Raw genomic sequence first — 106,465 nt, forward strand, 5'->3', positions numbered from 1 at the left:
ATCGATTAATCCAATGCGTTTCATGAGAACCCCCTCTGATTGCTTAGAAGCAGTCAGCAGACGATTAATCAATTTCTGTCCTGGTAAAATCATATGACTAACTCCTTCTTTTAGAAAAAATGAGAACGCTTAATGCCTGATATGACAACAAGAGTCACATTCTTTACTCACTTTAATTTTATCACAAAACATTACATTCTACATTAACTGTATAGACTAAAATGATAGTAATATTCATTATTTTGAACAAGCAATCGCGTACACTTTAAATTTTCAAATAGGACATAAAAAATAGATAATAGAGATACGTGGAAATGAAAAAAGGTGGTATAATAATTTTATTAAATGGATAAGAAAAGAGGGAACGATATGAAACGCAGCCTTCTCTTTATGGGGATAATTATGTTGAGTCTTTTCGTCTTAGCAGCTTGTGAAAAAGAACAATCCAAAACATATCAAGGCGAATTAGCGGGGGCAGATGTCATTGATACTTTAACTTATAAAGGCGATAAAATGGTTAAACAATCAATGATTATGACAATTAAGTACGACGAAAATGGACTTTCGAAAAGTGATGCTGAAAATATTTTAGCTAAACAAGAAAAAGTGTTCGAAGGTTTAAAAGGTGTTAAATACAAAAAAGATATCAAAGAAGACAAAGCAGTTCAAAAAGTAGACATTGATTATAAAGAAGCAGATTTAAAACAGTTATCACATAGAGTCGGTGTGACAGGGCCAAAAGAAGGCAATGACTACGTCGATGTTAAATCTGTAGAACGATCATTGAAAAAATCTGGTTTAACTGTTAAAAAACCACTCAGCGAAGAATAATCTCATCATAAAAACAGCAAGTCACTTCAGTGTGATTTGTTGTTTTTTGTTGCTTTTAATCAGATACTAAACATTAAATATAATACTAAATATAGATTTTAACGTGATTAAATAAGAATAATTGTTATAATCAAATTGGTAATGATGGAGAGCTTTCGATTCTTCCTAAAGTAATCAATTAATTTGATAATTTAAAAAGAGAGGCTAACTATGTTAAATATCCAAGATTCAAATTATTTTAAGAGAATTATTAAAATTTTCGTCGTAGCAATGACTCTTATTTTAATTGCTTTTGTGTTATCGCTTATCTTTAGCCCATCAATTGAAACTTTTAAAAGTATATCAAGTGGTTTACCTTCTAACCTTGAGGATGCACAAGGATTAAATAAAGTATGGGAATATATATTAAATAATGGTGGCCGCGTTCCGCTTCAAATGTTTATATTTTCCTTAATTCCAATACCATTTTTGTACTGTTTAAATATAATTTCTACAAGCATAGTTACAGGTATCATGTTTGGATTTGCAATTCATTTTGATTTTAATAAAGGGATTATTATGGTCGGATCCGCAATTCCCCATGCAATTATAGAGATATTTGCCATGTGCATCGTTATTAGTGGTTTATATAAATTAAATCAAGCAATCGTCAGAAAGATAAGCAATTTATTTAGAAGTAATAAAAAGCAAAATTTTTCATTTAAACTAGCTTTAAGTAATTTGCTAAAAGTATATCTTCTAGTTGCTTTACCTTTATACATACTCGCAGCGTTTTTAGAAACATACTTCACAGATTTCATATATAATCTTTTCACTTAAAGACAATGTTGCTATATTTTAATAGTCGGCATTAGGATGATATTTTTGTCTGATTTTTGTTGAACATTAAGAATGAATTTTTGAAAATATACACAAAAATCACATTAAATAAACGAGTGATATGTTATAATCTTGTTTTGAAACGAAAGCAAGCAGTTAACGTATAAGTAGCTGCTTAGAAAAGGTGATATCGTGAATGAAAACGAACAACGTCCATTAGCTCAAACACAAGATAATCCTTATCAGTCAAATCGTGTAATGAAACGAGATTTTTGGTTGATTCCGCTGTTCTTCCTTGTGATTCCATTAATTACTGCACTAGTGATGTTTCCATTACGTTTAATATATGAAAGCCAATTTGGTGATTTAACAAGGCATACATTTATATTGTTGAATGTGATCGGCAGTTTAGTAGGTCAAATAGTGGTAGTACTGATTTATTACTTGATGCATCGAAAATATATCATACCAATTGCGAAAGCACGTTTTGCGAAAGTAAAACGCTATGCTTGGGTGTTACTCCTTACATACTTAGCGATGTCTGTCGCACAAGCAATCTATGGTGGATTGATGTTATTACTGCCAAAGCATCTGCAATTTGATAACACACAAAACCAAATGATTCTTCTTCAACTCTTTGATAATCCTTGGGCATGGCCAGTTTTATTTATTGATATTGTGATTTTGACACCGATTATAGAAGAATTGATATTCCGTCATTTAATTATCCATGAACTTGGTAAGAAAATCGGATATACAGCTGGTGCTATTTTATCCATTATTATATTTGCGGGTATTCATGTAACAGGGGCTGTCTCGCCATTTGAATTCGGTGTATATGCGATCATGGCAGGTGCATTAGTCTTTGTTTATATGTATTCACGTCGTAATTTAGCGGTATCTATTACTTTTCATATGATTATTAATGGTATTGGCTTTATCGGCATTGTCGGTCAGTTCATTATGGATAAATTTTCATAATATAAAAGCATAATCAAACACTCTAAAGGCTGCATATGCAGTCTTTTTCATTTCCTAGGAAATAATTAAATTAAATCGCGCATTATATAGACTTTGATGGTTAAGATAAGTTTTTAACGTTTTATGATTTATTTATGCAAATCTGGTTCAGTTTTGTACAATAAAGAAAACAACAAGAGGTGACAACATGACACAAACAACAAAGACACTAGAAAATCCTTTTGACTCAACTAAAGTTATGAAACGTGATTTCTTCCTATTTCCGTTATCTTTCTTCTTATTATTTGGTACGGCAGTACTACTGCAACTTGTGCTTGGTCTTTATTATGGTGCCACTAATAGAGAAGTTCCAATGATAAAGTATGAAGAGTTTGGCGGTATCGCACAAGATGTATCAAGTTTAGGTTTGTTATTCATTTTCTACTTAATGCATAGACGTTATCTGATACCTATCGCGAAAGAGAGGATCAGGCGTGCATTTAAACTATGGTATCTAATTATTGGCGGAGGTATTGTGGTTTTCACTTTAAATGCCGGTATAGGATACCTTATGGAACATGTGTTACACCTTGATAATACGCAAAACCAAGCTATGATTGAAGCTATGTTTGAACATCAATGGTTATGGCCATTCTTATTTATCAGCATTGTTGTCCTCGCGCCAATTGTAGAGGAGCTTTTATACAGACATGTGATTATTCATGAGCTCGGTAAGAAAATCGGCAATGTTCTAGCAACACTATTATCCATTATTTTGTTCGCGGGTATACATATGATGTATGCGACTTCTATATATGAAGCTTTACCTTATGTGATGATGGGTACGGTCTTTTCTATTGTTTATTTGATGAGTCGAAAAAACTTAGCGGTTGCGATTTTGCTTCATGCCTTCAACAACGCAATCGGCTTTATTTTGATGTTATTTTCTTAAGTCATAGATATGCATGAACACTGGCTAAGTATAAAGTCAGTGTTTTTATTCTATACTTAGATAATTGTCATATTTTTCAAAATTGAAATATGTTAAATTGTATAAGAAAGGGAATAGTAAGGTGATGGATAATGTCATCTCTCTAGATTGAAGAAAAGGAGCAGTAGTATGGCGATTTTAGAATTAAAAGATGTGTGCTACAAAGCGGATAAACGTCTGATTATTGACCATTTAGACTTAACGGTTAAAAAAGGCGAAAAAATCGCAGTTGTAGGACCGTCCGGCAGCGGGAAAAGTACGCTGTTTCATTTGTTGTGTGATTTAATCAGTCCGACGAGCGGTCATATGTATTATAACGGCAAGGAATACGATGCGTATGAGCCGGAAACATTACGTCAACGTATCAGTTATATGCCGCAAGAAACAGATTTATTTGATCGTACAATCGGAGAAAATTTAGCGTTTCCTTCTATTGCGCGAAATGACAAATTCGATAAAGACAGAGCGTTAAAACTATTATCGGAATTTGGTTTAGGTCATTATGATTTAGACACTAACGTTGAATTTTTATCTGGAGGAGAACGTCAGCGTATCTGTTTAGCACGTCAGTTGATGTACATACCAGATGTTTTATTATTAGATGAGGCCACAAGTGCTTTAGATGCGGATAATACCGAGAAAGCAGAAGATGTTATTTTTGGCTTAGCGAAAGATGAAGGGGTATCAATTATGTGGATTACCCATAGCTATGACCAAAGTATGTCACACTTTGACCGTCGTGTGGATATTGTCGATGGTAAAGTCAATAAGGATAAGAAAGGGGTAATTGATGTATGAGTACAACAGCCTTAGCTCTGACGGCACTGTTATTAATTATCCCGATTGCAGTCTCTATTAAAGAGAAATTAAACATAGCAAAAGATTTAATCATCGCATCGATTCGTGCAGTGATTCAGTTAGTCATCTTAGGTTACATTCTGCATTTCATATTTGATTTGGATGAACCGTGGATTTTAATTTTATTCGTCTTAATCATTATTATTAACGCGTCATGGAATACAATCAGTCGTGCATCTAAAGTGATGCACCATGTCTTTTGGATTTCATTTGTATCTATCTTTATCGGTACCGCAATTCCATTAGCCGTGATTGTCTTTGTGGGCGCTATTAAATTTACCGGTAATGAATTGATCCCCATCGCAGGGATGCTTGCGAATAATGGATTAATTGCGATTAACCTTGCGTATCAAAACTTAGATCGTGCTTTTGTAAAAGAATACGGTACAATCGAATGTAAACTTGCATTAGCCGCAACACCGAAGTTAGCGTCTAAATCAGCAGTAAGAGAAAGTATTAAACTTGCGATTGTCCCAACGATTGATTCAGTGAAAACATATGGTTTAGTTTCTATTCCAGGGATGATGACAGGTATGATTATTAGTGGCGTGGATCCGCTTCAAGCCATCAAATTCCAACTCTTAGTTGTCTTTATCCATACCACTGCGACAATCACAACAGCACTCATCGCAACATATCTAAGTTATAAACAATTCTTTAACCATCGTCATCAACTCATCGGCAGTATGATGGAAGATGAAGACGATGATAACTAAATCTACAATAAACAGAGCTGTAAAGCTGGGAAACTATTTCTGCTTTACAGCTCTGTTTTTTTAGCGAATATTGAAAAATAAATTCATCCACTTACATTTTGATTTCAATTCAACTATAATGGAAAGGTTGAAAATATTAATTTTACATACAAAAGAGAGGAGGCAAAGAGAATGTCAGTTATGAGAATAGTGACGTTTATTATCAGTGTGTTTATTGTCGGCATGGTCGAAATGATGGTTGCTGGGATAATGAATTTAATGAGCGCGGATTTACATGTTTCAGAAGCGTGGATTGGCCAATTAGTGACGTTATACGCAGTTACTTTCGCCGTTTGCGGCCCGATTCTAGTCAAAGTTACTAATCGTTTCAGTGCGAAAACAGTATTACTTTGGACCATTGCAGTCTTTGTCTTCGGTAATGCGTTAATTGCGGTATCACCGAATTTCACATTACTGATTATCGGACGTATTATTTCTTCAGCTGCCGCAGCTTTGATTATTGTTAAAATTTTAGCGCTGACAGCTATGCTGACGGCACCACAGAACCGCGGTAAAATGATTGGTATTGTGTATTCAGGATTCAGTGGTGCGAATGTCTTCGGCGTACCGATCGGAACGATGCTTGGAGGATGGCTCGGTTGGCGCGCGACGTTCGTTTTTATTATCGTGGTTAGTGTTGTAGCTGCTTTCTTAATGATGCGTTACTTACCGACACCTGCTGAACTGTCAGCTGTGTCAGGTGATACATCTGATACGTCGTCACAATACAAAATTTTAAACCGTGCAGAAATCATTAAATATTTAGCAGTGACCTTTATGTTGCTGACTGCGAATTCAATTACGTTTGTCTACATTAATCCGTTGATGCTGACAAATGGTTATGACATTCAATTTGTCTCTATTATATTATTAGTAAATGGAATTGCCGGAACATTAGGGACATCCATGGGTGGTTTCCTTGCAGATAAATTAACTAGTAAGACTTGGTTATTAATTGCCGCAATTGCGTTTACGTTATCTTTAGCCGCAGTTAACTGGTTTATTACGAATTCTATCATCATTGTATTAATCATCTTTATTTGGAATATCATGGAATGGAGTACTAACCCAGCCGTACAAAGTGGTTTGATCGACCACGTGAAAGGCGATGCGAGCCAAGTGCTCAGCTGGAATATGTCTAGTTTAAACGCAGGTATTGCAGCGGGCGGTATGATTGGTGGCTTAATCGTCTCAAATATCGGTGTACATGCGGTTGCTTATAGTTCAAGTATCTTAGGCATTGTGATTGTATTAATTGTCTTAAGTATTAAACAAACACAAAAGCCACAAATATAAACAAAACGCTTAATCCAATTTTGGGTTAAGCGTTTTTCTTATTCGAAAATATAAGCATCTTCAATTGTTGTATAAACAGACCAATCCACATGACCCTCTGTCACAAATTTGCCTAGTGTGTCCATCATCTGTTGCATCAAAGTATGTGTATGAGGCGTTATAGGAAGATGATGAGCATGTAAAATATCTGTATGACCAAACCAAAAAATGACATCTAAAATATGATAAGGTGTTTTAAAATTTTGAGATGCTGGTGCACTCCAATTAAAACAGTAGAGCCATTTCTTCTTATATTGATAATGATCTAACCAACGTAAGGATGGTTGTTTAAATTCATAATAGGTGATTGCTTCTGATTGGCCTTTGCCCGTTGTGATATCAAAGGCAGCTGTATTTACGGTTACATCATTATTTTTCATGATTTCTAAAAAGCGCTCAGGTGCTAACTTGCGTGATTCATTACGGATATAACAATCACCTTCTTGTTCAGTGAAACCCACTAACACAGGCCACTTGTCAGGGGTTGTATCTACCATAGTGGATTCATCAAAGATAGGACTGTAAATTAATTCTAAACCTTTAGAAGGTCTGTACTGCGCTAAATCTTCTTCTAGCGCATGCATCATTTGATGTGTTGAGAGTGCTGCTAAGTTGGTAGTGTCATAAAGTTTTGTGACTGTGTTCAGAAAATGTTGCGCAGTGTTTTGACTGTGTTGTACCTCATCAAAACGTAATGGGCCACTCATTAAGACCGCTTTATGAAAAAGAAGTTGTGCTGCTTTTAGATGCATTAATGCTTGAATACTCATGGCACCTGCAGACTGTCCACACAAAGTGATGTTGTTAGAATCTCCACCGAAGTCTTCGATGAATTGGTTGACCCACAATAATGCGGTGAATTGATCGGATAAGCCGCAGTTCATATCGTAATCTTCATGAATCGCATTAAAATTCAAATAGCCGAGTGCACCTAAACGATAGTTGAACGTAATGACAATGACTTGCGCATGTTCAGCGAAGGCTTGTGGGTTATAAAGTTCAGCTGAACCGTGACCATTGAGATAACCGCCGCCATAAAACCAAATCATAACTGGTAATTTTTGATTGAAAGAAGCGGCGATGGGTTTCCAAATATTTAAATATAAGCAATCTTCGCTTTGGTGTTTAATCTTAGGCACTTGTGTGTCTTCAGGATGTGTAGAGAAAAACGCTTCAAGTTTATTAAAGGGTTGGGGCGGAATGGCTTTAAATTGATCAGCATGTAAAGGCTCTGACCATGTTGTTTTAAGTTCAGCATGTTTAAAGCGTCTTTCGTTAATGGGCGGATAAGCGTAAGGAATACCAAAATACGTTTCACAGTGTTGTTTAATTTGTCCGATAATCGTGCCTGCTTTTGTGTGTCTTGTAATAGATGTCATCATACTCGCTCCTTTCCTCTAACATAGCATAAAAAAAGAAACAGCTGAGAGACATAACATCTGTTCAGCTGTTTCATATCATTTATTGTGATGAAGTTTTAGCTTCTGCTTGGCTAGAAATATCTTTTTCTAAAGTTTGGTTGATTTCTACTGCGTTCTTATAGTACTTACTTTCAAAGTAACTGCCGATACCGATTTTATAGAAGACTAAAGCGACGATAATAATGACTATAAAGTCATATGGATAATGAATCCAGTTAATACCGTTAAAGTCTTTACTGCCGATAAAGGATAGTCCAGAAAGTACAAGTAAATAGATAATCAACCATAGACTGCCACGCAATTGATTGCGAGTGTTTTCCCAGTTTAATTTGTATTCATAGAAGAAGTACATCGGTAAACCTAGAATAATGATAAAGATAACTTTCGCAGTCGTCGGCCACATTGCCCAATAAATCGCAAGTGACGTTAAGGCGAACGATAAAGGTGCTGCTATTTTCAAGAAGCGTGCTTTAAATGGACGATGAAGTTTTGGACCCATCTTTCTTAAAGCCATCGCTGTTGTCGGTCCTGTTAAATACGCAACTAATGTTGAGGTTGCAATCACGGTTGCGAGTGTACCCCAAGATCTGAATAACGTCACCATAACCATTGCTAGAATGGCATTGACAATAATTGCGACTCTTGGAATATTATATTGTTTGTTGATACGGCCTAAAATTTTAGGAATATGTCCATTTTTCTCCATAGCGTTTAATACACGACCTGTTGAAGCAACGAATGAGACCCCAGTTCCAAATGGTGAAACGAATGCTTCAATGTATAGTAAAATCGCTAGCCAATTCAAGTTTAATAAGATAGCTAAGTCAGCGAAAGGTGAATTGAATTGAATACCTTTCCAACCTTTATCAGCGACCATATTTTCAGGCATAGATGTAATAAACACACTTTGTAGAACGACATATAATAACGCAGTTAATGATAAACAAATCACGATACCGCGTAAAATGTTTTTCTCTGGTTTTTCAATTTCAGCACCCATGTTAATTATGGTTTGGAACGCGTTGAATGAAAAGATAATTCCTGATACTGTAACTGCCGCAAATATCGGTGCAGTACCATAAGGAATGAAACTGCTTAATGAATGACCATAGTTTCCTGGATGGAAACCTGATAGTAATAATAAGATGACTGTTAACGTCGGTACACCTAATTTAAAGAATGAGATTAAACTTGTAAAAGATGTAAGAACTTTCACTGACCAATAGTTCAACAGTGAAAAGATAATAATAATGACATATACAGCGAATAAACCAATATTACTGATTGTACCGTCTTTCATCAGAACACTTGTGAACTTTGCCCACTCCCAAGGCCAAGAACTCATGTATTGTACAGCAGATACGGCTTCAATCGGGATAATCGTAACTAAAGCAACCCAGTTCGCCCAAGAGGCGATAAAGCCGAGTAATGAACCGTGTGTATATTGTGCATAGTTGCTCATCCCGCCAGATTGCGGCAGCATTGTCGCGACTTCTATATAGTTATATGCGACTAAACTGATGATGATGAAACCAATCACCCATGAAAAGATTGCTGCAGGACCTGCAACAGATGAAGCTTCCCATGCCCCGAACAGCCAACCTGAACCGATTAATGAACCAAGTCCAAGTAACACAAGCTGTGACAGGCTGATTTTACCACTATTAGTTTGTTTCATAGTAAAACTCCTAAGTTTCAGAGAACATGCTCTCTTTATTTGTAAAGCAAAATAAGCTTGCTTCATTTTTATATCAGGCAAACCTAACTCATGATAGAACATTATACGGAAAATTCAGATGACGTCAACAGGAAAAGGACAGGTTTATATTTTATGAATGAAAACGCATGAAAATACGATATAACGGTGGTTTTTGTATATTCATTAATGGTGATAATACGTAAAAAAACTGTCGTGGCGCATTTTCTTGTTTTAATATATTTAATGATTATGCATAGAGAAAAAGTAGAAAACAAATTAAAATGCAAGAAAATCATCGCTTATAATCAAGACAATCAATGACAACTCTGGAATGAGAAAGAAAAAGAGAAAAATAAGTGAATGAGTGTTTTAGAATACAAAAAGTGTAAAATTGAGGATTAGAAAAATAGATAAATGGCTATGGTATATTAAGCCTGTAAAAAAAGGAGCACAACAATGACAAAGAACAGATTAAATGATAAAGCAGAAGCATATTTCACACGTGCGCAGGAGTGGCATGATGAATATAAAGCACTACGTGCTATTATCTTGAAAAATGAAGACTTAACAGAGGATTACAAATGGATGCACCCATGTTATATCTTGAATGATAAAAATGTGGTGTTGATTCATGGTTTCAAAGATTATTGTGCATTATTGTTTCATAAGGGTGCTTTAATGAAGGATCCAGAACATAAGTTGATTCAACAAACTAAAAATGTACAAGCAGCAAGACAATTACGTTTTACATCACTTGCTCAAATCGAAGCAGAATCAGAAATGATTGCAGCTTATGTGGATGAAGCAGTGGAAATTGAGCATTCTGGTAAAAAGGTCGAAATGAAAAAGACTGAGGAGTATGACATGCCGCAAGAATTACAAGCAGCGTTGGAAGCGGATGAACAGTTAAATGAAGCATTTAACAATCTTACTCCTGGGCGTCAGCGTCAGTATATGTATTTTATCGGCCAAGCCAAACGGGAAGCTACAAGAAAAGCGCGTGTTGAAAAATACAAAGCTCAAATTTTAGCAGGTAAAGGTATGAATGATTAGTCGTTTTAAGTAATTTAGTTACGCGGTAGGGATTAAATATTGATTTAATCCACTCTAAATTATGAAATTTTGAAAATATGTCAATTTTTTTCAAAAAAATTCGCGATTAATCCGACCAAATGGTTTAGTTTGTGTTATAGTTATAAAGTACACTATTAATCAAGTAAGTCGAAGATACAATTTTTAATTTATTGTATTGAACAAAAGAACAGACACTGTTGAACAGCGCTGTATTATAACGTAGTTGAGGTGAAGGTTGCAGCGCAACCGAATCTAAAGCAATTAACAAGTCATTTGCGACTTTGTTTAGGAACTTATCCGTTAAGTTATTGAAACATTGGGCAAGTGATTTTTTTATTGACTGCTTTTAGGGTGTGTACAGAGAACAATAGACAGACTGTTCTTTACTCACAACTTAGAACTTACTTTAGGCTTAAACAAATTCGATAAAGAAAGGAATTACTTTAATGCTTAGTATTAAGAACTTATCTAAGGTTTACCCTGGAGGTAAAAAAGCGGTAGATGATATCTCGCTTGATATTCAATCAGGGGAATTTGTTGCATTTATTGGTACAAGTGGTAGTGGTAAAACAACTGCTTTACGTATGATCAATCGTATGATTGAAGCAACGAAAGGACAAATTACGATTGATGGCAAAGATGTCAGAAAGATGAATGCGGTAGAATTACGCCGCAGTATTGGTTATGTGATTCAACAAATCGGTTTAATGCCGCACATGACAATCAAAGAAAACATTGTACTGGTTCCAAAATTATTAAAATGGCCAGAAGAAAAGAAAGATAAAAAAGCACGTGAGTTAATTAAATTAGTTGACTTACCAGAAGAATACTTAGATCGTTATCCATCTGAATTATCAGGCGGACAACAACAACGTATCGGGGTTGTACGTGCTTTAGCAGCTGAACAAGACATTATCTTAATGGATGAACCGTTCGGTGCTTTAGACCCGATTACACGTGATACATTACAAGACTTAGTTAAAGAGTTACAACAAAAACTAGGTAAAACATTTGTTTTCGTTACACATGATATGGATGAAGCAATCAAACTTGCAGATAAGATTTGTATTATGTCTGAAGGTAAAGTCGTTCAATTCGACACACCAGATAATATTTTACGTCATCCAGCGAATGACTTCGTACGTGATTTCATCGGTCAAAACCGCTTGATTCAAGACCGTCCGAATATGCGTACAGTAGAAGATGCGATGATTAAACCAATTACAGTTCGTGCAGACGATTCATTAAACCATGCGGTTGATGTGATGCGTCGTCATCGTATCGATACAATCTTTGTAGTAACTAACCAAGACAGATTCTTAGGTTACATGGATATTGAAGATATCAACCAAGGATTACGTGCAGGTAAAGAACTGATTGATACAATGCAACGTGATATTTATCGCGTAAACGTGAATAGTAAATTACAAGACACAGTACGTACTATTTTAAAACGTAACGTACGTAACGTGCCGGTGGTTGATGATCACGACACATTAGTCGGTTTAATCACACGTGCCAACTTAGTAGATATTGTTTATGACAGCATTTGGGGTGAAGGTGCTGAAGAAGCGCTACAAGAATCTGAAGCATCAGGTATTAAAGAAGCACCGGTAGAAATGGATCACGAAAAAACGTCGGATGCAGGAGTTGAGCGATAATGAAAGAATTCCTTCAAGAATATGGCGGCGAACTGATTCAAAAGACGGGCGAACATTTCTTTATTTCTATTGTTGCGCTTCTCATCGCTATCGTCGTAGCAGTGCCGATCGGTATTTTGTTAGCTAAAACTAAAAAAGCAGCAAGTATTGTATTAACAACAGCAGGTGTGCTGCAAACGATTCCGACACTTGCAGTATTAGCCATTATGATTCCAATTTTCGGTGTAGGTAAAACACCAGCAATTATCGCATTGTTTGTGTATATCTTATTACCGATTTTAAATAACACTGTATTAGGTGTTCAAAATATCAACCCAGATGTTCGCCAAGCAGCGATCAGTATGGGAATGACAAAATTCCAACTGATGAAAGATGTTGAGATGCCTTTAGCATTACCGTTAATTCTAAGTGGTATCCGCTTATCAAGTGTGTATGTTATCAGTTGGGCAACACTTGCAAGTTATGTAGGTGCAGGCGGTTTAGGAGACTTCGTCTTCAACGGATTGAACTTATATAACCCAATCATGATTGTGAGTGCTGCAGTACTTGTTACAGCATTAGCATTAATTGTCGATTACGTACTACGCGCAGTAGAAAAATGGGCAGTACCAAAAGGCTTAAAAGCATAAAATATCCAGATAGGGAGGACATTGGAACTTTATGAAACAGATAAAAAAATACTTGATTCTGATGGTGACTTGTCTTGTTGTATTATCTGGATGCAGTCTGCCTGGTTTAGGCGGTGGTCGTGCAGATGATGATTCAGTAGAAATTACATCACTTGCAACAAGTGAGTCTCAAATCATGTCACATATGGTGCGCTTAATGATTGAGCACGAAACAAAAGATAAAATCAAACCGACATTAATTAATAATATGGGTTCAAGTACCATCCAACATAACGCGTTGATGAACGGTGACGCGAATGTTTCAGGTACACGTTATACAGGTACGGACTTGGTCGGTGCTTTAGGTGAAGATCCAATTAAGGATCCTAAAAAAGCAATGAAAGTGACACAAGAAGGATTCGATAAAAAATTCAATCAAAAATTCTTTGATTCTTACGGTTTTGATAACACGTACGCTTTCATGGTGACAAAAGAAACAGCAGAAAAATATGACTTAGAAACAGTTTCTGACTTAAAGAAACATGAAAAAGAGTTACGCTTAGGTGTAGATAGTTCTTGGTTGAACCGTAAAGGTGACGGTTATCCAGGATTCAAAAAAGAGTACGGCATTAGTTTTAATACTGTACGTCCAATGCAAATCGGTTTAGTTTATGATGCATTGAAAAGTAAAAAACTAGATGTTGCATTAGGTTATTCAACTGATGGACGTATCGCGGCATATGACTTGAAAGTATTAAAAGACGATAGAAAATTCTTCCCGCCATATGATGCGAGTCCAGTTGCTAAAAAAGATTTATTAAAGAAACATCCTGAAATTAATACAGCATTGAAAAAATTAGAAGGCAAAATTTCAACAGAAGAAATGCAGCATTTGAACTATGAAGCAGACGGACAAGGTAAAGAACCTGCAGTCGTAGCCGAAGAGTTCTTACAAAAACATAATTATTTCGAAGATAAGAAAGGCGGGCAAAAATAATGAAAGGTAATTTATTCCAACAGCTGATTGAATACTATTCATTGAACGCCGGTTATCTGTGGGGACTTTTCTTCCAACACTTACTCATGTCAGTTTATGGCGTCATCTTTGCTGCGATTGTCGGAATTCCAATTGGTATTCTGATTTCAAGATTCGGCAAATTATCTAAGACTGTCATTACTATTGCGAACATCATTCAAACAGTTCCTGTTATCGCAATGTTAGCCATTCTGATGTTAGTCATGGGATTAGGTCCAACAACAGTTGTAGTCACTGTATTCTTATATGCCTTATTACCGATTATTCAGAACACATACTCAGGTATTATCGGTGTCGATGCCAATATCAAAGATGCTGGTAAAGGTATGGGTATGACAGGTAATCAAGTATTGCGTATGATTGAATTACCACTAGCTTTATCAGTGATTATCGGTGGCTTACGTATCGCATTAGTTGTCGCAATTGGTGTTGTAGCGGTTGGTTCATTCATCGGTGCACCGACACTGGGTGATATTATCATCCGTGGTACAAACGCGACAGACGGCACAACATTCATTCTTGCAGGTGCGATTCCAATTGCTTTAATCGCAGTCATCATCGATATTGTTTTAAGATTCTTAGAAAAACGTCTCGATCCTGTGAAGAAAAGAAAACCGAAAGGTCCACTACCTCAAGGTGTAGATGGGTAATTAAATTAGAAGGTATCGCATGCAAGATGATTTCATCTGATATGCGATACCTTTATCATTGGTATTGAAACTAATCATAAGGAGGAACTTATTATGGCATGGTTACAAGTTAATTATGATTCAATCACATTAGGTAAAGAACAACGCTTTAATGCATTTTTACCAGAAGAACCTTCACAATTTGAAACAGGTAAACTCGCAAAAGAATTACCTGTGCTTTTATTACTACATGGTTTATCAAGCGATGAAACATCTTATTTAAGATTTACAAGTTTAGAACGTTATGCGAAAGAACGTCAAATCGCAGTGATTATGCCAGCAGGCGATCACAGTGGTTATGCGAATATGGGTTATGGTCATAATTATTATGATTATGTATTAGAAGTATTTGATTATGCACTTCAAATCTTACCGTTATCTAAACGTCGTGAAGACCACTTTATCGCAGGTCATTCTATGGGTGGTTATGGCACAATCAAATATGCATTAACACAAACAGAGCGCTTTTCTAAAGCAGCACCGTTATCTGCAGTCTTTACACCTGACTGGTTGATGAATATAGATTGGCATGACTTCTCTAAACATGCGATATTAGGAGAGAAAACAGCGGCTAGAGGAACAGAACTTGACCCTTATTACTTGGTAGATCAAGCAATAGAAAAAGGATTAGATATTCCTGAATTATTGATTATGTGCGGTACAGAAGATGATTTATACCAAGACAACCGTGATTTCATCAGCTATTTAGATGACAAAAAAATCGCATATCAATTCGAAGATGGCCCAGGTAAACATGATTATGCTTACTGGGATAAAGCAATTGAATATGCATTAGATTGGTTCTTAAAAGATAGAAAATAATATAGAAATCAGCGAAATAGAAACACAGTGATAAAAAAATTCCCCTCAAACTCAAAAATAGGTTTGAGGGGATTTTTTATATCATTTTCTATTCTTGTTAAACAGCTGAAAGGTTAAGAAGGACGATAGGCATCAATCACAGTATTTAACATGTTATAGATATATTCATCTGTAAGCACTTCAGGTTTAATTAAGATATTAAAATAAATCGGTGAGAAGATTAAATCAATAAACATATCTTGATGTTCCTCTGGTATATAAGGTGCGCTGACTTGTTTTAACATCTGACGATATTGGTTGAAATAATCTTCCATAAAGTGATTGCGCAAGTCATTCTCTTCATTGGTTAATAAGATTTGAATGACTGCTTTACCTAATGGTGTTTTATAAAGACGTGTGATTTTAATCAAAGTGGCATATAAATCTTCAAAGAAGTCACCTTGAATTGTGACATCAGAATGTGCCTTGTTTAAAAACATATCAATAATCATACTGTCTTTATCTTTCCAACGACGATAAATAGTCGCCTTTGAAATCTGTGTATTTTCAGCTAATTCATCTATAGTAATAGAATTATAGGATTCACGTTCTAACATTTTGCCTAACTCATCAAAAATCCTTATATTTATCTTCGGATCTTTTGGTCTGCCTGCCATATTAATGACCTCGTTTCAAATGTGCTAATTTCTCTACTATCTCAAAAATGATGATTGCGCTCAAGAACCATGCAATTAAACCAACGAAAATACTGAGAATCCAGTTGTTTGTCCAAACTAACATCAACCAAGTAGCTAAGATGTTGAATAAAACACCTGTCATACCGAATACTGCACCATTACTGACATGAGCTGCAACTTTGTCACCATATTGGATACCAGAAGCAATTAAAGCGATTAAGAATACAGCTGGAAATACTGCGAAGATGCCGCCGAATTCTTTCCATGGAATAATAACAGATACTATATAACTCAAGCAGACGGACATGCCGCCGGCTAAAAATTTAACCAATAGCATTTTCATTTTTTATTCAAACCTCCGATTAAATATGTTTCAGTGCTAGGATGATACAAGATAAAACAAACCAGCAGGCGATAGAGAATACTGCGCCTTTTCTATATCCGATATGTTTTACCGCGATTGCTGTTAAAGCGACACTGATAATACAGCCGATAATACCGATAACAGCACCAGCACTTAAGTGGATAGATTCATAAACTAATTTATTGCCGGAAAAGTCAACAGATAATGTGACTAAGGCAGCTAAATAAACAGCTGGGAAAGTAGAAAAGATACCACCCAATTTGCCGCCGAGTTTTGACGCGATAACAGTCGCCAAAGTAACAGCCAATCCACCGAATATAAAGCGGATGATCAAGCTTATTAATGAAATGCCGAACATAATGAAAATTCATCCCAATCTATATAGTTTTAAAACGAAACGTATCGTTTACTAATAGTGTAATACGCACATATTTTCTTGTAAACAGGATACAACTCTTCATAATTGAACATTTAATGAAAACTTTAAATTAAAACGCTTACATTTAATTCATGTTAATAAATCAAAAAAATAGAGACAGGTCATCCTGTCTCTAAACGAATGGAAAATTAAAGCTGTGGTAGGTAAGAGGTCTTACAATAAAATTGTTGCTAAGAAAGGAACGATTGCGACAACGATGACACCCACTAATACAACCGCGATGCTCGCCATTGAAGTTTCTGTTTCACCAAGTTCTTGTGCTGCAGAAACACCGAGTGTATGGCCACTTGTTCCTAACGCTAGTCCACGTGCAATCGGATTATCAATGTGGAAGAAGCGTAATAGTTTATTACCTAATGCATAAATAATGACTGCGTTTAAAATCACTGCTAAAGATGTTAATTCTTTTACGCCGCCGATACCATCTGATACAGGTAATGCGATGGCAGTTGTCGCAGCTTGCGGAATCATTGATGCCACAATACCGCTTCCGAATTGGAATAATTTAGCGAATGCATAGATACCGAAGATTGCGATGACTGTACCTAATGCAATACCGCTGAAAATTTTAACCCAATATTTTTTAAGTACGTCACGTTTTTTATACAACGGAATCGCAAAACAGATAGTTGCAGGTTCTAAGAAGAAGTTGATAATGTCTCCGCCGATTTTATAGTTTTCATAACTGATCCCAGTTACCTTTAAAAACGCAATCCCAAAGACCATACTGACAAATAATGGTGCTAATAAGAAGAAACCATTGGTCTTTTTAAAGAAGTATGTGGCAACTAAGAAAGGAATCACAGATAACAAGATACCAAAATACGGTGTGTTAATGCCTAAATGTTCAATCATACATGATCCTCCGCAACTCTATTGTGATGTTTGACTGAATGTTGTTCAGATTTACGTTTAATAGGTGAACCCTTTACTAATATTTGAGAAACAAATCCAGTACAAAGTAGTAATAAAACAGTTGAAATAATAATCAACAAGATAATTAATATCGGACTCTTGCTTAAAATACCAAGTGAGTTGATGACTGAAATACCAGCCGGTACGAATAGGAAACCGATATTGTTTGTCAGCGCAGTTCCCACGCCTTCAACTTCACCGAGTTTAATGATGCCTGTTGAAAGTGCGATGAACATCAATACTAAACCAATCACTGATGCCGGCATTGGAATAGGGATGAAACTTTCGATAATTTTTGAAATTAATAAAATGATACTGATGACAAGGACTTGATGTAAGAATGAATACGCTTTTGCTGTTTTGCTTGTTTTTTTAACGTTTGCTTGTGCTTTTTCCATCGTGGATTGCCTCCGTTCGTTTCTTTATCTTGTCTCTAGTTTAAGACGAAAAAACGAGATTGTGTGCGTTTTCACGATGAGATGCGAGTATTCGTATGCGAGTTGCACTAATCAGAAGTTGAAATTCAGAGTAATATTTCTAGAATGTAAGCGAAGCAATCTGAGTTGCTGAAAAGTAGAATTGAAATACAAAAAAGCCTAGTTTCTTGTAAAGTGGAAACTAGGCTTTTGTCGTTTGATTGATTAGAGTTACTCTAACCCAATAGTTTGTTTAAATGCTTTCATATAAGAACGACTGACTTGTACTTTGAGATCATTGGTCATAGTAACTTGATACGTATAATTGAACCAAGGTTCTACAGTTTGAATATGTGCTTTGTTGATAATGGTCGCACGGTGAATACGAATAAATTGTTTCTCATCTAAGCGCTTTGCGTAATTATTCATAGGTTCTGATGTTTCATAATCATGGGTTAATGTGTGCAGCGTTGTTTTTTTATTATTTACTGTTAGGGCGATAATATCTTTTTGATTCAACACATAGATACGTTCATCTACTTCAATCGGTAAGACTTCAGGTGCCTTGTCTGTGGATTTTTGTTTCTGCTGTTGATGGTTCGTCACTTCTGATTTAACTTCAGTTTCTGTTTTTGTATGAGTTTGCAGTTGAGCAGCCACACGGGCAACTGCCGCGTCGATACGCGCTTGTTCAAACGGCTTCAGTATATAATCTGTCGCATTCAGTTCAAAGGCTTTTACCGCAAAGTTGTCATGTGCTGTCGCAAAAATAATATAAGGAGGCTGACGCATTTTCTTAATTTTTTCAGCTAAATCCAATCCACTTTCATCCATCAGATGAATGTCTAAAAAGATGACATCATACGTATCGTATAATAATTTTTCTAAGGTTTCTGAGATTGTTTCAGCTTCTTCTATTTTGTCGAATTGACCATTTTGTGTCAGTAAGTAATTTAATTCATTACGTGCTAATGGCTCATCATCTACGATTAAAGTTTTCAAATCAATTGACCTCCTTCGTCACTTTGTGTGCGATATGGAATGGCACAACGGACTGTTGTTCCATCTTCATTAGAATTAATTTTCAACATAGACATTGGTCCATATAGACCCGATAATCTCAAATTCAAGTTTTCTAACGCACTGCCTGTACCGCCAGATTCAGAATGTACAATGGCTTTGCCGATATAAGGCATTTTGTTTTTAGGAATGCCCATACCATTATCTTTAACAGTGAGATATAAGTAATGTGCTTCGAGTTTTACTGTAACTTTGACATTGTTGTTAGAACGACGATTTCTAAACGCATGACGAATAGCGTTTTCGACCAAGACTTGAATGATAAACGGTGGTAAGAGTGCATGTTGTGCTGCTGGATCAATGTCAAAGTCGATGTTGAAGCGATTAGGGAAGCGTGCTTGTTCTAATGAAAGATAAGCTTCAACTTGTTGTAATTCTTTATCAAGCGTAATGGTGTTATTGCGCGCACCTTGTAAGTTAGAACGGAAGAATTGGCTCAGTTGCAGTAATAAATTACGCGCTTTTTCACTATCAATTCTGACTAAAGCAGAAATTGTATTAATCGCATTAAAGAAGAAATGAGGATTAACTTGCGCTTGTAATGACTTGATTTCAGCGTCTTTTAATAACTTGCTTTGTGTTTCTGCTTGGCCAAGTTCCAGCTGACTTGAGAAAATATTGGCTAGACCTGTGGCTAATTGTTTTTCCACAAAGGTTAATCGATGTGCATCTGTAAAATACAGTTTTAACGTACCGACCACTTTGTCTTTAATATGAAGCGGAATCACAATGGCGGCTTCTAATGGACAATTCGGATGGTGACATCCGATTTCTTCACGTGAATGTGCCTCTTTGATTTTTCCGCTTTGAATCACCGTTTTAGATAAATCTGTAATAATCGCTTTTTGCGGTACATGATGATCACTGCCTGCACCGACATGGGCTAAAATATCATGACGATTGGTAATCGCAACCGCTTGGACTTGCATTAAATCCTTAATGATTTGTGCGGCTTTAAAAGCAGATGCTTCAGTCAAACCTTCTCTGAAGTAAGGCAAAGTTTCATTAGCTAGTTGTAAGACATCATGAGTTTGAACTCCACGCATTTGTTCTTCTTGTTTAATTGTTGAAATAATAATAGATAAGAAAATTGCGGTACCGATACTGTTCATTAAGGTCATTGGAATCGCAATGAAACTCACAAGCGACCAAGCATGACCAGAATGTTCAGCAAACAACAGAATACATGTCATTTGAATGACTTCTAATAACGCACCGACAATGACACCTAAGAAAATAGGAGGGTAGCGTCGTGCTTTTAAATAGTAACGGCCGACATAGCCTGATACAAGCGCAATTAAGATAGAAGATACGAAATATGTAAAAGCATTCGCACCACCGATATAAAATCGATAGATACCTGAGATAATCCCTACAACTAAAGCGACACCAGGCCCGCCGACGAGACCTGAAACACCGATAGTCAACACACGTGTATTTGCGAGTGAAGTATCAGGAGCTAAATGAGTATAGAGTTGACCTGATAAAATTTGCGAATCTCTAATCACGACACCCGTTACGTTAGAGAGCAAAGCAAAGATGACAAACATAATCGCAAGCTGCCATTTCGCACGCCAAGTTTCTCGATGATGCATCAAATTCTTGAAATAATTGAAGTTCATCAAGAGGTAAGCGAGCAAAATAATCAAGCCGACACGTTCGAGTAAAAGCATAAATAAGTTGAGCATTGAAATCACCTGTAATGTTCGAATTTTGTGACAACATAATCATAATTAATTATATTCTATACTATTGATGTAAAGTAACACTTATATTTAAGCGGAATAGCATGTATTTATAGAATTTAAGTTGAAATTGTTGTAAGATATTTCATATATTGAAAATGATAGGTTTAGTTTATATTGCTATTGTAGCATAAGCTAAATCGCTATTTTTTTCGATTTTTTTGCAGGGGTATAGGAGGAATTAAATATGACAGCAACAAGACCGTTCAAAGGTGACAACAGATTGTTGTTAGGTATCATTCTTGGGGTCATCACATTCTGGCTGTTCGCACAGTCTGTATTGAATGTGGTACCGACACTTCAAGAATCCTTTAGTTCAAATGCAGGAACGATCAATATTGCGGTCAGCTTGACAGCGTTATTCTCTGGTTTGTTCGTTGTGGGGGCCGGAAGTATCGCAGATAAAATCGGGCGTGTCAAGATGACGTATATTGGATTAATCCTCAGTGTCGTGGGCTCACTGTTGATTATTGTTTCCAATTTATCAGCATTATTGATTATCGGTCGAATCATTCAAGGTTTTTCTGCAGCTTGTATTATGCCTGCTACTTTAGCCATTGTTAATGAATATTACCAAGGCAAAGATAGACAAAGAGCATTAAGTTATTGGTCAATCGGTTCATGGGGTGGTTCAGGTATTACGTCATACTTTGGCGGATTAATGGCCACATTCGTAGGTTGGCGTTGGATTTTTATCGTATCTATTATTGTCGCTATTTTAGCGATGATTCTAATACGTCATACACCTGAAACAAAAGCTTCAAGAGATAGTGATGTGCGTAGTCACAAATTTGACGTTGTAGGTTTAGTAGTTTTAGCGATTATGATGTTAAGTTTAAACGTGATTATTACACAAACATCTCACTTCGGATTCTTATCACCATTGATTTTAAGCTTAACTGTTGTGTTTATTGTTTCAGTTATTTTCTTCTTAATTTACGAGAAGAAATTACAGAACCCATTAATTGACTTTGGCTTATTTAAACACAAAGGTTACTCTGGGGCAGTGATTTCAAACTTCGCGTTGAACGCTGTAGCCGGAACTTTAATTGTCGCAAATACGTATTTCCAACAAGGACTCGGATTTACATCTAACCAATCAGGTATGATGAGTATCACATATCTTATCACAGTACTTGTGATGATTCGTGTCGGAGAAAAAATCATGCAGAAACTTGGGGCCAAACGTCCGATGTTATACGGATCGTTATTGAACGCAGCAGGGATGTTACTGATTGCTTTAACATTCTTGCCGACAGGTATTTATGTCGTATCTAGTGTCATCGGCTATCTGCTATTCGGTTTAGGGCTAGGTATGTATGCGACACCATCAACAGACACAGCTGTAACAAGTGCACCAGACAATAAAGTCGGCACTGCATCAGGTATTTATAAAATGGCATCATCATTGGGTAACGCATTTGGTATTGCGATTTCAGGTACGATTTATGCCGTTGTATCTGAGAGTGTCAACTTGCAAGTAGGCGCAATGGCAGGTATCGGTTTTAATATCTTATTAGGCCTTATTGCGTTTGTTACAGTATTGTTCTTAGTTCCAAAATCACAAGGCGAAACTTATTAATAAAAAATGTTCCACGCAAAAAAATAATAATGAGAAACGTATGACAGCAGAATAGAAATGAAAAGAAGGAGCAGTACTTGTTGTTTAGTTTATGAGGGAAACTAAACAATGAGAACTGCTCTTTTTTATGTTCAAGAGTATTGAATTTTATAATTTAGGTCGATTTGATTTAAGTAAGATACAACTGTTGAAATAAAGCACACTGAGTATCAATGTGAGTAGACTACTGATACCTATTAGTAATACAACAGGTGGGAAGACACTAAAGGCAATAGACCAGCTGGCATCTTTTAATAACCATGAAGGCATGACCCAAGCACTATAAAGCAAGCCGATGATGATAAGTACGGTTAGACTTGTTGATAATTTATTTAGCCAACTTGATTTGTTTAAGTGTCTATGTTGTTTAAGAAGATAGCTGTTTCTTATGCAAGCTGCACATAACACAGTGAACATTAAAATAACCCACCATAAAGTAATAGTTAATAACACAAGATTATCCGCTGCTGTTTGATGCAGTGCTGTGAAGTTTTGATAATGTTCAATTTGGTAGAGTAATGTTTGTGCTAAATCAGGTAAACCAGGCGCGTTCAAATTTGCTAAAAGGATGACCGCATTTTGATACTTGGTATCTAAAATAATCATTGATGAATAATTAGGTAATGTACCAGGATGTAAGACTTGATTTGAGTACTGATCAATAAACCAGCCAGCGCCATAGCCATTCATATGTGATTTGTCAGGCACATCTGTCAACAGTGTGTGTGATTGTTTAATGAGTGCTTGATTTGAAGCGGATGGTTGTAAGTTCATTTTCACAAAAGGAATCAAATCAGTTGTACTGCTGATTAAGTAAGCGGCAGGTGTATCACCACGGAAATAATCAGGGTCATTTGCTTTAACATCTCTTCCTTCTAATACATAACCTTGTGCTTTTTCGGCTTGCTGCTTATCTGTTTTAAAGAAAGCATGATCCATGTGAAGCGGTTTAAGAAAATGCTTATGCATATAATCTTCATATGAAGTGTCTGTCACTTCTTGTATAACTAAGCCTAAGATATTGTAATTCATATTAGCATAGTTAAAAACATCGCCAGGTTTACTTCTTAAAACCTCATGATTCAGACTTTCTACACGTCCCTTTAAGTTATCTTTCTTTGTTGGCACTTCACCTTCTTGATCTGGTGACATTTGATCATCAATACCGCTGGTTTGAGCGAGTAACATCTTTAAAGTGATATCTTGTTCATGTCCTTGATAGGTTAAATGAAGCCAAGGTAAATAATTTGAGACAGGTGCCTCTAATTTAACTTTGCCTTGCTTAGCAAGTTCTAAAATAGCTAAGCCTGTGAAAGCTTTTGTATTAGATGCGATTTCATAACGTGTCTGCGCATCAGCTAACGTATGTTGTTTGAGATCGGCATACCCATAGCCTTTATTTAAAGCGACTTCGTTACGTTTAATGAGCGCAACACTTAATCCAGGTATGTGATCTTCCTTCATGGTTTTTTCAATACGATGATCGACCAATTGATTTAATGTCTGGTGTTTAAAATGATTTACTGAATACTTTGTATAAGAAAATACCAAGCTATAACTTATACTTAAAAATAAAACAGAGGTAATAACTAAAATTAATATGTAAGAGTAAATGGATTTTGTTTTCACAATACGTGTGCTCCTGTAAGTTTAGTTTTTATTATTATAGCACGGGGGTTGATTCATGTGAGAGATGAGAAATATTTGTGAACAGTTTATAAAAATGTAGGTAAAATGTGAAAGTTCTATGTAATTTAAATAAATTGACTGTACTTTTCTAAAGAATAGGAGTATGTTTTTGCCATTCAAAACATGAAGAGTCTAGAGGTCCTTAGATATGAATATAAAACAAATAAAACACATATTGATCGGAACACCTAAACGTAACAGGGAGTTATCGAGTGAAAAAATAAGTAAAGTCAAAGCTTTAGCTATCTTATCTTCAGATGCGTTATCATCTGTTGCCTATGGTCCAGAACAGATTTTATTAACATTGACTGCACTTAGTGTTTTGGCGACATGGTATACCTTACCGATAACCGCAGGTATTTTAGTCTTATTAGTTGCTTTAGTTTTGTCTTATAGACAAGTGATATATGCATACCCTCATGGGAGGCGGCGCATATACTGTCACGAAATATAATTTAGGAGAAAAGTTATCATTGTTGGCTGGCGGTGCACTGTTAGTAGATTATACATTAACGGTCGCAGTTAGTATTTCTTCAGGAGCAGATGCTTTTATCGCTGCGTTTCCTGCTTTATATCATCATAAAGTATTGATAGCTTGTCTGCTTGTCATCATTATTTTGATTTTGAATTTAAGAGGGGTGACAGACTCTGCGACAGTATTGTCATTTCCAGTTTACTTATTCATTTTCGGAATGTTGATATTGATTGGGTATGGTGCATTTAAAGTAGTGACCGGTCAAACGACACCAGAAGTTCACGCGTCTATTGGTACAGCAGTACCTGGAGTAACGTTATTTTTATTACTACGTGCTTTTTCTTCAGGGGCATCGTCATTAACTGGTATTGAAGCAATATCGAATGCGGTGATGGATTTTAAAGATCCGGCACCTAAAAACGCCGTCAAAACGTTGATTGCGATGGGAACTATCCTCGCGTTGATGTTAGTAGGTATTGTTGGTTTATCGTATTGGTATGGCATTGTACCGAAACTTCAAACTACAGTACTTTCACAACTTGCGGCACATGTATTCGGACAAAATGTTGCCTTTTACTTTATTCAAGCATCAACAGTATGTATTTTGATTTTAGCTGCGAATACAGGGTTCACCGCATTTCCATTGCTTGCGGCGAATATGGCACAAGATAAATACATGCCACATATGTTTACAGTCAGAGGTGATCGTTTAGGTTACTCAAACTCTATGATTATCTTAGGCGGTGTTGCGATTGTATTGATTATGTTATTTAAAGGACGTACCGACAGTTTAATTCCTTTATATGCGACAGGTGTCTTCATTCCATTTACACTTGCGCAATACGGTATGGTCGTAAAGTGGGTTAAAGAACGTCCGAAAGGTTGGTTCTTTAAATTAATCGCTAATGCAATCGGCGGTACTATCACACTCGTAGTCTTTATGATTTTTCTGATTACAAAGTTCTCACAAGTATGGCCGATATTAATTTTCTTGCCTTTAGTTGTAATGGGATTATTACGTATTCGTACGCATTATCACAATATTGCTGAAGAGTTGCGAACAGACAATTTCTTTAAAGCGATGCGTCATGTTGATAAAAATTTAGCCTTGATACCAGTCAGTTCGGTATCTTCTATCGTAGATAAATCTATTGCCTACGCCAAAATGACATCTGATCACATTATTGCGGTTCATGTATCGTTTGATGAACATCAAGATCAAAAGATGCTAGAGAAATGGCAAGCACGTTATCCTAATATTCGCTTAGTCATGTTACATTCGCAATATCGCAGTGTAGTTAAACCCTTAGCACGCTTTATTGATAAAATTCGAAGCAAAGCTGAAAATGATCGCTTTGTGATTACCGTTATTGTCCCTCAGTTTATTACGAATAAAACATGGCAGAACTTACTGCATAACCAAACAGGTATTTTATTAAGATGGACATTGTTTTATCAAAAAAATTGTATCTTAGCCATGATTCCTTTGAAATTGAAAAAATAATTTATCAAGCGCATGGTATATAAAGAGGGAAGCGACTATAAAACGAAAGCCAAGAACACTGACGTTCTTGGCTTTTTGAGCTTTATTCTTTTGTTTCACGCATTTTTGCGACATTCGCATGTGCGTTGTGTTTATATTTCTGATAGAAAATAATGACGATAATAAACCAAATCGGTGATACAAATAGTGCATTTCTTGTTTCTTCTGTAAAGAATAATAGTGCATAGGCAAACAAGAAGAAGAGTAACACAACGATACCGGCATATGGACCACCTGGTAATTTAAAGTCATTCGTTTTATGTTCCTGCTTGTTTTTAAAGGCATAAATAATGTATGAAATGATGATCAATGTCCAAACAAATAAGTAAAGTACGGTTGATAGTGTTGTGACATAGATAAATAATTGTACTGCATTAGGGAAGACATAGTTCAATAATGCTGCGAACAGTAATAAAATTGATGAAATCAACATTGAAATATGCGGTACGCCACGGTGATTGACTTTACCTAATGCTTTAGGACCTAAGCCTTGTTCAGCTAAACCGAATAAGATACGGCTGTTTGAATAAATACCACTGTTAGTAGCTGACGCTGCAGCTGTAATAACTACAAAGTTCACAAGACTTGCGGCGAATGGAATACCAATCAAGCCGAATACTTTAACAAATGGACTTGAGTTTTCACTTAAAGTATTCCAAGGAACTACAGATGTGATAATGATTAATGAACCGACATAGAATAATAAGATACGAATCGGTACATTATTAATGGCTTTCGGAATTGTATTAGCACGATCTTTCGTTTCACCGGCAGTTACACCGATCAATTCTATACCAATAAATGAATAGATTGCCATTTGGAAAGCCATTAAGAAGCCGAAAGCACCATTAGGGAATAATCCGCCATGACTGACTAAGTTTGAAAAGCTTGCTGTACCATGTTCAGTTTTTACTGACATGAAAATTAATACTAGTCCTACTACAATCAATGCGATGATAGTTATAATCTTAATTAAAGCAAACCAGAATTCTAGTTCACCAAACAACTTTGCGCCTAACAAGTTGAATGAAATTAAGATTAATACCACGAACAGCACTGAAATCCAGTTAGGAACATCAGGCAGCCAATATGAAATATATTGACCGATAGCTGTTAAGTCAGACATGCTTGATGCAATCCAACAAAACCAGTAGGTCCATCCAATCACAAAACCACCGAATGGTCCTAGATATTCATTAGCAATATCTACAAATGAATTAAAACGTGTGTTGCTTAAAAGTAACTCGCCCAGTCCGCGCATAAACGCAAATAAAAACATCCCAATGATGATATAAGCGATGAAAATACTCGGACCTGTTAATTTAATCGTTTGGCCAGATCCTAAAAAGAGACCTGTACCAATTGCCCCACCAATCGCGATTAACTGTATATGCCTATTGCTGAGGTCTTTTTGTAATTTCTGTCCCAAAATTTTTGCACCCTTTCGGATTTGTATATGACAAAGGGGTTGACGTTAAATGATGTTAATAATGATATAAAAAATTTCAGGACATTGCAATTGTTAATGTATAAATATAAAAAACTTTTATGAAGTACATAATTTAAAACTATCAAAAATTTTGTTATTTTTTAGCTGGTTTGGGTAAGCATTTTCTATAAATTTTCTGTGGCTTCTGTCGCATGATACAAACATAAACGACCGGCTGAGTCATAGCTTTGACGCATTTTATCTTTCGGGATTTGAATCACTTGATAACGTGAAGGGATCAAAGCCGGAACATAGAGTTTACGACCAAATTGTGCCCATAATGGATCAATATAAAAATAGTTGTTTTGGTCATATCCGATTAATAAGGTGATATGAATGTTTGAGACCCATTCTTTACGTGTGTCATCGACTCTGAACGTTCTACGCTGCGGTTTTTGGCCCAGTACTGTGTGATAAATCAACACAGGTTGACCTGCATCGATAATACGTTCAAGTTCAGCTAATGATTTACCAGTACCATCTTTAATACGTGTGTCGTATTGTTTCAAGTAGGGAACAAATGCATTTGGGAAAATCGTTTGATGTGCACCCGGTTTAATCATTAAGAAATGACCGACGTAGCCTTTATTCGGATTGCTTGGATGTGTCGGCCAACGCTTCATTAAAGAAATAGGGTGGACAAATATATGATTATAATCCAGCAGCATAGATGCGGCAGTGCCTTCACAGCCCATGACCATAGGAATTGGAGAGAGCTGACTTTTTGGTTTAACATTTAGTATTTTCTTCATTTTTGATAACTCCCCATCGTTCATCATTACTCTTATTATAAAAGTTGTACATGACTGAGTATATTACTTTGTCTCAGAAAATATAAAAAAGAGCGAGACTGTGTCTCACTCTCATTCATGTTATTTAACTTGAATTAATTTGTGTAACCAAACGTTTAAGACGATGACTAACACACTAGTGATTAAGATAATCACAATAAATGGACCGACGCTTGTACCACCTTGAATACCAACTAATGGTGCGATAATACCGCCGATGATAAATTGGAATAAACCAAGTAAACTTGAAGCATTACCGCTTCCCCCAGAACGTTCTTCAATCGCTAAAGAGAAACCAAGCGGTCCAATACCTGTTACCGGCCATACCATAATAAAGAAAGAAGCTAATAATAACGGTAATGGTAAATGGAAACCAGTTGTGATGACCACAAGGATCACACCAAATACTTGAATACCTGTTAAGATATGAAGCAATTTCTCTCTTTCAATATACTTCACCGCAAATGCGGTAATTTGACTCATCGCAATTAATCCAATACCAATTACCGCATACATCCAACCGAATGCTTGAGGTGACATATGGTAAATTTTTTGTGTGATGAAAGGTGAAGCGGCTGCGAAACTGAAAAGCATCACGTAAGTAAAGCCTTGCATCAACATTGGAATGACGAAACGTGCTTTGCTTAATAAGTGACCGAAGTCTTTAAAAATTGCGCCGAAATTTAAGCGTACATTTGCCGTATCACGTGTTTCTTCCATCTTAATAAATGCGATTGAGAAAATCACTAATGAAATCAGTGTTAATGCCGCAAAAATCATTTTCCATGATGTAAATGCTAAGGTATAACCGCCGATTAATGGTGCAATAATCGTAATAATACCATTAACCACAAGCAAAGTTGCGATCATTTGCGTTAAGCTTGCACCTTCATATTGGTCACTGACAGTTGCTCTTGCGATTACAATTGCGCCGCCTCCAAGTAACCCTTGAATAAAACGTAAGACTAAGAAGACATTAATAGATGACACAAAGACACAAGCTAAAGAGACAACCGCAATACCGATTAAAATCGATAACACTGTTTTCTTACGTCCATAAACATCAGAGAGTGGACCGAAAACAAATTGTCCTAGTGCCATACCGATCATGACAAAGGATAAAGTAAGTTGTGATGTTGAAGTAGAAACACCGAAATCATCCCGCACTTGAGGAAGGGCAGGGTTATACATGTCTACCAACATCGGACCGAAAGCGGTCATAGCTCCTAAAACTATAATCATAATAATAGGGAGCCGTGATTGTTCAGTTTTGACCATTTGAGATAACTCCTATTCTGTTAATCAATTATTATGGTTAATTGTAACGTAAATCAGCGGCTTGTGTGTATATTTTTTTCAGTGCGACAGAAAATAAGTGAAATTCAGAATTTAGAAGTGCTATAATAACGTTGAATTATCGATTTTTAGAAGAAAAGTGATGGTGCACGATAGATGAAGTTAACACAAACACATTTTGAAATTATCAAATTTATTATAGTAGGCGGTATTAATACCTTCAATTATTACATTGTATATTTATTATTGTTGAAAGTGATAGGTATCAATTATCTTGTCAGCCATATTACAGGTTTTGTAGTCAGTTTCATTATTTCGTACTATTTGAATTGTTATTTTGTATATAAAGTCAAACCGACATGGCGCAAATTTATTCAATTCCCTTTAACGCAAGTTGTAAATATGGGCATGCAGACGGTGTTGCTCTATGTCTTTGTACAATGGTTTCACATTTCATCAGTGATTGCACCTTTTGCAGGATTAATCATTACCATTCCTGTAACATTTGTATTATCTAAATACATATTAAGAGACTAATACGAAGCAAGATAAGATTCATTTTAATAAAGGGCTTATCTTGTTTTTTTAGTCTCAACTCAAGGTTTCGTTTTAATTAATATTTAGGTTAGGCTAACTAAAAAATTAGCACAAGAAATTAAAAAATAATTAAAAATAAAAAAATTGAAAGTGGTTATGAAATACCGCATACTAAACATGAATTAAAGAAAAGGTGGGACATTCCATGTCGCAAACACTTAATTTACAACGCGCACAAAAAGGTGCGTATTTAAGTTTAGTAACCTATATTGTACTATCTATTGTTAAATATGTTGTAGGTACGTTGTATCATTCTGCGGCAGTCAGAGCCGATGCATTAAACAATATGACTGATATTTTAGTTTCAATTGCGGTTATTGTCGGTTTGAAAATTTCAATCAAACCTGCTGATCGTAATCATCCTTATGGTCATTTAAAATCAGAAAACATTGCTTCATTACTTGTTTCGTTCATTATTATGTTCGTCGGGGTTCAAGTTATGATGCAAAACTTCCCGCGTTTGTTTTTAAATGATTATCATACACCGACACCGATTACGATTATTGTCAGTATTGTCAGTGGGTTTGTCATGCTTGGTGTGTCTTACTATAATTTCCGTTTAGCAAAACAAACCAAAAGCCGTTCACTCCATTCTTCGGCAGTAGACAACATGTCTGACAGTATTGTCAGTTTAGGAACTGGTATCGGCTTGATATTTACACAATTCGGTTTACCGATTGTCGATATTATTCTCGCAACGATTTTAGGTGCGTTAATCGTTTATACAGGCTTTTCTATTTTCAGAGAAGCAATCTTCACATTAAGTGATGGATTTAATGAACGTGACTTAGAAAATTATCTTCAAGATGTGTTAGAAGTGTCAGATGTCATTGCGGTCAACAGTATTAAAGGACGTTATCACGGCAGCAGTGTATTCGTGGATGTGACCATTGCGGTAGAACCAGACTTAACATTACAAGAAGCGCATGCTATTTGTGACCGAGTTGAAACACATATGCATAGTAAAGGTGTATCTTCGGTTTACGTACATCCAGAACCATATCATCCTGAAGAAGAATCTCATGAAGTGCATCATTCATAAATAGGGTAAACAGTACTTAAGCCATTGCTTAGGTGCTGTTTTTATTTGAAGAGATTTAACATCAAGCGACATATGTTCATCATTTTGTTTTTATAGAGTAAAAATGTGACAAATTTTCTATCTTTTCATTTTAAGCTAAAAATTATGAGATGTTGTATAAAAAAGTGGTAAAATATGAGATGAAAAGTGATGTATATCAAATTGAGCGCTTTTCTTAGAAGAAAGGAAGGGTATATATGCCTCAATTAATATTATGCCGACATGGTCAAAGTATTTGGAACGCAGAAAATTTATTTACTGGATGGACAGATGTTGATTTATCTGACCAAGGTAAAGAAGAAGCAACGACTTCAGGTGATCGCTTAAAAGCAGAAGGAATCAAAATTGATGTTGCCTTCACATCCGTATTAAAAAGAGCTATCAAAACAACTTACTATTTACTTGAACGCTCTGATCAATTATTTATTCCAGTTCATAAAACTTGGAGATTAAATGAAAGACACTACGGTGGATTACAAGGTTTAAACAAAGATGCTGCACGTCAAGAATTCGGTGAAGAACAAGTGCATATTTGGCGTCGTTCTTATGACATCGCACCTCCAGAAGCTACAGCAGAACAACGTGAAGCAGATTTAGCTGATCGTAAATACAGTGATTTAGATGCACGTGTTGTACCGACTTCAGAAAGTTTAAAAGATACATTAACACGCGTTATTCCTTATTGGGATGATCAAATTGCACCTGAACTTTTAACTGGTAAAACAGTATTAGTTTCAGCACACGGTAACTCATTACGTGCGTTAATCAAACATATTGAAGGGGTATCTGATGAAGATATCGTAGGTTATGAAATTAAAACAGGTTCACCTTTAATCTATGAATTAGATGACAACTTGAACTTTGTTTCTAAAAGATATTTATAAAGCAATAGATGAATCATGAAAGAGCAGCGGTTATTTTACCGCTGTTTTTTTCATATATGTAAAAAAGCCTGAGCAACCTTGGAAGTAGGGTGCTCAGGCTATAATTTTGCAAATGACCAATCGCGTTTAATAGACTACAACTATTAATTGTCTAGGAATAAAAAGTTAAGGGAATGTTTTTTGAAATACTGTTTATATCCAGCTGCAGAGGTGTGCTTAATGGGTAGAGCACAAATAAGTGTTTGTGAAAAACGTCTTGGACATAAAATCTGTGAAAATTAATGTTAAAGGATCATTTGCAAAGTATATGGAAAACGTTATTTATTATTACGTTTATGTGCCTTGATAATCTTTAACGCACGTTTACGCGTTTTGATATTCGGGCTACTTAAATTACGTCTTGCTGTTGCTAAATCTTGTTTCATTTTCTTTCGCCTCCTAATCGTATTTCCTATTATGCATGAAAAATACATGTTTGTAAATAGGAATGATTACGATTTATAAAATTAATTGAGAAACGTTCTCAATATCGTCACATTTTAAATCGGTTAAGTCTGAGTAATTTGTATTGACGGAAGTTATGACTTGACTTAAAATATTAAGTATTCCGATTAGATTGATAAGGATAAAAGGAGAAATGTTATGAAGAAAATTTTGTTAGCAGTATTCACACTAGTTATTGCGGTGGCACTTGCAGCATGCGGCAATGGTTCAAATGATAAAAAGTCATCAGATAAAGATGATAAAACATTTGTAGTTGGGACAGAAGGTACATATGCACCTTTTACTTTCCATGATAAAGAAGGTAAGCTGACTGGCTATGATATTGATGTTACAAAAGCAGTAGCGAAAGAAATGGGTTATAAAGTTAAATTTAAAGAAACACAATGGGACTCAATGTTTGCTGGACTAGATTCAGGTCGTTTTGATGTGATCGCAAACCAAGTCGGTATTAATAAAGAAAGAGAACAAAAATATAAATTCTCGAAACCATACACATTCTCTAAAGGTGTTTTGGTTGTGAACAAAGATAATACAGACATCAAAAGTTTTGATGATGTCAAAGGTAAGAAAATGGCACAAACATTCACATCTAACTTCGGTGAGTTAGCGAAGAAAAAAGGTGCTGAATTAGTAAAAGTAGATGGTTTTAACCAATCTGTAGATTTGATTCAGTCTCATCGTGCAGACGGTACATTTAACGATAATTTATCTTACTTAGACTATATTAAGCAAAAACCTAATGCGAAAATTAAAGTGATTGAAGGCAATGCAGAAAAAAGTAAAACAGCATTCACGTTCTCTAAGAAAACAGATGACAAAACAATTAAAGAAGTTAACAAAGCTTTAGATAAATTAGAGAAAAATGGTGAGTTAGCTAAAATAGGTAAGAAATGGTTTGGTCAAGATGTTTCTAAACCTTAATGCGATTGTGCTAAATGACCAGCAGCAACACGCATGGGACGCAGCACAACAAGCATTCTTGCCGATGCTTGGCGGTTTATTAAAATATTCTATTCCCATTACGCTGGTAACGTTTGTATTAGGTTTACTTATCGCATTATTTACAGCTTTAATGCGTATTTCTACAAGTAAGATATTGCGTAGTATTGCACGTGTTTATGTTTCAATTATTCGAGGCACACCGATGATTGTACAACTCTTTATCATATTCTATGGTTTGCCGGAACTTGGCAGATTGATTACGAATAATCCAGATACCCAGTGGACACTGCCTTCAGTTGTGGCTGCGATTATAGGATTATCTTTAAACGTAGGTGCTTATGCATCTGAGATAATTCGTGGTGGTATTATGTCTATTCCGAAAGGTCAGACAGAAGCGGCATATTCAATTGGTATGAATTACAGTCAAACAATCAGACGTATTATTTTGCCTCAAGCAATCAGAGTGTCGGTACCGTCATTAGGTAATACTTTCTTAAATTTATTGAAAGATACATCATTAGTTGGGTTTATCTTAGTAGCTGAAATGTTCAGAAAAGCACAAGAAGTTGCATCAACAACTTATGAATATTTAACAATTTATATTCTGGTTGCTTTAATGTACTGGGTAGTATGTTTTATTATCTCAGTGATTCAGTCATACTATGAAGCTTACTTAGAAAGAGGGTATCGCGCATGATTGAATTAAAAGGAATCAAAAAGGCATTTGGAGATAAAACAGTGATTAAAGGTGTCGACTTAGAAGTCGCTGAAGGTGAAGTTGTAACATTAATCGGACGTTCTGGTTCAGGAAAGACAACTTTATTACGTATGATGAATGCGCTCGAATTACCGACAGAAGGTCAAGTCTTTGTAAATGGTGAAACTTATACGAATGAGGATAAGAAATCACAAATTCGTGTACGTAAACAATCTGGCATGGTATTCCAAAACTATAATTTATTCCCCCATAAAACAGCAGTTGAAAATGTCATGGAAGGCTTGATTGTCGTAAAGAAAATGGCTAAAAGTGAAGCGAAAGCCCGTGCTGAACACTTACTAGAAAAAGTGGGTTTGACGCATGTGAAAGATCAGTATCCTATTGCTTTATCTGGTGGTCAACAACAACGTGTGGCGATTGCGAGAGCATTAGCGATGAACCCTAAAGTGATGTTGTTTGATGAACCGACTTCAGCACTGGATCCAGAGTTAGTGGTTGAAGTCTTACGTGTTATCAAAGAACTTGCTCAAGAAGGTATGACGATGGTTATCGTCACGCATGAAATGAGATTTGCGAAGGAAGTCTCAGATAAAACTGTCTTTATCAATGAAGGTCAGATTGGTGAACAAGGTCCTCCATCTGAGTTGTTTGAACATCCTAAAACAGAAGCATTACAACGCTTCTTAAATGTAATTCAAGAACAATAATAATAGGAAGTCTTCGGTTAATTCATAATCGAAGGCTTTTTATTTTTATTTAAGTCGTTTCAAACTAGAAAGGTGATGCTTTCAGGTGTATGATGAGGTTTGTGAGTATAAAAATAGAGTGAGTAGAAAAAATATAAGACAAGAAGTCGATTCGCATCAAAGAAGTAAAACTCATGAATCGAGGCGTAAATGAAATGAAAAAATGGTTATTATTTATTAGTACTGTTATTTTGGCAGTCATTGTTCAAGGCTGTTCTCAAAAAGATCCTGATTTAGCAGGTAAAGGCAATAAAATTAAAATTGTAGAATTCGCGGACTATAAATGTCCTTACTGCAAGAAAGTAGAAGACCATATCATGCCGACACTGAAGAAAGATTATATCGATAAAGGTAAAGCTGATTATCAAATGGTTAATGTGGCTTTCTTAGGTAAGGATTCAATTATCGGTTCACGTGCCGGACATGCGGTTAAAATTTATGCGCCGAAACAATATTTAAATTTCCAACAAAAAATCTATACAGAACAACCTGAAACAAAAGATCATAAAAAACCATGGATTAATGAAAAATTACTAGATGGTCTGATTGATGAACTCAATATCTCAAAACAAACAAAAGCAGAGATTAAAAAAGATTATAAAACCAAAGACAGCAAGTCATATAAAGCAGCTGAAAAAGATAAAGCTTTAGCGAAAGAGAAAAAGATAGACACAGTACCAGTAGTTTATATTGATGGACAGATTGTAAAAGACCCGTATCAATTTAAAGACTATAAAAAATTACTAGAAGAATAAGTTCAAAAGACAGTTTGTGTGGTGAGGCGTCACGATGCAAACTGTCTTTTTATATTTAATCTGATTTCCTATTCTTGTCTTTAGTATGTGTAAGTGATAAAATACTTTGATATAAAACGTAACGATTACGATTTAAGTTTATATAGAGATTGATAGAGAGATAAGGAAAGGAAGTAATAAATAATGCAACATTACCGTGTAGCAATTATAGGTGCAGGTGCAGCAGGTGTCGGCATGGCAATTGCGTTCCAACAAATAGGTTTAGATGATAATGATATGATTGTGATTGATAAAGGTAAGGTCGGACAATCTTTCTTAAATTGGCCGAAGTCTACAAGAACAATTACCCCTTCATTCACAACAAATGGTTTTGGTATGCCGGACATTAATGCCGTGTCTACTGAAACTTCTCCAGCTTATACATTTAATGAAGAACACGTTTCAGGTGAAACGTACGCAGATTACTTACAAACAGTAGCCCAACACTATGAACTTCCGATACAAGAAGATACTGCCGTTGAAAAAGTTGAGTTTGTCGACGGACATTATGAAATTGAAACAAATCAAGGTTTAATTACAAGTGAATATATCTTTGTAGCGACAGGAGATTTCTCATTTGCGCGTAAACCATTTAAGTATGGTCAGCATTATAGTGAAGTAGAAGACTTTACGAAAATGCCGGGTGATGAATATATCATTATCGGCGGTAATGAAAGTGCCTTTGATGCGGCGATTTGTATGGCTGAACAAGGAAAGCAAGTTTCTATCTATACGAATTCAACAGGTTTAGAAGATGAACATGCTGATCCAAGTATTCGTTTATCACCATATACGCATCAACGCTTACGTAAAGCAGTCCAACAAGGCGCTATGATTGAATTGAATGTGGGTTACACTGCATCTAAAATTTCATTTTCTGATGTAGACCGTAAATATGTGATCCAGTTTAATAATGGTAAGCAAGCAACATCAAAAAATGAACCGATTTTAGCAACTGGTTTTGATGCGACAACGAATCCATTAGTCCAACAACTATTCAGTACACAAGATGGTGACATTGAGTTAACAGATAATGATGAATCAACACGCTATCCAAATGTCTTCTTAATCGGCCCAACTGTACGTCATGCGGATGCGATTTTATGTTATATCTATAAATTCCGTGCACGTTTTGCGGTACTTGCGACAACAGTGTTAGAAAGAGAAGCATTAGAAATTAATGAGGAAGCGGTTGAAGTTTATAAAAACAATAATATGTATTTAGATGACTACAGCTGCTGTGAAGTGGACTGCTCATGCTAGAAGTTAAATTCAACTTAGCAAACGGGCAAACCACTGATATACCAGATGGCACACATCAGTTGAAGTTGATCGGCTTCAAACATTTAACAACTGCGCAGCAATTTTTGCTGCGCCAGTTTATTACGAAGGAACATATTCACGCTTCACCATATCAAGCGGTCGTTTCAGACAATACACAAACACAATACGATATACAGAAATTAAAAGCGTATGTAGAAGCTAGTCGTCAACATCATCCAAAGTTCTATGATACTTTACTAGGTTGGTTAATTATCTTCCTTATGTTTGCTTTACCGATTTATTTGGCGTATCACTTTTCGGATTGGCTTCAAAATCAATATGTTTCCCATTGGATAGAAATGATGACCACGCATGCGCACACATCATTTCAATGGTTGAACCAAGTATTGTACGGTGATTACGGTGTATTGTCATTAGGTATTTATTCCTTAGTATGGGCATTGCCTGTGGTCGTAATGATTGGAATTTCCACTGCGGTGATTGATCAAACACAATTAAAACAGTTTGTGGTGTGGTCGATTGAACCCACGATGCGTAAAGTAGGGTTGGATGGTCAAGATATAATTCCGGTTTTAGAAGGTTTTGGTTGTAATGCGGCAGCTATTACACAAGCAAATAGTCAATGTAGCGCTTGTACTAAAACAAGCTGTATGAGTATTATCAGTTTTGGTTCATCGTGCAGTTATCAAATTGGTGCGACACTATCTATCTTCAGCGCTGCCCAACATTCATGGTTGTTTGCACCTTATTTATTGCTCGTTTTTGCAGGGGGTATTCTGCATAATAAATTATGGTATCGTAAACAAAATAGTTTTCATGTAACACCACCGGTGTATCGCAATCAATTGAAGTGGCCGAGTCTAAAACCCTTGCTGAAACAAATTTGGGGTACGATTGAGATGTTCCTGATGCAGGCATTACCGATCTTTATTGGTATCTGTATTGTTGTGAGCTTATTAGCTTTGACACCAATTTTAACGGTGATTTCTACAATCTTCACGCCATTACTTTACTTACTTCATATTCCAGATAGTATGGCACCAGGGATCTTATTCTCAATGATACGAAAAGACGGTATGTTGTTATTTAATTTCGGTAATGGTGCAGTTTTACAATCATTATCACCAGCCAGTTTATTGGTTTTAGTTTTCTTCAGTTCTACATTTTCATCATGTATGGTGACTGTTTCAATGATGGCGAAACATTTAGGTTTAAAACAAGGCGGAGCGATTATTGGTAAACAAATGATCACATCAATCGTTTTAACATTAGCCATTGCTTTATTAGCAGGTGTTTTAATTTAATTTCTATCTTTAAATGGAAAGAGGCAATTACATGGATATTATTATTATTGGCGGATTTCTAGGCGGCGGTAAGACAACCACTTTAAATCATTTAATTAAAGCTGCACTTCAACAAGAGTTGCAACCTGCTGTGATTATGAATGATTTCGGTCAAGCCAGTGTCGACAGTCAACTGGTTGAAGGTTCAGTACCGATGGACGAAATTATTGAAGGTTGTATCTGTTGTGCGATGAAAGCAGATGTATCAAAACAATTACATCAGATTTATTTAGATTATCAGCCAGATGTAGTTTTTGTGGAATGTAGCGGTATTGCGCATACACAGTCAGTGATAGATGCCTGTTTGACGCCTGTGCTTGCACCTATTTCTACTATCCGCAGTGTGATCGGTGTAGTAGATGCGACATTATATCAACGTGTTGAAAGTTATCCAGGCGATATGCATAAGCTGTATTATGATCAATTGTCGTATTGCTCACATCTCTTTATCAACAAAATCGATCGATGTGAGCCTGAAGATATTGCCCCTATCCTTTCTGATTTAACGATTCTTAATCAAGATGCAGAAATATCTGTCGGCAGTTTTGGTCAATTTGAAACGAGCACAGTCTTTTCTAATGAAGTACAAGTTAAAGCAGAAACTATACCTCAAGCTTGTGACTTAGGTCATGCACATTCTGGTATCGGTCATCGTTATTTTGCGTTTAAACATTCGGTTAAACTTGAAGATTTAGTTAAATGGTTTGAAACTTTACCTCAATCGACGTATCGCGCAAAAGGCTTTATACAACTTGCAGAACATCCTCAATTACAATTAGTACAATATGCCGAAGGTCAATTGGAAATAGAACCGATAGATTTACAAAATCAGACAGAACAATATCTTGTAGTTATCGGCAATCAATTAGATAAAATCAAAGTGCCACAGTTTTAAAACGTCACGCTATTCACAGCGAATAGCGTGTTTTTTTATTTTAAAGTTAAGGATATCTTAATAGAAATCGGGTAGGCGAAAAATAGAACGAAAATATTTAGACAAAACCGTTGATATATTAAATATATGTGGTATACTAAGTATACAAATAAAAATTGGAGGTTTGTTTTATGACTAAATTTACTTTTGACGCAGCACATTCATCTGTAGCTTTCCAAGTGAAACACTTAATGGTTTCTAAAGTGAAAGGTGCCTTCGATCAATTTAACGTAGAACTATCAGGTGATTTAAACGATTTCAGCACACTTAAAGGTGAAGCAACAATCGATGTAAAATCAATCAACACTAACCAAGAAGACAGAGACAACCACTTACGCACAAATGATTTCTTCGCAGCGGATGAGCACCCAGAAATCAAATTCGTAATCAAAGAAGCTTCTGAAGACAAAGTAACAGGAGACTTAACAATCAAAGGCGAAACACATGAAGAAACTTTCGATGTTGACTTTGAAGGCGTAAGTAAAAACCCATTAAACGATACTAACGTAGCTGGATTCACAGTTTCAGGTAAAGTTGACCGTGAAAAATACGGTATGACATTCAACCAAACATTAGAAACTGGCGGCGTATTAATCGGTAAAGACGTTAAATTCGAAGCTGACGTAGAATTTATCGTAGAAGACTAATCTTTTCCTACTCACTGGAATATGGCGGAATGCTGTATTCCAGTTTTTTTATGCGCATTTTTTGCTTTTGAAATGGTATGATATGCCTGTTATTTGGGAAAAGATTATCAAGACATTCAAATCAACGTTAAAGGAAGTGTAAATGTGACAGTCACAAGAGAAGGTAATGAAATTATCGGCAAGCGTACATTTGATGCGCCGATACAACAGGTATTCAATGCTTATACTACAAAAGAAAAATTTGAACAATGGTTCTTTCCTAAAGGCGGAGAGATACAAGTCTTTGAATTTAATCCAAAAGCAGGTGGAAAGAATTTCTTTAAAATAACGATGCCAGACGCTCAAAGTTATACTGTACAACACTATGAAATGATAGAAGCTCCACGCAAAATTATTTATCGTGATTATTTCGCAGATGAAAAAGGTCATGTGGATACAAAGATGCATGGTATGCGTGTGGAAATCTATTTAACATCACAAGGAACTCATCAGACAGAAGTACGTTCTGTGTCAGTGATGCCTTCAGAAGAAGCAGCGAAACAACTGATGGAAATGGGTGTCGAACAAGGTATGGAGAGTACATTGGATCAGTTAGAAGAACTCCTGAAACAGTGATAGGGGATTCCCCGATTTCTGCGCTAAGCGATATTCAATCTCATTTGAAAGTGCTAAACTATAATTGTTAACACAAAAGAGGTGAGATGAATGAACGAGCGTTACGTAAAAGTTGTGATTCTTTACGTTATCAGTACATTACTTCCATCCTTAATTTTCCCATCAAAATGCGTTTCAAATAGCGGATTGAAATGGACATTAAGAACAATCGCAGGCTGTGGTATCTTCTCAGCTGGCTTAAAATGGATGGTTAAACGTAAAACACAAAAACAAGCTAAATAATTGATATGGAAATACTGGAGCGTTTTTGTTCCAGTATTTTTTCTTTTCTAATTTCCCATAATTTCAAAGAAGCATTTACATAATTTTAAAATTGATTGGTCTGAACAGATTATTTAAATATTAGATATAGGAAAATTTAAATAAAGGGTAGGCATCGGCTTAAATTAATAATATACTAGATACATCTTGATTAGATTATGGGAGGGAAAGTTTTTTATGGTTATGCAAAATCATAAAACGGTTGAAGATACATATACTTCACGCGAAACGATGGATAGCGTAGTCAGTTCATCACAAATGAAATCAGTAATGTTAAGCAAAACCCCTGCACGTTACTTTTTAAAATCTATGATGTCAGGTTTCTTATTATCAATTGTGGCAGTATTTATGCTTGCGATGAAAACACAACACACTGGTTTAAATGAAGGAACAATCAACTTTATCGGAGCTGTTTCATTCAGTTTAGCCTTAGTATTAATTGTATTAACGAATTCAGAACTTTTGACGAGTAACTTTATGTATATGACTGCCGGTGCGTATTATAAATCAGTACCAATCGGTAAAATCTTATGGCTGTTTTTTGTATGTTTCTTAGGAAACATTGTCGGAGGCTTTGTGTTATTCGGTTTAATGAAATTCACAAGCGTTATGACTCCAGAAATGGTTAAAGCGTTGACAGGTATTGTCGATAAGAAAACAATCCTTGGCACTTGGGATGGCATTTTAGTGAAAGCCATCTTCGCAAACTTCTTTATCAATATTGGTATTTACGTATCTATGCAGTTTAAAGACGGCTTATCAAAAGGCTTCTTTATCGCATGTGGTGTTGTAGTCTTCGTATTCATGGGTTATGAACACGTTGTTTACAACGCTAACTTATTCTCAGGTATGATGTTCTACAATATCGGCGCATTAGCTTGGTTAGATGTCTTAAAAAATATTGTTTTCGCATTTATCGGAAACTATATCGGCGGCGGTATTTTCGTAGGTCTGCTTTATGCATTCTTTAACGGAAAACGTAATCACTACTTAGATCAACAAAAATAATAAAAGAATATGCAGCAGATGATGTAATGTTTTTTAATTTTTTATGTTTTCACATATAAATAGTTGAATACGTCAGGGAATCCCCTCAAGATAGAGCTAAGGGGATTCCCTATTTTTATATTAATTATGTGAATGCATTCACATTAATTCAAAATTTAAGGTACAATGCAATTAAAGGGGGGAAATGCATATGACACAAACCATTGTCGTTATGCATGGAATGAGACGTGGCAAACAAAATCAATTATTGATGGAGGAGCTTGACAGTGTTGCACAACAAATAGAAGGCACATTTGATGTTGCGTTTATCGAGAGTGATGAACTTTCATTACCTCAGGTAATACGTAAACATTTATGGGAGGGTGAAACTTCCTTTGTGATTGTGCCGCTTTTATTATTTTCTGGCAGACATTACTTACAAGATTTGCCTGAAGTGATGCGTCAGATGCAACTGATGTTTCCAAGTATTACGTATGAAATACGTCAGCCCCTTTGCGACCATCCAAGTTTAACTAAATGGATCAATCAACGTATCGAAGCATGGCCAGATGCACATACACCTGGTTCCGCAATTGTTTTGATTGGGCACGGCAGTCCGATTGTGACAGAGCCTGATGCCGAAATCGATGATATTGCGACACGAATCACTACAGATTTACCGGTCTACACCATGATGTTTTATGGGGATAAACAATTTGAGGGGTTACTCCCTGAAATGAAAGAGGATTATGACCAAATCTATGTGATTCCAATTTTCTTTTACGATGGTTTCTTGGTCAATAAGATTAAGAAAAAAATCGAGAAAATAAAAGGAGATTCCAATATTACAATCGCTTCAGCGTTGAATTTTGAACCGGAGTTAGATGAGATGTTAATTGATAGATTGAATCAGAAAGAGGCGGTTTGATATGTATCCTATACAACTGGATTTGTCAAAGAAACATGCAGTATTAGTCGGCGGAGGCAGAATCGGATACCGTAAGTTTAAACAACTGGCAAAAGCCAATTGCGGAGATGTTACAGTTATTTCCAAATCTTTTTTGCCAGAATTTTTTGAAGAGTCTTACCCCAATATGAAATTAATCACAAAGGACTATGCGAAGGAAGATATTGAAAACGCAGATGTCGTGATTATCGCAACAGACTCACCAGAAATCAATGATCAGATCAAGAAAGATACTAAACCGACACAGTTGGTTAACCATACAGGGGATAAAGAACGATCTGACTTTTTTAATATGAAGGAATTTGAGTTTGAAGATTTATCCATCAGTGTCCGTTCAAATGGCGGAGATTATAAAAAAGCGAAACATGTGGCACAAGCGATTCAACAATTTTTAGCTAAAGAATACGGGAGGGAATAAGGATGCCAAAAACTAAGTTAGTCATGATCGGTAACGGTATGGCCGGCGTCAGAACAATTGAAGAGATTTTAGAGAGAGACAAAGATAAATATGAAATCACAATTATAGGGAAAGAACCTTATCCAAACTATAACCGCATTATGTTATCAAACATTTTGCAAAAGAAAATGTCGGTTGATGAAACAATCATGAATCCTTACTCATGGTATGAGGAAAATAACATTTCACTTATTACAGGAGAACGTGCGACACGCGTTAATCGTGAACAAAAATTAGTGGAAACTGAATCAGGACAAGAGATTCCATATGATATTTGTATCTTTGCGACAGGTTCAAATGCGTTTGTCTTACCGATTCCAGGTCATGAATTGCCAAGTGTAATCGGATGGCGTACGATTGAAGACACAGAACGTATGATTGAAATTGCGCAAACGAAAAAAGAAGCAATCGTTATCGGTGGCGGCTTGCTTGGTTTGGAATGTGCAAGAGGTTTACTTGACCAAGGTATGAACGTTACTGTTGTTCACTTAGCTGAATGGTTAATGGAAATGCAGTTAGACCGTCAAGCAGGTGAAATGTTACGTGAAGACTTAGAAAAACAAGGCATGCGCTTTGAATTAGGTGCGAATACAAAAGAAATTCTAGGTGAAAACGACGTTGAAGGTATCCGTTTAGCAGACGGCAGAGAATTACCAGCTGACTTAGTTGTTATGGCTGTTGGTATTCGTCCATTCGTTCAAGAAGCGAAAGACTCTGGTTTAGATGTAGAACGCGGTATTGTTGTGGATGACTTCATGCGTACAAGTGATGAAAACATTTACGCAGTAGGTGAATGTGCGCAACATAACGGCAAAGTTTATGGTTTAGTCGCTCCTTTATATGAACAAGGTAAAGTATTAGCTGACTACTTAACTGACCGTGATACAGACGGCTATAAAGGTTCAACAACATTCACATCATTGAAAGTATCAGGCTGTGACTTATACAGTGCGGGTCAAATTCAAGAAGATGAAGAAGTAGAAGGTGTTGAAATCTACAACAGTCAAGATCATATCTACAAAAAAATCTTCTTAAAAGGTGAACGTGTTGTAGGTGCAGTATTATACGGTGATACAGATGATGGTACGCGTTTCTTCAATATGATGAAAAAACGTGAATCTATTGAAGACTACACATTAGTTTCATTATTAAGCAAAGCTGGCGAAGAAGAAGGTTTATCTGTTGCGGACATGGATAATGAAGAAACAATCTGTGGCTGTAATGGTGTAACTAAAGGTACAATCGTCAATGCGATTGTAGAAGATGGTTTAACATCTGTTGCGGAAGTGACTAAAGCTACAAAAGCAGGTAACTCTTGTGGTAAATGTAAACCGCAAATCGGTGAATTATTAGAACATACATTAGGCGGCGCGTTTGTCGCATCAAGACCTGCTGGTATTTGTGAGTGTACAGATTTAACACGTGATCAAATCGTGACACAAATCCGTGCTAAAGGCCTGAAAACATCTAAAGAAGTACGTAATGTGCTTGGATGGAAAACTGAAGGCGGTTGTCCTAAGTGTCGTCCAGCAGTCAACTACTACTTAAATATGATTTATCCAAATGAACACGAAGATGAAAAAGCATCTCGTTTCGCAAACGAACGTTACCACGCAAACATCCAAAATGACGGTACATTCTCAGTTATCCCACAAATGCGTGGTGGTGTGACGAACCCTGATCAATTAATCCGTTTAGGTGAAGTTGCGAAGAAATATGATGTACCTCTAGTTAAAGTAACAGGTTCACAACGTATTGGGTTATATGGTATTAAGAAAGAAGACTTACCGAAAGTATGGAAAGATTTAGGCATGCGTTCAGCATCTGCTTACGCGAAGAAAACACGTTCTGTTAAGAGCTGTGTCGGTAAAGAATTCTGTCGTTTCGGTACACAATATACAACACGTCTTGGTATCCGCTTAGAGAAAACATTCGAATATATCGATACACCGCACAAATTCAAAATGGGTGTATCTGGTTGTCCAAGAAGCTGTGTAGAATCAGGCGTAAAAGACTTCGGTGTTATCGGTGTAGAAAATGGATTCCAAATCTATGTCGGCGGTAACGGCGGTACTGAAGTTGTGAAAGGTCAATTCTTAACTACAGTAGAAACTGAAGATGATGTAATCAAACTATGCGGCGCGTACATGCAGTATTACCGTGAAACAGGTATTTATACTGAACGTACAGCACCTTGGTTAGAAAGAATGGGCTTCGATGTGGTTAAAGAATATGTCTTAAACCCTGAAAACCAAGATGCATTATATGAGCGTATCATGGAAGCAAAACGTGCAGTTGAACAAGAGCCATGGTCTGAAATTGTAAATGATCGCGAAGATCAAAAAATCTTTGAAGTAGAGAAGGTGTAAGTATGCATACGTTAGAAAAAATTAAAGTAGCGGCGTTAGATGACTTAACACCCTTAATCGGTAAAAAAGTCATTGTGAAAGATAAACAAATTGGATTGTTCTTAACAGAAGACGGTACAATTCATGCGATTAATAATGTGTGTCCGCATAAACAAGGACCATTATCTGAAGGGACAGTAGCAGGTCATACTGTATTCTGTCCGCTTCACGACTCTCAAATCGACCTAAAAACGGGTCTTGTCCAAGACCCTGATGAAGGTTGCGTTGAGGTCTATACAGTAGAAGTTGAAGATGGAGATGTGTATTTATGGCTGTAAGCACGACCGGGCATGTGTACTTGGTCGGTGCTGGGCCAGGGAATCCTAATTTATTGACACGTAAAGCAGAACATTTAATCCGTACTGCGGATATTGTCCTTTACGATCGATTAGTTAATCCCTTTATCTTGCAACTCGCACCTCCTGGTATTGAAATTGTCGATGTAGGTAAAAAGCCGTACAGCCGACATATTCAACAAGGTGAAATCAATGACATCATTGTAGATTCAGCATACAAACATCAAAGGGTCGTTCGTCTAAAGGGAGGCGACCCTGCGATTTTTGGGCGTGTACAAGAAGAAGTGGAAACTTTAAAAGCACATGATATTCCTTGTGAAATTGTTCCGGGGATTACGACAGCCAGTGCAGCATCAGCTGTTTTAGGTATTGGTTTAACAAGTCGTAACGTCTCTAAGAGTGTGACATTCACAACTGGAAGCTTTAAAGATTCAAAAGAAGAAGATATTGATATTGCTTCATTGATTGATGGCGGAACTTTAGCTATTTACATGGGTATTAAGCGTCTTCATAAGATTATTGAACAAATTTATCGACAAGTCGGCAAAGATTATCCGATTTGTGCCATTTTCAACGTTTCTTACGCGAATCAAGTGATTATTCGCGGACATCTGTCTACGATTGAAGAAGATGTACGAGATGCTGCACCTGAAGATGCACCAGGTATTTTACTAGTCGGAGATGCGATGGGCTTAACAGAAGGTGCCACATATATTGAGTCTGATCACTTGCCTGAGTATTTCGGTAAACAATGTATCGTTACAGGTGAGAGAGAAGCGGCTATTGAAAAAGCATTTGAAATTTATGATGCTGGCGGTTGGGCCATGATTGATCCGAATAGCGGAGACACTTATCATCAAAGTCAATTAGATTTAATCTATCGCTTTATGCAGATGGATGACATTACAGAAATTGTGAAAGCATAGAAAAAATATCTTAAGTATAAGCAGTGCCACTTACTAAGAGGGTGCTGCTTTTTTGTGTTGTTCAAAAAACATAGGGAATCCCCTCTAGGTTATAGGTGAATCCCTAATACATCTTACATAATAGAAATCGTACAATAAGAGTAAGTTGAAAAAATAGTAAACAGTATTTACGAAGTTAACAGCCTAGTGAGCAAAGTAATTGAGATGAGAGGATGTTAGAGATGGCAAAATTTGGATTAAACTTCTTTAAGCCGACTGAAAGATTTAATGGTAATTGGTCTGTTTTACAAGATAAAAGTAGAGAATGGGAAAAAATGTATCGTGAACGTTGGAGTCACGATAAAGTAGTCAGAACAACTCATGGGGTGAACTGTACAGGTTCATGTTCTTGGAAAGTATTCGTTAAAAACGGTGTCATTACTTGGGAGAACCAACAAATCGACTACCCAAGCTGCGGTCCAGACATGCCGGAATTCGAACCGCGTGGATGTCCTCGTGGTGCTTCATTCTCTTGGTATGAATACAGCCCGCTTCGCGTACGCTACCCATACATCAGAGGGAAATTATGGGAACTTTGGACAACAGCATTAGAAGAAAATGAAGGTAATATGATTAAAGCTTGGGCTTCTATCGTTGAAGACAAAGAAAAAGCAGAAATTTATAAAAGTGCACGTGGTAAAGGTGGACACATCCGTGTCGCATGGAAAGATGTTTTACAACTGATTGCAGCACAACTTCTATACACAATCAAAAAAGACGGTCCTGACCGTATCGCAGGCTTCACACCGATTCCAGCGATGTCAATGATCAGTTATGCATCAGGTGCACGTTTCATCAATCTATTAGGTGGAGAAATGTTAAGTTTCTATGATTGGTATGCCGATTTACCACCAGCGTCACCGCAAATCTGGGGTGAACAAACAGACGTACCTGAATCAAGTGACTGGTACAACTCAAGCTACATCATTATGTGGGGTTCAAACGTACCGTTAACACGTACACCAGATGCTCACTTTATGACAGAAGTTCGTTATAAAGGAACAAAAGTGGTTTCAGTTGCACCTGACTATGCTGAAAACGTGAAATTCGCTGACAACTGGTTAGCACCAAACCCTGGTTCAGACGCAGCGATTGCACAAGGTATGACACACGTTATCTTGCAAAAATATTACGTAGATGAACCTTCTGAAATGTTCGTTAACTACGCTAAACAATATACAGATATGCCATTCTTAATCATGTTCGATAAACATGAAGATGGCTTCAAAGCAGGTCGTTTCTTACGTGCAAGCGACTTAGGTATGGAATCTGAAAACAACGAATGGAAACCTGTTGTATTTGATAAAGAATCAAGTCAAATTATCGTACCTAACGGCACAATGGGTCAACGTTGGGAAGAAGGCAAGCAATGGAACTTGAAGCTTGAAAATGAAGACGGTTCTAAAATCGATCCAGCGTTAACAGTAGCTGACGATGAACATGAAATTAAAATTATGAAATTCCCTTACTTCGATAACGCTGGCAACAGCATTTTCGAACGTCCGATTGCAGCACGTAAAGTAACATTAGCAAACGGCGAAACAACATATGTGGCGACTGTTTTCGACTTAATGACAAGTCAATACGGTGTACGTCGTTTCGGACATGAATTAGAAGCAAAAGGTTATAACGATGCGGATACAGAATACACACCAGCATGGCAAGAAAAAGTAACAGGTGTGAAACAAAAAGTAGTCACTCAAGTTGCTGAAGAGTTTGCCCAAAACGCAATTGATACAGGTGGCCGCTCAATGATTATCATGGGTGCAGGTATCAACCACTGGTTCAACTCAGACACAATTTATCGTGCAGTCTTAAACTTAGTTATGCTGTGCGGTTGTCAAGGTGTAAACGGCGGCGGCTGGGCACACTATGTAGGACAAGAAAAATGTCGTCCGATTGAAGGCTGGAGCACAATTGCCTTCGCGAAAGACTGGCAAGGCCCGCCACGTTTACAAAATGGTACAAGCTGGTTTTACTTCACAACAGACCAATGGAAATATGAAGAGTCTGGTGTCGATAAATTAGCATCACCATTAGCAGAAAATATTAAACACCAACATCCAGCTGACTATAACGTAACAGCTGCACGTTTAGGATGGCTACCGTCTTATCCGCAGTTCGATACAAACAGCTTGAAGTTCGGTGAAGAAGCAAGAGATGCTGGAGAATTCAACAACGAAGCAATTTTAAAACGTGCTGTTGACTCTGTAAAAAATCGCGAAACGAAATTTGCGATTGAAGATCCGGATTTACGTAAGAACCATCCGAAATCATTATTTATCTGGCGTTCAAACTTATTATCAAGTTCAGCAAAAGGACAAGAGTACTTCATGAAACATATGTTAGGAACAAGTTCTGGATTACTTGCTGAAGCGAACGAAACAGATAAACCTGAAGAAATGATCTGGCGTGATGAAGTACAAGGTAAATTAGACTTGATTGTCGCATTAGATTTCCGTATGACTTCAACACCATTAAAAGCAGATATCGTCTTACCAGCTGCAACTTGGTATGAAAAACACGACTTATCATCAACAGATATGCACCCATTCGTTCACCCATTCAATCCAGCGATTGACCCATTATGGGAATCACGTTCAGACTGGGATATCTTCAAATCATTAAGTAAGACATTCTCTGATTTAGCGAAAGTGCATATGCCAGGTACATTCAAAGATGTGGTGACTTCACCATTAGCGCATGACTCTAAACAAGAGATTGCGACACCTTACGGTAAAGTTAAAGACTGGACAAAAGGCGAAGTTGAAGCGATTCCTGGTAAAACAATGCCTGGCTTCTCAGTTGTAGACCGTAACTATACAGAAATCTATGACAAATTCATTTCTGTCGGACCTTTACTAGAAAATGCGAAGATAGGTGCGCACGGTGTCAGCTTCCCAGTTAAAAAACAATACGAAGAAGCTAAAGATATCGTTGGTACATGGAATGACGATACAGTGAAAAACGGCTTGCCACGTATTGATACAGCAAGACGTGCAGCAGATGTCATCTTAAATATTTCATCAGCAACAAACGGTGAATTATCTCAAGCGTCATATAAAGACTTAGAAGATAAAACAGGTATGCCTTTAACAGATATTTCCAGTGACCGCAGTGCTGAAAAGATTACATTCTTAAACATTACATCACAACCACGTGAAGTGATTCCGACTGCAGTATTCTCTGGTTCAAATAAAGGTAAGAAACGTTATTCACCATTCACAACAAATATTGAACGTTTAGTACCGTTCAGAACATTGACTGGACGTCAAAGTTACTATTTAGATCATGAAATCTTCCAGCAATTCGGTGAAAGCTTACCGGTTTATAAACCGACATTACCACCGATGGTCTTCGGTACAAAAGATAAGAAAGTCATCGGCGGTCAAGATAACTTAGTCTTAAGATATTTAACACCGCATGGTAAATGGAATATTCACTCAACATATCAAGATAACCAACACATGTTGACGTTATTCCGTGGTGGTCCGGTTGTTTGGATTTCTAAAGAAGATGCAGAAGCACACGATATTAACGATAACGATTGGTTAGAAGTATATAACCGTAACGGTGTTGTTACAGCAAGAGCCGTTACATCACACAGAATGCCGAAAGGAACAATGTTTATGTACCACGCACAAGATAAACATATCCAAACACCGGGTTCTGAAATTACAGGAATGCGCGGCGGTTCACATAACGCACCGACTCGTATTCACTTGAAACCTACGCAAGTAGTTGGGGGCTATGCCCAAATCAGCTATAGCTTTAACTATTATGGTCCAATTGGTAACCAAAGAGATGTTTATGTAGCAGTGAGAAAGATGAAGGAGGTAGATTGGCTTGAAGATTAAAGCACAAGTAGCCATGGTATTGAACTTAGACAAATGTATCGGGTGTCACACATGTAGTGTCACTTGTAAGAACACTTGGACAAACCGTCCGGGTGCAGAATATATTTGGTTTAATAACGTAGAAACAAAACCAGGTGTCGGTTATCCGAAACGCTGGGAAGACCAAGAGAAATATAAAGGTGGATGGACACTGAACAAGAAAGGCAAATTAGACCTTAAAGCGGGCAGCCGCTGGTCTAAGATTGCTTTCGGTAAAATCTTCTACAACCCAGATATGCCAGTCATTAAAGATTACTACGAGCCTTGGACTTACAACTACGAACATCTGACAACTGCAAAAGCAGGCAAACATTCTCCAGTTGCGACTGCACACTCAGTCATTTCTGGTGACAAAATGGATTTACATTGGGGTCCTAACTGGGAAGATGACTTAGCAGGCGGACACGTAACTGGGCCAGAAGATCCGAACATCCAACGTATTGAAGAAAAAATCCAATTCGACTTTGACCAAACATTCATGATGTATTTACCACGTTTATGTGAACACTGCTTAAACCCAAGCTGTGTAGCATCATGTCCATCAGGTGCAATGTACAAACGTGACGAAGATGGTATCGTGCTTGTTGACCAAGAAGCTTGTCGTGGATGGCGTTACTGTATGACAGGATGCCCATACAAAAAAGTTTACTTCAACTGGAAAACTAACAAAGCTGAAAAATGTACTTTCTGTTTCCCACGTGTTGAAGCTGGTTTACCAACAGTATGTTCAGAAACTTGTACTGGCCGTATGCGTTATTTAGGTGTATTACTGTATGACGCTGACCGTGTACATGAAGTTGCATCAACTGAAAATGAACAAGATTTATACGAAAAACAATGTGATTTATTCTTAAATCCATATGATGAAGAAGTTATTGAACAAGCATTAAAAGACGGCGTATCAATGGAATGGATCGAAGCTGCACAAAACTCACCAGTTTATAAATTGGCAATCGAGTACAAATTAGCTTTCCCATTACACCCTGAATACCGTACATTACCAATGGTTTGGTATTGCCCACCATTAAGCCCAATCATGAACTACTTCGAAGGTAAAGATTCAATCAAGAACCCAGATGCAATCTTCCCTGCAATTGAAGAAATGCGTTTACCGATTGAATACCTTGCAAGCTTATTGACTGCTGGTGATACAAAAGCAGTTAAAGAAGCATTACAACGTATGGCAATGATGAGAAGTTACATGCGTGCACAAGTGACAGGTAAAGACTTCGATTTAGATCGTTTAGACCGTCTTGGTTTAACAGAACGTCAAACTAAAGATATGTATCGTCTATTAGCGATTGCGAAATATGAAGATCGTTTCGTAATCCCAACATCTCACAAAGAACAATATATGGACACTTACGCTGCACAAGGCAGTCAAGGTTATGAATTCAGCGATAACACAATCGGCGGAAGCGGTTGTGACGGCTGTGGCGCACCAGTAGCAATGAAACCGGGACAAACTGGACAAGAAGCTTATAACGAAAGCTTCTATGGAGGGATTTTCCGTGATTAACCTGAATAACTTTTATAAATATCAAGAGTCAATCGGTTATTTTGCGCAACAATTGAACTTTCCAGAAAAGTTAACTTTCCATCCTAAGACGTTTGAAGATGTTTTCGATAGTCACCATCCAGCATATGCTGAGATGGTGGAATATCGTGAACGTATTCTAAGTTATCCGTTGACTGAAATTAAACAACTGTATACAGATACATTTGATTTTAATAAAGAAGCACCGCTGTATATGACTTACAATAAATTTGATACGCAGAAAGAACGCGGACAAATGTTAGCGAAACTCAAAGTACTCTATGAAATGTTCGGACTCGATATGGTCGATAATGAACTTTCAGACTTCTTACCGTTAATGCTTGAATTCTTATACGCTGCACAATGGCAAAACGATGATCGTGCAGAAGGCAATATCGAATTCATTATTATGGTGATTGAAGATGGAACATTTGCGATGCTGAATCAATTAAGAGAAATGGATAGTCCGTATGCACCTTTAATTAAAGGCTTAAGAGAAACACTCAAATTATGTTTACAACCAAGTGAAGAGGTGACACCGCATGCTTAATCAATTTTTGTGGGTCATATACCCATATTTATGTATCGCCATTTTTATTCTCGGTCATATTGCTCGCTTTAGATATGACCAATTCTCTTGGACAGCAAAGTCCAGTGAATTTATTGAAAAGAAACGTTTGAAATGGGGCAGTTTATTATTCCACTTAGGGATTATCCCGGTAGCAATCGGACACTTTGTGGGTTTAGTAATCCCGCCATCATGGATCAGCGCAATGGGAGTCAGCCATGAGATGTACCATTTCGGGGCTGTATATATCGGTAGTATTTTTGGTATAATAACATTAATTGGAATGTTTTTATTAACGTCACGCCGTGTATCAGTTAAGAATATCAGACATCTTAGTTCTGCATCAGATATGGTTGTAAACTTTTTCTTGTTGATTCTTGTATTTATGGGGTGCTATGCAACGTTAGTAACAAATGCGGTTATGCCAGATTTTGATTATAGATCATCAATTTCTGTATGGTTCAGACAATTATTCACATTTGGACCAGATGCAAATTTAATGACAGATGTGCCATGGTCATTTAAACTTCATGTATTACTTGGTTTTGGTATCTTTGCGTTATGGCCATTCACAAGATTGGTTCATGTGTGGAGTGTACCATTGACTTATGCGAGCAGAAGTTACATTATTTACCGCAGAAACAAAGTCAAACATAGATAGGAGGAGACAATTTGAATAGTGTAGTTGCGACGGGTTACTTTAACTATCAAGTTGCTTTGGAAGAAATCAGAGAAGAAGAACAGTTTGATTTTGCGGCGATTGCTTTGCCTGAAGATGACTCACATAGTGCAGTCATCAAATGGAGACATGCGTCAGGCAATCTCAATAACCGCTATCAGCTGATTGTCTTGCGCCCTGGCAAGGGGTTGGCTGGTCTTGTTATCCGAACTGGCTCTAGAATGATTATCGATGATGTCAATACTGTGCTGAGTCCAAACGACAAGCTCAGTTATCCGATTGTTTTAAGTGAATCACTGACAGCAATGGTTGCCATTCCTTTATGGCATGATAATCGTGTGTATGGCGCATTGTTGCTAGGTCAACGTAATGGGCGTCCATTGCCTGAAGGCAGTGAAGAGATTCGCATTAATCACAGGTTAGGGAGTTTTAGAGATGAAATCAATTGATAACCGTGAAAAAATACAAGAATTATTGACCAAGTATTATTTAAATACCAATGAAAAAATGGTGTTTTTAAATAAGGAAGGTCAAGTGATCGCGTTGAATGAAGCGGCGGAAGAGGTCTTTTCTGAAGAAAATGACTATAGTCAAATGACGAATGCGATTTGCAGAAGATGCGAAGGTTATTCAAATGAGTTTGATATTATGTCATGTGAAAACTGTTTCTTAGAAGCGTTAGAAATCGGCAAAGGCAGCTTCCAAGTCTTTATGCGCACACGAGACAATAAAATTGAACCATACACTGCTTCATACGAAATCATCGATACAGCCAATGAAATCTATGCATTTACACTACACAATGTTTCTCCTCAGATTGAACGACAAGATAAACGTTATCAGCGTTTGATGATGCAAAAAACAATTTCAGCACAAGAAAATGAACGTAAGCGGATTTCCAGAGAATTACATGATGGTATTGTCCAAGAATTGATTAATGTAGACGTTGAATTACGTTTATTGAAGTATCAACAAGATAAAGATGAAATGGTTGATAATTCTAAGCGTATTGAAGGCATTATGTCACGTTTAATCGATGATGTCCGTAATTTATCTGTAGAGTTGCGCCCATCTTCATTAGATGACTTAGGACTAGACGCTGCTTTCCGCTCTTACTTTAAACAGTTCGAAAAGAACTATGGTGTGCATATTGCGTATCATACTGATTTTTCGGCACAACGTTTTGACAGCGAAATCGAAACGGTAGTTTATCGTGTGGTACAAGAAGCATTATTCAATGCGCTGAAATATGCACAAGTAGACACAGTTTACGTTTCCTTACACTTAGGAGAAGCGTCCATTATCGCTGAAGTGAGCGATCACGGTACAGGATTCAATATAGGTGATAAAGCCAAAGGAACCGGCCTAGGATTATTCGGCATGAATGAACGTGCTGAATTAGTCAATGGTTCGGTTAATATTGATTCACAAGTGGGACGTGGTACAATAGTGACGTTAGAAGTTCCAATAACTGATAAACGATAGGAGACTTGATGTTGAGAATTGTTATTGCAGATGATCACGCAGTGGTGAGAACGGGCTTCTCTATGATCTTGAATTTTCAAGAGGATATGGAAGTCGTAGATACTGCTGCTGAGGGTGTTGAAGCATACCAAAAAGTGATGCAGCATCGCCCTGACGTGTTAATTATGGATTTAAGCATGCCGCCAGGGGAGTCAGGTTTGATTGCGACAAGTAAAATTATGGAAAGTTTTCCTGAAACAAAAATACTTATTTTAACGATGTATGATGATGATGAATATCTGTTCCATGTCTTAAGAAATGGCGCGAAAGGCTATATTCTAAAGAACGCACCAGATGAACAATTAATTTCAGCTGTGCGTACGGTTTATCGCGGCGACACTTATATTGACCCTAAAATGACGACATCATTGGTCAATGAATTTGTGAATAATTCTGACCAAGATGGCAAAAATACGAATGATCCGTTTCGGATTTTATCTAAACGCGAGTTAGAAGTATTGCCTTTAATTGCCAAAGGTTATGGAAATAAAGACATCGCAGAAAAATTATTTATTTCAGTGAAAACTGTAGAAGCACATAAAACACATATTATGCAGAAGTTAGAATTAAAATCTAAACCAGAATTAGTGGAGTATGCCTTAAAGAAAAAATTGCTTGATTTTTAAATAGGAATGACATTGAACTCATCAAAATAGATGAGTTCTTTTTTTAATTTAAAGTCGAACAATTTGAATAGTATGTGACTAATATGTGAAAAAATTGTGATGAAAAAAGCCTTTAACATGCTGATTTCAACTAAAATAGAGGGATTAGGGAAAAGCCGAATGTTTTAAGGGAATGCCCTTATGTTCAATAATTCACCTAAATAATACACTATTAAGTGTAAGCAGTATCTTTAACTGATGAATAAAATAACTTCGACTCAAAAAACACATCAGGGGGATACTGCTGCTCTTATTAAATATGATATGAAAATGTAATGTTAGGGTGAAAAAAATGAACAAATCTAGAGGCGGTTTACAGTTAACCATCCAAACGTTGAGTTTGGTTGCCGGCTTCATGGTATGGAGTATCATTGCACCATTGATGCCGCTGATTTCAGAAGACATTAAAATTACGAGCGGACAAGTTTCAATTGTACTCGCAATACCAGTTATTTTAGGATCTATTCTTCGTATCCCATTCGGTTATTTAACAAACGTTATTGGCGCAAAATGGGTCTTCTTCGCAAGTTTTATTATTCTATTAGTACCTATCTTTTTATTAAGTTCAGCAACATCAGTTAACATGTTAATGATTGCAGGCTTCTTCTTAGGGGTAGCAGGTGCGACTTTCTCAGTTGGGGTAACGTCATTACCTAAATATTTTCCTAAAGAAAAAGTTGGTTTAGCGAATGGTATTTACGGTATGGGTAACTTAGGGACAGCCGTATCTTCATTCTTAGCACCACCATTAGCAGGTGTTATCGGTTGGCAATCAACAGTGAGATTATACTTAATCTTAATGGCAGTATTCGCAATCATAATGTTCTTCTTAGGAGATGCTAAAGAACCTAAAGTTAAGGTTCCATTTGTAGCACAAGCGAAAGATTTATTAAAAGACTTACGTTTATATTACTTAAGCTTATGGTATTTCATTACGTTCGGTTCTTTCGTAGCATTTGGTATCTTCTTACCTAAATACTTAGTTGATCATTTCAATTTGACTTCAGTAGACGCAGGAATCAGAGCAGGGGTCTTCATCGCGATTGCGACATTACTTAGACCGCTTGGTGGTATCATCGGGGACAAAATTGATGCGGTGATGGCATTAAAAGTCGACTTTATTATTATGATTATCGGTGCTGTCTTATTAGGTATTTCTGATGGTATCTTATTATTTACAATCGGATGCTTAACAATCAGTGCATGTGCAGGTATCGGTAACGGTTTAGTATTCAAATTAGTACCGCATTACTTCCACAAAGAAGCAGGTGTCGCAAACGGTATCGTATCAATGATGGGTGGTCTTGGAGGATTCTTCCCACCATTAGTGATTACGTATGTGACAAGCTTAACAGGAACAAGCCACTTAGCTTTCATCTTCTTAGCATTATTCGGAGTGATTGCGTTTATCACAATGTGGCATTTAGGCAAGAGAAACCGTTCGCTTGCAGCTAAATAAGAACGGTATGGATGAATGAACATGTAAATATTGAAGACGTAAGGACCACTAATAGATGAATGTTAGTGGTCCTTAGTCATATTAAAAAGCAGGACAAGAGAAAGGTGATAGACTTACATTTGTCCTGCTTTGAATGTTATTTAATTGCTTGAAGTTTAGTGTGCGCGGTACGTTCACGATTAATTTTACGTGTCGTCATAATCAATGCCGCAAATGCAATACTGACACTTAACATCGATGAACCGCCATAGCTGAGCAACGGTAAGGTTACACCTGTTAAAGGAATGGTACCTGAAACACCGCCGATATTAACGAAGGCTTGGATAAAGATGTAACTGCCGATACCGATACATATCAGCTTGTAGAAGTGATTTGAAGTACGGTTAGCATAGATTAAACTTTTCACCACAATGAGTCCATAGAGTCCTAAGACAATCAGTACCCCGATTAAGCCTAACTCTTCAGACAAGACAGTGAAAATAAAGTCTGTATGCGGCTCTGGCAGGTACCCAAGTTTTGAAACTCCATTGCCGAGTCCTTTACCGAATAAACCGCCATTACCGATTGAAATTAAAGCACTTGTCAGCTGATACCCTTCATTATTTTCATATTTGAAAGGATTTAAGAAAACAGCAATACGTTTGATTCTGTAAATGTTCTTCGTATCAAAGAGTAATGTATAAATCAGATACATTGCTACAGGCAAGAGTGCGATACCAAAGATTTGTACTTTAATTTTATTCTTAATATCAGAATAAAGTAAAATGCATCCTATAATGACGACGGTTAACATGGTTCCTCCTAAGTCACCTTGTAAGAGTACAAGGACCAGACCAAAGCCTAATAAGAGTAACGGTGGAATTAAATGATTAATTTGATAGTCACGCTGTCTGCTTAATCGTCGATCAATGATGTATGAGAAATAAAATATAGAAGCGAGTTTTAAAAACTCGGAAGATTGGAGACTGAAAAATCCTAAGTTCAGCCAGTTTTTGGAACCGTTGATTTCTTTACCTATTAATAAGGTTAAAGCTAAAAGTCCAAAGGTAACTAACAGCATGATCAATTGAACATTTGGAGATTTAAAGAAATCGATTCTGACAAAAAGAGAGAAAAAGATTATGATAAGTCCAATCACGAAATAAATAGCTTGGCGTTTCATGAAATGGTTGCTTGCGACAGGGTAGCCGCCTGTTAAAGAACCTTTTGAAGCGGGTACCATACTAGCACTATAAACCATGACAATCCCAATAAAACCAAGCAGGATAAAGGTTATGATCAAACTCAGATCCACACCTTTAGTTGCGTTACGCAACGTTCTGAGAAATTTCTTCAATTTTAGTCACCTCTACGATTGTCTGTTTTTCCTTAAACGCGATGTGAAATATAATGCATTAAATATCTATTATATAGATTTTGTTTACAACTATCCACCTTTTATAGGTAAAAGAAAATTGAATGAAACACAAATAAAAAAATAGAGTATGTACAAATAAAAAAGAAGCCTTGAAATGACTTCAAGACTTCCAGAACAAGCATTGCTTCACACAAGCTTTATCTATTATTTTACGGTATCATAGTAACGAATGTTGTCTGAGATTTCTTTAAGGTAGAAGTTGCCTTTTGGTTCAACTGCTAACTCAGTTTCAGCATCAAATTCAAGGTTGTCGAAGCGTTTGAAGAATGATTCGTACTCTTCAACAGATAATGCTTTTCGGTTTTTCAACATTGCTTGGTGAGCTTCAACATCAAGTGCATCTTTGAAGCCGTCTGCAAGTGTAGCTGTGAAGAATTCACCTACTGAACCAGAACCATAGCTGAATAGACCGATACGGTCTCCGCTATTTAAATCATGGTTTTCAAGTAAAGAAATCAAGCTTAAATAAAGTGAACCTGTATAGATATTTCCGACATAGCGGTTATAATCCGTAGCAGATTTGTAACTGTCATTTAATCTTGCTTGTGTATCTTCTGAGGCTGTATCTGTTAAAATAGAATCAAGTGCTTTTTGACCCATCTTTGTGAATGGTACATGGAAGCATAACGCAGCAAAGTCAGACAATGATTTATGATAACGTTTCGCGTACTCGTTCCAACTTTCTTGGAAAGAATGGATATAAGCATCTTTAGATAATTTACCGTCAACAAGCGGATAAATTTCACCAGATGGTCTCCAGAAATCGTAAACGTCTTCTGTAAATGCAACTGAATCATCATGCAACTCAGCAATACGCGGGTTATGACTGATTACCATAGCGACTGCACCAGCACCTTGTGTCGGTTCACCGCCACTGTTAAGTCCGTAACGCGCAGTATCACTTGCGATAACTAATACTTTTTCATTAGGACGTGGTACTAAATAATCTTTTGCCATTTGAATCGCAGGAGTCGCTGCATAGCATGCTTCTTTCATTTCGAAACAGCGTGCAAAAGGTTGAATTCCTAGTAGATGATGAATCTGTACAGCAGACGCTTTCGCTGAATCAATTGCTGATTCAGTTGCGACAATAACCATCGTAATATCTTTCTTGTCTTGTTCTGTCAAGATAGGTTGAGCAGCGTTCGCACCCATTGTTACAATGTCTTGACTGACTGGGCTTACAGCCATTTCAGTCTGACCGATACCAATCAGAAACTTGTTTGGATCTACATTGCGTGCTTCGGCTAAATCAGCCATATCTACGTAAAAGTTCGGAATATAAAAATTAAGTTGGTCGATACCAATTGTCATAAATAACCAACATCCTTTCTTGATATGTTAAATCACTTTAAATCATATCAAAAGAGGGTACAAAAATACAATTTTAAATTAGTAGCTAGTGATAAAAAAGGAGACTAAATTATGAGCAAAATCGCAATTGTTAGTGCAAAACGTACACCAGTAGGAAAATTCAGAGGGAAATTAAGAGATTATTCTGCAGTACAACTTGGCACCATCGCTTTAGAAGCAGCAATTGATGCTATCAATCTGCCGAAAGATAAAATCGAGAATGTAATTTTTGGTAACGTATTGCAAGCAGGCAACGGTCAGAATCCAGCACGCCAAATCTTGGTGAATGCCGGATTGCCGACATCAACTCCTGGAATGACTATCAACGAAGTATGCGGATCTGGTTTAAAAGCTGTAATCTTAGGTAAACAACTGATTCAATTAGGGGAAGCAAAAGTTGTCGCAGTTGGCGGTGTTGAAAGTATGACAAATGCACCGAAACTGGTATTACCTGGACAAGAAAAACCTGTACCAAGCTTTATGCATGACGGTTTGACAGATGCGTTTGAAAATGTACCGATGGGGATTACGGCTGAACGTATTGCGGATAAATATGAAGTGACACGTGAACAACAAGATGCGTTTGCGGTCAATTCACATCAAAAAGCGTACGAAGCATCTCAAGCTGGTAAATACCAAGCAGAAATGATTCCATTAACAGATGCAGATGGCGAAGAAATGACAATGGACGAAGGAATCCGCGGTAACAGTAATGTAGAGAAACTTGCGACTTTAGATACTATCTTCAAAGAAGACGGTACAGTAACAGCAGGAAATGCTTCAAGTATCAATGACGGTGCATCAGCCTTAATCTTAATGGATGCAGACTATGCACGTGAAAACGGCTATGAAATTATGGGGATTTTAGGTGATTACGCAGAAGTCGGTTGTGATCCTGAAATTATGGGTATCGCACCTTACTATGCTGTATCTAAATTATTAGAGAAAACAAATCAAACAATTGATGATATTGATTTAGTAGAAATGACAGAAGCATTTTCAGTTCAAAGTATTGCGGTTAAAGAGAATTTGAACATTCCAGATGAGAAATTGAACATCTACGGCGGCGCAGTCGCAATCGGTCATCCAATCGGTGCTTCAGGGGCACGTTTAGTGACATCATTAGTTCATGAACTGCATCAAGAAAATAAACACAACGGTATTGCAACAGCATGTATCGGTGGCGGTTTAGGTATCGCATTAGAAGTTGAAAAAGGAGAGTAAGCAACATGAAAGCATTGGGGAAAGATTTCAGACACTTATCACGTCAAGATAAATTACAGCGTTTAGAAGACAATGGTTGGATTTCACAAGAAAGTCATCAAGAATTGTTAGATATACCGCTGCTTTCTGAAGAAGTGGCTGATAGTCTGATTGAAAATGTGATTACACAAGGTGCATTGCCTGTCGGATTATTACCAGACATTATTGTAGACGGTAAACATTATGCGGTGCCGATGATGGTAGAAGAACCATCAGTCGTAGCTGCCGCAAGTTATGGTTCGAAGTTAGTCAATCAAACTGGCGGATTCAAAGTTGAATCGAGTGAACGTTTGATGATTGGACAAATTGTCTTTATGGAAGTAGAAGATCCAGCACAATTAGCTGAACAATTAATTGAGAAAGAATCACAAATTCATCAAGTCGCAGATGCAAGTTATCCATCGATTTTAAAACGTGGCGGCGGTTATCGTAAAATTGATGTCGATACGTTTGAAAAAGAAAAACTGGTTTCTTTAAAAGTTTATGTTGATACAAAAGATGCGATGGGCGCTAATATGATGAATACCATCTTAGAAGGCATTTCTGGCTTCCTGAAAGGCGAATGGCCAGAAATCAATGTCCTAATGAGTATTTTGTCTAATCACGCTACAGCGTCACTTGTGTGCGTCTCAGGAGAAATTGATGTTTCAGCTTTAGCATGTGGTGAGATGAGCGGTGAAACAGTTGCGAAACGTTTGGAAGCTGCTTCAGTTTTAGCTTATGTCGATCCATACCGTGCAGTGACACATAATAAAGGTGTTATGAATGGTATTCATGCAGTAGTATTAGCAACAGGCAATGACACACGCAGTGCTGAAGCCAGTGCACACGCATATGCATGTAAAGAAGGACAATATCGCAGTATGACAAAATGGGAGTACTTAGAAGATAAAGGTCGTTTAAGAGGAACGATTGAAATTCCGATGACACTCGCAACTGTCGGTGGCGGTACAAAAGTGGTTCCGATTGCACGTTTAGCACAAGAAATCTTGCATGTGGATTCTGCACAAGAATTAGGTGAAGTTGTGGCAGCAGTCGGCTTGGCTCAAAACTTCTCAGCGTGTCGTGCTTTAGTATCTGAAGGTATTCAAGAAGGTCATATGAGTCTGCAGTATAAATCATTGGCGATTGTCGCAGGTGCGAAAGGTGCAGAAATTGAACAGGTAGCCGATGCTTTAAAACAAGCAGACACTGCGAATATGGCTGAAGCGGAAAAAGTGTTAGCTGAATTACGTAGTAACTAAAAATAAATGTTATAAATCAATATGAGATGTCATTTTGATGAGAGAAGCGGGTTCTTAAAGAGGACTCGCTTTTTTGACGTAAAAAAACAGCATCCCTTAAAGGAATGCTGCGAAAAATAATTATTAGTCGATTGTGATATTAGAACCTGCTAAGTCTTGTTCATCTTTCTTAGGCAATACAACAGTTAAGACACCATCTTTGTAAGATGCTGAAATCTTGTCGCTGTCGATATTACTGAAAGAGAATTCACGGCTGACACTGTCAGTGCTACGTTCTCTTTGGATTACGCGACCTTCTTCATTTTCAGTACGACTTTCAATTGAGCGTTTTGCGCTGATTTTCAGTGTACCTTCATTATAAGAAAGGTTGATATTCTTTTTATCAAATCCTGGTAAATCTGCTTCAACAATATATTGGTTATCTTTTTCTTTAATATCTGTTTTTACAGCATTTACTGTTGGGATTTGATCTATAAATTGGCGTCCGAATTCTTTGAAAATGTCAGTGGGTTTACTTTCGAAAGGCATATAAAATCGCTCCTTTTCATTGTTTAATTAAAGCTCGCTTTAGTCATTCATACCCGAATTCTTGTAAGGCAATCTTACTGAGTATTCAGCGAGTTCTGACTTTAATTATATCACGTCCAGGAGCTGATAGATAATCAGAGGATTGTAGTGTTAGGCTTCAGAAAAGTTATTAACGATAAATTTCGATAGGATAGATTTAATTGTTTTCGCATCTTCCATTGAAATGTCTAAATCATTGAAAACTTCTATCGCAATATGTGAGATTTCGTGGCGAGTGTTAACACCTTCTTCAGTTAAAGAGACAAGGAGATTTCTTTCGTCTGATGGCTGTCTAAGGCGTTTGACAAGTCCTTGTTTTTCTAACTTTTTAATCATAGGTGTTAATGTTCCGGAATCTAAATATAATCTTTCCCCTAAAGATTTGATGTTGATAGATTCATCGTCTTCTATAGCGAGTAGAACAATATAGCCAGTATATGTCAGCCCATATTTCTTAAGATGCGGGGTGTAACGCTTAATTATCTCTTTAGACGACACATAGAATAAAAAACATAATTGTTTATCTAAAAAGTTGTTAGGTTCATGCAATTAAATCACTCCTTATTTAAAATAACGATATTATGAACGCAATCACTTGTCAAGAATAAATTTCGTGCCTATAATTTACTATGTTTAAACTTTGTAGTATGAAAATATTCAAATAGATTCCGTTTTGTTCGAAAAATAAACATAATAGATAAAGGAGCAAAAAATATAATGGAAAAACAATGGTTTGATGATGTGCTGAGAGCACGTAAATCAGTAAAGGTTTATGACCCGAATGTGAAGATTTCACATGAAGAAATGGATGAAATGTTAGGGAAAGCAGCACTAGCACCTTCTTCAATTAATATGCAGCCATGGAGAGTTGTTGTAGTAGATAGTGAAGAAGGAAAAGAAAAAGTCCGTCCTGCTATGCAATTCAATACAAGACAAAACGATACATCTGCAGCGATGGTTGTTATTTTCGGTGATTTACGCAACTACGAGTATGGTGAACAAATCTATCAAGGTAACGTTGATAAAGGCTATATGCCTCAAGAAACTAAAGATGACTTATTATCTAAGTTTCTACCATTTTATAAAGGGTTAAGCTTGCCGCAAATGACATCTATCGTAAATATCGACTGCAGCTTGTTTGCGATGCAGTTCATGCTTGTCGCAAAAGCGCATGGCTATGATACTAATCCAATCGGCGGTTTCGATAGAGAAAATATTGCTTCTATTTTAGGTTTAGATCCTGAACGCTATGTTCCAGTAATGGTGGTTGCTGTAGGTAAGGCAGATCAAGCAGCACATCATACGTATCGTTTAGATGTAGATGCTTTCAGACGTTATTTCTAATGTAATCATCGACAAATTTGTTACAATATAATTAAACGTGTGACAAGTAAGGGAAACTTCATTCATAATTATATAGATAATATATTTTTATATGGATGAAGTTTAAAGGCTAAAGGAGTCTGGCTATGAGTAAAAAAGTTTTTCATTTGATTTTAATTATTATCGGTTCCTTAATTATCGCAACAGTATTCTTCTTTGGTTTGAAAACCTATCAAGGTAAGCAAAATTTAAAATTGGTGGATCAGTATATTGCTGAACATCAATTACAAGATGATATCAAATCAGAAAAGAAAAAATTCAATGCGAAAGACGGCGTTTATTATAAAGAGGTTGTCTTTAAAGATGAACCGCAATTAACGTATGTGATTCAACCGATGGGGACTTCAAAGGGATTATTTGCACAAGCATTTGATACGCAAACAAGAAAGCATATCAAAAAAGCTAAACATAATTTCTTTGATGACAATTATAAGCTTAAATAACCGATTAAGTATGTTAGAATAAATGTGATTAAGACATTAAACACGATGAATAGTGTTTAGTGTCTTATTTGCGTTACAAGGATAGTTGTGTGAGTATGAAAACTCTATCACAACTTATCAAAAATTGATTATTATCATCAAAAATGGATATAACACCTTTAGTATCAGCATAGAGAAAAAACATGATAGGAGGGACGGCATGACACACAGAAATCAAAAACGTTGGCCGGGCTTTGTACTCGTGATTATTGGCTCTATCTTCTGGGGCGTCGGCGGTACAGTATCACAATGGTTGTTTGAAAATAAACAATTACCGGTCACGTGGTTCGTGGGTGTTCGTTTATTAGTATCTGGATTACTTTTAGTTATAATGTCATTCTTTTTAGAAGGTAAGAAGACAATCACCATTTGGGCAGATAAAAAAGATACGCTCAAATTATTTATTTACTCACTCATTGGTATGTTAGGTGTGCAATACTGCTTTATGGCGACCATTCATTATGGTAACGCAGCAGTAGCGACGTTGCTCCAATATTTAGGTCCTGTCATTATTATCTTGTATTTAGTTGCAGCTAAAGTCATCCGTTTCAGATGGAAAGAAGGTATCGCAGTCACATTGGCACTGAGTGGTACATTCTTCCTATTAACGAATGGTTCGCTTGCGACATTATCTGTTCCGATGCCAGCAATTATTTGGGGTGTAATGTCAGCTTTTGCGATGGCATTCTATACCATCTTCCCCGTACAATTGCTTGCTAAGTGGGGAACGGTCAATGTTGTAGGTTGGGCGATGTTAATCGCAGGTATATTCTTAAACTTCTTACATCCGATTTGGAAAGTTGATACATCAAATTGGGATGTAAAAGTCATTGTGTATTTATTCATTTCAGTGATTATTGGTACGATGTTTGCATTCTGGCTATTTATTTCCAGTTTGAAATTCTTATTCCCGCAAGAAGCCAGTGTACTTGGTACGATCGAACCGTTAACAGCGATTTTATTATCGGTTGTATGGCTAGGCGTATCATTCGGTGCTTGGCAAGTTATGGGTGTCGCATTAATCGTATTAATGGTAATCTTCTTAGCAGTCGTCAAAGACTAGCGGTATAATTAGGATAGAAAGATAATTGCTTCAAAATATGTTATTTTACACTGTTATTTAATATAATTTTGAACATTTAGTGTAAAATCATCTTGAAGTTTTAAATTTTTCTATCCTAATTATTTATTTTCTGATATAATTAAACAATGTCAGAAAAAGGGGAGATGCATCAATGGCTATATTTAAGAGAAAAATAAGTTTACCAGTGCAGGTTATGATCGCGCTTGTTCTTGGTGTTGTTGTAGGACTATTGCTTTATGGACAAAAAGACATCGCGAATTATATACAACCGCTTGGTGATATATTTTTAAACTTAATTAAAATGATTGTTATTCCAGTCGTTTTCTGTTCGCTTGCCTTATCTATTTCAGGTGTAGGTGAATCTAAAACAGTTGGACGTTATGGACTTAAAACAATTATTTACTTTGAAGTGATTACAACTATCGCAATTGCATTAGGTGTTTTGTTCGCGAATATCTTTAAACCGGGGACGGGACTAGATCCGAACAAATTACCAAAAGGTGATATTACTAAATATGAATCATCAGCACATGCAGCTGAACATTCTACATATGGCAATCATTTTATTGATACCATTGTTAATATCATTCCGACGAACTTTTTCGAAGCATTAGCTAAAGGCGAATTGCTTCCGATTATCTTCTTCGCTGTATTCTTTGGATTAGGAATTGCAGCTATCGGAGAAAAAGGAGAGCCTGTTAAAGCTTTCTTAAGCGGAGTGTTAGAAGCGACATTCTGGATGATCAATAAAATCTTGAAACTCGCGCCTCTAGGCGTATTTGCATTTATTTGTGTAACAATTATGACATTTGGTGCTTCAGCATTGGTTCCACTATTGAAATTAGTGGCTGTTGTTATCGGCGCAATGGTCTTCTTTGTAGTAGTAGTATTGGGCATTGTAGCTAAATTATGCGGCATCAGTGTATTTGATATTATAAAAGTATTGAAAAGTGAAATTTTATTGGCATTCTCAACTTCGAGTTCAGAAGCAGTATTGCCAGTTATGATGAAAAAAATGGAAAACTTCGGTTCTCCGAGAGACGTGACATCATTTGTAATTCCAATCGGCTACACATTCAACTTAGATGGTTCAGCACTGTATCAATCAATCGCCGCATTGTTCGTTGCACAAATGTATGGTATTCACTTAAGTTTAGGTGAACAACTTGTATTAATCTTTACATTGATGATTACATCAAAAGGTATGGCAGCGGTGCCGGGAACTTCAATCGTTGTACTTTTAACAACATTAGGTTCTATGGGCTTACCAGCAGCCGGTCTTGCATTAATCATCGGTGTGGACCGTATTCTAGATATGGTTCGTACATGCGTTAACGTAGTCGGTAACGCATTATCAACAGTCGTTATTGCGAAATGGGAAAATGTCTTCGATAAACAAAAATCTGAAGACTACTTAAAATCTATTTAAGCAATACACACGTATAGAGAGGTTGTTAAAACCTGACTCTAAATTTAAATTTTCTGACATAATATTTGTAAAACTATTAAAAAAAACACCGGCGTAAAAACGTCGGTGTTTTCGTATGCTTAATGATGCATATCATGAATCTTCATCATTAAACCATGTGGAATATCATCATGTTCTACTACTTTTTTCTTACTGAACTCATCAGTACCTACTTTTTTAACAAGTACCACAAAGTCGCCTTTTTTAGGCTTGAATTGATCGTCAGAATCAACTTTAACATTCTTCTCAATGTGATTATCTTTTTCACTGATCATTTTTTCAACCGTTTGATTATCTTTCATAATCCCGTAATATGTTTCTTTTTCGCCAGAAGCAAAGATCATAATAACTAATACGATACATGCGATTGTTAAAAGCGCAATCAGTGATATACCTAATGTTTTGCCATTCTTTTTCATATGTGTGAAACTCCTTTCTTTATCTGTTAATAGATATACCGAAAAATGATAAAAAAAGCAATGAATAACAACATGGTTATATTTGTTATAATGAAATGTAACTTAGTCAAAAGGAGAGAGTACGATGCATATAATTGTTTATTGCGGTGCAAGCACAGGACAAAATCCAGTGTATTTAAAGGCAGCAGAAGCGTTAGGTACATGGATGGCACAACACAATTATGGCTTAGTCTATGGCGGCGGCAATGTCGGTTTGATGGGACATCTCGCAGATACGGTTAAACAACATCAAGGCCATGTGGTAGGTGTCATGCCGAAATTCTTAGAAGAAAAAGAAATTGCGCATCAAGGTTTAGATGAATTGATAATTGTTGATACCATGGCTGAGCGTAAAGCAGCTATGTTAGATAAAGGGGATGCTTGTTTAGCTTTACCTGGGGGACCAGGAACGTTAGAAGAAATTACGGAAATGGTTTCTTGGGCAAGAATCGGTCAAAATGCTAATCCATGTATCTTTTGGAACGTGAATGGTTATTATGACAAAATCGAAGCGTTTTATGACCAAATGGTTGAGGAAGGTTTTTTAAGTCAGGCAGACAGAGATTTGATTTTATTCACAAATGATTTTGAAACATTAGCAGCCTTTTTGAGAGACTATCAGCCACCGCATATACGTCAATATAAATAAAATAGACATCGTGTATCAAAATAATGATTACTTTGATACATGATGTCTATCTTTTAGTTTGAAACTAGGTCAGATTTTGCCTTTGCGCCATAAAAGTAAAAAGACAATCGCAACGATAATCATAGAGATACCGAGTGTCGCAATCCAAGAAGTCGGGCTATGATCGTTAAGCGGAAGCGGTACGTTCATACCGAAGAAACTGAATACTAAAGTCGGTAACGTCAAGAAGACTGTAAAGAGTGTCAAAGTCTTCATGATATTGTTCATATCATTTGAAAGCAGAGATTCATATGAAGTCGTGATACTTTCTAAGATACGTGTATGCAACTCTGTTGTTTCAATGGCTTGGTTTGTTTCGACAAATAAGTCTTCAATCAAGTCTTCATCTTCTTCGAAACGTTTAATCGGCGGCAGTTTGAAAAGTTTATTGAAGACATCTTCATTACCTTTCAATGCAGCTAAGAAATAAACCAAACTCTTTTCAACTTCCATCAAGTTATAAAGTTGTTTGTTCGTTACTTTTTTCTTCAATTCACGTTCGATGCGTAATCTTGATTTATTCAATAAACGCAAATTACGGTTGTAGTGGTTTGAAATGGTTAATAAGATATTCAACGCAAATTGACTGCGATAATGCAGATTTTGACTAGATTTCGCAAAGTGATCTAAGAAATCAACTTCATGATCGCAAATCGTCATAATGCGTCTGTGTCCAATAATAATACCCAGTGGAATTGTCATAAACGAAATAATTTTATTGTTCGTATTATTGACGATTGGAAAGTCGATGATGATTAAAGAATAACCTGTTTCGTCATCAAATTCGACACGTGCGCTTTCATCCGCATCCAAGGGGTCTTTTAAGAAGTCTTCTGGAATATTAAAGCGCTCAATCAAAGATTCTACTTCTTCTCTCGAGGGCTCGGTAATATTAATCCATAAAGCTTCCTCTAAGGAAGTGGTATGAATATCTTGATGAACATTATGTTTATAAGCTGTAATCATTCTGAAGCTTCCTTTCTGTGTGTAAATCAAACATGCAAGGTTTAACATCTATCGTTTAAGTTAAAACTATAGAGAACGCTTTGCTCGATTTATTTGATATGTGCTTAATTATAGTACCATAATTTAATGATTTGTGTAGTCTAAATAAGGAGAGATGCGACACATGGCAACGACAATCCAATACTTATTACGTATGATTACAAATGAAATGAAAGTAAAAGCTGACCAATTGTTAGGTGTATACGATATTACGTTAGAACAAGCGCAAACGTTACGTTATATTTTTGAAAGTGACACAGGCGTCATTCCGCAAAATGATTTAATTCATATTTTTAATCGTAAAGGCCCAACAGTGAGCAGCGCATTGAGAAGTTTAGAAAATAAAAACTTAATAGAACGTATCAGTGATAAAAATGATACACGTAAAAAAGATGTCGTCTTAACTGCAGTCGCAAAAAAAGATGTCAGAGAAATTATTGAAATCTTAGATGAAGTGGAATCTACTTTATTTTTAGACATTCCAAAAGCTGACCAAGCGGCATTAAAAGAGATATTATTTAAAATGAAAGATAATCTAAATACCTTAAATGAAGAAGATAAAGAATTCTAGTTGTGTATAATTCGTGAATAATAGTGCGATACTTTCTGAAAGCGTTGCTGTCAGTTATAATAATGAGTGATGCAAAAAGGAGGGTTTTTAGGTATGCGTAGAATTCTGTATACATTTTTAACTTATACAATTATAGGCTTATTATCAGGTGTTTATTATCGTGAATTGACAAAAGCCTTTGAGTTTACAGGCAAAACACAACTTGCGATTGTGCATACACACATACTAATGCTTGGTATGTTTATGTTCCTAATCTTATTAGTCTTTGAAAAACTGTTCTCAATTAGTAAATACTACTTATTTAACTGGTTCTATTATGTTTATAATATCGGCTTGATTGTGACAGTCGCACTACAAGGCATTAAAGGGACAATGCAAGTGACTGGCGCAAGTGTTTCACCAGGTATTGCTGGAATTGCAGGACTAGGTCACATGACGTTATCAGCCGGCTTTATTATCTTGTTCTTCCTATTGAAAAAAGCAATTTTAACACATCCGATTGAAGGACAAACCAACCAAAATAAAAAGCTTTAATCTTTATTTTTAAAAGAGATACGACTATTTGTGCTGTGTCTCTTTTTTTATAGCTAAAGTTTTCCTCATACAACTAAATCATGTAAAATATAAGTGAGAACAATTTTCAATTAATGATTATGCAGCACAGAGAAAAACTAGGAGGCAAGCATAACTATGAAAGATTTAACTATTATCGGCGGAGGACCTGCCGGTTTATATGCAAGCTTTTATGCAGGTATGCGCGGCATGAGTGTGCGTTTAGTAGATGTACAACAAGAGTTAGGTGGCAAGATGTGTTTATATCCTGAAAAAATCATTTGGGATATCGGTGGTGTCGCACCGAAACCTTGTTTTGAAATTACGAAAGATATTATTGATCAAGGCCTGCATTTCAATCCAGAAGTACGCTTACAAGAGCGTGTGATGGATATTCATAAAGTTGCAGAACGTCATTTTGAAGTGACAACAGATCAAGGCAATGTATATGAATCTAAAGCAGTCATTATTGCTATTGGTGGAGGAATTATCCATCCGAAACCCTTAGATATTAAAGATGCGAGTCGTTATCAAATCTCAAACTTGCATTATGTTGTACAAAAATTATCACGCTTTAGAAATAAACGTGTATTAATTTCCGGCTCTGGCAATTCTGCGATAGATTGGGCGTGTGAAATAGCGCCTTATGCAGAAAGTGTGCATTTGATATATCGTAAGGATCAGTTAAAAGGCTTTGAAGCGATGCAAGATAAGCTCGCAACATTTGGTGTGATTCAACATCCAAATAGTCAAATCACTGCGTTAATCGGGGATGAAGCACAAGAGAATATTGCATCAGTAGTCATTGAAAATAGTGCGACAGGAGAAGCGGAAACTTTAGAAGTCGATGATGTCATTATCAGTCATGGCTTTGATATTGAAAATCCATTGTTAGAAGATGCTTCAACTAAACTAGAAATGATGAATGATTATCAAATTAAAGGACAAGGTAACGCACAAACGAGTGAAGCGGGTATTTTCGCTTGTGGTGATATTATTCATCATGATGCCAAAGCACACTTGATTGCGAGTGCCTTCAGTGATGCAGGGAACGCCGCAAACCTCGCAAAACAATATATTGAACCTGAGGCAGCGAAAGAAGGCTATGTCTCAAGTCATAATGAGGCATTTAAAGAAGAAAACAAAGAAATTATTAAACAATATAATGAATCATAACAGAAGAAAAGGGATGTCTTCTCGAACGTGAGAGGACATCCCTTTAAATGTTTATATCTATTTATTTAAATCTGGTGTTGTAGCTGAAGTACGTTCACGTAATTCTGCTTCAATTTCTTCTAAGCTGCGTCCGCGAGTTTCTGGTAAGTATTTTGCTACGAAGAATAAAGCAAACACACCAATTACTGCGAAGATTAAGAAGACACCATGTGTTGGTAAGACATCAGTTAACATTGGGAAGAATTGTGCGACTGCTAAACTTCCGATTGAAAGTGTTAAAGCAGCGATCCCTGTTGCGGCACCACGTGCACGCATTGGGAATAATTCCGGCAACATGACCCAAAGTACAGGGCCCCAAGAGAAGCCGAAGAAAATAATAAAGATTGTAAGACAAACAATGCTGATCCAAGCTGCTGATTGGATACCCATCATCCAAATTAGTAACGCCATAATGACTAATGATGCGACCATACCGATATTACCGATAATTAATAATTTCTTACGGTCTACTTTATCAATAATCATAATCGCTACAATTGTCACAAGTACGTTGACTGTACCGATACCGACTGAACCTAAGATAGAAGCAGAGTCACCTAAACCGGCTTTAACAAAAATAGTCGGTGCGTAGTAAATAATTGCGTTAATACCGATGATTTGTTGGAACAATGCGAAGACACAACCGATGATAATCGTTGGACGTAACCATGGTGAGTTTAATACTTTCCATGTACTTTCTGAAATCGCATTGATTTCTTTCATTTCTGAGATTTCATGATCAATCTCATTTTTAGGGAACGTTAAAGCCATTACTTTACGTGCCGCATTTTCACCGCGATGTTCAAGCAGCCATCTTGGACTTTCCGGCATAAAGATAACACCGACTAATAAGATGACAGAAGGGACAACCGCAAGTCCTAACATCCATCTCCAGCCTTCGACACCTGCGAAAGCGTAACTTGTTAAGTATGAAGCTAAAATACCGATTGTAATCATTAATTGGTTTAATGAACTTAAAGAACCACGTGATTCTGTCGGTGCCATTTCGGATAGATAAACTGGCACAATAGCTGTTGAACCGCCGACTGCTAAACCAATTACTAAACGACCGATGACTAACATAGTTAAGTTAGGCGCAAGTGCTAGAGCTAATGCACCTACTATGTAAATAATTGCGATAATAAAGACGACGCGACGTCGACCTAATTTATCTGATGAAGGTCCACTTAAACCTGAACCGAAGATTGCGCCAATCAACATTGATGAAACGACAAGTCCTTGTGTGGTACCGTTTAGCGGGATTTCATCTGGAATATAAAGCAGGGCACCTGAAATAATACCCATATCATAGCCATATAGTAATCCGCCTAGTGCACCAATGAAAAAGATGAGGTTTTTGTTAAACGTTTTACTCATTATGAGTCCTCCTGGTTATTTTTATCGTAAATTCAGTATACGCTTTCATAAAATTAAAGTAAATATCAATATATTTCCATTAGTACAATAAAGTAAAATAGAATTAAATGTAATTACCATTTTAGTAAAAAAAGACAACTCCAAAATAAGAGTTGTCTGATTGAGTATTTAAATTATTTTTCGTTAATCTTCACGAGATAACGACCAGCACTATGATTATTTAATAAATTATCCATTGCTTCTGGCACGTCATTGAAATCAATGACTTGTTTAATAGAGTGCAGTGCTTCTGGTTTTAAGTCAGTAGCTAATCTGCGCCAAATTTGTTTGCGGACTTTCATAGGTGTTTCTGCTGAATCCACACCTAAAATACTGTTACCACGTAAAATGAATGGTAAGACTGTCGTCTCAAATGCCAGACCTGCTGTATTGCCGATTAACGCAATACTGCCTCTATTTTGCAGTCGTTTCACAATGTCACCGACATGTTTGCCGCCGACAGGATCAATCACTGCTTGCCATTCTCTTTTGTCTAATGGTTTGTCTGAGGTATCTTCGACACGTGGGACCACATCTGTTGCGCCGATAGATTTTAAGTAATCTGCATTTTGTTTATTGCCTGTGCTTGCGATGACTTTGTAACCGATATTACTTAGCATCATGACAGCTAAACTGCCGACACCGCCACTGGCGCCACGTACAAGTACAGGTGAACCTTCTACTGTTAAGCCATTGTCTTCTAATTTTTGGATGGCTAATGCTGCAGTATAGCCCGCAGTACCGTAAATCATGGCTTCTTCTAATGTTAAGTCTTTAGGAAGCGGTACAATCCATTCTTCTTTGACACGTGCGTATTCACTAAGTCCTCCATGATGAGATACACCTAGATCATAGCTTGTCACAATAACTTGATCGCCTTCTTTATAAGTAGAAGTCTCAGACTCTACAACTGTACCTGCTAAATCTATACCTGGAATAATCGGATAGTTTTTAACGACTCCCGCACCTTTTTTAGCTGCTAGCGCATCTTTATAGTTGATGCTGGAGTAAGCAACTTTGATTAATACATTTCCTTCATCTATTGTATCCATGGGTAAATCTTTAAGTTCAGTATGGATTTCTTTGCCTTCTTTTTCTGCATAATATGCTTTAAATGTCTCAGGCATCTTTATCAACCCTTTCAAATAAATAAACTAAAGCGATAGTATCACGAAGTAGCCAGAACAACAAACAGGTTGCTGTAGCTAAATGATAAATATCTGTCATAATAATATTTTCTTAAAAGAATTTTTACAATTTTGATGTTTATAGAATATAATGGAAGTGTATAAGTTAAGGGATAATACATTTAAAAGATTGAAAGCCACTCAAGGAGGAGAACAGAATGAAAAAGTTATTTGCCAGCGTTTTAACGCTATCTTTAGTGCTAGCAGCTTGTGGAAATGATGACAGCAAGAAAGAGGAAGACAACAAAGACAAAGATCAAACAACACAAGAAAGCAAATCTAATCAAGACAAAGAAAAGAACAAAGACAACGAAAGCAGCAAAGATAAAGACAGCAATAAAGAAAAAGAAAACAATGAACAAGCAAATGATGAACAAAGCAATGACAAAGCGCAACAAGACGAGTCACAATCAACAGATGCGCAAAACAATGACAGCAATCAAAATGCGACTTCTGAACAATCAAATAACAATCAACAAGCTTCTCAAACATCAGGTGCCAATGATGGTCAAAATAGCAGCAATAACCAACAAGCAACACAGCAAACATCAAATCAAACAAATGCTAACCAAGCATCAAACCAAGGTACAAATCAAACAGGTTATGTAGCACCTTATCAAGGTCAAAATACAGCACCTGCAGCACGTACAATTGGTAAAGCACCAGTAGATCAATCTACTTTAAAAGTATTGCCGAACTTCCCGCAATCACTACAAACTGCACAAAATGAAATCAACAACTTAAATGGTCAATCTAACCCTTACAATGACTTTGGCGTACAAGATAATGGTGACGGCAGCTATTCTTATGTGTTCAGTTTCGCAAATCAAGCACAACCTGGCACATATGCATTAGTTAGAGTCGACCAACAAGGTAAAGCAGCAATTTTAGATCCAGCATATCAAGCAGGTCAATAATATAGTATTTAGTTTTAAGTTCAAATAATTGGAACATAAGATAATCATGCAAAAGGCTCAGCACAAAATATGCTGAGCCTTTTTAATATTATTTTTAGTTTTTACGTCTTTTTTGACGTTTAGGTAAATGTTGCACAATCAAGCTTGCGATAGTTTCAAATGAATGATTATCTCGATTAATATATGCACTTGCAATATAAGGAATTTCTTGGTTTATGAGTGCTTTGGTTAATGATTCAGCATCTCGATACGTGACTTTATCAAAGTCTTGCCAAACTTCTAGGTATAAACCGCGTTCTGTTTGATAGTGTTCAAGGTTTGGAGTATAAAGCGCAACGGTTTTATCAATAGTTAATGCATCAAAGACAACTGACGAATAGTCACTGACTAATACATCACAAGCAAGTAATAAATCTTGTGTCTCAATTTGAGCAGCAGGTTGAATGACTGCTTGCGGTAATTGTGTTTCAGCTTCTTTACTTTCGATATGGCCACGATAAATCACATTATAATGGTCAAGCAATGACTCAGAAAGTGGTAACATATCGTTTGGTTGTGGATCTGTTTTCCATGTCGGCAAGTAAAGTAACGTCGGTTTGTTAGGGTCTAATTTAAGTTGTTGTTTCATATATTGAACATAAGTTTGTTCTTTATATTTATCTAATAAATATCTGACACGTGGGTAACCGCATGCGACAACTTCTGTATATTGCATAGGGAAGGCTGATTTAAACAAATCAGCTGCATGAGAACTATCGCATATAAAGTAATTTTGATGTAGCCACTTGTTGTATTTTCGTGCACGATAATTATAAATTTCTTTATTTTGATAAGGTTCTGAGCTGTCTAAGAATAACTGTTTTAAAGGCGTGCCATGCCACAATTGAATGATTGTACCGTTCGGTTTGATGTGATCGGGTATATAACTTTCAGCGACGACAACTTCCGCATTTTCAATTAGTTCTTGTGCTTCTTCATGTTCTGGTGATACAAAGTGCGGGCCTGTGGCATCATTTGTGATAAAGAAAGCAGGATATTTAGAGTAATGCTTAGCAAAATAATTAAATAAATAGCGAGAGTTGCCTCTAAAGCCATAATCAAATCCTAAGAAAACGACAGCACCGTTTAATTCCACTGCTTGTTTTTCATAAATATTGCTCATGCTTTGATGCTTTTCAATACTGCGACTGAGTACTGAACGTGTTATAAAGTGCGGCAACATAAAATGTGTCTTCCAAAGTAGTGAATCGACAAATCGTTCAGGCTCAGGTAAAGCTAAATTGCGGAACTTAAACGGTGGTTTTTGATGATGTAAGTAAGCTAATTTATTTAAATTAAATTGTGTAATTGCGTTATATTCATGTTGTTTAATACTTTGATAGAATGTTTGGGAAGTACGGATTGTATGTTTAAAATCAAAGATTACGTGACCATTTGTTTCTACGTTTTGATTTAATAACAGGCCAATTGCTAAATCAAAAGCCGTTTCACAGTGTACTTCATCTATAACGTCTAATACTTGCTGAATACTGAAAATAAGATTAGGAAAGTGATTAATATTATTCATCCAAGTATTAAAGTTGATTGTCTGATCTCCAAAATAGCGACAATCATTTTGATAGTACTGATCGATGGTGTAGTCAACAACGATTGAGTTTGGTGTTTCATGGTGTTTCAATGCTTCTAATTGATCAGGATAAATATCTATATTTAAATCAGAAGGAATAAAATGCGTGTAACCTTTAGCTAAAGCTTCTTGAAGGTTAATGCGCATTTTTTCATTTGATTGATATTCTGTTGTTAATATTTTCATATTATGACCTCAGTTTGATTATATTAAACTATATTTTAACATTTTGACTGCAAACTGTGAATGACAAGACGTATACGTTATTAATTAAACTGTACTATTATAATTTAAATTTTGACTAATACAGATGATTCATAACATTTTATGATGTAAGCGAATACATTGATATGTAAGGGTTTCCAAGTAGAAAACAGTTTGAAAAAATTATGAAAAACTAATTGAACAGCTCCATAAATCGTGTTATATTATATGTGAAATAAATCACAAGACTAAATTTGATTTTGCAAATAAATATAAACACAAAATAAACTACAGAAAGAAGCGACAGAAATGTTAGTATCTTCATTTGATCCATTCTACAATTTACTTATTTCAAGTCTCGTAGCAGGTGTGCCAATTATCTTATTCTTGCTATGTTTGACAATCTTCAAAATGAAAGGAATTTATGCTGCATTAACAACATTAATCATCACAATGGTTGTTGCAGTATTTATCTTTAAACTTCCTGGAGCGATGGCCACTGGGGCGGTTATCGAGGGATTCTTCCAAGGTTGGTTCCCAATTGGTTATATCGTTATTATGGCAGTTTGGCTTTATAAACTCTCAACAAAAACTGGTCAGTTCAGTATGATTCAAGATAGTATCGCTACAATCTCTCAAGACCAACGTGTGCAATTATTGTTAATCGGTTTTTGTTTTAACGCGTTCTTAGAAGGGGTTGCAGGTTTCGGTGTACCGATTGCAATATGTGCGATTTTATTAATTTATCTTGGTTTTAAACCATTACAAGCAGCGATGTTATGTTTGGTCGCTAACTCAGCAGCAGGAGCATTCGGGGCTATTGGTTTACCTGTTGCCGTTATTGATACTTTGAATTTACATGGCGGTATTACTGCACATGAAGTTTCAACTTATTCAACATTAACTTTAGTATTCATCAACTTCTTTGTTCCGTTTTTAATTGTCTTTATCATTGATGGTTTCAAAGGTATTAAAGAAACACTACCATTTATCTTAACGGTTTCAGTGGTATATGCTGGTTTCCAAGGTGTGTTAACATTCTTCCAAGGTCCAGAGTTAGCAGACGTGTTACCACCTTTAGCAGCAATGGGTGCTTTAGCTATTATGAGTCGTAAAATGCAACCGAAACATATCTTCCGTATTGATGAAAATGTGAAACCACCGGTTACACAAAAATTAAACTTTAAACAAATTATGTATGCATGGAGTCCATTCTACATTTTGACAATCTTAATTATGTTTTGGAGTATGCCATTCTTTAAAGGCTTATTCTTACCAGGCAAACCATTAAGTTTTTTAGCAGCTAATTTTACAGTGCCAGGTACTTATAGTGAAGTGACTAAAAAAGCTATTGTGCTGAACTTGAATATCTTAGGTTATACAGGTACAGCAATTTTATTAACAATTATTATTACTGTATTATTATCTAAAACAACTGGCTTTAAAGATGCATTTAGTTTATTAGGTGAAACATTTAAAGAATTATGGATTTCAGTTGTCACAATCTGTTTCATCTTAGCTGTTTCAAAATTAACAACTTATGGCGGTTTAAGTGCTGCAATGGGACAAGGTATTTCTAAAGCAGGCGGTATCTTCCCATTATTCTCACCAGTATTAGGTTGGATCGGTGTATTCATGACAGGTTCAGTAGTTAACAACAACTCATTGTTCACACCAATTCAAGCTTCAGTTGCTAGTCAAATTGGCGTTAGCGGCGGCTTATTAGTTGCAGCAAATACAGTAGGTGGGGTAGCAGCAAAAATTATTTCTCCACAATCTATTGCGATTGCGACAGCAGCCGTTAAACAAGTAGGTAAAGAGTCTGAACTCTTAAAAATGTCATTACGTTACAGTGTAGGCATGTTAATCTTCATCTGTGTCTGGACATTAATCTTATCTTTAATTTTGTAATAGGTAACAAGGAAAATAAAAGAAGCGGAGTCGAAATTATTTCGGCTCCGCTTCTATATTTATCACAATAACTAATTATTCAGATGTTTCTAATGCTTTCGCAAAATCTTGATAGACACTATCTGCTGAATAAGTTTCAACAGTCGCAAAAGCATTTTCGATAATCTTTCCTTGTTCAGAAGGTGGTGCAGACATTACATTTAAAATGTGTTCTGAAAGGGAAGATATATTTTGATACTCAGCCAGGAATCCATTTTGGTTAGATTGAATTAAAGTTTCAGGTCCTGTATTACCTTTAAAGCTGATTACGATGCTGCCTTGATTCATGGCTTCTAAAATGACTAAACCAAACCCTTCATTACGAGATGGTACTACTGTAATCATACTTTCAGCCAAACGTAATGGCAGATGCAATGTAGCAGGATGCAACTGTACAATATCTTTTAATTGATGTTGTGAAATGAATTCTTCGAGATCATGTTTTTGTTGACCATCACCGTAGATATGTACAGTGAAATTCATTTCACGTAAACTGTCTTGAATCATTTCTACACTGCGTAATAAAAGATCGAAACCTTTTTCATATTCTAATCTCCCAGCCGCAATAATTTGCGGTTTCTTTGGAATTTCAATACGAGGTTCATTCATCATATTTGGAACGACATAGACAGGGGTGTCAATGATTGATTTGAATGCTTTACGATCAGCATCCGTTAAGACTGTAATACGATTTAAGCGTTCATAAGCAGATTTAATTTCTTGTTGATAGCTCTTAGTGTAAGCTTCCCAGTTCATATGTTCCATGCCGACAGTTAGGACGTGGTCAGGTGCATAATCTGCAAGCAGCAAATTATAGCTGGCACGTGTACCGACTAACACATCTGTTTCTACATGTTGAATCGCATGAACGATTTTCTTTTCAACATGACTTGAAAATTGCGATAAGCCAGGTTCATTTTGAGTGATCAGTTGCGGCTTGAGGAATGGTGTCCATTTACGTAGACGATTCATCAAGATATCTACTAAGTTATGAGGTTTTAAATTATAATCGACCAATGCTTTGACTTCTATATCTTGATGCAGTTTGAAATAAGGTGCTTTACTTCCTTTGAAAACTGATATAATTTCCACTTTATGACCTTTCACTGCCAACACATTTGCGAGTTGTGTTACGGCCTTGACAGTACCGCCCATTGAATAAATGTTGTGCATTAAAAAAGTGATAGATTTCACGTGGTGTCACCCCTCCTGTATATTTCTGTTTAATTATAGCATAATTCAAACTATGCAATACAAAGGTACATGCTTTGCAATATATTTTTAACTTGCACTTAAAACAAAATGAATCGTATTTTCGTGTTTAAGCACCTTCCCCCTTTTGTCTTAATCTGTTTATGTATATAATATAGGAATAGAACGAAATCATTTAGCAACAATATCCAGGCATGACTTAGGTGTGTTATTTTTTTAAGTGTTTAATTAAGCGCTTTCTCAAGAGAGGGTTGAGAGAAGAGAACGACATACTTAAGAAGGTGTCATCTTCATTATGAAAAAGGGGGCTGTATTTGTTATGAGTTCACAACATAGCAAAACAGATGTCATCTTAATTGGTGGCGGAATCATGAGTGCGACATTGGGTACATTACTAAAGAAAGTTGCACCAGAAAAAGAAATTAAAGTATTTGAGAAGTTGGACGCATCTGCACAAGAAAGTTCAAATGCATGGAATAATGCGGGAACAGGGCATTCTGCACTATGCGAAATGAACTATACGAAAGAAATGCCTGACGGTTCTTTGGATATTTCTAAAGCCTTAAAAATTAATGAACAGTTCCAAGTTTCTAAAGAATTCTGGTCTTATTTAGTAAAACACGGTAATTTGACACAGCCAGAAGCATTTATTCATACGGTACCGCATATGAGTTTCTGTATCGGTGTGCGTAATGTAGATTTCTTAAGACGTCGTGTCAAAGCATTGAAAGAAAATGCATTATTTAATGAAATGACAATGACAGAAGATAAAAGCCAAATTGAAAAATGGTTGCCTTTAATGATGGAAGGCAGAAATAACAATATTCCAGTTGCAGTCAGCCGTGATGAGACAGGTACAGATGTTAACTTTGGTGCTTTAACACAAAAACTATTTGACTTCTTACAACAAAACCAAGTCGATGTAGAGTATGAGCATCAAGTTACAGACTTAAAACAACGTAAAGATGGTACTTGGAAAGTTAAAGTGAAAGACTTAAAAACAGAAGAAACAACAACTTATATTACTGACTTTGTATTTATCGGAGCTGGAGGCGCTAGCTTGCCATTGCTTCAAAAAACACATCTGCCAGAATCGAAACATATCGGTGGATTCCCAGTCAGCGGTTTATTCTTAGTCTGCCAAGATCCTGAAATTGTAAGTCAACATAATGCGAAAGTGTACGGTAAAGCTAAAGTAGGCGCACCGCCGATGTCAGTACCGCATTTAGATACACGTTATATTGACGGTAAACAATCATTATTATTCGGTCCATTTGCAGGATTCTCACCTAAGTTCTTAAAAACAGGTTCAAACATGGACTTATTCAAGTCAGTTAAACCCAACAACTTATTGACGATGTTATCTGCAGGTGCGAAAGAAATGAAATTAACACAATATCTGATTTCACAATTAATGTTGTCAGATGATGAACGTATTGAAGAGTTACGTGAATTTATCCCGAATGCGAAGAAAGAAGATTGGGATATTGTCGTAGCAGGCCAACGTGTTCAAGTCATCAAAGATACAGACAAAGGTAAAGGTACATTACAATTCGGTACAGAAGTTATTTGTTCTGAAGACGGTTCACTTGCCGCATTACTTGGCGCATCACCAGGTGCTTCTACAGCGGTGGATGTAATGTTAGATATTTTACAACGCAGCTATAAACATGAATTCCCAGAGTGGGAAACAAAAATTAAAGAAATGATTCCATCATTCGGTCAAAAACTTGCGGAAAACCCAGAGTTATATAAAGAAGTTAAAGCGGATGTTGAACATTATTTGAAATTAAATAATCAAAAATAAGCCATAAAAACAGCGCTTCAGTCAGATTTAATTCTGATACTGAAGCGCTTTTTGTTTTTTATTGATTTAATGGTTCCAAAGTAGGTGTGTTATCTGCTTGTGATAACGGCATACTTAAAATAAAGGTACTGCCTTCACCTAGAGTACTTTCCACTTTAATATCTCCACCATGCAAACGCATAATCATTTGTGCGATGGCTAGACCTAAGCCATTGCTTGTCGCAGAAGAATTTCCTTTATAGAAACGTTCGAAAAGATGAGCTTGTACATCCTCTGACATACCTGGACCATCATCAGTAATGCGACAAATCATAGATGTATTATTTTCAGAGAATACATCTATATCAATACTGCCTTCTTGTTTAGTATATTTAATTGCGTTGGTCAATATATTATGAAATGCCTGATAAAGCAGACGATAGTTACCTTTGACTGTAATTGGTTCAAGATCAGTCATAATTAATAAGTCTTTGGCGTCAATCGCATACTGTTCGTGACGCACCATTAAACGCAGCATCTGAGTAATTTCAACGTCATCGTCATAATCTAAGTGGTCGTTGTTATCTAACTCTGCAAGCAATAACAATGCTCGCGTTAAATTACTGAGACGGCTCGTTGTCGCATGGATTTCATCTATATAATACTGTCTCGTTTCGTCGTCTTTCGCTTGACTGAGACGATCTAATAGCTGATGGATATGCGTTAAAGGTGTTTTGATTTCATGCGAAACATTTTGAACAAAGTGCTGACGCATGTCATCAAGCTGTTTAAGTGACACACGCATTTGTTCGAAACGATATTGCAGTGTACCAAGTTCATCGTGACGTGTTGTTTCTATCGATGTGCTAAAGTCACCCTCCATCAAACGATTAGTTGCATTTTTAAGTTGTGTAATTGGTTTGATTAACGTGTAAGTTGAACTGATAATCAGTACCATCGCAATAATGAGTAATAACACAATTAATACTGCTAAGAACACACGGAACTCACTGAATGATTTACCGATATCAGGACGCATAAACACTGCTACATTACCTTCCGGTGTCTTAAAGCGTGTGCCGACAGTATTGTTGGTTTCATTATCAAAGAAACCTGTCACAAAGAGTTGGTAGGGATGGTTTTTAATTCCGTGATAATTATGTCCTTTCAATACACTATCAATGGTCTCTTGAGTCAGTGTATCGCGTCTGAAACTTGCGCCATAAAAAGTTTTATGACCTTTTTGATCGACAGTGACAAGCTGGAAGTTCAGTTCGCTTAAATGTTTGAAGTAGGCTTTCATATTAGTTGTATGGGATTCTTTTTGGTACTTTTTAGCTTCTTGTAAGGTGGTCATAATCTTATGGTCATTTGAGGGTTTCAAAGCAACGTGATACAAAACATTGGTCAAAATAAAACTTGCGACAGCGCTGAGTAATAAAATGACAATCGTGTAGACTGCAATCCGTGTATAAAGTGATTTAAACATGAACTTCCACCTTATAACCTAAGCCTCTGACCGTTTCAATCGTGACATTACTGCCGATTTTCTTTAAACGGTTACGTAAGCGTCTGATATGCACATCAACCGTACGGTCATCCCCTTCATAATCAAATCCCCATACACGTTCAATACATTCTTCTCGTGAAAAAACTTGTTTCTCATGACTTGCTAATAAGAAGAGTAAGTTAAATTCCTTATTCGGTAAGGTCATTGTTTTTGTATCGCAAGCAATTTCTAAATAAGATTGGTTCAGTTTTAAGTTACCAATGGTTAATTCATTTTCCGCATTAATTTGATAGCGTCTTAAAACAGCTTTGATCCGGAAGATGAGTTCTTGTACTTCAAAAGGTTTGGTTACATAGTCATCAGTACCCGTTAAATAAGCTTCTTCTTTATCACTTAAAGCATCACGTGCGGTCAACATAATGACCGGCATTTCATAAGAAGCTTTTATTTCATTACATAATTCAAAGCCATCCATGCCATCCATCATAATGTCGACAATCGCAATATCAGCTTGATGTGTTTCTAAATAGTTTAAGGCATCACGCGCATTGGAATGCGTGGATGTTTTAAAACCTTCACGTTCTAAATAGGAAGATACATAATGAAGGATTTGATAATCATCATCGACAATGAGACATGTTGTCATCCTTATCACTCCTAGTAATCATTTAGATTAATTATACCTTTCAGTAACTGAGTGACACAAATATATCAAATGAACAAAAGGTTCAGTTTGTTCATATTGAGTTCATAAAGTCTGCTTACAATATAAGTATCATAAAAGAAAAAGGAGTCAATAATATGAAGTTAGCATGGAAAGAGATCGTATTCTATAAGTTCAAATATATTTTAATAATGCTGATTATCTTGTTACTGGCTAGCATGGTATTATTCATTAGCGGACTCGCACAAGGGCTTGGACGCGAAAACATTTCTATGTTAGATAATATGAATGCTGAAAAATACGTCGTACAAGATATGAAAGAGCCGGTGATTGAAAAATCAGCGCTTAAACCAGACGAGAAAAAAGACATCGAGAATGTAGTCAACGCAGAGCCATTCCAAATCGGAATGCAATCAATGAAAAGCGAGAATTCAAATGACCTAGACATCATGTTGATTAATCCTGGTAAAGACTTCAAACCAGCTTTATCAGAAGGTCATTATCCAAAAGCTGATAATGAAGTTGTTATTAATAAAAAATTAACAGCTGATGGTGTGAAAAAAGGTGACACTGTAACATTCAAGAATGGTGACAAAGATTATAAAGTTGTAGGTCTATTAGAAGACACAATGTATTCACACACATCTGCAGTGATGACAACAGGCGATACGTTTGAAAAATTAGTGCCAAAAGCAGCAACATTTTATCCATTAAAAGATGTATCTAAAACAGATGAGAAAAAAATTAATGACATTAACGGTGCAAAAGTAGTAACTGAAAAAGACTTAACTGACAATATTCCAAGTTACAACGCAGAGCAAGCACCATTAACAATGATGATTGTCAGCTTATACGTGATTTCAGCAATTGTCTTAAGTGCATTCTTCTACGTTATGACAATTCAAAAAATCTCTGAAATCGGTATTTTAAAAGCTATCGGTATCAAAACAAGACACTTGTTATCATCATTAGTATTCCAAATCTTACTTGTTACAATGATTAGTGTGGTTGTTTCATTACTGATTATTAGTGGCTTAGGTATGATAATGCCAGTAAGTATGCCGTTCCACTTAACTGCAGGCAACATGTTACTTGTAGTAGGCGTCTTCGTAGTCGTTGCAATTATCGGTGCAGCATTATCATTCATTAAACTCGTTAAAGTAAATCCAATCGAAGCAATCGGAGGTGAAGGATAATGGGTTTAGAAGTTAAAGATATTACAAAATCATTCGGTACTGGCCAAGCTAAAACAGATGTTTTAAAAGGTGTTAACTTTGAAGTTAAAACTGGAGAATTCGTTATCTTGAGCGGTGCTTCAGGTTCAGGTAAATCAACGTTATTAACAATTTTAGGTGGTCTACAGGATCCAGATACAGGTAAAATTATCTACAATGGTGCGCCATTGTTCTCAAAAGAAAAAACAAACTCAGATATGCGTTTAACTGAAATCGGCTTTATCTTCCAAGCTTCGCATTTAGTACCTTACTTGTCAGTTAGAGACCAATTGACATTAGTAGGACAAGAAGCGGGCATGTCTAAAAAAGATGCGAAAGCACGTGCAGAGCAATTATTAGACCAAATCGGTTTGAAACATCGTTTAGATGCTTATCCGTTTATGTTATCTGGCGGTGAAAAACAACGTGTTGCGATTATGCGTGCATTCATGAATAATCCAAAAATCATCTTAGCTGACGAACCAACAGCAAGCTTAGATGCCCACCGTGCAACAGAAGTAACTGAAATGATCAGAGAACGTATCACAAATGAAGATATGGTCGGAATTCTTATCACACATGACACAAGACTCTTTGATTATGCAGACCGTGTCATTGACTTGTTCGATGGTAAAATTATTAATAAAAAAGATGACAGTGAAGAAGTATAAACACAGTCAAATATAATTAACGCTCATAATAGTAGCCAATGATTAATCGCGTTAATTGGGGAAACATGATTAAGGGAAAATAATGTAAAAAAAGTTGAGGTCAAACCTAAAATAGGTGAGACCTCAACTTTTTTATTTATATACATAGCATTATATGAGTTAGAACATAGATAAAAAGAATTCAAGTAATATAGGGTGCTTAACGAACATACTGCCAATGAACAAAGCACCAAAATAAATGGTTAATAACAGTTTATAACAATACATCAAAGCAAAAAAGTCTCTGATTAATGCTGTATCAAAAAATGGATAAGGTGTGCGACTGCCAGCACCGACTGCGTTCATTTTAAGAACTTGTGCAAAACGCAAGCCGCGTAATATGTGAAATTGACTCGTGACAATAGCGATGTGTTCAAAAGCTTGATTGCTGATAAGTGCTTTTGTATTATTCAGGTTTTCAAAAGTGCTATGTGATTGATCTTCTGAAATAATACGATCTTCTGGAATGTGTTGTTCAATTAAATACGCTTGCATGGCTTCAGCCTCTGATACTTTATCTCCTTCACCAGTCCCGCCGCTGACTACAATGTAAGGATTGCCATGATGATTTTGATATAAAGCAACTGCGCGATCTAAGCGCCAAGCCAGCATTTGTGTCACTTGATTGCGATATAAACCTGCGCCTAGTACAATGATTACATCAATCGGTTCTGGCAGTACGACCATACTAAATGCTGAAGACCAACTTAAATAGTGGACTAAGGCAAAGAGTGTACTGATAGTAATCCAACCGATCCATAAGAAAAGTGCATTCAGCACGGGTACTGGAATATGACTTAATAAATTTAAAGCCAATGCTAAGAAAGTAACAGCTAAAGTCAGACCCAAAATTCTTGTGAAGAACATACGTGCACTTTTCCAAACTAAAATAGCTCGATGCTTGAATAATAAAAGTAAGGCACCTATTATTGATACGCTGGCTAAATCATAAGGCAATGTACGCGTGATTAAATGAATAAATAATATGATGAATCCTAAGACCAGAGTAATGAAAAAGGATTGTATATTTAAAAAGCGATAGTGATTAAAGTATAAATAGATATAACTACATAAAATCAATAGGCTTAATATGAGTGAAAGTAATAGCATAATTAACCTCTATATAATAAATTTCCTTCTTCTAATCTTACCCTATTTCGCCTTATGTTACTTTAGATATGATATGATTAGATATACGGATTGTTTAATATGTAGAATAAAAAGGTTCTCATACTGAGATGCAATAAGAAATTTTTATAGTTATGAAGGAGAAAATCATGGAAAACATTGAGCAACACACGCAGTTTATGGCAATGTTTATCGAAGATATTAATACCCTCATGGCAAGTTTGCTAGAAGGTTTACGTAAGGAATATCATATTTCGATTGAACAATCTCAAGCTTTATTTTTACTAGACAATAATAAATCTTTGACACTTTCAGAAATTACTGAAAAACAAGGTGTCAATAAAGCTGCCATCAGTCGTCGAATTAAAAAGTTAATTAATCTTGAATTAGTTGAACTTGTAAAACAAAATGAAAACGTAGACCAACGTTTGAAGTATGTGATACTTACTGACAATGGTCGCGAATATATAGAACGTACTAAAGTGATTGTAAATGATGTTTCTACATACTTGCTTCAAGATATATCACAATCACAAATAGAAGAAACAGCTAAAAACTTAAGAATTATCGATCAACGTATTAAAGAATATATTTCTAAAATTCGATAAATCAAATAGCATTGATAAAAATCGGTACCTTATCAAAGTGTACCGATTTTTGTCATAATTACTGTTAAAAAAGGACATAAGGCTAAATACTGATATAATTTTATTGTGTAGTCTATTATAATAGAACTATCCAACAGTTTTACAGAAGAAATGTCGGTTTTAGTTTTACTTTTTTGTGCAATACCTGTAAAATTTGTGCGGGTTACATAAAATTTAAGAAAAACAAACATTCTTTACATAGAAAATCGAGTTAGTTTCAACATTTCCTGGGAAATGTGAATAAAATTTGAAAGTATTGAAACGAGGTGAACTGTCAATGGGGCAATCCGAAAAGCCGGATTCTAATGAAAGCCGCAAAACGCGTGAACAACGTATGCGCACAAATCAGAATCTACGTAAAATGGTGCCGTGGGGTATCGGTATTTTTATCGTTATCTTATTGATTATTCTGTTTTTCTTGTTGAGAAATTTCAATACACCAGAAGCACAAGCAAAAATCTTAGCGAATGCAGTGAAGAATAATGATACACAACGTATTGCGACGATTTTAAGTACACGTGAGAATAAAGTAAGTACGTATGAAGCGGAAACGTACATTAAATATATAAAAAGCGAAATTGGCCAGAATAAGTTTGATAAAGAACTGCAAGAGACGATACGTAACATAGACCGTAACGACAAAGATGCCAGCTTTATTAAAACACCTGATGGCAATAAAATACTGCGTATTACTAAAAATGGCCGCCGTTTTATTTTCTTTGATAACATCAGTTTCACTACGATTACTAAGAAACCGATTATTAAACCTAAAACGAAAACAACGTATATTTTCAGAGCGGATGATCGAAAACGTAAAGTTATCGCAGAAGCTAATGAAGCCACTATGTTAGGTAACTTTATTCCAGGTGATTATAAAATTCCTGCAACAAAAGAAACAGCTAATGGTAAATTCAGTGGTTATTTGACTTTCTCATTTAAAAACAGTAACAGCGAAACAGTCGATGTTCATGAAAAATTCCCTGAGGCGAATTTAAACATCAAGTTAGAAGGTGCCAATAAATTAGAAGGTAAGCATACGAAAGTGAAAATTAATGGTAAGTCTTACAATTACGATCACACACGTTTATATGGACCTTACCCTGTAACTGATGAAGTTGAAGTATCAGCAGAAGGTAAAGTCAAAGGCAGAACATTCGAATCTGACAGCATAAAAATTTATCCGAATGAATTAAAAGAGAATACCCCTGTGACGTTACACTTCGAAAAAGAAAAAATTGAGAAGTATGTTGAAGAGAAAGAAAAAGAGGAAAACAGTTTAAAAAATAAATTGTCTCGGTTCTTTGATAAATATACGTCAGCTTTAAATGAAGCGTCGACGAATAATAACTTCGCAAGTGTGTCTCCATTTTTAAAATCAGGAACAGATAATTATAAACAGACACAACATTTGATTCAAACAGGTCAAGGTGCAGCGTCTTTTTACCAATCGCCCCAAGTCGTTGATGTAACGACTGAAGGGGCGCACGTTTACGCTGAAGTCTTAACTTTAAATAACCAAGGTGTATGGGTTAAATCAACCTATAAACTTTTAGATGATAATCATAAATCGGGTCAGATACCAAGTACTGACGACTTGAAAATTATCAGCGCTCAATCATAAATAAACTCCTTTTTATCCATTGGATAGAGAGGAGTTTATTTAATATACGTCACTTGTAGTTTTGTTTATTTGAAATACGTGTTTTATTTTCATTGTATTATTTTGACTATCGGTATAACATGAGGATATTAATTGAATTGTACAGAGAGAAAGAAGGGGATTGTTTGTGAGTCAGGGACATACATATCAAAAGCGACCGCCTATATTTTTGATTATTATCTTAGGTGCGCTGACAGCCATCGGTGCGTTATCCATCGATATGTTTTTACCAGGGCTGCCGCAAATCAGATCGGATTTTAATACAACTGCATCTGCGGCACAATTAACACTGACTTTATTTATGGTTGGATTAGCGTTTGGTAATTTGATTATGGGACCTTTATCAGATGCTTATGGAAGAAAACAACCTTTAATTATAGTGATGGTCATCTATACTATCGCAAGTATAGGTATTGTTTTTTCGGTGAATATCACGATGATGATCAGTTTAAGATTGATTCAAGGTTTATGTGCAGGGGCAGCTGCGGTGATTTCACGAGCGATTGCCAGTGATATGTATCATGGAAAAGCTTTAACAAAATTCCTAGCTGTTTTAATGTTGGTGAATGGTGTCGCACCTGTGATTGCGCCAGCACTGGGCGGCATTATCCTATTATTTTCAACATGGCATATGGTCTTTATTATCTTAACGATTTTCGGGATTTTTATGGTATTCAGTACCTCTATACGTGTGCCAGAATCATTAAGTAAGCAAGCGAGAGAGCCAGCTGATATCAAATCAATTTTAATTCAATTCAAACGTTTGTTGAAGCGCCCGAGATTTGTTTTACCAATGTTGCTTCAAGGTATGACTTTTGTGATTTTATTCAGTTATATCTCAGCCTCTCCTTTTATTACACAACGTATTTATACACTTTCACCACAAGCGTTCAGTATTATGTTCGCAGTGAATGGTATCGGCTTGATTATTTCATCACAATTATCTGGTAAATTAGTTGATTACTTTTCACCCTTAGCAATAATGCGCGGTTATACTTGGGTTCAACTCGTCGGAGTTGTCTTGATTTCAATTGTGCTGATTTTCCACTTGCCCATTTTCTTTTTATTCATAGCTTTCTTTGTGTTAGTCAGCCCAGTAACAGGTATCGCAACACTTGGATTTTCAGTGGCGATGGATGAACGTACAGGAGGCGGGGGCAGTGCTTCTAGTTTACTCGGTTTAGTTCAAACATTAATCGGAGGCATCAGTACACCGTTAGTTGGTTTAATGGGTGAAAGCAGTTATATCCCTTATTTAATTATCATTTTTATCGCATCAATTGTATTAATAATACTTCATTTGATTACTGCCAGAGTCTTTGCGCAGCCTCTATCAGAGAATGAGTAGTGAAAATATATAAAGCAGTGTTTTATTTATTCATATAAAAAGAGGAAGTGTCTTCGTCAGACGCTTCCTCTTTGCTTATTATTGAGTATTTTAAGCTTGTTGCCTCATTTTAATAGTATTGACTAACATCGTTTGTGCCATTGCTTCAGGTGCTTCTGTACAATCACGTCTTAACCAAGTATGAATTACACCTAATTGGCCTCCGATTAAGTAATGTGCAAAGTAAATCTTATCTGAAATACGTGTATAATCATTCAACAATCGTTCGTAAGATTCATGTGTAAAAGTGACGAATTTAATAATCACATCTTTTTGTGGATGTGTGACAAAGATGGCACGAAAAAATCGTTGAAATCGATTAATGTATCTGAAGATAATACGGAAAAACTGAAGCAGCTTTTGATTATCCTTTTTAATGGTTTCAAAATCTTGATATACAATGTGCATTAACTTTTGATAACGCGACATGTGATAGTTTTGAATCTGTTCAAATAAATCGTATTTATCTTGGAAGTAGTCATAAAAAGTAGAACGGTTAATACCGCTATATGCGCAAATCATTTTAATTGTGATTTCTTCTGGCGCATAGTTTTCCATCAGACCAATTGTATTTATAAAAATTTTGATTCGAGCACGCTTTTTCATCCCTGCACCTCTTCGTTACACTTTAGAATCGCCCGACACATTTTTTAAAAGTGTTGGTGTTTTTTTAAGTTACATGTCTTTATACTATTAAAAGTGACTTTGAAAAGCAAATAGGAGGAAAGTGTGTATGAAGAAGTTAATCATTATTAATATTGTGACAATCGTAGTGCTTGTGTTAATCGGCATCGGCGGATTTTACTATTATAACCAAGCAACAAGTTATATAAAAACAGATAACGCGAAAGTAGATGGCCAACAAATTAAAATTGCGAGCCCTGTTTCAGGTAAAGTAGAATCATTTGATGGCAAAGAAAACAAATACTATAAAAAAGATGAACAAATCGCAGAAGTAGCAGGTAAAGGAGAAGACGGTTCTCCACAAAAAATGGATATTAAAATGCCTCAAGCCGGAACTATTGTGAAAACAGATGCGCAAGAAGGTGGCATGGTTCAAGCAGGTTCTCCAATGGCATATGCTTATAATTTAGATGAATTATATATTACCGCAAATGTAGATGAGACAGACATTGGCGATGTTGAAAAGGGTAGAAAAGTAGATGTTAAAATTGACGGTCAAGATTCTAAAATGAAAGGTAAAGTAGAACAAGTCGGTAAAGCGACAGCTTCAAGTTTCTCTTTAATGCCTTCATCTAATAGCGACGGCAACTATACTAAAGTATCACAAGTCGTACCTGTGAAGATTTCACTTGAAAATGCACCGGCAAAATCAGTGGTTCCAGGTATGAATGCTGAAGTAAGTATTCATAAGTAAGGAGGTCAATCTATGACACTTGCTTTAATTATATATATTGTCGTTGCATTACTGATTGTATTGCTGATAAATGTTTTCTTAAGAAAACGTAAAACTTCTCAATCAGTACGTCAACCTAACCCCTCTCACATCAAACAAAATACTGATCCTTCAAGATTTAAAGCGAGCGATTTAGAAACATCAGATGAATCAACAGAGGAGACAGACTTAAAACAGACTCACTCAGATGAAACAGAAACTGAGTCCACATATGAACAAGAAATAACACAAAACTCAGAAACAGAAGAGACAGAACAACCTGCACAAGGCGATTCGGTCATGTATCGTTTTGGTAAAGGTGCAACACGTAATAAAGTCCTTGCGGCGATGTTGTTTGGGATGTTTATTGCAATTTTAAACCAAACATTATTAAATGTGGCATTGCCTAAAATCAACAGTGATTTCAATATTACCGCATCAACAGGTCAATGGTTGATGACTGGTTTTATGTTGGTAAACGGTATTTTAATTCCGGTCAGTGCCTTTTTATTCGACCGTTTTTCTTACCGTAAATTATACTTGTTCTCACTCGTTATTTTCACACTCGGCTCATTAGTGTGCGGGATTGCGATGAACTTCCCGGTTATGATGACTGGCCGTGTGCTTCAAGCAGCGGGTGCAGGGATATTAATGCCGCTAGGTTCTAATGTGATTATGACGATTTTCCCACCGGCTAAACGTGGTATGGCTATGGGTGTGATGGGCGTTGCGATGATTTTAGCGCCAGCCATCGGCCCGACATTATCAGGTTATATCGTTCAAAACTATCACTGGAATCTTATGTTTTACGGTATGTTCTTTATCGGTATTGTGGCGATTGTTGTCGGTTATTTCGGTTTCAAAATTTATCAACATACGTCTCAACCTAAAGCAGATGTCCCAGGTATTATTTTCAGTACATTAGGTTTCGGCGCATTACTGTATGGCTTTAGTGAAGCAGGTAATGCAGGTTGGGGTTCAAATGAAATTATCGTTTCATTTACTATCGGAGTTATCTTTATTATCTTATTCATCTTAAGAGAGTTACGTATGAAGATGCCGATGTTGAACTTTGAAGTCTTGAAGTTTCCGACTTATGCATTAACAACACTTATTAACGTTATTGTCATGATGAGTTTATATGGCGGTATGTTATTATTACCGATTTATTTACAAGATTTACGTGGTTTTACCGCGATTGATTCAGGTTTATTACTATTACCAGGTGCTTTAGTTATGGGATTATTAGGTCCAATTGCTGGTAAATTGTATGACATGATAGGTATTAAACCACTTGCGATATTTGGTATCGCGGTTATGACATACGGAACATGGGAGTTAACGCATTTAACAATGGATACACCGTATTCGCATATTATGGGGATTTATATTTTACGTTCATTTGGTATGGCATTTATTATGATGCCGATTATGACAGCAGGTATGAATGCATTGCCAGCACGTTTAATTTCACATGGTAATGCCTTAGTGAACACATTGCGTCAATTAGCGGGTTCTATCGGTACAGCTATTCTCGTTACAGTGATGACGACACAAACAACTGAACACATGAATACGTTCGCACAAGATTTAGATAAAACGAATCCGGCGATTCAAGATCAAATGAAAGAAATGGCCATGCAATATGGCGGTCAAGAAGGCGCAATGAAAGTGATTATGACCTTCTTAAATAAACTTGCGACAGTTGAAGGTGTCAATGATGCTTTCTGGATTGCGACATTATTTAGCGCTATCGCATTATTCCTTAGTTTCTTTATTCAAAGTAAGAAAAAAGCAGATGCATTTGCGCAAGAACATGATCATTAAAAAATATTGAAGATATTAAAAAAGCGACAGGTGCTGTATCTGTCGCTTTTTCTAATAAAAACGCCTCTGCGTCCTTTACGCAGGGGCGTTTCTTCAATTATGATTCATTTTTTAATTTGTAGGGTCTGTATTTGACGTGTTAGTTTGAGAATTCTTCGTAGGTGCTTTAAATGGCCACCAGTTTCCTTGATTGAATGATTGTGCAACCGAAGGAATGAAGAGTGGTAATAAGAGTACGTTATAAATGATAAGTCCGATAATAATCACAGTCGCAATTTCCATAAGTGTTAAGGCACCAGAAGTATAAAGTGCTGCGACAGTACCGACTAAAATGACACATGCGGTCATGATAACTGTACCCATCTTACGCATTGAAGTGATGATGGCGTCAGTGACTGAATGACCTTGTTCGACTTCTTCGGTGAAGCGGTTGACTAAGAAGATTGCGTAGTCGATACCTAAAGCCATGAGTACAACAAAGCTGAAGAATGGAACAACTAATGAGAGGCCACCCATATCAAATAAGTTTGTAAAGATTAAGTTTGAAATACCGATAGATGCATAATATGTGATTAAAATAGATGCGATCATATAAATCGGCATAATAATTGAGCGTTCAAAGATTAACAGTACAATAAATAAGAATACTGTAATCAATGCGATGGCTTTACTCATATCACTATTGACTGTTTTTTCTAAGTCATTGTTTTGTGATGATGTGCCACCAAACTCAATATCACTGTTTTCGAATGATGTACCTTTGACTTGATGATCGACAGTTTCGTGTATCGTATCTACAGTCTGCATAGCTGATTTAGAGAAAGGATCTCCTTTTAATTCAACAGTCATTAAGAGTACCTTACCATTGCCTTCGCTATACTGTTTAACCGAATCTTTTAAATCTGTATTTTTCAACATATCATCTGTGATATGCATACCAGACTTGTCGATGTTTTTGTCATCGGCCATTTCTTTTAAGCGTTGTTGAATCTGAGTTTGTCCGTCTTGAACTTGTGAAATACCATTTTGTGATTGTTCTAACCCTTGTGCTAATTGACCAGACTGTCCAGTAACTTGTTGAACAGCTTGTTGTGGTGGAAGTTGAGAACTTTGTTGCAGCATTTGTTGTACACGTTGTTGTTCTGTTAGAGGTTCAACTTGTGACTGCATCTCACCTAAACCATTGTTGACTTGATCGAGTCCTTGATTCGTTTCATTTAACTTGCCTTGAATGACATCTAGTTGATGCGATGCTGAAAGAGATTTAATCGGTTCTCCGGTAGGGCGTGTAATCGTGCTGACACTATCGACACCTTTTATTTTTTCAATTGATTGTGCCAAGACTTCAGCATCATTCACACCTTTAGAAGTTGTCAGTTTATGATCATCTGCGATTGCAATATTTACTGGGAATGCTTGTCCCATAGTGAAGTCATCTTTAATGATATTGATGGCTTTGATGGAATCATATTGATCACTGATTTCATTAGTATTGTCGAATGAAATTTTATTAGGTGCGAAAATAATAATGGGTACCAAAATTACTAACACAATGACAAGGCCAAAGAAAGAACGTTTCGTTGTAAATTGACCCAACGTGCCCCATAATTTACTATCTTTGTGTGTACCAGCATTTCTGCTTGGCCAGAATATTTTTTCACCCGTTACCATTAATAGTGTAGGCAGCAAGGTGAATAAGATAATCATCAGACATAGCACACCGATTGCGATACCCATCGCTGAACGGAAGAGACTAAACTCTACAAAGAATAATGCTGCAAAGCCGACTAATACTGTAATGGCACAGATTAAAATCGTGCGTCCGCCATTTTTGAAAGTGTTAAATACAGCTTGATAATTGGATTGGTTTTTACTCAACTCTTCTTTATAGCGGTTAAGTAATAAAATACAGTAATCCGTTCCAATACCAAACAGCAACGCGATTAAGAACGGTTGAATATAGATGGAAATTGGAAAATCGATATATTTGACAAGCAGTGCCAAAATACCTTGTGAGAATAAATAAGAAATACCAACTAAAAGTAATGGTACAAAAGGTGTAATTACAGAACGGAAGACTAAGAATAAAATACCGAGAATTAAAATGACTGTAATAATTTCAGTTTTCTGCAAGCCTTCGTTCACACTCTTGTTGATATCATCATTGATGATTTCATTACCAGTTAAATAAGAAGACTTAAAGTCTTGATGAATATGATTGATATCATCCGCAGCATTTAAAGTCTTAGTTTTATCATCTGTCGTTTCTATAGGAATGAGCACAGTTTTTTTATTATCTGCCACTAATTTGTCTTCAATGTCCATACTTTCGACAGGATTAATGACATTTTCAACATGTTTCACTTTCTTGATGTCTTTAACATAGTCCTTAAGCTGTTGACGACTTGTTTTATCTAGAGGTCGATCTAACTTGACGACAGCGCTGATACTTTCGGAATCAGCACCGACTGCTTTTAATTTATTTGTATATTGTTGTGAGGTCATATTATCAGGAGGCTTTATATCACCTTTATCTTCAGCTAATTTTGTTAAATTAGGTGCGAAAATTAAAGTACAAGCCACCATTATCACAACAATAATTGAAATTAGCCATCTGAATTTCAATATTGTTTTCATTTTCTATATTGACTCCTTTTTTATAAAATTTCCTCATACTTTTTAGTTGAGAGGTGTTAACTATATCTATGATAAAGAGAATTGAGTTTATTGTAAAGTTAAATGTTTGAGAAAATTGAATATAAAAAAGCAACAACTCGGTGTGAGCTGTTGCGTAGTCATTAACTATTTAATTCGAATACGACGGTTTCTGAAGAATAAGCTGATAAAGAGTAAACCGAAACAACACGCGAGTAATACGGTCGCATTACTTATTGCTTCACCTGTGACTAAGATTTTATCAGGTGAGAGGTTAATAAAGTATTGTTGTAATGTTTCAGATACGCGTTTCGCTGTTTCTTCAACGATATAAGCCAGGCCGAAAGGAATCGCAAACATAATGGCGATTAAGACCATATTGACAATTTTTATCGCAGTACGATTAAAAATCAATGTTAAAACCGTCAAAATCAAACTGAGAATACCTGCGAAGAAAAAGGCGTAAAAGGCCAGTTTCAATTTGCTGATATTATCTTGCAGTTGGCTGATTTGTGTTAAATCAACATTTTGACTCGAGATGTTTTGCAGTGTCTCTTGGAAATTCAAGATTTGTGAAAAACGAATGGGTTCATTCACGAGTAAAATATTGAAAATAGGTTCTTTCAGCATACTGTAAATCGAGATAATTGTCAGAATCAATACGATGATTTGAATAATTAAACTGACGTAAGAACGCTTCTTTTTTGGTGCGAAATACTGGCCGCGTTGAAGCGGTACTCGATCTAAAGGAGCTTTATCAGCCCGTCGTAAATTATTTTGAGCCATAATGGACCAAATACCTCCCTTTGAAGAAAGAAGAACAGAATGATTTATATATTCTTATAACTTATCTTCTGACTGTATTGTATATATTTTATCACTGATGACTTGAATCACATAGTACTTTCCTTGTGTTTCGTAGAGTTGTGCTACAGCCAGACCTTCTTCATAATAAGTTTGGTTGGTCGTGCTGTTTGATGGGATTTCACTATGAAGTTGTGATAATTGTGTTGTTAAATCTTGTTTTGTATTTTGAATTAAAGTCGTGATGTCTTGGTTGGTTTCTGTTCTTTGTAATTGATTTTGTAGCGTATCTATCATTTGACGTTTACCTTGTATAATCGCATGCATAATACCACGTTCAAATAATTTATAGTCAGGCCCCTTAGTTACATTGTCTTTGCGTTGATTGAGCTCGCTAAGTTCGACTTTGACATCGTCCGTTAAATCCAACAAAGTTACTTGAAGTTCTTCTTGAAGGGATAAACTCATTTAGAATCTCCTTTTTGAGGTATTTCAATACGATGCCCCAGTTGTTTTGGCCAATCAACCTTAGGTTGTGTGTGGTAGTAAAGTTCAACATTGCGCATAAATGTTTCTGGGAAAGGAGCTGATTTTTCACTATCACGATCGATACCCATCATCATTTGTTCATTCGTTGCGACAATGTTGCCTTGTTCGTTGCGCATAATTAAAAAGAAATGCAGACGCTTATAGTCATAGTTATAAAGATGAATATCAATTTGATAATTATCATCCAACTTAAGCTGGGATAAGAATGTTGTGTGTTCTTCAATTGTGAAAATCGTGTAGTTTAACTGCTTACGTTCGTCTAATGAAAGACCGTTATTATAGTTGAATTCATTCGTTGCTTGGCTGAACGCTTCGTTATATTGTGAATCATGCATATGCTGATTATGATCAATCATAGATTTTTCTACTGTACCTGTTAATGTAAATAGGTTGCTCATTAAAAAACTCCTTTACCGATTATTATTTTTTTATTTATCATGTATTGTTTTATACTTTATAACCCTCCATAATATACAAATCAATAGGGATAACTTCAAACATAATTAATACTAAAAATGATAAACTAATTTTATGACATAGGGGAGGGAAACGCATGAGTATGTCCATATATTATCAAACTCATTCACATGGCTTCAAAACAGTAGAAGACAAGCGTGATATTCCGTCAGATGCGACGGTGATTTGGTTTGATTTGAATGAACCGACTGAACAAGAAAATAAATTTTTATTAGATAACTTTGATTTTAACCCATTAGAAGTTGATGATACTATACATGCTAATCCAAGGGCGAAGTATAAGAATTATGGAGATTATCAAAATATCGTGTTTCATCGACTTTCAGAACAAAATTATCAAGTTGAAGTCTTGAATATTTTCATTAAAAACAATATCTTAATCACATATCATCATCAGCCGATTGATGAAATTGAAGCAGTTCACAAGCAAGTCACTGCTCATTTCGATAAAGATTTAGATTGTGATGATATTGTTCTATATATCCTTGACCATATTGTGGATGAATATTTCAATCACGTGGAAAAGATATCAGATAAAGTGTTTATGTTTGAAGATGAACATGGAGGAGAACGTACCAACAAGTATATGATGGATGATTTGTTTGATTTACGTTCTGATATTATCAAGATGAACCGAATCATTATGCCGATGAAAGAGTTGATTGATACGTTGCAATATTCGAGTGCTTTAGTGAGAGATGAAAGGCATAGAATGTATATTCAACATATTAAAGATCATATCGTCAAAGAAGAAAATATGTTGAGAACAGCACAGGATATCACGAAAGAAATCAGAGACAATTTTGAATCATATACTACATATAGAATGAACCACGTCATGCAGATATTAACTATTGTTTCAATGATTTTCATGCCATTAACATTGCTTGCGGGGATATACGGAATGAACTTTGAATATATGCCAGAATTGAAATGGCATTATGGTTACTTTATATGCCTAGGATTGATGGTACTAATTACGTTATGGTGCCTTTGGTTCTTCAAACGTAAAAATATGCTTTAGCATGATTTGAAATGGGAGCATTAAAAACTGGAACGAATGTCAGTTGATTGATACACTATCACTAATACATGAAAGAAAAGAAAGTAGGAAAGACAATGAGCGACTCTAAAAGGGAACAACGAAAAGATGATCACGTAAAAATTGCGATGGCACAAACTGATCCGAAACTAACTGATTTTGATCGTGTCAGATTTGTTCATCATTCTATTCCAAGCGTGGATGTAGAACAAGTAGATTTATCAGTCAAATTACCAGACTTTGACTTAAGTTCACCCCTATACATTAATGCCATGACAGGCGGCAGTGAATGGACAAAACAAATCAACGAAAAGCTTGCGGTAGTTGCGAGAGAGACAGGGCTTGCAATTGCGGTAGGTTCAACACATGCTGCATTACGTAATCCAAAAACTGCAGATTCATTCAATATTGTAAGAGAAAAGAATCCAGAAGGTATTTTGTTTAGTAATGTCGGTGCAGATGTGCCTGCAGACTTAGCTAAGAAATCTGTAGAGATGTTGGATGCAAATGCACTGCAAGTACATGTCAATGCACCACAAGAACTTGTAATGCCAGAAGGTAATCGTACATTTTCAAATTGGATGGAAAACTTGAGCTTAATTGTTCAAACCGTTGATGTACCTGTGATTGTGAAAGAGGTCGGTTTCGGTATGAGCAAAGAAACGATAGAAGCTCTATATGAAATCGGTGTACGTTATGTAGATGTCAGCGGCCGCGGCGGTACGAACTTTGTTAATATCGAAAATGAACGCCGTGATTTAAAAGATATGTCTTACCTTCAAAATTGGGGACAATCAACAGTCGAATCTTTATTAGAAAGCCAATCACTACAAAATAAAATGACTGTATTTGCGAGCGGCGGTGTACGTAACCCGCTGGATGCTGTGAAATGTATTGCGCTAGGTGCGGATGCAGTAGGTATGTCTCGACCTTTCTTAGAACAAGTTGAAAATAATGGGATTACACAAACTGTAGAATATGTAGAAGCGTTTCTTGAACAAATGAAACGAATTGCGACGATGTTGGATGCATCCAATATTCAAGATTTACAACAAACGTCAGTCATTTTTGATCAATATCTAAAAAATTGGATAGAACAACGTGGATTAAATTAGAAAATAGCACAAGAATCATTGTATGAAAATATACAAAAATAAGTGGAAATATAAGGAGAGCGGTTCAACTGGTAGAGGGTTGAACCGCTTTTTTAGTAACAAATTGGTTTTGGTATAGGCAATCACGAAGAGCTGGACCTTTGAGTCCATAGGCTCTGGCAACGCTTACACTTATTATAGAACATTAATTTGCACAAAGCAATTAGATTCATAAAAAATGATGGATTGTACAAAATAAAATGATTGGTAAATAACAAAATTACAGATGAGTATTATTTAGTACCTATAAGAAACATTTTGACATAAATGTGTATTGATTTATATCTATCTTTAGAAACTGAGCTGAATTTATAATAGGAGTATATTAATTCTCTGTCGAAGGGGGTCAGGGAGTGAGACCTAGTTATTCACAATTCAAAGAAACCGTGCTGATAGAACCGACATCACCGGTTGTTGAACCATTTTTATACTATTATGATAAGAACCAACATCACATCTCAGGGCTACACATCAGTATAGAAGTTGAGTTAAATAATTGGAATGTTTCTCTCGAAAACAATATCAACACGAATATTATTACAGCCAGTCATACTTTTAAAGTTGATCGTGCTGAAAATAATGTGAAGTATCATTTGGTTGTCATAACACCCGAGACAAATACCGCTATGATAATAGACATCAATCAGGATTTGCGTATAGAGTTGAGTCGTTCATCGACAAAATATATATACGACATAACCAACTATTTGATTAGTGGCGAGAATTATATATATACTGCTTATTTAAGCTGTCAACTGACTCATCATAATTTACAAAATTTCAAAATTGAACGTATTTTTAATGAATGCTTTATCTTAAAAACTTCTACGTGATTTTGAGTGGTCGGACTGTTAAATAAACTATCATACAGTGCTTCAACTCTAAATTTTAAAATATGGACACTAACTTTTTTCAAAGAATGTTAACATATATACATGAATGATTACATCCAAAGTAATAAAGGATGAGTCTTGACAGTTGTTTGTGTGTGACTCCAACATAAACAATGTGACAGATTAAATAAGCAAAATGATTTAGAAACTTAGGGTAGACTATTTACAGATTGTAATAGTTTTTGTGAATTGATGAGATGTCCTTGTCTATGATATATAGATGAGGGCATTTTTGCGTAGTTAGAAAAAGTTGGAAATAGAGTCGTCCTAAATACTCTATTCAAAATAAAGCCACAACATTTTGACATATCTGTTAAAAGTATGGCCATCCTCTTCTAAATTCTATATATTGTGGTAATTTAGTATTTAGAACACAAGATATAGTAGAAAAGGGGAATTCTATGTTGAAACTAGAAGAGAGCTTAAGTCGCTTAATTAATAAAGATCCGACAGTAGTTAATGAAAACGCGAATAAAGACAGTGAAACATTTACGACAATGCGTGACTTAACTGCAGGTGTCGTTTCAAAATCATATGCCTTAGAACACTTATTACCAAAACATGTGGCAGCAGCACATTTAAATGGAGATATTCATTTCCATGATTTAGATTATCACCCATTCCAACCTCTAACAAACTGTTGCTTGATTGATATTAAAGGGATGTTGGAAAAAGGGTTTGAAATTGGTAATGCACAAGTAGAATCACCAAAGTCCATTCAAACTGCGACAGCTCAAATCGTTCAAATTATTGCGAACGTATCAAGCAGTCAATATGGTGGTTGTACAGTTGATCGTATTGATGAAGTATTAAGTCAATATGCAGAATGTAACGCCAGAAAACATCGCGAAATCGGAGAAAAGTTTGTATATCCTGAACAATTGGATGATTATGTCCGTACGCAAACTGAAAAAGATATTAAAGATGCGATGCAAAGTTTAGAATATGAAATTAATACACTTTATACGTCTAATGGACAAACACCTTTCGTGACACTAGGTTTCGGCTTAGGCACAGATACATACAGCCGAATGATTCAAAAGGCAATCTTGAAAACTCGTATTCAAGGTTTAGGACATCATCATGTGACTGCCATTTTCCCTAAATTGGTTTACTCCATTAAAAAAGGTGTCAATTTTGCGCCTGAAGATATCAACTATGATGTAAAACAGTTAGCTTTAGAATGTTCTACTAAACGTATGTATCCAGATATTTTGAACTATGATAAAACTGTTGAAATTTTAGGTGACTTCAAAGCGCCGATGGGTTGTCGTTCATTCTTACCAGCATGGCAAAACGAAAAAGGTGAAAATGAAAACAGCGGTCGTTGTAATTTAGGTGTTGTTACTTTGAACTTACCGCGTATTGCGATTGAAACAGAAGGCGATCCAGCTGCATTCTGGAGATTACTTGATGAACGTATGACATTGATTCATGATGCATTAGTTTATCGCATTGAACGTATTCAATCTGTGATTCCAAATAACGCACCAATCCTTTATAAAAGCGGTGCATTCCATAATCGCTTAAAAGAAGATGATAATGTGATGGAATTATTCAAACATAAACGCGCAACTATCTCAATGGGCTATATTGGTCTTTATGAAGCAGCAACTGTTTTTTATGGACCTAACTGGGAAACAAATCCAGAAGCGAAAACATTCACATTAGACATTTTAAGACGCATGAAAGATTTCCAATATCAATGGACAGATGATTACGATATTTTCTTTAGCTTATACAGTACACCAAGTGAATCATTAACAGATCGATTCTGTCGTTTGGATACAGAACGTTTTGGATTAATCCCAAATATCACAGATAAAGGCTATTACCAAAACTCTTTCCATTACGATGTACGTAAAGCAGTGTCACCGTTTGAAAAATTGGATTTTGAAAAAGATTATCCTTTCTTAGCGAGCGGCGGTTATATTCATTATTGTGAGTATCCTAAATTGACACATAATACAAAGGCGCTAGAAGCGGTATGGGACTATTCATATGATAAAGTCAGTTATTTAGGTACGAATGCGCCGATAGACAAATGCTATGAATGTGGTTTTGAAGGGGACTTTAAAACAACAGCACATGGCTATGAATGTCCACATTGCGGTAATCATGATCCTGATACAGTAGATGTGGTTAAAAGAACTTGCGGTTATCTTGGTAATCCTGTTCAAAGACCAACGATTGAAGGGCGTCATAAAGAAATTGCTGCACGTGTGAAACATATGAAAGGAAACGAATAACGATGTTATATGCACAAGTTGAAACTGGACAAGGTTATCTCGCAAAGATTGAAGAAGAATCGTTTGTGGATGGAGAAGGGGTCAGATGCAGTGTGTATGTATCAGGTTGTCCTTTTGCATGTGCCGGCTGTTATAATGTCGCAGCACAAAAATTTAAATATGGCACACCTTTTACAGATGAAACGTTGACTCAAATCCTTGATGCTTGTGCACCAGATTATATTGCTGGGTTAAGCCTGTTAGGCGGCGAACCATTTTGTAATATAGACATTATCCAACCCTTGATTGAAGCATTCAGAGCACGTTTTGGTCATACTAAAACGATTTGGGTTTGGTCTGGTTTTATGTTTGAGAATTTAAAACATAATACAAAAGCACGTAAAGAACTTTTAAAACAAATTGATGTTTTAGTAGATGGACCTTTTGTCCAACAACTTTATCAACCAGGCTTAGCATTCAAAGGTTCGCTGAATCAACGTGTCATCAATGTACCTTTATCTCTACAAACAAATACCATTATAGAAATATGAAAAAAGTGGTCTCTCCTGAACATAAGGAGGACCACTTTTTTCGTTTATCAATAACTATTAAATTTAGTATCCATTTAAGATTTCCAAGTTTCTTGTGCGGGTTTCATCTCAGATTTCCGCATACGTGAAACGTAAGGGTTACCCTCTACAGTAAAGCGTAATGGTTTATGTGTCCATTCACCTTTATTAGGAATGCCGATACGTGGACTTTCAACAATGTCAACTGGATAACGACGTTGTTTTGTATCGATTTTTAGAGGGCCTTCATTTAATTTAAAACCATCTAAGGCCATTGTCATATTAAAGGCACGTGTCCATTTACCTGGACCATTTGTTAAGTCTATACCATCTTTGCCGTTACGATTTTCTTTCATTTGTTCAGTAATCGTTTCGGGTTCTAGTGCACGGATTAGTACCCCTTGGGCAGTACCTGCTGGTTGTGTCACAAAGTTGATTAATAGATGTGTATGCATGACATGTGCATAGATTGTACCGCCATCTTTATACATGGATTGTACACGAGGTGTATTTCGTCCATTGTACGTATGAGCAGCTTGATCAACATCGCCTAAATAGGCTTCTGTTTCAACGATATAACCTGCATACGTTTGTTCACCATCGTCGAATTGGACTTTAACTCCTAATAGATCACGTGCGATTTCCTCGGTTGTGCGATGAATAAAATCCATGACTTTCCTCCTCATCTATTTAATACAGTACTTTCTATTTTACGCAAAGATGATAAGGAATAACAATATTTCGTTTGAAGAAGAAGTTTGTAGATATTGTAAAGTTCAGAAAAACTATGCTAATTTTACAATAAGTCTGTTAAAATAAAAAAGAATAGTTTTAAATAACTATTACAGACCGTAGACAAACTACCGTTATAACTTGAAAAAGTGTAACGGTAGTTTATTTTTTTATGAAATTTTCGAAAATATGTATAAAAATCTTTATAATAGAAGTCCTCACGGACTCTTATGTAAGCCACATAGATACTTTT

General features: G+C 36.2%; 100 protein-coding genes and 1 pseudogene (1 of these 101 running past the window's edge). 67 read left to right on the forward strand and 34 right to left on the reverse strand.

What is annotated here, in order from left to right; translation table 11 throughout:
- Nucleotides 1-24, reverse strand: the 5' portion of a protein-coding gene (gene ppx / locus CD112_RS03970) for an exopolyphosphatase (protein WP_031262477.1). The gene continues 1,506 nt to the left of window position 1, outside the view; only the first 24 of its 1,530 coding nucleotides appear in the window; the start codon lies at nucleotides 22-24; the stop codon falls past the left edge of the window.
- 345 nt (nucleotides 25-369) lie between these two features.
- Between ppx and CD112_RS03975 the strand changes: the two genes are divergently transcribed.
- From CD112_RS03975 to CD112_RS04005, 7 genes are all read left to right on the forward strand, one after another.
- Nucleotides 370-831 carry a DUF1307 domain-containing protein gene (locus CD112_RS03975; protein WP_002479783.1) on the forward strand — a complete coding sequence of 154 codons (462 nt, stop codon included), beginning with the start codon at nucleotides 370-372 and terminating at the stop codon, nucleotides 829-831.
- Between the two features lie 210 nt (nucleotides 832-1,041).
- Nucleotides 1,042-1,650 carry a stage II sporulation protein M gene (locus CD112_RS03980; RefSeq protein ID WP_103363901.1) on the forward strand — a complete coding sequence of 203 codons (609 nt, stop codon included), beginning with the start codon at nucleotides 1,042-1,044 and terminating at the stop codon, nucleotides 1,648-1,650.
- 192 nt (nucleotides 1,651-1,842) lie between these two features.
- Nucleotides 1,843-2,631, forward strand: coding sequence for a CPBP family intramembrane glutamic endopeptidase (locus tag CD112_RS03985; protein WP_103363902.1), 789 nt, complete (start codon nucleotides 1,843-1,845; stop codon nucleotides 2,629-2,631).
- Nucleotides 2,632-2,818: 187 nt separating this feature from the next.
- Nucleotides 2,819-3,562 carry a CPBP family intramembrane glutamic endopeptidase gene (locus CD112_RS03990; RefSeq protein WP_103363903.1) on the forward strand — a complete coding sequence of 248 codons (744 nt, stop codon included), beginning with the start codon at nucleotides 2,819-2,821 and terminating at the stop codon, nucleotides 3,560-3,562.
- Nucleotides 3,563-3,730: 168 nt separating this feature from the next.
- The gene (locus tag CD112_RS03995; protein WP_023015085.1) at nucleotides 3,731-4,399 is read left to right on the forward strand and encodes an ABC transporter ATP-binding protein; all 669 of its coding nucleotides are present in this window, start codon (nucleotides 3,731-3,733) and stop codon (nucleotides 4,397-4,399) included.
- Complete coding sequence (locus CD112_RS04000; protein ID WP_002479779.1) at nucleotides 4,396-5,175, forward strand: ABC transporter permease; 780 nt, start codon at nucleotides 4,396-4,398, stop codon at nucleotides 5,173-5,175. Before CD112_RS03995 ends, CD112_RS04000 begins: the two co-directional genes overlap by 4 nt.
- A 171-nt stretch (nucleotides 5,176-5,346) precedes the next feature.
- The gene (locus tag CD112_RS04005) at nucleotides 5,347-6,510 is read left to right on the forward strand and encodes an MFS transporter (protein WP_023015084.1); all 1,164 of its coding nucleotides are present in this window, start codon (nucleotides 5,347-5,349) and stop codon (nucleotides 6,508-6,510) included.
- A gap of 38 nt (nucleotides 6,511-6,548) precedes the next feature.
- Here the strand turns inward: CD112_RS04005 and CD112_RS04010 are convergent, their stop codons facing one another.
- Nucleotides 6,549-7,928, reverse strand: a complete 1,380-nt coding sequence (locus tag CD112_RS04010; RefSeq protein ID WP_231911529.1) for a carboxylesterase family protein — start codon at nucleotides 7,926-7,928, stop codon at nucleotides 6,549-6,551.
- Between the two features lie 82 nt (nucleotides 7,929-8,010).
- Nucleotides 8,011-9,648 (reverse strand): APC family permease, encoded by a 1,638-nt coding sequence (locus CD112_RS04015; protein WP_103363905.1) that lies wholly within the window; start codon nucleotides 9,646-9,648, stop codon nucleotides 8,011-8,013.
- Nucleotides 9,649-10,125: 477 nt separating this feature from the next.
- On the opposite strand from CD112_RS04015, the gene CD112_RS04020 reads away from it, so the two are divergent.
- The 6 genes from CD112_RS04020 (at nucleotide 10,126) to CD112_RS04045 (ending at nucleotide 15,559) form a co-directional block, all read left to right on the forward strand.
- Nucleotides 10,126-10,722, forward strand: a complete 597-nt coding sequence (locus CD112_RS04020; protein WP_070625145.1) for a YdeI/OmpD-associated family protein — start codon at nucleotides 10,126-10,128, stop codon at nucleotides 10,720-10,722.
- A gap of 467 nt (nucleotides 10,723-11,189) precedes the next feature.
- On the forward strand, nucleotides 11,190-12,404 hold the full coding sequence (locus CD112_RS04025; protein ID WP_023015081.1) for a betaine/proline/choline family ABC transporter ATP-binding protein: 1,215 nt from the start codon (nucleotides 11,190-11,192) through the stop codon (nucleotides 12,402-12,404).
- A complete protein-coding gene (locus CD112_RS04030) occupies nucleotides 12,404-13,033 on the forward strand; it encodes an ABC transporter permease (protein WP_002479772.1) in 630 nt (209 codons plus the stop codon). Before CD112_RS04025 ends, CD112_RS04030 begins: the two co-directional genes overlap by 1 nt.
- A 31-nt stretch (nucleotides 13,034-13,064) precedes the next feature.
- Nucleotides 13,065-14,009, forward strand: coding sequence for an osmoprotectant ABC transporter substrate-binding protein (locus CD112_RS04035; protein WP_002479771.1), 945 nt, complete (start codon nucleotides 13,065-13,067; stop codon nucleotides 14,007-14,009).
- Nucleotides 14,009-14,698 carry an ABC transporter permease gene (locus tag CD112_RS04040; protein ID WP_002479770.1) on the forward strand — a complete coding sequence of 230 codons (690 nt, stop codon included), beginning with the start codon at nucleotides 14,009-14,011 and terminating at the stop codon, nucleotides 14,696-14,698. The genes CD112_RS04035 and CD112_RS04040 overlap by 1 nt, the downstream gene beginning before the upstream one ends.
- 93 nt (nucleotides 14,699-14,791) lie before the next feature.
- Nucleotides 14,792-15,559 (forward strand): alpha/beta hydrolase, encoded by a 768-nt coding sequence (locus CD112_RS04045; RefSeq protein ID WP_103363906.1) that lies wholly within the window; start codon nucleotides 14,792-14,794, stop codon nucleotides 15,557-15,559.
- Nucleotides 15,560-15,672: 113 nt separating this feature from the next.
- Here CD112_RS04045 and CD112_RS04050 read toward each other — a convergent pair whose 3' ends face one another.
- The 7 genes from CD112_RS04050 to CD112_RS04080 all read right to left on the reverse strand — a co-directional run bounded on the left by CD112_RS04050 (nucleotide 15,673) and on the right by CD112_RS04080 (nucleotide 21,138).
- Entirely contained in the window at nucleotides 15,673-16,215 is a 543-nt protein-coding gene (locus CD112_RS04050) for a TetR/AcrR family transcriptional regulator (protein ID WP_103363907.1), read from the reverse strand.
- A 1-nt stretch (nucleotide 16,216) separates the two neighbouring features.
- A complete protein-coding gene (locus CD112_RS04055) occupies nucleotides 16,217-16,579 on the reverse strand; it encodes a DUF3147 family protein (protein ID WP_002479767.1) in 363 nt (120 codons plus the stop codon).
- A gap of 19 nt (nucleotides 16,580-16,598) precedes the next feature.
- The gene (locus tag CD112_RS04060) at nucleotides 16,599-16,958 is read right to left on the reverse strand and encodes a DUF3147 family protein (RefSeq protein WP_002479766.1); all 360 of its coding nucleotides are present in this window, start codon (nucleotides 16,956-16,958) and stop codon (nucleotides 16,599-16,601) included.
- A 234-nt stretch (nucleotides 16,959-17,192) separates the two neighbouring features.
- Nucleotides 17,193-17,894, reverse strand: coding sequence for an antiholin-like protein LrgB (gene lrgB, locus CD112_RS04065; protein ID WP_002479765.1), 702 nt, complete (start codon nucleotides 17,892-17,894; stop codon nucleotides 17,193-17,195).
- Nucleotides 17,891-18,352: an antiholin-like murein hydrolase modulator LrgA gene (gene lrgA, locus CD112_RS04070; RefSeq protein ID WP_002479764.1), complete on the reverse strand. Its 462-nt coding sequence runs from the start codon at nucleotides 18,350-18,352 to the stop codon at nucleotides 17,891-17,893. Before lrgA ends, lrgB begins: the two co-directional genes overlap by 4 nt.
- Before the next feature lie 249 nt (nucleotides 18,353-18,601).
- A complete protein-coding gene (locus tag CD112_RS04075) occupies nucleotides 18,602-19,372 on the reverse strand; it encodes a response regulator transcription factor LytR (protein WP_070625139.1) in 771 nt (256 codons plus the stop codon).
- A complete protein-coding gene (locus CD112_RS04080) occupies nucleotides 19,369-21,138 on the reverse strand; it encodes a sensor histidine kinase (protein ID WP_002479762.1) in 1,770 nt (589 codons plus the stop codon). The genes CD112_RS04075 and CD112_RS04080 overlap by 4 nt, the downstream gene beginning before the upstream one ends.
- A gap of 244 nt (nucleotides 21,139-21,382) precedes the next feature.
- Here CD112_RS04080 and CD112_RS04085 point away from each other — a divergent pair, with 244 nt between their 5' ends.
- Nucleotides 21,383-22,777, forward strand: a complete 1,395-nt coding sequence (locus tag CD112_RS04085; protein WP_002479761.1) for an MFS transporter — start codon at nucleotides 21,383-21,385, stop codon at nucleotides 22,775-22,777.
- 147 nt (nucleotides 22,778-22,924) lie between these two features.
- Here the strand turns inward: CD112_RS04085 and CD112_RS04090 are convergent, their stop codons facing one another.
- Nucleotides 22,925-24,445: a serine hydrolase domain-containing protein gene (locus tag CD112_RS04090; protein WP_103363908.1), complete on the reverse strand. Its 1,521-nt coding sequence runs from the start codon at nucleotides 24,443-24,445 to the stop codon at nucleotides 22,925-22,927.
- A gap of 208 nt (nucleotides 24,446-24,653) precedes the next feature.
- Between CD112_RS04090 and kimA the strand changes: the two are divergent.
- A pseudogene (kimA, locus tag CD112_RS04095) lies at nucleotides 24,654-26,484 on the forward strand (potassium transporter KimA).
- Nucleotides 26,485-26,566: 82 nt separating this feature from the next.
- On the opposite strand, the gene CD112_RS04100 reads toward kimA, so the two are convergent.
- From CD112_RS04100 to tcaB (CD112_RS04110), 3 genes are all read right to left on the reverse strand, one after another.
- A complete protein-coding gene (locus CD112_RS04100; RefSeq protein ID WP_103363909.1) occupies nucleotides 26,567-27,952 on the reverse strand; it encodes an amino acid permease in 1,386 nt (461 codons plus the stop codon).
- Nucleotides 27,953-28,137: 185 nt separating this feature from the next.
- A complete protein-coding gene (locus tag CD112_RS04105) occupies nucleotides 28,138-28,764 on the reverse strand; it encodes a C39 family peptidase (RefSeq protein ID WP_002479756.1) in 627 nt (208 codons plus the stop codon).
- A gap of 120 nt (nucleotides 28,765-28,884) precedes the next feature.
- Nucleotides 28,885-30,081, reverse strand: a complete 1,197-nt coding sequence (gene tcaB, locus CD112_RS04110; RefSeq protein WP_002479754.1) for a putative multidrug effflux MFS transporter TcaB — start codon at nucleotides 30,079-30,081, stop codon at nucleotides 28,885-28,887.
- 174 nt (nucleotides 30,082-30,255) lie between these two features.
- Here tcaB (CD112_RS04110) and CD112_RS04115 point away from each other — a divergent pair, with 174 nt between their 5' ends.
- From CD112_RS04115 to CD112_RS04125, 3 genes are all read left to right on the forward strand, one after another.
- Entirely contained in the window at nucleotides 30,256-30,636 is a 381-nt protein-coding gene (locus CD112_RS04115) for a GtrA family protein (protein WP_002479753.1), read from the forward strand.
- A 205-nt stretch (nucleotides 30,637-30,841) separates the two neighbouring features.
- The gene (locus tag CD112_RS04120; RefSeq protein ID WP_103363910.1) at nucleotides 30,842-31,738 is read left to right on the forward strand and encodes a cation diffusion facilitator family transporter; all 897 of its coding nucleotides are present in this window, start codon (nucleotides 30,842-30,844) and stop codon (nucleotides 31,736-31,738) included.
- 236 nt (nucleotides 31,739-31,974) lie between these two features.
- Complete coding sequence (locus tag CD112_RS04125) at nucleotides 31,975-32,661, forward strand: 2,3-diphosphoglycerate-dependent phosphoglycerate mutase (protein ID WP_002479750.1); 687 nt, start codon at nucleotides 31,975-31,977, stop codon at nucleotides 32,659-32,661.
- 317 nt (nucleotides 32,662-32,978) lie between these two features.
- On the opposite strand, the gene CD112_RS04130 is transcribed toward CD112_RS04125, so the two are convergent.
- A complete protein-coding gene (locus CD112_RS04130; protein ID WP_002479749.1) occupies nucleotides 32,979-33,086 on the reverse strand; it encodes a putative metal homeostasis protein in 108 nt (35 codons plus the stop codon).
- A 217-nt stretch (nucleotides 33,087-33,303) separates the two neighbouring features.
- Between CD112_RS04130 and CD112_RS04135 the strand changes: the two genes are divergently transcribed.
- The 24 genes from CD112_RS04135 to CD112_RS04250 all read left to right on the forward strand — a co-directional run bounded on the left by CD112_RS04135 (nucleotide 33,304) and on the right by CD112_RS04250 (nucleotide 57,917).
- The gene (locus tag CD112_RS04135) at nucleotides 33,304-34,086 is read left to right on the forward strand and encodes an amino acid ABC transporter substrate-binding protein (protein ID WP_002479748.1); all 783 of its coding nucleotides are present in this window, start codon (nucleotides 33,304-33,306) and stop codon (nucleotides 34,084-34,086) included.
- Complete coding sequence (locus tag CD112_RS04140; RefSeq protein WP_023015074.1) at nucleotides 34,070-34,804, forward strand: amino acid ABC transporter permease; 735 nt, start codon at nucleotides 34,070-34,072, stop codon at nucleotides 34,802-34,804. Before CD112_RS04135 ends, CD112_RS04140 begins: the two co-directional genes overlap by 17 nt.
- Nucleotides 34,801-35,532: an amino acid ABC transporter ATP-binding protein gene (locus CD112_RS04145; protein ID WP_002479746.1), complete on the forward strand. Its 732-nt coding sequence runs from the start codon at nucleotides 34,801-34,803 to the stop codon at nucleotides 35,530-35,532. Before CD112_RS04140 ends, CD112_RS04145 begins: the two co-directional genes overlap by 4 nt.
- Before the next feature lie 194 nt (nucleotides 35,533-35,726).
- Entirely contained in the window at nucleotides 35,727-36,326 is a 600-nt protein-coding gene (locus tag CD112_RS04150; protein ID WP_103363930.1) for a DsbA family protein, read from the forward strand.
- A 183-nt stretch (nucleotides 36,327-36,509) separates the two neighbouring features.
- Nucleotides 36,510-37,628, forward strand: coding sequence for an NAD(P)/FAD-dependent oxidoreductase (locus tag CD112_RS04155; RefSeq protein ID WP_103363911.1), 1,119 nt, complete (start codon nucleotides 36,510-36,512; stop codon nucleotides 37,626-37,628).
- The gene (locus CD112_RS04160) at nucleotides 37,622-38,953 is read left to right on the forward strand and encodes a nucleoside recognition domain-containing protein (RefSeq protein WP_103363912.1); all 1,332 of its coding nucleotides are present in this window, start codon (nucleotides 37,622-37,624) and stop codon (nucleotides 38,951-38,953) included. The genes CD112_RS04155 and CD112_RS04160 overlap by 7 nt, the downstream gene beginning before the upstream one ends.
- A gap of 31 nt (nucleotides 38,954-38,984) precedes the next feature.
- Nucleotides 38,985-39,887, forward strand: a complete 903-nt coding sequence (locus tag CD112_RS04165; RefSeq protein ID WP_103363913.1) for a CobW family GTP-binding protein — start codon at nucleotides 38,985-38,987, stop codon at nucleotides 39,885-39,887.
- Nucleotides 39,888-40,057: 170 nt separating this feature from the next.
- Entirely contained in the window at nucleotides 40,058-40,573 is a 516-nt protein-coding gene (locus CD112_RS04170; RefSeq protein WP_002479741.1) for a YceI family protein, read from the forward strand.
- A 144-nt stretch (nucleotides 40,574-40,717) separates the two neighbouring features.
- On the forward strand, nucleotides 40,718-41,188 hold the full coding sequence (locus CD112_RS04175) for an SRPBCC family protein (RefSeq protein ID WP_103363914.1): 471 nt from the start codon (nucleotides 40,718-40,720) through the stop codon (nucleotides 41,186-41,188).
- 90 nt (nucleotides 41,189-41,278) lie between these two features.
- On the forward strand, nucleotides 41,279-41,470 hold the full coding sequence (locus CD112_RS04180; RefSeq protein ID WP_002479739.1) for a hypothetical protein: 192 nt from the start codon (nucleotides 41,279-41,281) through the stop codon (nucleotides 41,468-41,470).
- Nucleotides 41,471-41,686: 216 nt separating this feature from the next.
- Complete coding sequence (locus CD112_RS04185) at nucleotides 41,687-42,517, forward strand: formate/nitrite transporter family protein (RefSeq protein WP_002479738.1); 831 nt, start codon at nucleotides 41,687-41,689, stop codon at nucleotides 42,515-42,517.
- A gap of 190 nt (nucleotides 42,518-42,707) precedes the next feature.
- On the forward strand, nucleotides 42,708-43,424 hold the full coding sequence (locus CD112_RS04190) for a sirohydrochlorin chelatase (protein ID WP_023015068.1): 717 nt from the start codon (nucleotides 42,708-42,710) through the stop codon (nucleotides 43,422-43,424).
- 1 nt (nucleotide 43,425) lies between these two features.
- Nucleotides 43,426-43,881, forward strand: a complete 456-nt coding sequence (locus tag CD112_RS04195; protein ID WP_070626543.1) for a precorrin-2 dehydrogenase/sirohydrochlorin ferrochelatase family protein — start codon at nucleotides 43,426-43,428, stop codon at nucleotides 43,879-43,881.
- 2 nt (nucleotides 43,882-43,883) lie between these two features.
- Nucleotides 43,884-46,289 carry a nitrite reductase large subunit NirB gene (gene nirB, locus CD112_RS04200; protein ID WP_002479735.1) on the forward strand — a complete coding sequence of 802 codons (2,406 nt, stop codon included), beginning with the start codon at nucleotides 43,884-43,886 and terminating at the stop codon, nucleotides 46,287-46,289.
- 2 nt (nucleotides 46,290-46,291) lie between these two features.
- A complete protein-coding gene (gene nirD / locus CD112_RS04205) occupies nucleotides 46,292-46,606 on the forward strand; it encodes a nitrite reductase small subunit NirD (RefSeq protein ID WP_002479734.1) in 315 nt (104 codons plus the stop codon).
- Entirely contained in the window at nucleotides 46,597-47,550 is a 954-nt protein-coding gene (gene cobA / locus CD112_RS04210; RefSeq protein WP_070626542.1) for a uroporphyrinogen-III C-methyltransferase, read from the forward strand. The genes nirD and cobA overlap by 10 nt, the downstream gene beginning before the upstream one ends.
- Before the next feature lie 221 nt (nucleotides 47,551-47,771).
- Nucleotides 47,772-51,446, forward strand: coding sequence for a nitrate reductase subunit alpha (locus tag CD112_RS04215; protein WP_103363915.1), 3,675 nt, complete (start codon nucleotides 47,772-47,774; stop codon nucleotides 51,444-51,446).
- The gene (gene narH / locus CD112_RS04220; RefSeq protein WP_002479731.1) at nucleotides 51,436-53,004 is read left to right on the forward strand and encodes a nitrate reductase subunit beta; all 1,569 of its coding nucleotides are present in this window, start codon (nucleotides 51,436-51,438) and stop codon (nucleotides 53,002-53,004) included. Before CD112_RS04215 ends, narH begins: the two co-directional genes overlap by 11 nt.
- On the forward strand, nucleotides 52,997-53,572 hold the full coding sequence (locus CD112_RS04225; RefSeq protein ID WP_002479730.1) for a nitrate reductase molybdenum cofactor assembly chaperone: 576 nt from the start codon (nucleotides 52,997-52,999) through the stop codon (nucleotides 53,570-53,572). The genes narH and CD112_RS04225 overlap by 8 nt, the downstream gene beginning before the upstream one ends.
- Entirely contained in the window at nucleotides 53,565-54,251 is a 687-nt protein-coding gene (gene narI / locus CD112_RS04230; RefSeq protein ID WP_002479729.1) for a respiratory nitrate reductase subunit gamma, read from the forward strand. The genes CD112_RS04225 and narI overlap by 8 nt, the downstream gene beginning before the upstream one ends.
- Before the next feature lie 11 nt (nucleotides 54,252-54,262).
- Nucleotides 54,263-54,718: a nitrate respiration regulation accessory nitrate sensor NreA gene (gene nreA, locus CD112_RS04235; protein WP_103363916.1), complete on the forward strand. Its 456-nt coding sequence runs from the start codon at nucleotides 54,263-54,265 to the stop codon at nucleotides 54,716-54,718.
- Nucleotides 54,705-55,754, forward strand: coding sequence for a nitrate respiration regulation sensor histidine kinase NreB (gene nreB / locus CD112_RS04240; RefSeq protein WP_103363917.1), 1,050 nt, complete (start codon nucleotides 54,705-54,707; stop codon nucleotides 55,752-55,754). Before nreA ends, nreB begins: the two co-directional genes overlap by 14 nt.
- An 11-nt stretch (nucleotides 55,755-55,765) precedes the next feature.
- Nucleotides 55,766-56,419, forward strand: coding sequence for a nitrate respiration regulation response regulator NreC (gene nreC / locus CD112_RS04245; protein WP_031262458.1), 654 nt, complete (start codon nucleotides 55,766-55,768; stop codon nucleotides 56,417-56,419).
- A gap of 331 nt (nucleotides 56,420-56,750) precedes the next feature.
- Nucleotides 56,751-57,917 (forward strand): nitrate/nitrite transporter, encoded by a 1,167-nt coding sequence (locus CD112_RS04250; RefSeq protein WP_002479725.1) that lies wholly within the window; start codon nucleotides 56,751-56,753, stop codon nucleotides 57,915-57,917.
- Between the two features lie 136 nt (nucleotides 57,918-58,053).
- Here CD112_RS04250 and CD112_RS04255 read toward each other — a convergent pair whose 3' ends face one another.
- Nucleotides 58,054-59,253 carry an FtsW/RodA/SpoVE family cell cycle protein gene (locus tag CD112_RS04255; protein WP_023015064.1) on the reverse strand — a complete coding sequence of 400 codons (1,200 nt, stop codon included), beginning with the start codon at nucleotides 59,251-59,253 and terminating at the stop codon, nucleotides 58,054-58,056.
- Nucleotides 59,254-59,478: 225 nt separating this feature from the next.
- Nucleotides 59,479-60,648, reverse strand: coding sequence for a hydroxymethylglutaryl-CoA synthase (locus CD112_RS04260; RefSeq protein WP_002479723.1), 1,170 nt, complete (start codon nucleotides 60,646-60,648; stop codon nucleotides 59,479-59,481).
- 111 nt (nucleotides 60,649-60,759) lie between these two features.
- Between CD112_RS04260 and CD112_RS04265 the strand changes: the two genes are divergently transcribed.
- Entirely contained in the window at nucleotides 60,760-61,911 is a 1,152-nt protein-coding gene (locus CD112_RS04265) for a thiolase family protein (protein WP_002479722.1), read from the forward strand.
- Nucleotides 61,912-61,916: 5 nt separating this feature from the next.
- Nucleotides 61,917-63,194 carry a hydroxymethylglutaryl-CoA reductase, degradative gene (locus CD112_RS04270; protein ID WP_103363918.1) on the forward strand — a complete coding sequence of 426 codons (1,278 nt, stop codon included), beginning with the start codon at nucleotides 61,917-61,919 and terminating at the stop codon, nucleotides 63,192-63,194.
- A 123-nt stretch (nucleotides 63,195-63,317) separates the two neighbouring features.
- On the opposite strand, the gene CD112_RS04275 is transcribed toward CD112_RS04270, so the two are convergent.
- Both CD112_RS04275 and CD112_RS04280 read right to left on the reverse strand, forming a co-directional pair.
- Nucleotides 63,318-63,722: an Hsp20/alpha crystallin family protein gene (locus tag CD112_RS04275; RefSeq protein WP_002479720.1), complete on the reverse strand. Its 405-nt coding sequence runs from the start codon at nucleotides 63,720-63,722 to the stop codon at nucleotides 63,318-63,320.
- A 150-nt stretch (nucleotides 63,723-63,872) separates the two neighbouring features.
- Nucleotides 63,873-64,310, reverse strand: coding sequence for a MarR family winged helix-turn-helix transcriptional regulator (locus CD112_RS04280; RefSeq protein ID WP_103363919.1), 438 nt, complete (start codon nucleotides 64,308-64,310; stop codon nucleotides 63,873-63,875).
- A gap of 168 nt (nucleotides 64,311-64,478) precedes the next feature.
- Here CD112_RS04280 and CD112_RS04285 point away from each other — a divergent pair, with 168 nt between their 5' ends.
- From CD112_RS04285 to CD112_RS04300, 4 genes are all read left to right on the forward strand, one after another.
- The gene (locus CD112_RS04285; RefSeq protein WP_023015062.1) at nucleotides 64,479-65,105 is read left to right on the forward strand and encodes a nitroreductase family protein; all 627 of its coding nucleotides are present in this window, start codon (nucleotides 64,479-64,481) and stop codon (nucleotides 65,103-65,105) included.
- A 125-nt stretch (nucleotides 65,106-65,230) separates the two neighbouring features.
- Nucleotides 65,231-65,587 carry a DUF3139 domain-containing protein gene (locus CD112_RS04290; RefSeq protein ID WP_002479717.1) on the forward strand — a complete coding sequence of 119 codons (357 nt, stop codon included), beginning with the start codon at nucleotides 65,231-65,233 and terminating at the stop codon, nucleotides 65,585-65,587.
- Nucleotides 65,588-65,786: 199 nt separating this feature from the next.
- Entirely contained in the window at nucleotides 65,787-66,689 is a 903-nt protein-coding gene (locus CD112_RS04295; protein ID WP_002479716.1) for an EamA family transporter, read from the forward strand.
- Between the two features lie 172 nt (nucleotides 66,690-66,861).
- Nucleotides 66,862-68,139 carry a cation:dicarboxylate symporter family transporter gene (locus tag CD112_RS04300; RefSeq protein WP_023015060.1) on the forward strand — a complete coding sequence of 426 codons (1,278 nt, stop codon included), beginning with the start codon at nucleotides 66,862-66,864 and terminating at the stop codon, nucleotides 68,137-68,139.
- Between the two features lie 119 nt (nucleotides 68,140-68,258).
- Here the strand turns inward: CD112_RS04300 and CD112_RS04305 are convergent, their stop codons facing one another.
- Complete coding sequence (locus CD112_RS04305) at nucleotides 68,259-68,597, reverse strand: DUF4889 domain-containing protein (protein WP_002479714.1); 339 nt, start codon at nucleotides 68,595-68,597, stop codon at nucleotides 68,259-68,261.
- Between the two features lie 124 nt (nucleotides 68,598-68,721).
- Between CD112_RS04305 and CD112_RS04310 the strand changes: the two genes are divergently transcribed.
- A complete protein-coding gene (locus tag CD112_RS04310; RefSeq protein WP_002479713.1) occupies nucleotides 68,722-69,285 on the forward strand; it encodes an LOG family protein in 564 nt (187 codons plus the stop codon).
- A 69-nt stretch (nucleotides 69,286-69,354) separates the two neighbouring features.
- Here the strand turns inward: CD112_RS04310 and CD112_RS04315 are convergent, their stop codons facing one another.
- A complete protein-coding gene (locus CD112_RS04315) occupies nucleotides 69,355-70,290 on the reverse strand; it encodes a magnesium transporter CorA family protein (RefSeq protein ID WP_002479712.1) in 936 nt (311 codons plus the stop codon).
- A gap of 163 nt (nucleotides 70,291-70,453) precedes the next feature.
- Between CD112_RS04315 and CD112_RS04320 the strand changes: the two genes are divergently transcribed.
- From CD112_RS04320 to CD112_RS04330, 3 genes are all read left to right on the forward strand, one after another.
- Nucleotides 70,454-70,900, forward strand: a complete 447-nt coding sequence (locus tag CD112_RS04320; protein WP_002479711.1) for a MarR family winged helix-turn-helix transcriptional regulator — start codon at nucleotides 70,454-70,456, stop codon at nucleotides 70,898-70,900.
- A gap of 93 nt (nucleotides 70,901-70,993) precedes the next feature.
- A complete protein-coding gene (locus CD112_RS04325) occupies nucleotides 70,994-71,434 on the forward strand; it encodes a DUF2871 domain-containing protein (RefSeq protein ID WP_002479710.1) in 441 nt (146 codons plus the stop codon).
- Nucleotides 71,435-71,590: 156 nt separating this feature from the next.
- Nucleotides 71,591-72,628, forward strand: coding sequence for an NAD(P)/FAD-dependent oxidoreductase (locus tag CD112_RS04330; RefSeq protein WP_103363920.1), 1,038 nt, complete (start codon nucleotides 71,591-71,593; stop codon nucleotides 72,626-72,628).
- A 57-nt stretch (nucleotides 72,629-72,685) separates the two neighbouring features.
- Here the strand turns inward: CD112_RS04330 and glcP are convergent, their stop codons facing one another.
- Together glcP and CD112_RS04340 are read right to left on the reverse strand one after the other, a co-directional pair.
- Nucleotides 72,686-74,044 (reverse strand): glucose transporter GlcP, encoded by a 1,359-nt coding sequence (glcP, locus tag CD112_RS04335; protein ID WP_060803614.1) that lies wholly within the window; start codon nucleotides 74,042-74,044, stop codon nucleotides 72,686-72,688.
- A gap of 173 nt (nucleotides 74,045-74,217) precedes the next feature.
- The gene (locus tag CD112_RS04340; protein ID WP_002479707.1) at nucleotides 74,218-75,210 is read right to left on the reverse strand and encodes an acrylyl-CoA reductase family protein; all 993 of its coding nucleotides are present in this window, start codon (nucleotides 75,208-75,210) and stop codon (nucleotides 74,218-74,220) included.
- 218 nt (nucleotides 75,211-75,428) lie between these two features.
- Here CD112_RS04340 and CD112_RS04345 point away from each other — a divergent pair, with 218 nt between their 5' ends.
- A complete protein-coding gene (locus tag CD112_RS04345; RefSeq protein WP_057509955.1) occupies nucleotides 75,429-76,187 on the forward strand; it encodes a hypothetical protein in 759 nt (252 codons plus the stop codon).
- 94 nt (nucleotides 76,188-76,281) lie between these two features.
- Here the strand turns inward: CD112_RS04345 and CD112_RS04350 are convergent, their stop codons facing one another.
- Complete coding sequence (locus tag CD112_RS04350) at nucleotides 76,282-78,000, reverse strand: CDP-glycerol glycerophosphotransferase family protein (RefSeq protein WP_103363921.1); 1,719 nt, start codon at nucleotides 77,998-78,000, stop codon at nucleotides 76,282-76,284.
- A gap of 327 nt (nucleotides 78,001-78,327) precedes the next feature.
- Between CD112_RS04350 and CD112_RS04355 the strand changes: the two genes are divergently transcribed.
- Nucleotides 78,328-79,929 carry an L-lactate permease gene (locus CD112_RS04355; RefSeq protein WP_103363922.1) on the forward strand — a complete coding sequence of 534 codons (1,602 nt, stop codon included), beginning with the start codon at nucleotides 78,328-78,330 and terminating at the stop codon, nucleotides 79,927-79,929.
- Nucleotides 79,930-80,004: 75 nt separating this feature from the next.
- On the opposite strand, the gene CD112_RS04360 is transcribed toward CD112_RS04355, so the two are convergent.
- Nucleotides 80,005-81,162, reverse strand: coding sequence for a glycosyltransferase (locus tag CD112_RS04360; protein ID WP_002479703.1), 1,158 nt, complete (start codon nucleotides 81,160-81,162; stop codon nucleotides 80,005-80,007).
- A gap of 337 nt (nucleotides 81,163-81,499) precedes the next feature.
- On the opposite strand from CD112_RS04360, the gene mqo reads away from it, so the two are divergent.
- On the forward strand, nucleotides 81,500-82,987 hold the full coding sequence (gene mqo, locus CD112_RS04365) for a malate dehydrogenase (quinone) (protein WP_002479702.1): 1,488 nt from the start codon (nucleotides 81,500-81,502) through the stop codon (nucleotides 82,985-82,987).
- 58 nt (nucleotides 82,988-83,045) lie between these two features.
- Here the strand turns inward: mqo and CD112_RS04370 are convergent, their stop codons facing one another.
- The gene (locus tag CD112_RS04370) at nucleotides 83,046-84,455 is read right to left on the reverse strand and encodes a sensor histidine kinase (RefSeq protein WP_023015053.1); all 1,410 of its coding nucleotides are present in this window, start codon (nucleotides 84,453-84,455) and stop codon (nucleotides 83,046-83,048) included.
- On the reverse strand, nucleotides 84,448-85,122 hold the full coding sequence (locus CD112_RS04375) for a response regulator transcription factor (RefSeq protein WP_002479700.1): 675 nt from the start codon (nucleotides 85,120-85,122) through the stop codon (nucleotides 84,448-84,450). Before CD112_RS04375 ends, CD112_RS04370 begins: the two co-directional genes overlap by 8 nt.
- 155 nt (nucleotides 85,123-85,277) lie before the next feature.
- Here CD112_RS04375 and CD112_RS04380 point away from each other — a divergent pair, with 155 nt between their 5' ends.
- Both CD112_RS04380 and CD112_RS04385 read left to right on the forward strand, forming a co-directional pair.
- On the forward strand, nucleotides 85,278-86,336 hold the full coding sequence (locus CD112_RS04380; protein WP_103363923.1) for an ABC transporter permease: 1,059 nt from the start codon (nucleotides 85,278-85,280) through the stop codon (nucleotides 86,334-86,336).
- Entirely contained in the window at nucleotides 86,336-87,025 is a 690-nt protein-coding gene (locus CD112_RS04385) for an ABC transporter ATP-binding protein (protein ID WP_002479698.1), read from the forward strand. The genes CD112_RS04380 and CD112_RS04385 overlap by 1 nt, the downstream gene beginning before the upstream one ends.
- Nucleotides 87,026-87,184: 159 nt before the next feature.
- Here CD112_RS04385 and CD112_RS04390 read toward each other — a convergent pair whose 3' ends face one another.
- Nucleotides 87,185-87,931, reverse strand: a complete 747-nt coding sequence (locus tag CD112_RS04390) for a YdcF family protein (RefSeq protein WP_231911530.1) — start codon at nucleotides 87,929-87,931, stop codon at nucleotides 87,185-87,187.
- Between the two features lie 407 nt (nucleotides 87,932-88,338).
- On the opposite strand from CD112_RS04390, the gene tcaR reads away from it, so the two are divergent.
- From tcaR to tcaB (CD112_RS04405), 3 genes are all read left to right on the forward strand, one after another.
- Nucleotides 88,339-88,800 (forward strand): MarR family transcriptional regulator TcaR, encoded by a 462-nt coding sequence (gene tcaR / locus CD112_RS04395; RefSeq protein WP_170121962.1) that lies wholly within the window; start codon nucleotides 88,339-88,341, stop codon nucleotides 88,798-88,800.
- A gap of 316 nt (nucleotides 88,801-89,116) precedes the next feature.
- On the forward strand, nucleotides 89,117-90,460 hold the full coding sequence (locus tag CD112_RS04400; RefSeq protein WP_103363926.1) for a TcaA second domain-containing protein: 1,344 nt from the start codon (nucleotides 89,117-89,119) through the stop codon (nucleotides 90,458-90,460).
- A 166-nt stretch (nucleotides 90,461-90,626) separates the two neighbouring features.
- A complete protein-coding gene (gene tcaB, locus CD112_RS04405; protein ID WP_023015048.1) occupies nucleotides 90,627-91,847 on the forward strand; it encodes a putative multidrug effflux MFS transporter TcaB in 1,221 nt (406 codons plus the stop codon).
- Nucleotides 91,848-91,937: 90 nt separating this feature from the next.
- Here the strand turns inward: tcaB (CD112_RS04405) and CD112_RS04410 are convergent, their stop codons facing one another.
- Nucleotides 91,938-92,492: a TetR/AcrR family transcriptional regulator gene (locus tag CD112_RS04410; RefSeq protein WP_002479693.1), complete on the reverse strand. Its 555-nt coding sequence runs from the start codon at nucleotides 92,490-92,492 to the stop codon at nucleotides 91,938-91,940.
- A gap of 127 nt (nucleotides 92,493-92,619) precedes the next feature.
- Between CD112_RS04410 and CD112_RS04415 the strand changes: the two genes are divergently transcribed.
- Both CD112_RS04415 and CD112_RS04420 read left to right on the forward strand, forming a co-directional pair.
- Nucleotides 92,620-93,264 (forward strand): HlyD family secretion protein, encoded by a 645-nt coding sequence (locus CD112_RS04415; protein WP_002479692.1) that lies wholly within the window; start codon nucleotides 92,620-92,622, stop codon nucleotides 93,262-93,264.
- Between the two features lie 12 nt (nucleotides 93,265-93,276).
- Complete coding sequence (locus CD112_RS04420) at nucleotides 93,277-95,109, forward strand: DHA2 family efflux MFS transporter permease subunit (protein ID WP_103363927.1); 1,833 nt, start codon at nucleotides 93,277-93,279, stop codon at nucleotides 95,107-95,109.
- A gap of 111 nt (nucleotides 95,110-95,220) precedes the next feature.
- Here CD112_RS04420 and CD112_RS04425 read toward each other — a convergent pair whose 3' ends face one another.
- The 4 genes from CD112_RS04425 to CD112_RS04440 form a co-directional block, all read right to left on the reverse strand.
- Nucleotides 95,221-97,746 carry an MMPL family transporter gene (locus CD112_RS04425; RefSeq protein ID WP_103363928.1) on the reverse strand — a complete coding sequence of 842 codons (2,526 nt, stop codon included), beginning with the start codon at nucleotides 97,744-97,746 and terminating at the stop codon, nucleotides 95,221-95,223.
- Between the two features lie 165 nt (nucleotides 97,747-97,911).
- Complete coding sequence (locus tag CD112_RS04430) at nucleotides 97,912-98,550, reverse strand: hypothetical protein (RefSeq protein ID WP_002479689.1); 639 nt, start codon at nucleotides 98,548-98,550, stop codon at nucleotides 97,912-97,914.
- 54 nt (nucleotides 98,551-98,604) lie between these two features.
- On the reverse strand, nucleotides 98,605-99,036 hold the full coding sequence (locus CD112_RS04435; protein WP_057509945.1) for a hypothetical protein: 432 nt from the start codon (nucleotides 99,034-99,036) through the stop codon (nucleotides 98,605-98,607).
- A complete protein-coding gene (locus tag CD112_RS04440) occupies nucleotides 99,033-99,515 on the reverse strand; it encodes a thioesterase family protein (RefSeq protein ID WP_057509944.1) in 483 nt (160 codons plus the stop codon). Before CD112_RS04440 ends, CD112_RS04435 begins: the two co-directional genes overlap by 4 nt.
- Before the next feature lie 155 nt (nucleotides 99,516-99,670).
- Here CD112_RS04440 and corA point away from each other — a divergent pair, with 155 nt between their 5' ends.
- The 5 genes from corA to nrdG all read left to right on the forward strand — a co-directional run bounded on the left by corA (nucleotide 99,671) and on the right by nrdG (nucleotide 105,462).
- Nucleotides 99,671-100,618: a magnesium/cobalt transporter CorA gene (corA, locus tag CD112_RS04445; RefSeq protein ID WP_002479686.1), complete on the forward strand. Its 948-nt coding sequence runs from the start codon at nucleotides 99,671-99,673 to the stop codon at nucleotides 100,616-100,618.
- A gap of 95 nt (nucleotides 100,619-100,713) precedes the next feature.
- Nucleotides 100,714-101,751 carry a type 2 isopentenyl-diphosphate Delta-isomerase gene (fni, locus tag CD112_RS04450; protein ID WP_057509942.1) on the forward strand — a complete coding sequence of 346 codons (1,038 nt, stop codon included), beginning with the start codon at nucleotides 100,714-100,716 and terminating at the stop codon, nucleotides 101,749-101,751.
- Between the two features lie 392 nt (nucleotides 101,752-102,143).
- Nucleotides 102,144-102,623 (forward strand): hypothetical protein, encoded by a 480-nt coding sequence (locus CD112_RS04455; RefSeq protein ID WP_002479684.1) that lies wholly within the window; start codon nucleotides 102,144-102,146, stop codon nucleotides 102,621-102,623.
- Between the two features lie 461 nt (nucleotides 102,624-103,084).
- Entirely contained in the window at nucleotides 103,085-104,932 is a 1,848-nt protein-coding gene (gene nrdD, locus CD112_RS04460; protein WP_002479683.1) for an anaerobic ribonucleoside-triphosphate reductase, read from the forward strand.
- A gap of 2 nt (nucleotides 104,933-104,934) precedes the next feature.
- Complete coding sequence (gene nrdG, locus CD112_RS04465; RefSeq protein WP_002479682.1) at nucleotides 104,935-105,462, forward strand: anaerobic ribonucleoside-triphosphate reductase activating protein; 528 nt, start codon at nucleotides 104,935-104,937, stop codon at nucleotides 105,460-105,462.
- Nucleotides 105,463-105,536: 74 nt separating this feature from the next.
- Here nrdG and CD112_RS04470 read toward each other — a convergent pair whose 3' ends face one another.
- A complete protein-coding gene (locus CD112_RS04470; RefSeq protein WP_002479681.1) occupies nucleotides 105,537-106,151 on the reverse strand; it encodes a DNA-3-methyladenine glycosylase in 615 nt (204 codons plus the stop codon).
- Nucleotides 106,152-106,465 lie beyond the last annotated feature (314 nt).

It is taken from the genome of Staphylococcus simulans (assembly GCF_002902285.1).
GTDB classification, from domain to species: domain Bacteria; phylum Bacillota; class Bacilli; order Staphylococcales; family Staphylococcaceae; genus Staphylococcus; species Staphylococcus simulans.

Excerpts from the sequence above, each read along its gene's own strand:
- CD112_RS03975 (WP_002479783.1), top strand. The coding sequence starts at position 370 with ATGAAACGCAGCCTTCTCTTTATGGGGATAATTATGTTGAGTCTTTTC.
- CD112_RS03980 (WP_103363901.1), top strand. The coding sequence starts at position 1,042 with ATGTTAAATATCCAAGATTCAAATTATTTTAAGAGAATTATTAAAATT.
- CD112_RS03990 (WP_103363903.1), top strand. The coding sequence starts at position 2,819 with ATGACACAAACAACAAAGACACTAGAAAATCCTTTTGACTCAACTAAA.
- CD112_RS03995 (WP_023015085.1), top strand. The coding sequence starts at position 3,731 with ATGGCGATTTTAGAATTAAAAGATGTGTGCTACAAAGCGGATAAACGT.
- CD112_RS04000 (WP_002479779.1), top strand. The coding sequence starts at position 4,396 with ATGAGTACAACAGCCTTAGCTCTGACGGCACTGTTATTAATTATCCCG.
- CD112_RS04005 (WP_023015084.1), top strand. The coding sequence starts at position 5,347 with ATGTCAGTTATGAGAATAGTGACGTTTATTATCAGTGTGTTTATTGTC.
- CD112_RS04010 (WP_231911529.1), bottom strand. The coding sequence starts at position 7,928 with ATGACATCTATTACAAGACACACAAAAGCAGGCACGATTATCGGACAA.
- CD112_RS04015 (WP_103363905.1), bottom strand. The coding sequence starts at position 9,648 with ATGAAACAAACTAATAGTGGTAAAATCAGCCTGTCACAGCTTGTGTTA.
- CD112_RS04020 (WP_070625145.1), top strand. The coding sequence starts at position 10,126 with ATGACAAAGAACAGATTAAATGATAAAGCAGAAGCATATTTCACACGT.
- CD112_RS04025 (WP_023015081.1), top strand. The coding sequence starts at position 11,190 with ATGCTTAGTATTAAGAACTTATCTAAGGTTTACCCTGGAGGTAAAAAA.
- CD112_RS04030 (WP_002479772.1), top strand. The coding sequence starts at position 12,404 with ATGAAAGAATTCCTTCAAGAATATGGCGGCGAACTGATTCAAAAGACG.
- CD112_RS04035 (WP_002479771.1), top strand. The coding sequence starts at position 13,065 with ATGAAACAGATAAAAAAATACTTGATTCTGATGGTGACTTGTCTTGTT.
- CD112_RS04040 (WP_002479770.1), top strand. The coding sequence starts at position 14,009 with ATGAAAGGTAATTTATTCCAACAGCTGATTGAATACTATTCATTGAAC.
- CD112_RS04045 (WP_103363906.1), top strand. The coding sequence starts at position 14,792 with ATGGCATGGTTACAAGTTAATTATGATTCAATCACATTAGGTAAAGAA.
- CD112_RS04050 (WP_103363907.1), bottom strand. The coding sequence starts at position 16,215 with ATGGCAGGCAGACCAAAAGATCCGAAGATAAATATAAGGATTTTTGAT.
- CD112_RS04055 (WP_002479767.1), bottom strand. The coding sequence starts at position 16,579 with ATGAAAATGCTATTGGTTAAATTTTTAGCCGGCGGCATGTCCGTCTGC.
- CD112_RS04060 (WP_002479766.1), bottom strand. The coding sequence starts at position 16,958 with ATGTTCGGCATTTCATTAATAAGCTTGATCATCCGCTTTATATTCGGT.
- lrgB (WP_002479765.1), bottom strand. The coding sequence starts at position 17,894 with ATGATTGAACATTTAGGCATTAACACACCGTATTTTGGTATCTTGTTA.
- lrgA (WP_002479764.1), bottom strand. The coding sequence starts at position 18,352 with ATGGAAAAAGCACAAGCAAACGTTAAAAAAACAAGCAAAACAGCAAAA.
- CD112_RS04080 (WP_002479762.1), bottom strand. The coding sequence starts at position 21,138 with ATGCTCAACTTATTTATGCTTTTACTCGAACGTGTCGGCTTGATTATT.
- CD112_RS04085 (WP_002479761.1), top strand. The coding sequence starts at position 21,383 with ATGACAGCAACAAGACCGTTCAAAGGTGACAACAGATTGTTGTTAGGT.
- CD112_RS04105 (WP_002479756.1), bottom strand. The coding sequence starts at position 28,764 with ATGAAGAAAATACTAAATGTTAAACCAAAAAGTCAGCTCTCTCCAATT.
- tcaB (WP_002479754.1), bottom strand. The coding sequence starts at position 30,081 with ATGGTCAAAACTGAACAATCACGGCTCCCTATTATTATGATTATAGTT.
- CD112_RS04115 (WP_002479753.1), top strand. The coding sequence starts at position 30,256 with ATGAAGTTAACACAAACACATTTTGAAATTATCAAATTTATTATAGTA.
- CD112_RS04120 (WP_103363910.1), top strand. The coding sequence starts at position 30,842 with ATGTCGCAAACACTTAATTTACAACGCGCACAAAAAGGTGCGTATTTA.
- CD112_RS04125 (WP_002479750.1), top strand. The coding sequence starts at position 31,975 with ATGCCTCAATTAATATTATGCCGACATGGTCAAAGTATTTGGAACGCA.
- CD112_RS04130 (WP_002479749.1), bottom strand. The coding sequence starts at position 33,086 with ATGAAACAAGATTTAGCAACAGCAAGACGTAATTTAAGTAGCCCGAAT.
- CD112_RS04135 (WP_002479748.1), top strand. The coding sequence starts at position 33,304 with ATGAAGAAAATTTTGTTAGCAGTATTCACACTAGTTATTGCGGTGGCA.
- CD112_RS04140 (WP_023015074.1), top strand. The coding sequence starts at position 34,070 with ATGTTTCTAAACCTTAATGCGATTGTGCTAAATGACCAGCAGCAACAC.
- CD112_RS04145 (WP_002479746.1), top strand. The coding sequence starts at position 34,801 with ATGATTGAATTAAAAGGAATCAAAAAGGCATTTGGAGATAAAACAGTG.
- CD112_RS04150 (WP_103363930.1), top strand. The coding sequence starts at position 35,727 with ATGAAAAAATGGTTATTATTTATTAGTACTGTTATTTTGGCAGTCATT.
- CD112_RS04155 (WP_103363911.1), top strand. The coding sequence starts at position 36,510 with ATGCAACATTACCGTGTAGCAATTATAGGTGCAGGTGCAGCAGGTGTC.
- CD112_RS04160 (WP_103363912.1), top strand. The coding sequence starts at position 37,622 with ATGCTAGAAGTTAAATTCAACTTAGCAAACGGGCAAACCACTGATATA.
- CD112_RS04165 (WP_103363913.1), top strand. The coding sequence starts at position 38,985 with ATGGATATTATTATTATTGGCGGATTTCTAGGCGGCGGTAAGACAACC.
- CD112_RS04170 (WP_002479741.1), top strand. The coding sequence starts at position 40,058 with ATGACTAAATTTACTTTTGACGCAGCACATTCATCTGTAGCTTTCCAA.
- CD112_RS04180 (WP_002479739.1), top strand. The coding sequence starts at position 41,279 with ATGAACGAGCGTTACGTAAAAGTTGTGATTCTTTACGTTATCAGTACA.
- CD112_RS04185 (WP_002479738.1), top strand. The coding sequence starts at position 41,687 with ATGGTTATGCAAAATCATAAAACGGTTGAAGATACATATACTTCACGC.
- CD112_RS04190 (WP_023015068.1), top strand. The coding sequence starts at position 42,708 with ATGACACAAACCATTGTCGTTATGCATGGAATGAGACGTGGCAAACAA.
- CD112_RS04195 (WP_070626543.1), top strand. The coding sequence starts at position 43,426 with ATGTATCCTATACAACTGGATTTGTCAAAGAAACATGCAGTATTAGTC.
- nirB (WP_002479735.1), top strand. The coding sequence starts at position 43,884 with ATGCCAAAAACTAAGTTAGTCATGATCGGTAACGGTATGGCCGGCGTC.
- nirD (WP_002479734.1), top strand. The coding sequence starts at position 46,292 with ATGCATACGTTAGAAAAAATTAAAGTAGCGGCGTTAGATGACTTAACA.
- cobA (WP_070626542.1), top strand. The coding sequence starts at position 46,597 with ATGGCTGTAAGCACGACCGGGCATGTGTACTTGGTCGGTGCTGGGCCA.
- CD112_RS04215 (WP_103363915.1), top strand. The coding sequence starts at position 47,772 with ATGGCAAAATTTGGATTAAACTTCTTTAAGCCGACTGAAAGATTTAAT.
- narI (WP_002479729.1), top strand. The coding sequence starts at position 53,565 with ATGCTTAATCAATTTTTGTGGGTCATATACCCATATTTATGTATCGCC.
- nreB (WP_103363917.1), top strand. The coding sequence starts at position 54,705 with ATGAAATCAATTGATAACCGTGAAAAAATACAAGAATTATTGACCAAG.
- CD112_RS04250 (WP_002479725.1), top strand. The coding sequence starts at position 56,751 with ATGAACAAATCTAGAGGCGGTTTACAGTTAACCATCCAAACGTTGAGT.
- CD112_RS04260 (WP_002479723.1), bottom strand. The coding sequence starts at position 60,648 with ATGACAATTGGTATCGACCAACTTAATTTTTATATTCCGAACTTTTAC.
- CD112_RS04265 (WP_002479722.1), top strand. The coding sequence starts at position 60,760 with ATGAGCAAAATCGCAATTGTTAGTGCAAAACGTACACCAGTAGGAAAA.
- CD112_RS04270 (WP_103363918.1), top strand. The coding sequence starts at position 61,917 with ATGAAAGCATTGGGGAAAGATTTCAGACACTTATCACGTCAAGATAAA.
- CD112_RS04275 (WP_002479720.1), bottom strand. The coding sequence starts at position 63,722 with ATGCCTTTCGAAAGTAAACCCACTGACATTTTCAAAGAATTCGGACGC.
- CD112_RS04285 (WP_023015062.1), top strand. The coding sequence starts at position 64,479 with ATGGAAAAACAATGGTTTGATGATGTGCTGAGAGCACGTAAATCAGTA.
- CD112_RS04290 (WP_002479717.1), top strand. The coding sequence starts at position 65,231 with ATGAGTAAAAAAGTTTTTCATTTGATTTTAATTATTATCGGTTCCTTA.
- CD112_RS04295 (WP_002479716.1), top strand. The coding sequence starts at position 65,787 with ATGACACACAGAAATCAAAAACGTTGGCCGGGCTTTGTACTCGTGATT.
- CD112_RS04300 (WP_023015060.1), top strand. The coding sequence starts at position 66,862 with ATGGCTATATTTAAGAGAAAAATAAGTTTACCAGTGCAGGTTATGATC.
- CD112_RS04305 (WP_002479714.1), bottom strand. The coding sequence starts at position 68,597 with ATGAAAAAGAATGGCAAAACATTAGGTATATCACTGATTGCGCTTTTA.
- CD112_RS04310 (WP_002479713.1), top strand. The coding sequence starts at position 68,722 with ATGCATATAATTGTTTATTGCGGTGCAAGCACAGGACAAAATCCAGTG.
- CD112_RS04315 (WP_002479712.1), bottom strand. The coding sequence starts at position 70,290 with ATGATTACAGCTTATAAACATAATGTTCATCAAGATATTCATACCACT.
- CD112_RS04320 (WP_002479711.1), top strand. The coding sequence starts at position 70,454 with ATGGCAACGACAATCCAATACTTATTACGTATGATTACAAATGAAATG.
- CD112_RS04325 (WP_002479710.1), top strand. The coding sequence starts at position 70,994 with ATGCGTAGAATTCTGTATACATTTTTAACTTATACAATTATAGGCTTA.
- CD112_RS04330 (WP_103363920.1), top strand. The coding sequence starts at position 71,591 with ATGAAAGATTTAACTATTATCGGCGGAGGACCTGCCGGTTTATATGCA.
- glcP (WP_060803614.1), bottom strand. The coding sequence starts at position 74,044 with ATGAGTAAAACGTTTAACAAAAACCTCATCTTTTTCATTGGTGCACTA.
- CD112_RS04340 (WP_002479707.1), bottom strand. The coding sequence starts at position 75,210 with ATGCCTGAGACATTTAAAGCATATTATGCAGAAAAAGAAGGCAAAGAA.
- CD112_RS04345 (WP_057509955.1), top strand. The coding sequence starts at position 75,429 with ATGAAAAAGTTATTTGCCAGCGTTTTAACGCTATCTTTAGTGCTAGCA.
- CD112_RS04350 (WP_103363921.1), bottom strand. The coding sequence starts at position 78,000 with ATGAAAATATTAACAACAGAATATCAATCAAATGAAAAAATGCGCATT.
- CD112_RS04355 (WP_103363922.1), top strand. The coding sequence starts at position 78,328 with ATGTTAGTATCTTCATTTGATCCATTCTACAATTTACTTATTTCAAGT.
- mqo (WP_002479702.1), top strand. The coding sequence starts at position 81,500 with ATGAGTTCACAACATAGCAAAACAGATGTCATCTTAATTGGTGGCGGA.
- CD112_RS04370 (WP_023015053.1), bottom strand. The coding sequence starts at position 84,455 with ATGTTTAAATCACTTTATACACGGATTGCAGTCTACACGATTGTCATT.
- CD112_RS04375 (WP_002479700.1), bottom strand. The coding sequence starts at position 85,122 with ATGACAACATGTCTCATTGTCGATGATGATTATCAAATCCTTCATTAT.
- CD112_RS04380 (WP_103363923.1), top strand. The coding sequence starts at position 85,278 with ATGAAGTTAGCATGGAAAGAGATCGTATTCTATAAGTTCAAATATATT.
- CD112_RS04385 (WP_002479698.1), top strand. The coding sequence starts at position 86,336 with ATGGGTTTAGAAGTTAAAGATATTACAAAATCATTCGGTACTGGCCAA.
- CD112_RS04390 (WP_231911530.1), bottom strand. The coding sequence starts at position 87,931 with ATGTTCTTCACAAGAATTTTGGGTCTGACTTTAGCTGTTACTTTCTTA.
- CD112_RS04400 (WP_103363926.1), top strand. The coding sequence starts at position 89,117 with ATGGGGCAATCCGAAAAGCCGGATTCTAATGAAAGCCGCAAAACGCGT.
- CD112_RS04410 (WP_002479693.1), bottom strand. The coding sequence starts at position 92,492 with ATGAAAAAGCGTGCTCGAATCAAAATTTTTATAAATACAATTGGTCTG.
- CD112_RS04415 (WP_002479692.1), top strand. The coding sequence starts at position 92,620 with ATGAAGAAGTTAATCATTATTAATATTGTGACAATCGTAGTGCTTGTG.
- CD112_RS04420 (WP_103363927.1), top strand. The coding sequence starts at position 93,277 with ATGACACTTGCTTTAATTATATATATTGTCGTTGCATTACTGATTGTA.
- CD112_RS04425 (WP_103363928.1), bottom strand. The coding sequence starts at position 97,746 with ATGAAAACAATATTGAAATTCAGATGGCTAATTTCAATTATTGTTGTG.
- CD112_RS04430 (WP_002479689.1), bottom strand. The coding sequence starts at position 98,550 with ATGGCTCAAAATAATTTACGACGGGCTGATAAAGCTCCTTTAGATCGA.
- CD112_RS04435 (WP_057509945.1), bottom strand. The coding sequence starts at position 99,036 with ATGAGTTTATCCCTTCAAGAAGAACTTCAAGTAACTTTGTTGGATTTA.
- CD112_RS04440 (WP_057509944.1), bottom strand. The coding sequence starts at position 99,515 with ATGAGCAACCTATTTACATTAACAGGTACAGTAGAAAAATCTATGATT.
- corA (WP_002479686.1), top strand. The coding sequence starts at position 99,671 with ATGAGTATGTCCATATATTATCAAACTCATTCACATGGCTTCAAAACA.
- fni (WP_057509942.1), top strand. The coding sequence starts at position 100,714 with ATGAGCGACTCTAAAAGGGAACAACGAAAAGATGATCACGTAAAAATT.
- nrdD (WP_002479683.1), top strand. The coding sequence starts at position 103,085 with ATGTTGAAACTAGAAGAGAGCTTAAGTCGCTTAATTAATAAAGATCCG.
- nrdG (WP_002479682.1), top strand. The coding sequence starts at position 104,935 with ATGTTATATGCACAAGTTGAAACTGGACAAGGTTATCTCGCAAAGATT.
- CD112_RS04470 (WP_002479681.1), bottom strand. The coding sequence starts at position 106,151 with ATGGATTTTATTCATCGCACAACCGAGGAAATCGCACGTGATCTATTA.